The organism is Kitasatospora sp. Ki12 (assembly GCF_054601375.1).
This window is the reverse complement of the sequence record NZ_BAAIHT010000002.1, coordinates 909,791-1,022,179: the sequence shown is the minus strand read 5'-3', so window position 1 is coordinate 1,022,179 and position 112,389 is coordinate 909,791. Positions and strand designations below refer to the sequence as shown.

103 protein-coding genes and 4 pseudogenes (2 of these 107 only partly in view) are annotated in these 112,389 nt (G+C 74.5%); 51 read left to right on the top strand and 56 right to left on the bottom strand.

What is annotated here, in order from left to right:
* The 11 genes from ACYP53_RS22150 to ACYP53_RS22100 all read left to right on the top strand — a co-directional run.
* Positions 1-1,132: the 3' portion of a hypothetical protein gene (locus ACYP53_RS22150; RefSeq protein WP_459648670.1), read on the top strand. Its footprint begins 320 nt before the window's first position; only the last 1,132 of its 1,452 coding nucleotides appear in the window; its start codon lies off the left edge, out of view; the stop codon is at positions 1,130-1,132.
* The gene (locus ACYP53_RS22145) at positions 1,129-1,635 is read left to right on the top strand and encodes a hydrogenase maturation protease (RefSeq protein WP_459648669.1); all 507 of its coding nucleotides are present in this window, start codon (positions 1,129-1,131) and stop codon (positions 1,633-1,635) included. Before ACYP53_RS22150 ends, ACYP53_RS22145 begins: the two co-directional genes overlap by 4 nt.
* Positions 1,629-1,733: a DUF6893 family small protein gene (locus ACYP53_RS22140; protein WP_373313858.1), complete on the top strand. Its 105-nt coding sequence runs from the start codon at positions 1,629-1,631 to the stop codon at positions 1,731-1,733. Before ACYP53_RS22145 ends, ACYP53_RS22140 begins: the two co-directional genes overlap by 7 nt.
* Positions 1,734-1,867: 134 nt before the next feature.
* A complete protein-coding gene (locus ACYP53_RS22135; RefSeq protein WP_459648668.1) occupies positions 1,868-2,269 on the top strand; it encodes a hydrogenase maturation nickel metallochaperone HypA/HybF in 402 nt (133 codons plus the stop codon).
* A gap of 5 nt (positions 2,270-2,274) precedes the next feature.
* On the top strand, positions 2,275-3,081 hold the full coding sequence (gene hypB, locus ACYP53_RS22130) for a hydrogenase nickel incorporation protein HypB (protein WP_459648667.1): 807 nt from the start codon (positions 2,275-2,277) through the stop codon (positions 3,079-3,081).
* The gene (hypF, locus tag ACYP53_RS22125; RefSeq protein ID WP_459648666.1) at positions 3,078-5,414 is read left to right on the top strand and encodes a carbamoyltransferase HypF; all 2,337 of its coding nucleotides are present in this window, start codon (positions 3,078-3,080) and stop codon (positions 5,412-5,414) included. Before hypB ends, hypF begins: the two co-directional genes overlap by 4 nt.
* A 6-nt stretch (positions 5,415-5,420) precedes the next feature.
* Positions 5,421-5,732 carry a HypC/HybG/HupF family hydrogenase formation chaperone gene (locus tag ACYP53_RS22120; protein ID WP_189921644.1) on the top strand — a complete coding sequence of 104 codons (312 nt, stop codon included), beginning with the start codon at positions 5,421-5,423 and terminating at the stop codon, positions 5,730-5,732.
* Entirely contained in the window at positions 5,729-6,853 is a 1,125-nt protein-coding gene (gene hypD, locus ACYP53_RS22115) for a hydrogenase formation protein HypD (protein ID WP_459648665.1), read from the top strand. The genes ACYP53_RS22120 and hypD overlap by 4 nt, the downstream gene beginning before the upstream one ends.
* The gene (hypE, locus tag ACYP53_RS22110; RefSeq protein ID WP_459648664.1) at positions 6,846-7,922 is read left to right on the top strand and encodes a hydrogenase expression/formation protein HypE; all 1,077 of its coding nucleotides are present in this window, start codon (positions 6,846-6,848) and stop codon (positions 7,920-7,922) included. The genes hypD and hypE overlap by 8 nt, the downstream gene beginning before the upstream one ends.
* Positions 7,923-8,234: 312 nt before the next feature.
* A complete protein-coding gene (locus ACYP53_RS22105) occupies positions 8,235-10,910 on the top strand; it encodes an Ig-like domain repeat protein (protein WP_459648663.1) in 2,676 nt (891 codons plus the stop codon).
* 225 nt (positions 10,911-11,135) lie between these two features.
* The gene (locus ACYP53_RS22100) at positions 11,136-11,861 is read left to right on the top strand and encodes a hypothetical protein (protein WP_229928971.1); all 726 of its coding nucleotides are present in this window, start codon (positions 11,136-11,138) and stop codon (positions 11,859-11,861) included.
* A gap of 82 nt (positions 11,862-11,943) precedes the next feature.
* Here ACYP53_RS22100 and ACYP53_RS22095 read toward each other — a convergent pair whose 3' ends face one another.
* Entirely contained in the window at positions 11,944-12,402 is a 459-nt protein-coding gene (locus ACYP53_RS22095) for a tautomerase family protein (RefSeq protein ID WP_459648662.1), read from the bottom strand.
* A gap of 51 nt (positions 12,403-12,453) precedes the next feature.
* Here ACYP53_RS22095 and ACYP53_RS22090 point away from each other — a divergent pair, with 51 nt between their 5' ends.
* Positions 12,454-12,795, top strand: a complete 342-nt coding sequence (locus tag ACYP53_RS22090) for an ArsR/SmtB family transcription factor (protein ID WP_189921638.1) — start codon at positions 12,454-12,456, stop codon at positions 12,793-12,795.
* 195 nt (positions 12,796-12,990) lie between these two features.
* On the opposite strand, the gene ACYP53_RS22085 is transcribed toward ACYP53_RS22090, so the two are convergent.
* Positions 12,991-13,812 carry an ATP-grasp domain-containing protein gene (locus ACYP53_RS22085; RefSeq protein ID WP_459648661.1) on the bottom strand — a complete coding sequence of 274 codons (822 nt, stop codon included), beginning with the start codon at positions 13,810-13,812 and terminating at the stop codon, positions 12,991-12,993.
* 100 nt (positions 13,813-13,912) lie between these two features.
* Positions 13,913-14,215, bottom strand: coding sequence for a hypothetical protein (locus ACYP53_RS22080; protein WP_459648660.1), 303 nt, complete (start codon positions 14,213-14,215; stop codon positions 13,913-13,915).
* Positions 14,216-14,695: 480 nt separating this feature from the next.
* On the opposite strand from ACYP53_RS22080, the gene ACYP53_RS22075 reads away from it, so the two are divergent.
* On the top strand, positions 14,696-15,190 hold the full coding sequence (locus ACYP53_RS22075) for a signal peptide protein (protein ID WP_459648659.1): 495 nt from the start codon (positions 14,696-14,698) through the stop codon (positions 15,188-15,190).
* Between the two features lie 186 nt (positions 15,191-15,376).
* Here ACYP53_RS22075 and ACYP53_RS22070 read toward each other — a convergent pair whose 3' ends face one another.
* The 7 genes from ACYP53_RS22070 to ACYP53_RS22040 form a co-directional block, all read right to left on the bottom strand.
* Entirely contained in the window at positions 15,377-16,471 is a 1,095-nt protein-coding gene (locus tag ACYP53_RS22070) for an LLM class flavin-dependent oxidoreductase (protein ID WP_459648658.1), read from the bottom strand.
* 69 nt (positions 16,472-16,540) lie between these two features.
* Complete coding sequence (locus tag ACYP53_RS22065; RefSeq protein WP_189921632.1) at positions 16,541-17,566, bottom strand: LLM class F420-dependent oxidoreductase; 1,026 nt, start codon at positions 17,564-17,566, stop codon at positions 16,541-16,543.
* A 50-nt stretch (positions 17,567-17,616) separates the two neighbouring features.
* On the bottom strand, positions 17,617-19,230 hold the full coding sequence (locus tag ACYP53_RS22060) for an ABC transporter substrate-binding protein (RefSeq protein ID WP_189921630.1): 1,614 nt from the start codon (positions 19,228-19,230) through the stop codon (positions 17,617-17,619).
* Between the two features lie 49 nt (positions 19,231-19,279).
* Positions 19,280-20,107, bottom strand: coding sequence for an ABC transporter ATP-binding protein (locus ACYP53_RS22055; RefSeq protein WP_459648657.1), 828 nt, complete (start codon positions 20,105-20,107; stop codon positions 19,280-19,282).
* Positions 20,104-20,886, bottom strand: a complete 783-nt coding sequence (locus tag ACYP53_RS22050) for an ABC transporter ATP-binding protein (RefSeq protein WP_229928967.1) — start codon at positions 20,884-20,886, stop codon at positions 20,104-20,106. The genes ACYP53_RS22055 and ACYP53_RS22050 overlap by 4 nt, the downstream gene beginning before the upstream one ends.
* Positions 20,883-21,767 carry an ABC transporter permease gene (locus ACYP53_RS22045; RefSeq protein ID WP_459648656.1) on the bottom strand — a complete coding sequence of 295 codons (885 nt, stop codon included), beginning with the start codon at positions 21,765-21,767 and terminating at the stop codon, positions 20,883-20,885. Before ACYP53_RS22045 ends, ACYP53_RS22050 begins: the two co-directional genes overlap by 4 nt.
* Before the next feature lies 1 nt (position 21,768).
* Positions 21,769-22,713: an ABC transporter permease gene (locus ACYP53_RS22040; RefSeq protein WP_459648655.1), complete on the bottom strand. Its 945-nt coding sequence runs from the start codon at positions 22,711-22,713 to the stop codon at positions 21,769-21,771.
* Between the two features lie 763 nt (positions 22,714-23,476).
* Between ACYP53_RS22040 and ACYP53_RS22035 the strand changes: the two genes are divergently transcribed.
* The 7 genes from ACYP53_RS22035 to ACYP53_RS22005 all read left to right on the top strand — a co-directional run bounded on the left by ACYP53_RS22035 (position 23,477) and on the right by ACYP53_RS22005 (position 31,411).
* The gene (locus ACYP53_RS22035) at positions 23,477-24,433 is read left to right on the top strand and encodes a LuxR C-terminal-related transcriptional regulator (protein WP_459648654.1); all 957 of its coding nucleotides are present in this window, start codon (positions 23,477-23,479) and stop codon (positions 24,431-24,433) included.
* Between the two features lie 436 nt (positions 24,434-24,869).
* Positions 24,870-25,598: a hypothetical protein gene (locus ACYP53_RS22030; protein WP_459648653.1), complete on the top strand. Its 729-nt coding sequence runs from the start codon at positions 24,870-24,872 to the stop codon at positions 25,596-25,598.
* A 1-nt stretch (position 25,599) separates the two neighbouring features.
* A complete protein-coding gene (gene asnB, locus ACYP53_RS22025) occupies positions 25,600-27,435 on the top strand; it encodes an asparagine synthase (glutamine-hydrolyzing) (RefSeq protein WP_459648652.1) in 1,836 nt (611 codons plus the stop codon).
* Complete coding sequence (locus tag ACYP53_RS22020; protein WP_189921618.1) at positions 27,432-27,977, top strand: flavin reductase family protein; 546 nt, start codon at positions 27,432-27,434, stop codon at positions 27,975-27,977. The genes asnB and ACYP53_RS22020 overlap by 4 nt, the downstream gene beginning before the upstream one ends.
* Positions 27,974-29,536, top strand: a complete 1,563-nt coding sequence (locus ACYP53_RS22015) for a 4-hydroxyphenylacetate 3-hydroxylase family protein (protein WP_459648651.1) — start codon at positions 27,974-27,976, stop codon at positions 29,534-29,536. The genes ACYP53_RS22020 and ACYP53_RS22015 overlap by 4 nt, the downstream gene beginning before the upstream one ends.
* Positions 29,533-30,375: a class I SAM-dependent methyltransferase gene (locus ACYP53_RS22010; RefSeq protein WP_459648650.1), complete on the top strand. Its 843-nt coding sequence runs from the start codon at positions 29,533-29,535 to the stop codon at positions 30,373-30,375. The genes ACYP53_RS22015 and ACYP53_RS22010 overlap by 4 nt, the downstream gene beginning before the upstream one ends.
* 160 nt (positions 30,376-30,535) lie before the next feature.
* The gene (locus ACYP53_RS22005; protein ID WP_459648649.1) at positions 30,536-31,411 is read left to right on the top strand and encodes a helix-turn-helix transcriptional regulator; all 876 of its coding nucleotides are present in this window, start codon (positions 30,536-30,538) and stop codon (positions 31,409-31,411) included.
* Between the two features lie 9 nt (positions 31,412-31,420).
* Here the strand turns inward: ACYP53_RS22005 and ACYP53_RS22000 are convergent, their stop codons facing one another.
* On the bottom strand, positions 31,421-32,695 hold the full coding sequence (locus ACYP53_RS22000; protein ID WP_459648648.1) for an MFS transporter: 1,275 nt from the start codon (positions 32,693-32,695) through the stop codon (positions 31,421-31,423).
* A 150-nt stretch (positions 32,696-32,845) separates the two neighbouring features.
* Positions 32,846-33,739 carry an alpha/beta fold hydrolase gene (locus ACYP53_RS21995; protein ID WP_459648647.1) on the bottom strand — a complete coding sequence of 298 codons (894 nt, stop codon included), beginning with the start codon at positions 33,737-33,739 and terminating at the stop codon, positions 32,846-32,848.
* Here ACYP53_RS21995 and ACYP53_RS21990 point away from each other — a divergent pair.
* From ACYP53_RS21990 to ACYP53_RS21975, 4 genes are all read left to right on the top strand, one after another.
* Entirely contained in the window at positions 33,738-34,847 is a 1,110-nt protein-coding gene (locus ACYP53_RS21990) for an ArsR/SmtB family transcription factor (protein ID WP_459648646.1), read from the top strand. The two genes, ACYP53_RS21995 and ACYP53_RS21990, sit on opposite strands and share 2 nt — an antisense overlap.
* Before the next feature lie 100 nt (positions 34,848-34,947).
* Complete coding sequence (locus tag ACYP53_RS21985; protein WP_459648645.1) at positions 34,948-36,477, top strand: serine hydrolase domain-containing protein; 1,530 nt, start codon at positions 34,948-34,950, stop codon at positions 36,475-36,477.
* A 123-nt stretch (positions 36,478-36,600) separates the two neighbouring features.
* Positions 36,601-37,719, top strand: coding sequence for an alpha/beta hydrolase (locus ACYP53_RS21980; protein WP_189921604.1), 1,119 nt, complete (start codon positions 36,601-36,603; stop codon positions 37,717-37,719).
* Between the two features lie 302 nt (positions 37,720-38,021).
* Positions 38,022-38,798 (top strand): DUF1062 domain-containing protein, encoded by a 777-nt coding sequence (locus tag ACYP53_RS21975; protein WP_459648644.1) that lies wholly within the window; start codon positions 38,022-38,024, stop codon positions 38,796-38,798.
* Here the strand turns inward: ACYP53_RS21975 and ACYP53_RS21970 are convergent.
* The 6 genes from ACYP53_RS21970 to ACYP53_RS21945 form a co-directional block, all read right to left on the bottom strand.
* Positions 38,753-40,468 carry an alpha/beta fold hydrolase gene (locus tag ACYP53_RS21970; protein WP_459648643.1) on the bottom strand — a complete coding sequence of 572 codons (1,716 nt, stop codon included), beginning with the start codon at positions 40,466-40,468 and terminating at the stop codon, positions 38,753-38,755. The two genes, ACYP53_RS21975 and ACYP53_RS21970, sit on opposite strands and share 46 nt — an antisense overlap.
* Before the next feature lie 118 nt (positions 40,469-40,586).
* Positions 40,587-41,063 carry a hypothetical protein gene (locus tag ACYP53_RS21965; RefSeq protein WP_459648642.1) on the bottom strand — a complete coding sequence of 159 codons (477 nt, stop codon included), beginning with the start codon at positions 41,061-41,063 and terminating at the stop codon, positions 40,587-40,589.
* A complete protein-coding gene (locus ACYP53_RS21960) occupies positions 40,954-42,072 on the bottom strand; it encodes a serine/threonine-protein kinase (protein ID WP_459648641.1) in 1,119 nt (372 codons plus the stop codon). Before ACYP53_RS21960 ends, ACYP53_RS21965 begins: the two co-directional genes overlap by 110 nt.
* A gap of 185 nt (positions 42,073-42,257) precedes the next feature.
* Complete coding sequence (locus tag ACYP53_RS21955) at positions 42,258-43,559, bottom strand: sensor histidine kinase (RefSeq protein WP_459648640.1); 1,302 nt, start codon at positions 43,557-43,559, stop codon at positions 42,258-42,260.
* A complete protein-coding gene (locus tag ACYP53_RS21950; RefSeq protein WP_189921598.1) occupies positions 43,556-44,221 on the bottom strand; it encodes a response regulator transcription factor in 666 nt (221 codons plus the stop codon). The genes ACYP53_RS21955 and ACYP53_RS21950 overlap by 4 nt, the downstream gene beginning before the upstream one ends.
* Before the next feature lie 107 nt (positions 44,222-44,328).
* Positions 44,329-44,628 (bottom strand): hypothetical protein, encoded by a 300-nt coding sequence (locus ACYP53_RS21945; RefSeq protein WP_459648639.1) that lies wholly within the window; start codon positions 44,626-44,628, stop codon positions 44,329-44,331.
* Between the two features lie 160 nt (positions 44,629-44,788).
* On the opposite strand from ACYP53_RS21945, the gene cas3g reads away from it, so the two are divergent.
* Positions 44,789-47,080, top strand: coding sequence for a type I-G CRISPR-associated helicase/endonuclease Cas3g (gene cas3g / locus ACYP53_RS21940; RefSeq protein ID WP_459648638.1), 2,292 nt, complete (start codon positions 44,789-44,791; stop codon positions 47,078-47,080).
* Between the two features lie 136 nt (positions 47,081-47,216).
* On the opposite strand, the gene ACYP53_RS21935 is transcribed toward cas3g, so the two are convergent.
* Positions 47,217-48,953 carry an amidase gene (locus ACYP53_RS21935; protein WP_459648637.1) on the bottom strand — a complete coding sequence of 579 codons (1,737 nt, stop codon included), beginning with the start codon at positions 48,951-48,953 and terminating at the stop codon, positions 47,217-47,219.
* Positions 48,954-49,115: 162 nt separating this feature from the next.
* On the opposite strand from ACYP53_RS21935, the gene ACYP53_RS21930 reads away from it, so the two are divergent.
* Positions 49,116-49,838, top strand: coding sequence for a TetR/AcrR family transcriptional regulator (locus ACYP53_RS21930; RefSeq protein WP_459648636.1), 723 nt, complete (start codon positions 49,116-49,118; stop codon positions 49,836-49,838).
* Between the two features lie 175 nt (positions 49,839-50,013).
* Here ACYP53_RS21930 and ACYP53_RS21925 read toward each other — a convergent pair whose 3' ends face one another.
* Complete coding sequence (locus ACYP53_RS21925; RefSeq protein WP_459648635.1) at positions 50,014-50,631, bottom strand: TetR/AcrR family transcriptional regulator C-terminal domain-containing protein; 618 nt, start codon at positions 50,629-50,631, stop codon at positions 50,014-50,016.
* A gap of 129 nt (positions 50,632-50,760) precedes the next feature.
* Here ACYP53_RS21925 and ACYP53_RS21920 point away from each other — a divergent pair, with 129 nt between their 5' ends.
* The 4 genes from ACYP53_RS21920 (at position 50,761) to ACYP53_RS21905 (ending at position 56,678) form a co-directional block, all read left to right on the top strand.
* Complete coding sequence (locus ACYP53_RS21920; RefSeq protein WP_459648634.1) at positions 50,761-52,296, top strand: MFS transporter; 1,536 nt, start codon at positions 50,761-50,763, stop codon at positions 52,294-52,296.
* 32 nt (positions 52,297-52,328) lie between these two features.
* Positions 52,329-53,987, top strand: a complete 1,659-nt coding sequence (locus ACYP53_RS21915; RefSeq protein ID WP_459648633.1) for an FAD-dependent monooxygenase — start codon at positions 52,329-52,331, stop codon at positions 53,985-53,987.
* A 127-nt stretch (positions 53,988-54,114) separates the two neighbouring features.
* Positions 54,115-55,518, top strand: coding sequence for a glutamate--tRNA ligase (gltX, locus tag ACYP53_RS21910; protein ID WP_459649808.1), 1,404 nt, complete (start codon positions 54,115-54,117; stop codon positions 55,516-55,518).
* 116 nt (positions 55,519-55,634) lie between these two features.
* Positions 55,635-56,678: a serine/threonine-protein kinase gene (locus tag ACYP53_RS21905; RefSeq protein ID WP_459648632.1), complete on the top strand. Its 1,044-nt coding sequence runs from the start codon at positions 55,635-55,637 to the stop codon at positions 56,676-56,678.
* Positions 56,679-56,770: 92 nt separating this feature from the next.
* On the opposite strand, the gene ACYP53_RS21900 is transcribed toward ACYP53_RS21905, so the two are convergent.
* Complete coding sequence (locus tag ACYP53_RS21900) at positions 56,771-58,738, bottom strand: LamG-like jellyroll fold domain-containing protein (RefSeq protein WP_459648631.1); 1,968 nt, start codon at positions 58,736-58,738, stop codon at positions 56,771-56,773.
* A gap of 154 nt (positions 58,739-58,892) precedes the next feature.
* On the bottom strand, positions 58,893-60,542 hold the full coding sequence (locus ACYP53_RS21895) for a CocE/NonD family hydrolase (protein WP_459648630.1): 1,650 nt from the start codon (positions 60,540-60,542) through the stop codon (positions 58,893-58,895).
* Between the two features lie 221 nt (positions 60,543-60,763).
* Here ACYP53_RS21895 and ACYP53_RS21890 point away from each other — a divergent pair, with 221 nt between their 5' ends.
* The 4 genes from ACYP53_RS21890 (at position 60,764) to ACYP53_RS21875 (ending at position 64,651) form a co-directional block, all read left to right on the top strand.
* Positions 60,764-61,792 carry a helix-turn-helix domain-containing protein gene (locus ACYP53_RS21890; RefSeq protein WP_459648629.1) on the top strand — a complete coding sequence of 343 codons (1,029 nt, stop codon included), beginning with the start codon at positions 60,764-60,766 and terminating at the stop codon, positions 61,790-61,792.
* 102 nt (positions 61,793-61,894) lie between these two features.
* The gene (locus ACYP53_RS21885; RefSeq protein WP_459648628.1) at positions 61,895-62,794 is read left to right on the top strand and encodes an NAD-dependent epimerase/dehydratase family protein; all 900 of its coding nucleotides are present in this window, start codon (positions 61,895-61,897) and stop codon (positions 62,792-62,794) included.
* Positions 62,787-63,680, top strand: coding sequence for an MBL fold metallo-hydrolase (locus ACYP53_RS21880; protein ID WP_459648627.1), 894 nt, complete (start codon positions 62,787-62,789; stop codon positions 63,678-63,680). The genes ACYP53_RS21885 and ACYP53_RS21880 overlap by 8 nt, the downstream gene beginning before the upstream one ends.
* 134 nt (positions 63,681-63,814) lie before the next feature.
* Positions 63,815-64,651 carry an excalibur calcium-binding domain-containing protein gene (locus tag ACYP53_RS21875; RefSeq protein WP_459648626.1) on the top strand — a complete coding sequence of 279 codons (837 nt, stop codon included), beginning with the start codon at positions 63,815-63,817 and terminating at the stop codon, positions 64,649-64,651.
* Between the two features lie 128 nt (positions 64,652-64,779).
* On the opposite strand, the gene ACYP53_RS21870 is transcribed toward ACYP53_RS21875, so the two are convergent.
* Together ACYP53_RS21870 and ACYP53_RS21865 are read right to left on the bottom strand one after the other, a co-directional pair.
* A complete protein-coding gene (locus tag ACYP53_RS21870) occupies positions 64,780-65,613 on the bottom strand; it encodes a hypothetical protein (protein ID WP_459648625.1) in 834 nt (277 codons plus the stop codon).
* A 179-nt stretch (positions 65,614-65,792) separates the two neighbouring features.
* Positions 65,793-66,173, bottom strand: coding sequence for a hypothetical protein (locus ACYP53_RS21865; protein WP_459648624.1), 381 nt, complete (start codon positions 66,171-66,173; stop codon positions 65,793-65,795).
* A 210-nt stretch (positions 66,174-66,383) separates the two neighbouring features.
* Between ACYP53_RS21865 and ACYP53_RS21860 the strand changes: the two genes are divergently transcribed.
* A complete protein-coding gene (locus tag ACYP53_RS21860) occupies positions 66,384-68,489 on the top strand; it encodes a SpoIIE family protein phosphatase (protein WP_459648623.1) in 2,106 nt (701 codons plus the stop codon).
* 447 nt (positions 68,490-68,936) lie between these two features.
* On the opposite strand, the gene ACYP53_RS21855 is transcribed toward ACYP53_RS21860, so the two are convergent.
* Entirely contained in the window at positions 68,937-69,743 is an 807-nt protein-coding gene (locus tag ACYP53_RS21855; RefSeq protein WP_459648622.1) for an oxidoreductase, read from the bottom strand.
* Positions 69,744-69,925: 182 nt separating this feature from the next.
* Between ACYP53_RS21855 and ACYP53_RS21850 the strand changes: the two genes are divergently transcribed.
* Positions 69,926-70,372 carry a hypothetical protein gene (locus tag ACYP53_RS21850; RefSeq protein ID WP_459648621.1) on the top strand — a complete coding sequence of 149 codons (447 nt, stop codon included), beginning with the start codon at positions 69,926-69,928 and terminating at the stop codon, positions 70,370-70,372.
* Between the two features lie 86 nt (positions 70,373-70,458).
* Here the strand turns inward: ACYP53_RS21850 and ACYP53_RS21845 are convergent, their stop codons facing one another.
* The 8 genes and pseudogenes from ACYP53_RS21845 to ACYP53_RS21810 all read right to left on the bottom strand — a co-directional run bounded on the left by ACYP53_RS21845 (position 70,459) and on the right by ACYP53_RS21810 (position 75,871).
* Positions 70,459-71,790, bottom strand: a complete 1,332-nt coding sequence (locus ACYP53_RS21845) for an RNA polymerase sigma factor (RefSeq protein ID WP_459648620.1) — start codon at positions 71,788-71,790, stop codon at positions 70,459-70,461.
* Positions 71,763-72,182 carry a YciI family protein gene (locus ACYP53_RS21840; protein ID WP_189921563.1) on the bottom strand — a complete coding sequence of 140 codons (420 nt, stop codon included), beginning with the start codon at positions 72,180-72,182 and terminating at the stop codon, positions 71,763-71,765. Before ACYP53_RS21840 ends, ACYP53_RS21845 begins: the two co-directional genes overlap by 28 nt.
* Positions 72,183-72,369: 187 nt before the next feature.
* Positions 72,370-72,618, bottom strand: a pseudogene (locus ACYP53_RS21835) (SDR family NAD(P)-dependent oxidoreductase); the annotation flags it as partial.
* Positions 72,608-73,096 (bottom strand): annotated as a pseudogene (locus ACYP53_RS21830) (alpha/beta fold hydrolase); the annotation flags it as partial. The pseudogenes ACYP53_RS21835 and ACYP53_RS21830, both read right to left, overlap by 11 nt.
* A gap of 78 nt (positions 73,097-73,174) precedes the next feature.
* Positions 73,175-73,492: a hypothetical protein gene (locus ACYP53_RS21825; protein WP_459648619.1), complete on the bottom strand. Its 318-nt coding sequence runs from the start codon at positions 73,490-73,492 to the stop codon at positions 73,175-73,177.
* Positions 73,493-73,528: 36 nt separating this feature from the next.
* Positions 73,529-74,107, bottom strand: a complete 579-nt coding sequence (locus ACYP53_RS21820) for a TetR/AcrR family transcriptional regulator (protein ID WP_459648618.1) — start codon at positions 74,105-74,107, stop codon at positions 73,529-73,531.
* Between the two features lie 176 nt (positions 74,108-74,283).
* Entirely contained in the window at positions 74,284-75,675 is a 1,392-nt protein-coding gene (locus ACYP53_RS21815; protein WP_459648617.1) for an amidase, read from the bottom strand.
* Positions 75,662-75,871, bottom strand: coding sequence for a hypothetical protein (locus ACYP53_RS21810; RefSeq protein ID WP_189921555.1), 210 nt, complete (start codon positions 75,869-75,871; stop codon positions 75,662-75,664). The genes ACYP53_RS21815 and ACYP53_RS21810 overlap by 14 nt, the downstream gene beginning before the upstream one ends.
* 296 nt (positions 75,872-76,167) lie before the next feature.
* On the opposite strand from ACYP53_RS21810, the gene ACYP53_RS21805 reads away from it, so the two are divergent.
* Positions 76,168-77,070: an MBL fold metallo-hydrolase gene (locus ACYP53_RS21805; RefSeq protein ID WP_459648616.1), complete on the top strand. Its 903-nt coding sequence runs from the start codon at positions 76,168-76,170 to the stop codon at positions 77,068-77,070.
* A gap of 136 nt (positions 77,071-77,206) precedes the next feature.
* Here the strand turns inward: ACYP53_RS21805 and ACYP53_RS21800 are convergent, their stop codons facing one another.
* The 3 genes from ACYP53_RS21800 to ACYP53_RS21790 form a co-directional block, all read right to left on the bottom strand.
* Positions 77,207-77,773 carry a TetR/AcrR family transcriptional regulator gene (locus tag ACYP53_RS21800; protein ID WP_459649807.1) on the bottom strand — a complete coding sequence of 189 codons (567 nt, stop codon included), beginning with the start codon at positions 77,771-77,773 and terminating at the stop codon, positions 77,207-77,209.
* 276 nt (positions 77,774-78,049) lie between these two features.
* Positions 78,050-78,898: an NAD(P)H-binding protein gene (locus tag ACYP53_RS21795; RefSeq protein ID WP_459648615.1), complete on the bottom strand. Its 849-nt coding sequence runs from the start codon at positions 78,896-78,898 to the stop codon at positions 78,050-78,052.
* Positions 78,895-79,320, bottom strand: coding sequence for a nuclear transport factor 2 family protein (locus tag ACYP53_RS21790; protein ID WP_459648614.1), 426 nt, complete (start codon positions 79,318-79,320; stop codon positions 78,895-78,897). The genes ACYP53_RS21795 and ACYP53_RS21790 overlap by 4 nt, the downstream gene beginning before the upstream one ends.
* 295 nt (positions 79,321-79,615) lie before the next feature.
* Between ACYP53_RS21790 and ACYP53_RS21785 the strand changes: the two genes are divergently transcribed.
* From ACYP53_RS21785 to ACYP53_RS21755, 7 genes are all read left to right on the top strand, one after another.
* The gene (locus ACYP53_RS21785; RefSeq protein ID WP_459648613.1) at positions 79,616-79,882 is read left to right on the top strand and encodes a three-helix bundle dimerization domain-containing protein; all 267 of its coding nucleotides are present in this window, start codon (positions 79,616-79,618) and stop codon (positions 79,880-79,882) included.
* Between the two features lie 412 nt (positions 79,883-80,294).
* Positions 80,295-82,217 carry an amidohydrolase gene (locus ACYP53_RS21780; protein ID WP_459649806.1) on the top strand — a complete coding sequence of 641 codons (1,923 nt, stop codon included), beginning with the start codon at positions 80,295-80,297 and terminating at the stop codon, positions 82,215-82,217.
* A gap of 69 nt (positions 82,218-82,286) precedes the next feature.
* Positions 82,287-82,949, top strand: coding sequence for a hydrolase (locus ACYP53_RS21775; protein ID WP_189921544.1), 663 nt, complete (start codon positions 82,287-82,289; stop codon positions 82,947-82,949).
* A gap of 90 nt (positions 82,950-83,039) precedes the next feature.
* Positions 83,040-83,564 carry a DoxX family protein gene (locus tag ACYP53_RS21770; protein ID WP_459648612.1) on the top strand — a complete coding sequence of 175 codons (525 nt, stop codon included), beginning with the start codon at positions 83,040-83,042 and terminating at the stop codon, positions 83,562-83,564.
* Positions 83,545-84,270 (top strand): YoaK family protein, encoded by a 726-nt coding sequence (locus ACYP53_RS21765; RefSeq protein WP_459648611.1) that lies wholly within the window; start codon positions 83,545-83,547, stop codon positions 84,268-84,270. The genes ACYP53_RS21770 and ACYP53_RS21765 overlap by 20 nt, the downstream gene beginning before the upstream one ends.
* Positions 84,271-84,368: 98 nt before the next feature.
* Positions 84,369-85,319 (top strand): VOC family protein, encoded by a 951-nt coding sequence (locus ACYP53_RS21760; protein ID WP_459648610.1) that lies wholly within the window; start codon positions 84,369-84,371, stop codon positions 85,317-85,319.
* Between the two features lie 205 nt (positions 85,320-85,524).
* Positions 85,525-85,815: a muconolactone Delta-isomerase family protein gene (locus tag ACYP53_RS21755; RefSeq protein WP_189921538.1), complete on the top strand. Its 291-nt coding sequence runs from the start codon at positions 85,525-85,527 to the stop codon at positions 85,813-85,815.
* Between the two features lie 262 nt (positions 85,816-86,077).
* Here ACYP53_RS21755 and ACYP53_RS21750 read toward each other — a convergent pair whose 3' ends face one another.
* The gene (locus ACYP53_RS21750) at positions 86,078-86,809 is read right to left on the bottom strand and encodes an SDR family oxidoreductase (protein WP_459648609.1); all 732 of its coding nucleotides are present in this window, start codon (positions 86,807-86,809) and stop codon (positions 86,078-86,080) included.
* Positions 86,810-86,915: 106 nt separating this feature from the next.
* Here ACYP53_RS21750 and ACYP53_RS21745 point away from each other — a divergent pair, with 106 nt between their 5' ends.
* On the top strand, positions 86,916-87,410 hold the full coding sequence (locus tag ACYP53_RS21745; protein WP_189921534.1) for an RrF2 family transcriptional regulator: 495 nt from the start codon (positions 86,916-86,918) through the stop codon (positions 87,408-87,410).
* A gap of 76 nt (positions 87,411-87,486) precedes the next feature.
* Here the strand turns inward: ACYP53_RS21745 and ACYP53_RS21740 are convergent, their stop codons facing one another.
* On the bottom strand, positions 87,487-87,612 hold the full coding sequence (locus ACYP53_RS21740) for a hypothetical protein (RefSeq protein ID WP_459648608.1): 126 nt from the start codon (positions 87,610-87,612) through the stop codon (positions 87,487-87,489).
* Positions 87,613-87,651: 39 nt separating this feature from the next.
* Entirely contained in the window at positions 87,652-88,071 is a 420-nt protein-coding gene (locus tag ACYP53_RS21735; RefSeq protein WP_459648607.1) for a MarR family winged helix-turn-helix transcriptional regulator, read from the bottom strand.
* Between the two features lie 61 nt (positions 88,072-88,132).
* Between ACYP53_RS21735 and ACYP53_RS21730 the strand changes: the two genes are divergently transcribed.
* Positions 88,133-88,906, top strand: coding sequence for an alpha/beta fold hydrolase (locus tag ACYP53_RS21730; protein WP_459648606.1), 774 nt, complete (start codon positions 88,133-88,135; stop codon positions 88,904-88,906).
* Positions 88,907-88,931: 25 nt separating this feature from the next.
* Here ACYP53_RS21730 and ACYP53_RS21725 read toward each other — a convergent pair whose 3' ends face one another.
* Positions 88,932-89,840 (bottom strand): NAD(+)/NADH kinase, encoded by a 909-nt coding sequence (locus ACYP53_RS21725; RefSeq protein ID WP_229928959.1) that lies wholly within the window; start codon positions 89,838-89,840, stop codon positions 88,932-88,934.
* Positions 89,841-90,065: 225 nt separating this feature from the next.
* Between ACYP53_RS21725 and ACYP53_RS21720 the strand changes: the two genes are divergently transcribed.
* Positions 90,066-90,425, top strand: a complete 360-nt coding sequence (locus tag ACYP53_RS21720) for a UBP-type zinc finger domain-containing protein (RefSeq protein WP_459648605.1) — start codon at positions 90,066-90,068, stop codon at positions 90,423-90,425.
* Between the two features lie 45 nt (positions 90,426-90,470).
* Here ACYP53_RS21720 and ACYP53_RS21715 read toward each other — a convergent pair whose 3' ends face one another.
* The 6 genes from ACYP53_RS21715 to ACYP53_RS21690 form a co-directional block, all read right to left on the bottom strand.
* Positions 90,471-91,415, bottom strand: coding sequence for a DUF5996 family protein (locus ACYP53_RS21715; protein WP_459648604.1), 945 nt, complete (start codon positions 91,413-91,415; stop codon positions 90,471-90,473).
* A 149-nt stretch (positions 91,416-91,564) separates the two neighbouring features.
* Positions 91,565-92,542, bottom strand: a complete 978-nt coding sequence (locus tag ACYP53_RS21710) for a Gfo/Idh/MocA family protein (protein WP_459648603.1) — start codon at positions 92,540-92,542, stop codon at positions 91,565-91,567.
* A gap of 2 nt (positions 92,543-92,544) precedes the next feature.
* The gene (locus ACYP53_RS21705; RefSeq protein ID WP_459648602.1) at positions 92,545-93,957 is read right to left on the bottom strand and encodes an amylo-alpha-1,6-glucosidase; all 1,413 of its coding nucleotides are present in this window, start codon (positions 93,955-93,957) and stop codon (positions 92,545-92,547) included.
* Positions 93,944-95,230: an MFS transporter gene (locus tag ACYP53_RS21700; protein WP_459648601.1), complete on the bottom strand. Its 1,287-nt coding sequence runs from the start codon at positions 95,228-95,230 to the stop codon at positions 93,944-93,946. The genes ACYP53_RS21705 and ACYP53_RS21700 overlap by 14 nt, the downstream gene beginning before the upstream one ends.
* Positions 95,227-96,447: a zinc-dependent alcohol dehydrogenase gene (locus ACYP53_RS21695; RefSeq protein WP_459648600.1), complete on the bottom strand. Its 1,221-nt coding sequence runs from the start codon at positions 96,445-96,447 to the stop codon at positions 95,227-95,229. Before ACYP53_RS21695 ends, ACYP53_RS21700 begins: the two co-directional genes overlap by 4 nt.
* 211 nt (positions 96,448-96,658) lie before the next feature.
* Entirely contained in the window at positions 96,659-97,372 is a 714-nt protein-coding gene (locus ACYP53_RS21690) for a GntR family transcriptional regulator (protein ID WP_459648599.1), read from the bottom strand.
* Positions 97,373-97,644: 272 nt separating this feature from the next.
* Here ACYP53_RS21690 and deoC point away from each other — a divergent pair, with 272 nt between their 5' ends.
* Positions 97,645-98,337 carry a deoxyribose-phosphate aldolase gene (deoC, locus tag ACYP53_RS21685; RefSeq protein WP_189921495.1) on the top strand — a complete coding sequence of 231 codons (693 nt, stop codon included), beginning with the start codon at positions 97,645-97,647 and terminating at the stop codon, positions 98,335-98,337.
* Between the two features lie 79 nt (positions 98,338-98,416).
* Here the strand turns inward: deoC and ACYP53_RS21680 are convergent, their stop codons facing one another.
* Positions 98,417-99,361 (bottom strand): tetratricopeptide repeat protein, encoded by a 945-nt coding sequence (locus ACYP53_RS21680; protein WP_459648598.1) that lies wholly within the window; start codon positions 99,359-99,361, stop codon positions 98,417-98,419.
* 337 nt (positions 99,362-99,698) lie between these two features.
* On the opposite strand from ACYP53_RS21680, the gene ACYP53_RS21675 reads away from it, so the two are divergent.
* Positions 99,699-100,298, top strand: coding sequence for a GNAT family N-acetyltransferase (locus tag ACYP53_RS21675; protein WP_459648597.1), 600 nt, complete (start codon positions 99,699-99,701; stop codon positions 100,296-100,298).
* 65 nt (positions 100,299-100,363) lie between these two features.
* On the opposite strand, the gene ACYP53_RS21670 is transcribed toward ACYP53_RS21675, so the two are convergent.
* The 5 genes and pseudogenes from ACYP53_RS21670 to ACYP53_RS21650 form a co-directional block, all read right to left on the bottom strand.
* A complete protein-coding gene (locus ACYP53_RS21670; RefSeq protein WP_459648596.1) occupies positions 100,364-101,680 on the bottom strand; it encodes an aldehyde dehydrogenase family protein in 1,317 nt (438 codons plus the stop codon).
* 102 nt (positions 101,681-101,782) lie between these two features.
* Positions 101,783-104,905, bottom strand: a complete 3,123-nt coding sequence (locus ACYP53_RS21665) for a lantibiotic dehydratase (protein WP_459649805.1) — start codon at positions 104,903-104,905, stop codon at positions 101,783-101,785.
* Between the two features lie 282 nt (positions 104,906-105,187).
* Positions 105,188-105,490 (bottom strand): annotated as a pseudogene (locus ACYP53_RS21660) (lanthionine synthetase LanC family protein); the annotation flags it as partial.
* A gap of 47 nt (positions 105,491-105,537) precedes the next feature.
* A pseudogene (locus ACYP53_RS21655) lies at positions 105,538-106,275 on the bottom strand (lanthionine synthetase LanC family protein); the annotation flags it as partial.
* Entirely contained in the window at positions 106,275-106,676 is a 402-nt protein-coding gene (locus ACYP53_RS21650) for a hypothetical protein (protein ID WP_459648595.1), read from the bottom strand. The pseudogene ACYP53_RS21655 and the gene ACYP53_RS21650, both read right to left, overlap by 1 nt.
* A gap of 439 nt (positions 106,677-107,115) precedes the next feature.
* On the opposite strand from ACYP53_RS21650, the gene ACYP53_RS21645 reads away from it, so the two are divergent.
* Positions 107,116-107,757, top strand: a complete 642-nt coding sequence (locus ACYP53_RS21645; RefSeq protein ID WP_459648594.1) for a DUF4360 domain-containing protein — start codon at positions 107,116-107,118, stop codon at positions 107,755-107,757.
* A gap of 88 nt (positions 107,758-107,845) precedes the next feature.
* Here the strand turns inward: ACYP53_RS21645 and ACYP53_RS21640 are convergent, their stop codons facing one another.
* Positions 107,846-109,660: an alkaline phosphatase family protein gene (locus tag ACYP53_RS21640; protein WP_459648593.1), complete on the bottom strand. Its 1,815-nt coding sequence runs from the start codon at positions 109,658-109,660 to the stop codon at positions 107,846-107,848.
* Positions 109,661-109,877: 217 nt separating this feature from the next.
* Between ACYP53_RS21640 and ACYP53_RS21635 the strand changes: the two genes are divergently transcribed.
* Positions 109,878-110,858 carry an oxygenase MpaB family protein gene (locus tag ACYP53_RS21635; RefSeq protein ID WP_459648592.1) on the top strand — a complete coding sequence of 327 codons (981 nt, stop codon included), beginning with the start codon at positions 109,878-109,880 and terminating at the stop codon, positions 110,856-110,858.
* A 110-nt stretch (positions 110,859-110,968) separates the two neighbouring features.
* Here ACYP53_RS21635 and ACYP53_RS21630 read toward each other — a convergent pair whose 3' ends face one another.
* The 3 genes in view from ACYP53_RS21630 to ACYP53_RS21620 are tightly spaced (at most 41 nt apart) and all read right to left on the bottom strand, a layout consistent with a single transcriptional unit that may run on beyond the window.
* Entirely contained in the window at positions 110,969-111,409 is a 441-nt protein-coding gene (locus ACYP53_RS21630) for a D-alanyl-D-alanine carboxypeptidase (protein WP_459648591.1), read from the bottom strand.
* 41 nt (positions 111,410-111,450) lie between these two features.
* The gene (locus ACYP53_RS21625) at positions 111,451-112,263 is read right to left on the bottom strand and encodes a toll/interleukin-1 receptor domain-containing protein (protein WP_459648590.1); all 813 of its coding nucleotides are present in this window, start codon (positions 112,261-112,263) and stop codon (positions 111,451-111,453) included.
* Between the two features lie 7 nt (positions 112,264-112,270).
* Positions 112,271-112,389 carry the 3' end of an eCIS core domain-containing protein gene (locus ACYP53_RS21620; protein WP_459649804.1) on the bottom strand. Its footprint extends 1,297 nt past the window's final position, so only the last 119 of its 1,416 coding nucleotides appear in the window; the start codon falls outside the window, past its right edge; the stop codon is at positions 112,271-112,273.

Here is a 112,389-nt window from a genome sequence, read left to right as displayed (position 1 = left end):
ACAGGCCACCGCCACCGGCGGGTTCGAACCGGTGGAACGGCTGGAGCTCACCGACCGGGTGCTCGTCGACTGGGACGAGGGCGTCGAAGAGCGGATCGAACTTCTGATCCCCGTCCAGGAGTTGACCGGCCAAGGGGTGCAGCGGGCGTTCCGGCTGCCCGGCGTCGGCGAGACCGAGCTGCTGCGCGAGCACGGCACACCGGTCGGACGGCTGGTACGGCGGCGCGAACAGGTCGACGGCCTGGTGCGGCTGACCGTCGAGGAACTGCCCGGCCCCTACCGGGCGCAGCGGCTGACGGTCGTGGTGGAGAACGTCTCCGCCTGGATGCCGCCCCGGCGGGCGAGCCGCGAGGAGGCACTGCCGCGCTCCCTGGTCTCCGCCCACCTGCTGCTGGGCCTGGAACACGGCCGGTTCGTCTCGGCCACTGACCCGCCCGAGTGGGCCCGGCCCGCCGTCGAGCGCTGCCGCAGCCGGCACACCTGGCCGGTGCTGGCCGGGCCGGAGGGCGAGCGCGGGGTGGTGCTGTCCTCGCCGATCATCCTGGAGGACCACCCCGCGGTGGCCCCGGAGAGCCTGGGCACCCTGTACGACGCCACCGAGATCGACGAGATCCTGGCGCTGCGCACGGCGGCCCTGACGGAGGAGGAGAAACGCGAGGCCCGGGGCACCGACGAGCGGGCCGCGGCCGTGATCGACCTCGCCGAGTCCATGCCGCCCGAGGTGCTGGAGCGGCTGCACGGCGCCGTCCGCGGGCTGCGCGAGATCACCGGCGCCGCCGCCGAGGTGGAACAGCCCTGGTGGGACCCGGGCGGCGACCCGACGGTCGACCCCGAACGGGACCGGGTGCTGGTCGACGGTCGGTCGGTCGGCGCCGGCAGCCGGGTCCTGCTGCGGCCCGGACGACGGCGCACCGACGCCCAGGACCTCTTCCTGGCCGGGCGCACCGGCGTGGTCGAGGCGGTGCTGCACGACGTCGACGGCTCGGTGCACCTGGCCGTCACGGTGGAGGACGACCCGGGCGCCGACCTGTGGCGCGCCCAGGGCCGGTTCCGCTACTTCCAGCCGGACGAGGTCACCCCGCTCGACGATGTCACCCCGCTGGACGGTGCCGACCGGGCGGAGCTGCCGTGACCGGGGCGAAGGTGCTGGTCGCCGGGGTGGGCAACATCTTCCTCGGCGACGACGGATTCGGCGTGGAGACCGTCCGGCGGCTGTCCGCGCACCGGCTGCCGGAGGGCGTCGAGGCGGTCGACGTCGGCGTGCGCGGCGTGGACCTGGCGTACCGGCTGCTCGACGGCTACCGGACCGCCGTCCTGGTCGACGCCACCTGCCGCGGCGGCGCGCCCGGCACGGTCTACCTCATCGAGGCGGCCGCCGAGCCGCTGGAGGCGCCGGTGCTGGACGGGCACCGGATGGGGCCGGACGCCGTGCTCGCGCTGCTCGCCACCCTCGCCGCCGGCACCGGCGGCGAGCCGCCCGGGCGGGTGCTGGTGGTCGGCTGCGAGCCGGCCTCGCTGGAGGAGGGCATCGGGCTGAGCGCCCCCGTCGCCGCCGCGGTCGACGAGGCGGTCCAGATGGTCCTGCGGGTCGTGGACGAGGCCACCCAACCGGAGAGGGAGACGACACCATGCTGAGGAAACTGTTCTGCGCGGCCCTGCTGGCGGGGATCGGCGCACTGGTCTGGCAGAGCCTGCCGGACATCAAGCGGTACCTGGAGATCTCGCGGATGTGAGCCGCGCGTTGCTGCGAACGGCGCAGCCCCGGGCGCGGTGGCGGCGCGGCTTCGAGCCGCCGCCGCCATCGCGCCTTGTAATGGGGCGCGCCCTGGAAGCCTGGCCCGTCGCCGACCGCCGTGGGAAGGGACCGATGCACGAGATGTCGATCGCCGCCGCCGTCGTGGAGCAGGTGGACGCGGCCGCGCGCGACCACGGCGCCCCCGGCGTGACGCGGGTGCGGCTGCAGGTGGGGGAGCTGGCGGGCGTCGTGCCGCAGGCCCTCGACTTCTGCTTCGAACTGGCCTGCGCCGGAACGCTGGTGGAGGGCGCCGTGCTGCAGACCGAGCAGGTCGCGGCGCGGGCCCGGTGCGGGTCCTGCGCCACCGAGTGGGAGGTCGGCATGCCGCCGGACCTCGGCTGCCCGAGCTGCTCCGGCGGCCTCTCGGAGGGCGTCTCCGGGGGCGGCGTCGAGCTGCTGTCCGGGCGCGAGCTCCAGATCCTCGACGTCGAGTGGGCCGGGCACCCGCACCGCCCGGCCGAACAGAAAGGCTGATGCCGATGTGCCGCACGGTCGACTTCCGCCAGGCGGTCCTCGCCCGCAACGACGACAGCGCCCGCGAGCTGAGGGCCGCGCTGGCCGGGCGCGGGACGGTCGCGGTCAACCTGCTCTCCAGCCCGGGCAGCGGCAAGACCGCCCTGCTGGAGGCCGAGCTGGGGCTGGCCCGACGGCGCGGGGTGCCGGTCGCCGCGCTGACCGCGGACCTTGCCACCGAGAACGACGCGCTGCGGCTGGCCCGTTCGGGCGCGCCGGTCAAGCAGGTGCTCACCGACGGGCTCTGCCACCTGGAGGCGCGGATGCTCGCCGGGCACCTGGACGGCTGGCTGCCGGACGACTGCCGGCTGCTGTTCGTGGAGAACGTCGGCAACCTGGTCTGCCCGGCCTCGTACGACCTCGGGGAGTCCCTGCGGGTGGTGCTTGCCTCGGTGACCGAGGGCGAGGACAAGCCGCTCAAGTACCCCACCGCGTTCGGGCTGGCCAACCTGGTGCTGGTGACCAAGAAGGACCTCGCCGCGGCGGCCGAGTTCGACGAGGCGGCGTTCACGGCGAACGTCCGGCGGGTCAACCCCGGGGTGGAGGTGGTGCACACCTCGGCCCGCACCGGGGACGGCGTCGGCGCGCTGCTGGACCGGGCGCTGGCCGTCCTGGGCGGCGCCGAACCGCACCGGCCGGTGATGGCGGCCGCGCCGCACGGGCACTCGCACTCGCACGGTGAAGGGCACGAGGACGGGCACGGCCACCAGGACGAGGACGGGCACGGCCACGCGCACGGCCACGAGCACGCGGTGGCCGGGGAGACCCCGTGACGGCCGGTCCCCCGGCGCCGGAGCGGGAGCGCCGGCGGGTCGCCGTCCGCGGCCTGGTCCAGGGCGTCGGCTTCCGGCCCTTCGTCTTCACCCTGGCCGGTGAACTCGGCCTGGCCGGCAGCGTCACCAACACCGGCGAGGGCGTGCTGGCCGAGGTCGAGGGCAGCCGCGAGGCGGTCGAGGCGTTCTGCCGACGGGTGGCCGGTGACGCGCCGCCACTGGCCCAGGTGGCCTCCGTGGAACACGAGCCGCTGGCCGCCACCGGCGCGACCGGCTTCGCCATCACCCCGTCCCGGACCGACGGCCCCCGGGCCACCCTGATCCCGCCCGACGTCGCCGTCTGCGCCGACTGCCTCGCCGAACTCACCGACCCGGCCGACCGCCGGCACCGGCACCCGTTCATCAGCTGCACCAACTGCGGCCCCCGGCACACCATCGTCACCGGCCTGCCGTACGACCGCGCCGACACCACGATGGCCGGATTCCCGATGTGCGCGGACTGCGCCCGGGAGTACACCGACCCGGCCGACCGCCGCTTCCACGCCCAGCCCGTCGCCTGCCACGCCTGCGGGCCGACGCTGGCGCTGGTCCGGCCCGGGCGCGCCGCCCGCCTCGCCGGGGAGGAGGCCCTCACCGGGGCCCGCCGGCTGCTGGCCGCCGGGGCGGTCCTCGCCGTCAAGGGCATCGGCGGTTACCACCTGGCCTGCGACGCGCGCGACGCCGCCGCCGTCGGCCTGCTGCGCCGGCGCAAGCGGCGCGGCGACAAACCGTTCGCCCTGATGGCCCGTGACCTCGCCACGGTGGAGGGCCTGCTGCCGCTCGGCCCGGTCGAGCGGGAGCTGCTCACCGGGCCGGTCCGGCCGATCGTCCTGCTGCGCCGCACCGGCGCGCCCTCGGCCGCGGTCGACGCGGTGGCCCCGCGCAGCCCCGACCTCGGGGTGATGCTCCCCTACACCCCGCTGCACCACCTGCTGCTCGCCGCACCGGGGCCGGACCTGCTGGTGATGACCAGCGCCAACCTCTCCGGCGAGCCGATCGTCACCGACGACCGGGAGGCGCTGGAGCGGCTCGCCCCGCTGGTCGACGGCTGGCTCACCCATGACCGGCCGATCCACGTGCCCTGCGAGGACTCGGTGGTGCGGGTGGTGGACGGCGAGCAGCTGCCGCTGCGCCGCTCGCGCGGGTACGCGCCGCTGCCGCTGCCCCTGCCGGTGCCCGTCCGCCCGGCGCTGGCCGTCGGGGGCGACCTGAAGAACGCCTTCGCGCTGGCCCGGGACGGCTACGCCTGGCTGTCCGGCCACATCGGGGACATGGACGACCTGGCCACGCTGCGCGCCTTCGACCGCGCGGTGGAGCAGCTCGGCACGGTCAGCGGGGTGCGGCCCGAGCTGCTGGTCGCCGACCGGCACCCCGGCTACCGCTCGGTCCGGCACGCCGAGCGGAACGCCGCCGGGCGGCCGGTGCGCCGGGTGCAGCACCACCACGCGCACATCGCCGCGGTGATGGCCGAGCACGGCCTGGACGGCGGCCGGCCGGTGCTCGGCCTCGCCTTCGACGGCACCGGCTACGGCGAGGACGGCGCGATCTGGGGCGGCGAGGTGCTGCTGGCCGACTACGACGGCTTCCGCCGGCTCGCCCACCTCGGCTACGTGCCGCTGCCCGGCGGGGACGCGGCGGTCGAACGCCCCTACCGGACGGCGCTGGCGCACCTGCGGGCCGCCGGGCTGCCCTGGACGGCCGGACTGCCGGCGGTCGAGGCCTGCCCCGGCGAGGAACTGCGCCTGTTGGAGCGGCAGTTGGAGCTCGGGCTGAACTGCGTGCCGACCTCCAGCATGGGCCGGCTGTTCGACGCGGTCTCCTCGCTCGCCGGGATCTGCCACCGGGCCGGCTACGAGGCCCAGGCGGCGGTCGAACTGGAGGCGGCGGCAGCGGAGTTCGGGTGGGCGGAGTTCGGCCCGGCGGGGGCCTACCGCTTCGGGCTGCCCGCCCGGGGCGACGGCTGGACCGCCGACCCCGGGCCGGTGCTCGCCGCGGTGGTCGCCGACGTGGCCGCGGGCGCGCCCGCCGGGCTGGTCGCCGCCCGCTTCCACGCCGCGGTGGCCGACCTCGCCCGGCGGGTCTGTGCGGCCGTCCGGGAGCGGTACGGCACCACCACGGTGGCGCTCAGCGGCGGCGTCTTCGCCAACGCGCTGCTCTCCTCGGCCTGCGCGCGCGGCCTCGGTGAGGACGGCTTCACCGTGCTGCGGCACCGCCGGGTGCCGCCCAACGACGGAGGGCTGGCGCTCGGCCAGCTGATGGTGGCCGCCCGCGTGGCGGCCGCCCGGGAGGAGTGAGAGCGGATGTGCCTGGCGGTGCCCGGAAGGGTGACGGAGATCGGGGAGCGCGACGGGACCCGGATGGCGGTGATGGACTTCGGCGGGGTGGTCAAGGACGTGTGCCTGGAGTACCTGCCCGACCTGGCGGTGGGTGACTACGCGATCGTCCACGTGGGCTTCGCGTTGCAGCGGCTGGACGAGGAGTCGGCCCGCCGGACCCTCGCGCTGTTCGAGGAACTCGGCCTGCTCCAGGAGGAGTTCGGCGACCCGTGGGAAGCGGCGGGGCAGTGGGTCGGAGCGGAAGAGGCGACGGCAGCCGAGGAGGCCGGACGGTGAAGTACCTGGAGGAGTTCCGGAACCCGGAGCTGGCGGCGGGCCTGCTCGCGGACATCAGGGCGACGGTCACCCGGCCGTGGGCGCTGATGGAGGTGTGCGGCGGCCAGACGCACAGCATCATCCGCCACGCCATCGACCAACTCCTGCCCGAGGAGGTCGAGTTGATCCACGGCCCGGGGTGTCCGGTGTGCGTCACCCCGCTGGAGGTGATCGACCGGGCGCTGGCCATCGCCGCCCGGCCCGGGGTGGTCTTCTGCTCCTTCGGCGACATGCTGCGGGTGCCAGGCACCGACCGCGACCTGTTCCGGGTCCGGAGCGAGGGCGGCGACGTCCGGGTGGTCTACTCGCCGCTGGACGCGCTGAGGATCGCCCGGGAGAACCCGGACCGGGAGGTCGTCTTCTTCGGCATCGGCTTCGAGACCACCGCGCCGCCGAACGCGATGGCCGTCCACCTCGCCCGCGAGCAGGGCCTGCGGAACTTCAGCATGCTGGTCTCGCACGTCCGGGTGCCCCCGGCGATCGACGCGATCATGGCCTCGCCGGACTGCCGGGTCCAGGGCTTCCTCGCCGCCGGGCACGTGTGCAGCGTGATGGGCACCGAGGAGTACCCCGAGCTCGCCGAGCGCCACCGGGTGCCGATCGTCGTCACCGGCTTCGAACCGCTCGACATCCTGGAGGGGATCCGGCTCACCGTACGGCAGTTGGAGCGCGGGGAGCACACCGTCGAGAACGCCTACGAGCGAGCCGTCCGGCCGGAGGGCAACCCGGCGGCGCGTGCCATGCTGGAGGACGTCTTCGAGGTCGCCGACCGCGCCTGGCGGGGCATCGGCGTCATCCCGCGGAGCGGCTGGCGGCTCTCCTCGCGCTACCGGGACCACGACGCCGAGCACCGCTTCGACGTCACCGGGATCGCCACCCGCGAGCCCGCCGCCTGCCGCAGCGGCGAGGTGCTGCAAGGCCTGCTGAAGCCGCACCAGTGCGAGGCCTTCGGCACCGTCTGCACCCCGCGAACCCCGCTCGGCGCCACCATGGTCTCCAGCGAGGGGGCCTGCGCCGCGTACTACCTCTACCGGCGGCTGGGCACGCCGGCCGCCGCCCAGGAGGCGAGCCCCGTTGGCTGACACCGAGACCCTCACCCCCGCACCGGACCTCTCCGGCTGGAGCTGCCCGCTGCCGCTGCGCGACCACCCCCGGGTGGTGATGGGGCACGGCGGTGGCGGGGCGCTCTCCGCCGAACTGGTCGAGCACGTCTTCGCGCCGGCCTTCGGCGGACCGCTCCTCGCCGGGCTCGCCGACTCCGCCGTCCTGGAGCTCGGCGGGGCCCGGCTCGCCTTCTCCACCGACTCCTACGTGGTGCGGCCGCTGTTCTTCCCGGGCGGCAGCATCGGCGACCTCGCCGTCAACGGCACGGTCAACGACCTCGCGATGAGCGGGGCCCGGGCCGCGTACCTGTCCTGCGGGTTCATCCTGGAGGAGGGGGTGGAGACGGCCGTGGTCGACCGGGTGGCCAGGGCGCTCGGAGCCGCCGCCCGCGCCGCCGGGGTGGAGGTCGCCACCGGGGACACCAAGGTGGTCGAGGCCGGGCGCGGGGACGGGATCTACCTGAACACCGCCGGCATCGGGCTGGTCGCCCCCGGCGTCGACATCAGGCCGCAGCGGGCCGCCCCCGGCGACGTGGTGATCCTCAGCGGGCCGATCGGGCTGCACGGGGTCGCCATCATGAGCGTCCGGGAGGGCCTGGAGTTCGGGGTCGAGGTGCGCAGCGACTGCGCGGCGCTCGGCGGCCTGGTCGACGCCATGCTCGCCGTCACCCCCGACCTGCACGTGCTGCGCGACCCCACCCGGGGCGGGCTGGCGGCGGCGCTCAACGAGATCGCGACCGCCGCCGGGGTCGGCGTCAGGCTGACCGAGCGGGCCGTCCCCGTCCCGGAGGCGGTGGCCAACGCCTGCGCCCTGCTGGGCCTGGACCCGCTGTACGTCGCCAACGAGGGCAAGCTCGTCGCCTTCGTCCCGCGCCGGGAGGCGGAGGCGGTCCTCGCCGCCATGCGCGCCCACCCGCTGGGTGCGGAGGCGGTGGTGATCGGCGAGTGCGTCGAGGACCACCCCGGCATGGTCGTCGCCCGGACCGGCTTCGGCGGCACCCGGGTGGTGGACCTGCCGATGGGCGAGCAGCTGCCGCGGATCTGCTGACACCGCGGTTCTGCTGACGCCGCGTGAGTACCCGCCGCCCCGGGACCGGATCCCGGGGCGGCGGGCGCGTGTCACGGGCGGGCACGGTCAGGCGCCGGTCGCCGGGGCCGAGGTACGTCGTCACCGAGGGGTCGGCGTACGGCCGGCCGCGGCCCCGGATCACCTGGATTCCGGCAGGCCGGCGCCGGTCGGCGCTCCTCCGAAGGGGGTGAATCGGCGGGCGAACGAGTGTACGGCGCACGCGCCCCGCCGCCCTCCCGGCCCCGTCTCCGGACACTGTGACCACCTGTGTTCGTCCGGAAGGAGCCATCGGTGGAACCCGCAAGACCCCGACCACGACCGGTCCTGTTCAGAGGGGCACTCGGACGGCCGTTCGGTGCGGCCCTGGCGCTCTCCCTCGCCGTCGGCCCGGTTCTGGCGCCGGCGCACGCGTGGGCGGCCGAGAGCCCGTCGACGCCCGTGGTCCAGGGCGGCAGCGACCAGCCGCCGGACCGTTCGCCGCGCACCGTCCCGACCGGCCCCAGGAAGATCCGGCCGGCCGTCAGGGCGCCCGGCGTGTACGTCATCGACGTGGACGCGGCGGTCGGCGCCACCACCTTCGGGGAAGCCTCGGTCGCGGTGAACCCGAGCGACCCCAAGCAGATCGCGATCACCCGGTTCACCTTCCCGTGGAACGGCACCTCGGACCTGGTCTACTCCGCGGACGGCGGGATCAGCTGGAACGACGAGGTGGTCATCCCACCGCCCCCGGGAGTGGCGAGCACCGCGGGCGGACCGAACGACCAGACGATCGACTACGGCCGCAACGGCACCCTCTACGCCACCTTCCTCACCGGCGGGAACCAGATCGTCACCGGCTCGACCACCGACCCCACCAAGCTGGCGTCCTGGAGCTGGAACAACCCGACACCCACCACCACCCAGATCACCAGCGCCGCCGGCACCAACGCCGACCAGCCCTGGCTGATCGTCAACCAGGACACCACCACGCCGAGCCAGGACAACGTCTACGTCGGCTACCAGGACTTCCGCGCCGCCGTCCCGCACGACCACGTGGCCGTCTCCCTGAACAACGCCAGCCCGGTCGACATCACCCGGGACAACGCGGCCGGCACCGGAACGCTCAGCGGCGGCGTCATCAACGGCGGGCTCCGACTGGCGGCCGACCACCGCAACGGCGCCATGTACGCGCTCTACCAGCAGGGCGGCGGCACCACCCAGCCCGAGAACGTCACCCTGATGCTCAACCGCACCACCAACGCCGGGCAGAACTGGACCCTGGGTGGCAACGCCAACGGCATCGCCGTCACCACGGACAACACCCGCCAGGGCAACGCCGGTTACAAGTTCGGCGGCGTCAACTCCCTCCAGGGCGGCGTCGACCACGTCGCCGTCGACCCGACCAACGGCGACGTGTACGTGGCCTACGGCGCCGACGTCTCCGGCAACAACCAGATCAGGATCCGCCGGCTCACCGACAACGGCACGGGCGGCATGAACGTGGGCGGCGCCGTCAACGTCTCCGCCTCCACCAACGCGGCCCTGCCGTCGGTGGCCGTCCTCAACGACGGGACGGTCGGGGTCCTCTACCTGACCAACGACGGGACCAACGCGAGCGGCTTCCCCGAGTTCACGGCCCACCTCGCCCGCAGCACCGACCACGGCGCCACCTTCACCGACACCGTGCTGCAGTCGTACACCACCAAGGTCGGCACCGCGAGCAACCCCAACGAGCGGCTGTTCGGCGACTACCAGCAGCTCAAGGCCGTCGGCAACACCTTCTACGGCGCCTTCATCGGCAACCTCAACGGCCTGGGCCAGACCACCGCGCAGCCCACCGACACGATCTTCTTCAGCGTCCCGCAGTTCACCGAGTCGACCCTGTCCTCCCCGGCCAACCCCTCGCTGTACGGCCAGCCGGTGCACTTCACCGCGAAGGTCGCCCCCACCCCCGACGGCGGCACCGTCACCTTCACGGTCGACGGCACCCAGCTCGGCAGCCCGGTCCCCGTCGACACCACGACCGGCACGGCGACCTCCGCCGACATCGCCTCCCTCAGCCCCGGCCCGCACAACGTCGACGCCACCTACAGCGGCGACCCGAACTTCACGGGCGACACGGCGATGACCCTCGTCCAGAACGTCGAGAAGGCACCGGTCACCACGACCCTCACCCCCTCGGCGAACCCCGCGCCCTTCGGCCACCCGGTGACCTTCACCGACACGGTGTGCCCGGCGTTCCCCAGCACCGATCCGAGCCTGCCGCCCAGCGGCACGGTCACCTTCCGGGACGGCCCGACCCTGCTCGGCACCGGCACGCTGGCCCCCGGCGGCGGCACCCACTGTGCCCAGACCCAGGTGAGTTTCGCGAACCTGCTGCCGGGGAGCCACACCGTCACCGCCCAGTACAGCGGCGACGACAACTACCTGACCCCCGACCTGGAGTCGGTCACCGAGACCGTCAGCTGCACCAGGACCATCACCGGTGACGTCGGCGAGCTGTTCACCAGCGGCGACAGCACCTGCATCGTCGGCGCCACCGTCCACGGGGCCGTGCACGACGCCAAGGACGGTGCGCTGTACATCAGCGGCTCCACCGTGCACGGCGCCGTCCTCTTCTCCGGGGGCACCCTGTTCGGGATGTGCGGGAGCACCGTGACGGGCACGACCAACGTCCACGACGCCTCCGGCTTCGTGCTGGTCGGCGACCCGGGTGACGACGGCTGCGCCGGCAACCGGATCGGCGGCTCACTGCTGCTGGGCGACAACCACGGCGGCCTGGAGGTCGTCGCCAACCAGGTCGGCGGTTCCGTGCAGGTCCAAGGCACCACCGGCACCGGACCGTTCCCCGAGGACACCCGGACCGAGATCGAGGGCAACACCATCGGCGGCGCCCTCCTCTGCTCCGGCAACAACCCGGCGCCCACCAACGACGGGCACCCGAACACGGTGAGCGGGCAGCGGCTCGGGCAGTGTTCGAACCTGTAGTCCCCTGGTAGTCCCGCTGTCACCCCCATCGATCGTGAAGGGGCCCGCCCGTGCGGGCCCCTTCCGCGTGATCCGGATACGCTGGGCGGAGGAGCCCCCCCCGGGCCCGTCGGGCGCCCCGGGGCGGACCGGCGCGGCAGGTGCGGAGGTGCGTGATGCCGGAGGGTAGCGGGCTGTACGGGGCGTGCGGCGCCCCGGCGCACGGCGGCTGACCGGGGAGCGGCCGTGGGCACCGCGGACACCGAGGTCGACGTGGTGGTGACCGTACCCAACCAGGGCATCGGCCTGTGGATGGTCGGCGCCTTCGTGGTCACCTTCGTGGGCACCCGGGTGATCACCCGGCTGATCCGGGCCGGCCGCGGACCCTTCCGCAACGTCGAGGTCGGCGGCACCCATGTGCACCACCAGGTGTACGGCATCCTCGCGATGTTGGTGGCCGGGGCGATGGAGTTCGCCTACCGGCCGGACACCCCCGGCGTGCAGATCCTGGCCGCGCTGTTCGGCGCCGGCGCCGCGCTCACCCTGGACGAGTACGCGCTCTGGCTGCACCTGGAGGACGTCTACTGGTCCCAGGAGGGCCGCAAGTCCGTCGACGCGGCCTTCCTGGCGGTGGCGGTCGGCCTGCTGCTGGTCGCCGGGTTCAACCCGTTCTCCGACACCGGCCAGGGGCCCGCGGCCCACCTGGCCTTCGCCGTACTGCTGCTGGTCGACGTGGTGTTCGCCGTCGGGGCGATCCTCAAGGGCAAGACGGCGACCGGGGTGATCGGCCTGCTGGTGCCCCTGGTCGCGTTGATCGCCTGCCTGCGCCTGGCCAAACCCGACTCGCCGTGGGCCCGCTGGCGCTACCCGCCGGACTCCCGCCGGGCCGAGCGCGCGCTGCGCCGCTACCCGCCCGGCCGGCGGACCCGGATGGACGCCCTGAAGGACTTCGTCGGGGGCGTGCCGCACTAGTGCTGCTCCGCAGAAGTTCGTGTGGGGGTGTTGAGAGTCCGCCCTGCGGCCACGGCGCGCACGACAGGTGTGATGCGACGAATCACGGCTCGACGCGCGCTCCCGCCACGGTGCCCAGGTCGACCAGTTGCGCCCTGCCGTTGCCCACCGACCAGTTGTCGAGGGCGTTCTCGATGAGCGTGACGAACACGTCCTCGGGCCGCACGCCGACGTCGGTCAGGTTGGCTGTGATCCGCCGGTACAGGCCGAGCTTGAGCTCCCGAGGCCGACCCGCCACCAGGGTGATCTGGACGCAGACGATGTCTTGGCGGGCCACGTCGAGGTAGGTCGGGTCGAAGATCAGCTCTTCGGGATCGTGCGGGGTGACGATCTGGAAGCGGTCACCGGCCGGGATGCCGATGGCGTCGACGAGGGCCTGATGCACGCCGTCGGCGATGGCGCGTCGGATGGCGGGTGGCCGGGTAGCGGACAGGTCGATGCGGACCAGAGGCATGAGAACGCTCGCTTTCCGGAAGGCCCGGCTACAGTGTTCGATGAACATCGACCATATCAGTGTACGGTGCTCGTCGAACACTCTGCAGAGGATCGATCCATGTCCGCGCGCACCCGCAGCCTCACCCACGCCCATCCGACCGAGGTGTCGCTCCAGGACGCGCTCGACGCGGTCGGCGACCCCGTGCGACGCGCCATTCTCAGGGAGTTGGCCGGCGCCCCTGACTGGACCCGCGCCTGCGGCACGTTCGACCTTCCGGTGACCAAAGCGACGCGCAGCCACCACTTCGCCGTGCTGCGTGCCGCCGGCCTCATCGAGCAGCGCGACGAGGGACCACGCCGGCTCAACCGGCTCCGCCGCCCTGAATTCGACCGGCGGTTCCCCGGTCTCCTCGATCTGATCCTGGCCGAGCCCGCAACGGACCAGTGCGGTTCCGCGTAGGTTCACGTTGGGGTGTCGGGGCTGATCAGGTGACCGCAGATCGCGGCGGCCCGCCGCCAGAAGCCGGGCGTGTCACGGCGGGTGAGCCAGCCCGGTGCCCGGCGCGACTTGAGGTCCAAGTCGGCGAGGATGCGGGCGACTTGGGACGCGGAGATGGCGGCGAACTTCCGCGGAGCAGCACCGGGTGCCAGGCGTTCAGGCGAGGAAGTGGTGCAGGGAGTCCGCCATGGCCCGGACGAAGCCCTCCCGGGTCTCCTCGGGGACCAGGTCGAGGGACAGGTAGGGATTGAGGTCCTCCAGCTCGACCAGGAGCAGGCGCCCGTCCGGCGCCCGGCAGGCGTCCACCCGCTGGATCCCGTGGTCGAGCGTGTTCCAGGCGATGAACCGCCGGGCGAACGCGAGGTCGTCCCCGCTCGGCTCGTACGGCTCCAGCACCCAGCGCGCGGCCGGATCGGGGGCGTGCAGGGCGTACTGGAAGGCGTCGTCCACGAAGTAGAACGAGACCTCGTACCGGAAGTCGATCCGCGGCTGGACCAGCACCCCGCCCCACTCCAGGCCGGCCAGCTCCGCACGGGTGAGGAAGCGCAGGCCAATGCTGTCGGCGCCCTCCTCGGGCTTGACCGCGAACCGGTCGGCGGCGGGCAGCAGGTGGAGGTCCTGCGGCCGGTCGACGGTCGGGATGACCGGGTGGCCGGCCGCGGTCAGATCCAGCAGGTACCGCTTGCCGGCCATGTCACCGCGCCCGGTCAGCGGGTTGTAGACCCGGACGCCCTCGGCCAGGGTCCGGTCGCGGAAGCGCGCGTACTCCTCACGGTAGTGCAGCACCGGCCCGCTGTTGCGCACCACGACCCCGTCGAAGCGGGCCATCAGGGCGGCGGCGTCGAGCGGGTGGCACAGGGCCAGGTCGAACCACTCCCGCAGCCGGGAGGTGAGGAAGACGTCCTCGTCGCCGTACCGGCGCCCGCGGGCCGGGTAGGCCAGGTCGGTCACGTACAGCAGACTGCGGCGGTCGGGCACGGGAGCTCCCTCGGTGGGTCGTGGGGAGCGATGCTACCGACCGGGTGCGGCGCGGCCCCGGGGCCGGGGACCCGGGGCCGCGTCGCGATCAGCCGAAGGCTCAGTCCTGGAAGGTCCGTTCGTCCAGCAGGTCCAGGTTGCGGAACACCGGCGGCCCGTCGCACAGCGCCGCGACCTGGGCGGCGAACTCCGCGGTCTCCGGGCGGTCGGAGTTCGCCATCGCCACCTCGTACGAGGGGAACTCCACGATGTTCAGGTACACGTTGTCGCCGTCGCGGTCACGGGTCTGCAGGGCCCGGCTCGCCAGCCGGTTCCCGGCGTTCTTCTCGACCCAGCTGTCGAGCAGGGCGTTGAACTCGTCGATGCGACTCGTCCGGTACTCGATGATCTGGATGAACCTCACGGTGCCGACCTCCTCGGTTCGGGGCGCGCAGCCGGCTGCTCCCTCCAGGGTCGCCCCGGCGGTCACGCCCTGCCACCGAGGCCGGGGTCTCAGCCGGCGCGGCGGGACTGGGCGAGTAGCCACGCCTAGACCTCGGGGTCGTCGTACGTACGCGTCCAGGAGTCGTGGCCGACCCCCGGGGGAGCGGGTGAAGCGCACCGAGCCGCCCAGTTCGCGCAGCGCCTCGACCAGGCGCTCGGTGTGCCCGACCGGGATGACCTCGTCGTCCTCGCCGTGGAAGGTCCACACCGGCAGGGCCGCGAGGCGCGGCGCGGAATCCCGCCACCCCTGGCCGGCGGACGCCCCCGCCTCCCCCCCCGGGCCGGGCCCGCCGGGAGCGCGGAGCGGATGCGCGCTGCTGCGTCGGAGTGCAGGGTGGACGGGTACGGCGCGGCCACCGGCGGACTGCCCGGGGAGCCGAAGACCACCCAAGGAGGCGCCATGCCGACCAGGAAGATCCTCGGCCGGGCCCTGGCCCTGACCGCCCTCGCCGCCCTGCCGGCCGCCGTGCTCACGGCGCCCTCGCCCGCGGCGGCCACCGTGGCCGCGGCCCCGCAGGCCGGGGCGGCCGCTGCCGCGCCGGTCTCCTTCGTCGACCTGCCCGCCACCCCGCTGCCGTCCGACCACGCGGCGCACCGGATCGTCGTCACCTACCGCAACCCCACGGCGGCGGACCAGACCATCGCCCCGCAGGTCCTCCTCGTCTCGCCGGACCGGGGGCCCTTCCTCGCCCCGGCGGACGTCAAGCTGGAGATCCTGACCGGCGGCCACTGGAAGACGGTGCCGCTCGGCAGCCAGACCGGCACCCTCTACACCGACCTCGGCCAGGCGAAGCTGGTCCTCCACAGCCACCACACGCTCACCCAGTACTACCGGCTCACCGTGGTGAAGGCCGCCGCCGGAACCGTGCAGCCCCGGGTGGCGCTCTACGGCTGACCGTGGGCCTCGGGCGGGGGTGTGGTCACCAGTTGCGGCGGTCGGCTGGGGTGCCGTGGCCGGTGCGGAGGTGGCGGATGAGGGTGCGGCGGAGTTCGCGGTCGTGGTCGGTGAAGGCCGCTGCGGGAACCGTCCAGCCCCGGGTGGCGCTTTACGGCTGACCGTGGGCCTCGGGCGGGGGTGTGGTCACCAGTTGCGGCGGTCGGCCGGGGTGCCGTGGCCGGTGCGGAGGTGGCGGATGAGGGTGCGGCGGAGTTCGCGGTCGTGGTCGGTCTCCACCGGGAGGTCGAGCTGGACGATGTCGACGCCCGCCGAGCGGAGCAGCCCGATGCGGGCGGCGACGGTGGCGGGGGAGCCCGCGTAGGCGGCGGTGAGGGAGCGGCGGACGTAGGCGGCCACCTGTTCCTCGCCCTGGGCCGGGTCGGAGCTGCCGCGCTCGCGGTCCCGGTCGAGCTGGACGGCCTCCCGCCAGCGGCCCCCCGCACCGCCGGCGGTGAGCCGCAGGGCCTCCCGGCGCAGCCGGCGGACCCGCTCGCGGGCGTCCTCGTCGGAGTCGGCGAGGACGACGGTGAGGTGCCGCCAGATCCGCAGGGTGCGGCCGTGGGCGGCGGCCGCGGCCCGGGCCTGGGCGATCCGCCGACGGGTGTCGGGCAGCGGCAGCGGGCTGACGGCGTACACCTCGGCGTAGCGGGCCGCGAGGTCGAGGCCCTGCGGGGACGAGCCGCCGAAGGAGAGCAGCTCGCCGCCCGGTCTGGGGTGCAGGCCGGGGCGGGCGGCGGCCACGGTGTAGAACTCGCCCTTGTGGTCGATGTCCTGGTCGGCGGTCAGGTAGCGGGTGAACAGGTCGAGGTACTCCTCGGCCCGGCGGTAGCGCTCCGCCTTGTCGAGGTGGTCGCCGTCGCGGGCGGTGTCGCGGTCGCTGGAGCCGATGATCACGTGGGCTGCCGCCCGTCCGCCGGAGAGGCGGTCCAGGGTCGCGAGCGAGCGGGCGGCGACGGTCGGCGCGGTGGTGCCGACCCGGTGGGCCACGGCGATCCGCAGCCGGCTGGTGGCGGCCAGCGCCCAGGAGGCCACCAGCCAGGGGTCGGGCCAGGAACTGGACTGCACCACCAGGGCGCTGTCCAGCCCGTCCTCCTCGTTCTCGCGGGCGGTGCGGGCGACGTACGCGGGGTCGGCGGTGCGGTCGCGGGCGTCGGGGGCCCAGCGCAGGGCCTGGCGCTCCTGCGGGGTGTCGCCGGGCACGGGGGCGGCGCGGACACCGCCGCGGATCTCCAGGGGCACGGCATCTCCTCGGGTGTCGCAGGGTGGCGGAGGGTGTCGGAGGAACTTGGAGGATCTCGGAGGGCGCGGTCAGCGGGCGGCCGGGCCGAGCCGGGCCAGGGTGTCGAGCAGCTTGGCCCGGCTGACGAACACCTCGGGCGGCAGCGACACGTACAGCTGGACGGTGGTGACGCCGGGGCGGTGGTAGGCGAGGATGCGCTCCCGGCACTCCTCGGGGGAGCCGCTGACGAACAGCCCGTCGACGACCTCGTCCGGCAGGGCCTTCTGGGCGCCCTCCGGATCCCCCTCGGCCCACAGCCGGTGCGTCTCGGCGAGCAACTCGCCGTGGCCCAGCCACTCGTGGAACTTCCGGTACGGCTCGCGGTTGAGGATCCAGGCCAGGAAGGGCCGGGTGGCGCGGTGGGCGTAGTCGGTGTCCTCGGTGGGGCAGACGAAGACCTTGACCACCAGCTCCTTGCCGGGCGGCTGCGGGCCGACGGTCTCCAGGATCTTCGGCACGTCGTGCGGGAACAGCAGGTTGGTGATGGCGCCGTCCCCCTCGGTGAAGCCGAGCCGGAGCATGTTGGGGCGCAGCGCGCCCAGGATCACCTTGACCGGGTCGGCCGGCGGGTGCGGCAGCCGGTAGCCGGTGATGTCGAAGGTGTCGAACCCGCCCGTGACGTACTCGCCGCGCAGCGCCCGGGTGACGAAGCGCAGCACGTCCCGGGTCCGCTTGAACGGCTCGTCGAAGGGGATGCCGTTGATGTCGGTGACGTGCGCGGGGACGGAGGCGCCGATGCCCAGCAGGAGGCGGCCGGGGGCGAGTTGGGCGAGGGTGGCGGCGGTCTGGGCGAGCACTGCGGGGCCGCGGGTGTGCACCGGGACGATGCCGGTGCCGATCCGCAGTGACGGGGACCAGGCGGCGGTGGCGGCCAGCGGGGTGAAGGCGTCGGTGCCGCCGCCCTCGGCGCTCCAGACGTCGGTGTAGCCGAGGTCGGGCAGGCGCTCGACCAGGAAGCGGTGCCGGTCGATGGTCAGCCCGGGCAGGGGCAGGGTGATGCCCCACTTGGGCGGCTCGGTCTCGGCGGGGTGGTGCGGGGGGTGCGGGGTGGTCATCGGGCGGGTGTCCGTTCTGGAGGGCTCGGGGCGGGGGCGGTGGGCGCTGTTCAGCGGACCCGGACGGTGGTCAGGTCGAGGAACCAGGACTGCGGCTGGACCAGCCCGTGCACCTTCGGCGAAAGGGCGCGCGGGTTGCGGTCGTTGACGACGAACAGCCAGGGCGCGTCCTGGGTGACGAGCGTGAGGGCCTTGCGGTAGCCGGCCTGCCGGGCGGCCTGGTCGGCGTCGGCGGCCGAGCCGGCGAGCAACTCGTCGACCTGCGGGTTCGCGTAGTGGCCGGTCCAGAACGGGCTCTTGGAGCCGATGAACAGCGGCAGCAGCGCCTCGGACTGGAACAGCGTGGTGGACTGGGCGACGGCGTCGGAGCCGAGCGCCACCTGGCCCTTGGCCTCGGCGCCGATCAGGGTGGTCCAGTCGGTGGTGCGCAGTTCGACCTTGATGCCGACGGCGGCGAGGTCCCGCTGGAGGGCCTCGGCGATCGGCACCGGCAGCAGGTTGCCGCTGCCGCCGGTGGGCACCGTGACGGAGGTGGCGAAGCCGTTCGGGACGCCGGCCTCGGCGAGCAACTGCCGTGCCTTGGCCGGGTCGTAGGAGTAGACGTCCCCGGCGGGGTCGTAGGCGGCGGTGGCGCGCGGCGCGGCCTGGAAGGCGGGGTCCGCGGTGCCGTGCAGCAGCTTGTCGGCGATGGCCTTGCGGTCGATCGCGTAGTTGGCGGCCCTGCGCACCCGCGGATCGTTCCAGGGGGCCTTGGAGGTGTCCAGGATCCAGTACCAGAGGTGGTCGTAGCTGTTGGTGGCGAGGGTGACGCCGTCGGCCTTGAGGCTGTCGATGTCGTCCGGGTTCGGGTACTCGATCCAGTTCACGCCGCCGGAGCGCAGGGCCGCGGTGCGGGCGGCGGCGTCCGGCAGCGCCTTGACCACCAGCCGGTCCAGCTTGGGGGCGCCGCGCCAGTAGTCCTTGTTGGCGGCGAGTTCGATCTGCTGGCCCTCGGTCTGCGAGACGAAGCTGAACGGCCCGGTGCCGACGGGGTGTTGGGCGAAGTTCGCCGAACCGGTCTTCCGGACGGCGGTGGGGCTGGCGATCAGGACGTGTGCCAGGTCCTCCGGGAAGTGCCCGTTGGGCTCCTTGGTGACCAGTTCGACGTGGTCGGCGTCGGTCGTGCGGTAGGAGGCGATGTCGCCCGCGTACTCGGCGGCGGCGGCGCCGAGGGCGTCGGTGTACTCGGGGCTGCCCTTGTCGAGGTAGCGCGCCAGGTTGAAGACCACCGCGTCGGCGTCGAAGGGGGTGCCGTCCTGGAATTTCACGCCCTTGCGGAGGGTGAAGGTCCAGGTCCTGCGGTCGGCGGCGACCTGCCAGTCGGTGGCGAGCGCGCCGGTGACGACCGGCGGCTTGTCGGTGCCCTGGAGCAACTCGTAACGGGTGAGGCCCTCGTAGAGCTGGAAGGAGACCAGGCGCTTGCCCTCGAAGCCCGCGCCGCCGATCACGGTGTCGGTGTTGGGGAGCTTGCCGGTGGCGCCGATCACCAGTGTCCCGCCGCGGCCGTCGCCGCCGCCCGCCCCCGTGGTGCCGCCTGAGCCGGCGCAGCCGGCGGCCGCGGCGAGCAGGACGGCGGCGGCCGGCAGGGCGACGGCTCTGGAGCGGGTACGGGCGGTGCGCGTCATGGTGATTCCTCTGTGGTTCGGTCGTACGGGGTGCGGTGCGGGAGAGGTGCTAGTTCGCGGGCGGGGCGGCGCCGGTGGCGGCGTCCAGCAGTGCCCGGGTGTACGGGTGTTCGGGGGAGTCCCAGAGGCGGTCGGCGGGGCCCTCCTCGACGACCCGGCCGTGCCGCAGCACCAGCACCCGGTCGGCGAGCCGGCGGACCACGGCGAGGTCGTGGGAGATGAACAGGTAGGCCAGGCCGGTGCGTTCGCGCAGTTCGGTGAGCAGGTCGAGCAGCCTGGCCTGTACCGCGCGGTCCAGGGCGGAGGTCGGCTCGTCGCAGACCAGCAGGGACGGCCGGGTGGCCAGGGCCCGGGCCACCGCCACCCGCTGCAGCTGCCCGCCGGACAGCTCACGCGGGTAGCGGGCGGCGAGCGCGGGCTCCAGCCCGACCCGCTCGAACAGCCCGGCGACGGCCGCTGCCCGCTCGGCGCGCGGGGTGCCGTGCAGCCGCAGGGCGAAGGCGACCGCCTCCCCGGCCCGCAGGCTCGGGTTGAGCGAGCCGCGCGGGTGCTGCGGGACGAACTGCAGCCGGCCCCGCAGCGCGCGGTCGGCCCGGCCGCGCAGCCGGTACGGGTCCCGCCCGGCGAAGCGGACGGTGCCGGTGTCGGGGGCGAGCAGCCCGAGGGCGAGGCGGGCCAGGGTCGACTTCCCGGAGCCGGACTCGCCGACCAGGCCGACGGTCTCGCCGGGCGCGACGGCGAGGCTGACGCCGTCCAGGGCGGGGCGGCCGCGGTAGCGCTTGCCGACGGACTCCAGGGTGAGCAGCGGGGGCTCGGCGTCGTGGAGCGGGCTCGGGGCGTCGTGACGCGGGTTCGCGGCGTCGTGGGCGGTGCTCATCGGCGGGCTCCCGGTTCGGCGGCCACCAGGGCGGCGGTGAAGGCGTGTTCGGGCTCGCCGAGCACCCGCTCGGCCGGGCCGCGCTCGACCACCCGGCCGGCCCGCATGACCGCGACCGTGCCGCCGATCCGGCGGGCCACCGCGAGGTCGTGGGTGACCAGCAGCAGCGCGATGCCGCAGTCGGCGCGCAGGGTGGCGAAGAGGTCCAGGATCCGGCCGCGCACCAGGGCGTCCAGCGCGGTGGTCGGCTCGTCGGCGATCAGCAGCTCCGGGCCGCAGCAGATCGCCAGGGCGATCGCGGCACGCTGGCGCAGACCGCCGGACAGCTCGTGCGGGTACGCCCGGGCGACCCGCTCCGGATCCGGGACACCGGCGGTGGCGAGCAGCCCGGGCACGGCGGCACGGGCGGCCCGGCGGCCGTCGGCGACGCCGTGCCGGCGCAGCACCTCGGCGAGCTGCGGGCCGATCCGGCGCAGCGGGTCGAGCGAGGCGCTCGGGTCCTGCGGGACGTAGCCGACGCGGCGGCCGCGGACGTCCGAGAGCGCGCGCTCGTCCAGCGCCCGCAGGTCCGTCCCGGCGAGCCGGACGCCGCCGGTCACGGTGGCGCCGCGCCCGGGCAGCCCGAGCACCGTCCGGGCGACGGTGGTCTTGCCGCTGCCGGACTCGCCGAGCAGCACCAGGGCGCCGCCGGCCCGCAAAGCGAGGGAGACCCCGTCCACGGCCCGGACACCGCCCGGGTACTCGACGCCCAGGTCGTCGACCTCCAGCAGCGCGCTCACCGGCTCACCTGCTTCGGCGCCCGGGCCGCCCGGGCCGGTACGGGCCGCGGCAGCTGCGCGGCGGCGTCGCCGACCCGGGTGCGCAGCGCCTCGCCGAGGGTGTTGAACACGACCGAGACGGCGAGGATCACCAGCGCCGGCAGCACCGCCACCCAGGGGTGGGTGAGCAGCGCGGGCCGCAGCTCGTCCAGCATCGCGCCCCACTCGGCGGTCGGCGGGGCCACCCCGAGCCCGAGGAAGGACAACCCGGCGGCGTACACGACGGCCAGGCCCACCAGCGAGGAGGCGTACACCAGGACCACCGGCGCCACCACGGGGGCGACCTGGCGCAGCACCAGCGCGCCCCAGTCCGCGCCGCTGACCCGGGCGGCCTCCAGGTACTCGGCGGTGCGGATCCGCCGGGTCTCGGTGAACGCGACCCGGGCGACCGCAGGGGTGAGCACCACCGACAGCGCCAGCACGGTCGCGCCCAGGCCGGGGGTGAGCAGCGAGGCGATCGCGATCGCCAGCAGCACCCCGGGGAAGGCGTAGAGCACGTCCAGCGCGCGCAGCAGGGCCTGTTCGGTGAACCGGCCGCCGAGCCCGGCCGCGATGCCGAGCAGCGTGCCGGCGACGGTGGCGACGGTGACCGGCACCAGCCCGCCGGTGAGCGAGGCGCGCCCGGCCCAGAGCAGCCGGCTCAGCAGGTCGCGGCCCTGGCCGTCGGTGCCCAGCGGGTGGCCGGGGCTGCCGGGGTCGAGCAGCCGGTCCGCGAGCCGTCCGGCGGCCGGGTCGTACGGGGCGAGCAGCGGCGCGGCGAGGGCGAGCAGGACGAGCAGCACGGCGAGGGCGCCGGGGACGACCAGGCCGAGGTTCCGTCGGGCGAGGAGGCGTGCGGCCATGTCAGACCCTCACCCGTGGGTCGATCGCCGCGTGCGCCGCGTCCACCAGGATGTTGACGCCGACGAAGGCGACCGCCACCACCAGCACCCCGCCCTGCACCAGCGGCAGGTCGCGGGCGGTCAGCGCGTCGTACAGCAGCCGGCCGACGCCGGGCCAGGCGAACAGGGTCTCCACGAAGACCACCCCCTCCAGCAGGTAGGCGAGTTGCAGCCCGCCGATGGTCAGCAGCGCGGGCGAGGCGTTGTGCACGCAGTGCCGCAGCACGGCCGCCGGGCGCAGACCCCGGGCGCGCAGCGAGTCGGCCAGCTCACCGGCCAGGACGGTGCCCAGCGCGGCCCGGAACACCCGGGCGGTGAGCCCGAGCGGCACCAGCGCCGCCGCGACCGCCGGCAGGACCAGGTGCCGGGCCAGATCGGCCGGACCGCCGGGCCCGAAGGCGTCGTTCGTCCCGCCCGCCGGGAGCCAGCGCAGCCCGACCGCGAACACGGCGATCAGCAGCAGGGCCACCGAGTACTGCGGGGCGGACACCGCGAGGGTGGACAGCGCGCCGGAGATCCGCCCGCCGGGGCCGCGCGGGCGCAGCGCGCCGAGCGCGCCGAGCGCCACCCCGCCCAGCAGCACCAGCAGGAACGCGGCCGCGGTCAGGGTGAGCGTCTGGCCGAGCGCCGGCAGCAGCAGGTCGGCGACCGGGCGCTGGCCCGCGACGGAGGTGCCGAGGTCGCCGGTGAGCGCGTGGCCGAGCCAGTCGACGTAGCGGACGGGCAACGGCTCGTCCAGACCGAGCCGTTCGGTGAGCTCCCGGCGGGCCTCGGGCGGTGCGCCCGGGCCGAGGAAGGCGGCCACCGGGTCACCGGGGACGAGCGCCACGGTCGCGAAGACGACGGCGGTGACGCCGAACAGCGTGGGGACGGCCAGCAGGAGGCGGCGCAACAGGAACCGGGTCACCCGCCGGCCCTCCGGGGCGGGGCGCCGGGCGGGCCGGCGGCGGGCCGGTGGGGCGGGGCGGGCATGGCGCTGCTGCTCCTTCGATCAAGGGGGCCGGGGAAGTCGGGCGTGGCGGGCCGTCATCAGGGCCTCGTGGCCGGGTGTTCGGCACGGGAACGACGGGCGTCCGGAACGCGGGCGGCGGCCGTCACCGGGCGTCAGGGGGGCACCGCCGTGACGGCCAGGGCCGCTTGGAGCAGCGTTGCGGACGGACGGCCCGGACAGCCAGGCAGCTCCTGATGCTGTTACTTCAGGTCACAGCATCAGCGGTGGCCGCAGCGCCGCTGCCCGGGGCACCGGGACCCGGTCCTTTCCTTGACCCGCACAAGGAACCGGACCTACGCTCCCCACATGGCTATTCGGCGGACCGACTTCACCTTGGTCGGGATCGGCGGCTCGTGGCACCGCAGGTGCTTCGACGAGCTGTGTCGACCGCGCGTGACGCGCTGACCGCCCCGGTCCACAGCCGCCGCGGTCGGCGCACCCTCCTCACCCGGATCCACGCCCGACGCCCGTCCGCGTCGTCGGCCGATCCCCGTCGCGGCGCGCAGCGTCGCAGGACGCCCCGCACCTCGCGTCGAAGGCCGTGCCGAACCCCGGTTCGCACGGCCCGTCGCACAGCGAGTCGCACTCCGCGTCCACGGGGCCGACCAGCCACCAGCTAGGGGGACCGCAAAGCCATGCCCGACCACAGACGTCCTGCCTCCGCTCCCGGAGGCGCCCGATGGCAGCAGTGAGCACCTTCGCCGCCCCGGCCGGCCCGCGCGGCCGCCGGCTCCCCGCCCGCCGCGGCGCCTGCGGCGGCACCGGCCCGGTCAGCGGCCCGGGCACCGGCCCCAGGGACTCCTCCGCCGGGGACTCCTCCGCCGGGCCGGTCGCCGGGCTGCACGCCGAGATCGACAACCCGCTCGACCTGATCGCCGGTCACCAGCTGCTGGCCGAACCGGCCCAGCCCGTCCCGGCCCGGGCCACCGGCGGCTGCGACTGCGGCCACCCGATGTGCGTGGACGGGCCGCGCGACCGCACCGGACTCGCCCGGGTGTTCCTGGTCGAACGGAACTCGGTGACCAGCGCCGGACTGCGCAGCGTGCTGGCCACAGCGCCCGGACTGACGGTGGTCGGCTCCACCGGCGACCCGCTGCGCGCCGTCGCCGCCGTGCACCGGGTCGCCCCCGACGTCGTCCTGCTCGGCCGCGGCGCGAGCCTGGAGGAGGACCTGGCGGCCGTGGTGGCGCTGCGCGGACCGGACGGCGCGCCCGACGCCCGGGTCCTGCTGCTGCGCCGCGCCGAGTCCACCGCCGAGGCGAGCCGGATGCTGCTCGCCGGGGCCAGCGGGTGCTTCCCGCTCGACCTGGCCGGGGAGCGGATCATCGGCGCCGTCCAACTCGTCGCGGCCGGCGGGTCGGTGTTCCTGCCGGCCCCGCCGCCCGCCCGGACCCACGCGGTGGCCCCCGCACGCCACCTCGGCGAGCTGCCACCGCAGCAGGCCGGGCTGACCGAGCGCGAGCGGGAGGTGCTGGTCAAGCTCGGGCAGGGGCTGAGCAACGCCGAGATCGGGCGTGAACTCGCCCTGGCCGAAGCCACCGTGAAGAAGCACCTGACCCAGGCGATGCGGAAGATCGGGCAGCCCGACCGGCTGCGCGCCGCGCTGTACGCCCACCGGCACGGGCTCGCCGGGTAGGTCCTCCGTCCGTCCACCGCCCGAGGGCGGGTCCCGCCGGTGTGCGGGGCCCGCCCTTCGTCGTGCCCTGGCCCGTTCCTCGTCGTGCCCGGGGCGCGTCCCCGGTGCCGCGCGGGGCGACCTTCGGAGCATGCCCACGGCGACGATCGGCGCCCTGACCGGCGCCTTTCGGGGCTACCGGGGTGCACGGACCGCTTCGTAGCGTGGCGGGAACGACGACGACACGACGGTCCGAAGGATCGTTCAGCCGAAGGGAGATGGCCCGATGGGGGGTGTGTCCGACGGGACCGGCGCTCCGACCGGCAGTCCGACCGGTGCCGGTGCCGGTGCCGGTGCTGGGACCAGTGCCGGGGCCGGTGCCGGTGGCCGGCCGGGTGGCGAGACCGGCCCGCGCACGGCGGTGCTGGCCGCCGCCACGAGCCGACCGGGCCCCGGCGTGGAGCAGCCGAGGTCCCCGTACCGCGCGATGTCGGACGCCGAGCGGTCCGCGCTCTGGCGGCAGCGGCTGCACGAGGCCGAGGCCGGGCTGACCCGGTACCTGGTGTCCCGGGGCGACGAACTGCACCTCACCGACTGGTTCGTCCTGCAGTCCGAGCTCTTCGCCGACCTGCCCGTGCCGGACGCCCCGGCCGTCGAGTGGCAGCGGGTGTTCTTCCGCGACCAGGCGCTGATGGAACGCTTCCTCGTCCTGCGCTACGGCGAGGAGGTGCTGGGGGAGTGGGCCCGGTCCAACGCCGAGGTGCACCGCGAGGTCGAGCCCGACCACGGCCGGGGTGCCGCCGACCCGATCCACCGGATCGCCCGGCAGGCCGAACTGTACGGCTCGGACTACGAGTTCGACGACGATGCGGCACCCGGCCCCGAGCACGCCGCGCTCACCATCACGCACTGCGCGATCTGGGACTACCGGGAGAAGGCCCGGCGCTCGGGCGTCCGGCTGACCCTCGCCTCGCCCTGCACCTACTGCACCGAGGCGCTGTCCGCCAACATCCGCGCCAAGGGCTACCGGCCCGCGCACCGGCTCACTCACGGCCCGACCGGCCACGGCTGCCGCTGGGAGTCCACGGCCGGGCCCGGGCCCGTCGACGTCACCATCGCGCGGCCTGCGGAGCCCGCCGCGCCGCCCGCCGCGCCCACCGCCACCGACGAACCCGGGGAGTCCTGAGATGTGCGGAATCACCGGCTGGATCGACTGGGACACCGACCTGCTCCACCAGGCCCGGACCGTCCGGGAGATGACCGCCACCCTCGCCTGCCGCGGCCCGGACGCCGACGGCGTCTGGCTGTCCCGGCACGCCGCCCTCGGCCACCGCCGGCTCTCCGTCATCGACCTCGACGGAGGCGTCCAGCCGCTCGCCGACCGCCCCGGACCTGAGGCCGGGGCCGTCCTCGCCTACAACGGCGAGCTGTACAACCACCGCGAGCTGCGCGCCGAACTGGAGGCCCTCGGCCACGCCTTCCGCACCCGCTCGGACACCGAGGTGGTGCTGCGCGCCCACCTCCAGTGGGGCAGGGAGGCGCCGGCCAGGTTCAACGGCATCTTCGCCTACGCCCTGTGGGACGCCCGGCGCGAGGAGCTGCTGCTGGTCCGGGACCACCTCGGCATCAAGCCGCTCCACTGGCACGCCCACCGCAGCGGCGTGCTGTTCGGCTCCGAGCCGAAGGCGGTGCTCGCCAACCCGCTGTTCCGCCCCGAACTCGACGCCGAGGGCATCGCCGAGCTGTTCGCCCTGCCCGCCGCGCCCAGCGCCGGCCACGGCGTCTTCCGCGGCCTGCACGAGGTCCGGCCCGGCCACCTGGTGGTCGTCGCCCGCGCCGCCACCCGGGAACTCCGGTACTGGCGGCTGGAGTCCGCCGAGCACCGGGACGACGCCGCGACCACCCGGCGCACCGTCCGGGAGCTGCTCGCCGACGCCGTCGAACGGCAGCTGATCAGCGACGTGCCGCTGTGCACCCTGCTCTCCGGCGGCGTCGACTCCAGCGCCGTCACCGCCCTGGCCGCCGCCGCCCGCGAACGCGCCGGCCAGGGGAAGATCGCCAGCTTCTCCGTCGACTTCCCCGGCAGCGCCGACCGCACCCCCGACGCCTGGCGGACCACCCGCGACGCCCCGTACGTGGCGGCCGCCGCCGACCACATCGGCACCCTGCACACCACCGTCCTGGTGCCCGACGACGACCTGCTGGACGCCCGCGACACCGTCCTGCGCGCCCGCGACCGCCCCGGCTGGGGCGAGATGGACGCCTCGCTGCACCTGCTCTTCCGCGAGGTGCGGCGGCGCTCCACCGTCGCGCTCTCCGGTGAGGCCGCGGACGAGATCTTCGGCGGCTACCCCTACTTCCACGACGCCGCCGCGCTCGCCGCCCCGACCTTCCCGTGGCTGCACGGCAAGGCCACCCCGGCGGACCTGCTGCGCCCGGACGTCCGGGCCGAGGTGCGCCCGGAGGAGTACGCCGCCGACGCCTACCGGCGCTCGCTCGCCGAAGTGCCGCGACTGGCCGGGGAGTCGGCCGCCGAGGCGCGTACCCGCGAGGTCTTCCACCTCGCGCTCACCCGCTGGCTGCCCCCGCTGCTGGACCGGGTGGACCGGGTGTCGATGTCGGTCGGCCTGGAGGTACGGGTGCCGTTCTGCGACCACCGCCTGGTGGAATACCTGTGGAACGTGCCCTGGGCGCTCAAGGCGCCGGAGGGACGGTCCAAGGGGCTGCTGCGCGACGCCGTCCGCGACCTGCTCCCGCCGCAGGTCACCGACCGGCCCAAGAGCGGCTACCCGTCCACCCCGGCCGTCCGCTACACCGAGGTGCTCACGGCCCGGGCGCGGGAGCTGCTGGCCGACCCGAACGCGCCGGTCTTCGACCTGGTGGACCGCGAGACGGTCCGCCGGCTGCTCGCCGAGGGCCGCCCGCTGCCCAGCCCGCGCACCGCGCCGAACCCGGTCGGCGGCCTCGACCACCTGGTCCAGGTCGACGAGTGGCTGCGCGCCTACCGGGTGGGGCTGCGATGAGCGGCACCGCGCCGGCCGTGCGGGACGCGCAGGTCACCGACCAGGACTTCCGGGCCGCCTCCCGCGGCTGGACCAGCGGGGTCGCGGTGGTCACCACCCGGGCGGGCGAGGAGGTCTTCGCCAAGACCGTCTCCTCCTTCAGCACCCTCTCCCTCGACCCGCTGCTGGTCACCGTCGCGATCGGCCGGCACAGTCCGCTGGTGGCCGCCGTGCGGACCTCCGGACGGTTCGGGCTCTCCGTACTGACGGACCGTCAGGAATCCGTCGCCCGGCGGTTCGCCGCCCCCGGGGCGGGGCGTGCCCTCGGCGGCTTCACCGCCGTGCCGACCAGGACCGCCGCCACCGGAGCCCCGCTGGTCGAATCCGCCCTGGCCTGGTTCGACTGCCGGCTGCACGCCGACCTGCCCGGCGGTGACCACACCATCCTGGTCGGCCGGGTCGCCGCCGCGGCCCGCGGCACCGGCGCACCCCTCCTCTACCACGACGGCCAGTACCGGGTACTGGCCCCGACCTCCTTGAACACCAACGGAGTTGGCGCATGACACTGCTGGACACCGTCACCGGTCGCGGCGCGCCCGCCACCGCCCGAGGCCTGCTCACCGGCGACCGCTACCGGTCCGAACTCGACGACGGGCGCGAGCTGTACCTCGACGGCAAGCGGATCGCGAACCCCGCCGAACACCCCGCTTTCCGCCCGGCCGTCGACGAACTCGCCCGCCTGCTCGACCTCCAGCACGACCCCGACCACCGCGAACTGCTCACCTGGAAGGACCCGGACAGCGGCCTGCGGCTGGCCCGCGCCTACCAGCCCCCGCGCACCCTCGAAGACCTCCGGCTCCAGCGCCGCAGCGCCGAGTTCTGGCACGCCGAGGCACTCGGACAACAGGGCCGCTCACCCGCCTTCATGGCCTCCATCGCCGTCGGCGTCCACGACTTCCGCAACCGGCTGGCCGCCGCCGACCCGCGCTTCGGCGCCAACGCCGAAGCCTGGTACCGGTACTGCGCCACCAACGACCTCGTCCTCTCGCACGCTCTCGGCGACCCGCAGATCGACCGCTCCGCCGACCCGGTCGACGACCCCGACCTCGCCCTGCGCGTCGTCGAGGAGAACGACAAGGGCATCGTGGTGCGCGGCGCCAAGCAGCTCACCACCCTCGCCCCGCTCGCCCACGAGGTCCTCGTCTACCTCTCCGCCTCCTTCACCGAGGGCCGCGGCGAGCAGTTCGTCAGCTGGTTCGCCCTGCCGCTCAACACCCCCGGCCTGATCACCCTCGCCCGCGAACCGCTCGGCAGCGCCTCCTGGGGCCACGCCCACCCGCTCGGCGCACGGTACGACGAGCAGGACGCGATGCTCTTCTTCGACGACGTCCTGGTGCCCTGGGACCGCGTCTTCCTGCTCCGCGACGCCGGCCTCGCCCGGCTCGGCCTCGGCCGGATCAACGCCTGGAGCGCCTACGTCGGCCACATCCGCTACCGCGAGCGGCTGCGCACCCTGCTCGCCACCGCCACCCTCGTCGCCGAGTCCATCGGCGTGGACGGCTTCCGCAACATCCAGGAGGACCTCGGCCGGCTCGCCGGCTACGCCGAACTGACCGAGTACTTCCTGGACGCCGCCGAGGCCCGCGGCGGTGTCACCGACGGCGGCCTGTTCGCCCCCGGCGACACCGCCGCCTCCCGGGTCTGGTCCGCCGAAGTGGCCGGCAGCGCCGTCGAGATCGTCCGCCGTATCGGCGCCTCCGGACTGCTCATCCAGCCCACCGCCGACGACCTCGCCCACCCGCGGCTCCGCCCCCACCTGGACCGCTACATGCGCGGCCGCGGCATCGACGCCGAGCGCAAGTCCCGGCTGTTCCGGATCGCCTGGGAGCTCACCGGCGACGGCTTCGGCCAGCGCCAGGACCTCTACGAGTACGTCCACCGGGGCGACCTGACCCGCAACCGGATCAACGTCTTCAAGCGGTACGACCAGAGCGAGGCCCGCGAGCGGCTGCTGCGGCTGGTCGACCGGCCCACCGGCACCACTGGTATCACGGGCACTACCGGAACCACCGGCACCACTGGAACCACCGGCACCGCCGGCATCGAGGAGGAGCAGTCGTGAGCACGTCCGCCGTCGAGATCCAGGCCCGTACCCTCGCCGGGTACGCCGACGCCAGCCGGCTGCGCCAGGTCCAGGACCGCGACTGGGTGCTCGACCAGGTCACCGACGCCCCCGAGTCCCTGATCGACCTCGGCAGCGGGATCGGCCAGCTGCTCCAGGAGGCCCTGGAACGCTTCCCCGGTCTGCGGCGCGCCGTCGGCCTGGAACGCTCCGAACACCGCATCGCCGAGGCCGCCGAGCGGCTGCGGCCGTACGGCGAGCGGGTCGCCCTGCACCGGGCCGACCTCACCGCGCCCGAACCGCTGCCCTTCCGGGCCGAGCTGATCACCCAGACCTCGGTGCTGCACTGGCTGTACCCGGACGAGGAGCGGATCTTCGCCTGGGCCGCCGCCCACCTCGCCCCCGGCGGCAGGTTCCTGCTCACCACCTACCACCCGGCCCGGGACGAGCACGGCCTCGGCGGCGAGGACGAACTGGTCCGGGACGCCCTGGTGGCCCTCGGCACCCCGTACGAGGAGGTGCCCGGCGTGTTCGCGCGCGGCGGGGTACTGCCGATCGCCACCCGCACCAGGACCGTCGAGGACCTGACGGCCGTCATCGGCCCGCACCTGAGGGTGGCAGGCCACCTGGAGCGCGACGCCGTCGTCACGGTCGACAGCGCGGCCCAGTACGAGCACTTCCACGCCGCCACCTTCGGCGACTACTACAGCCGCCTGGTGCCCGAGGAGCGGCGGGCCGCGTTCTTCCGGGCCGTCGGCGAGAGCGCCTGGCGCCGCCGGCGCGAGCGCGGGCACGTCAGCCACATGCCGGTCCGGCTCTGGACGTTGACCGCCCGGTAGCCGGCCAAGCCGGCCTTCCGTTAACAGCGTGTGTAGCCCGCCGCTCATCCCTGGGAGGAGCGGCGGGCTTACGCCTACGCTGGGCTCGTCCGCACCGCTCACCACGATCCGCGGCACCCCCGACAGTCCGCAGCACCGACCACGGCCGAGGAGCCCAACCGTGTCAACTCCCACCGCCGGACGGGAACTCGGCGCCTTCCTGCGCGCCCACCGAGAGCTCCTCAAGCCCGCCGACGTCGGCCTCACCGCCACCACCCGGCGCCGCACCCCCGGCCTGCGCCGCGAGGAGGTCGCCTCGCTCTCCGGCGTCGGCCTCGCCTGGTACACCTGGGTCGAGCAGGGGAGGGTCGCCGCCTCCCGCCAGGTGCTGGAGGCCATCGCCCGGGTGCTCAAGCTGGACGACGCCGGGCTGCGGCACGCCCTTCGCCTGGCCGGGTACCACGAGCCCGCCCCGGCCGGCGGCCCGGACGGCACCGACCGGCTCGCCGGGGCCATCCAGCCCGTCCTCGACTCCTGGCCCACCAGCCCCGCCGTCCTGCTGGACCGCCACTTCGACCTGCGCGGCTGGAACGCGGCCTGGACGGCGCTCTGGGGCGCGCCCGAGTTCGTGCCCGGCGAGCGCCGCAACCTGATGTGGGTGATGGCCGCCGACCACCGGGTGCGCGCCGTGCTGCGGGACTGGGAACCGCTCGCGATGAACGTCTTCCAGCACTTCCGCGCCCAGGCGGGCCCGGCCCTGGCCGAGCCCCGCACCGCGGAGGTCTACCGGCACCTGGACCAGGACGCGCCGGAGCTCCGCCACTGGTGGGGGTGCCACTCGGTGGCGGAGCTGACCGTCCGTACCGTCACCGTCGAACCGGCCGGCCTCGGCCCGGTCCGGCTGATGCTGTCCTCCTTCCACCCGGTGGACGACCCCACGGCGACGGTCCTGCTGTTCACGCCGAACGGCGCCGCCGACCGGGCGCGGATGTCCGAACTCGTCGAACACCCGCTGCGCGCGGTCGGCGGCGCCGAGGCGGAGCGCCGGGTGGGCTGAGCCCCGTCTTCAGGCGCCCGGAGTGGTGGCCGTCGCGGCCGCGGCGCGGCGCAGGCCCAGGCTGACCGCCAGGCCGCCCAGCGCGGCCACCAGCGCCAGCCCGGCGCCGACCAGCAGGGTGCCGTCCGCGACGTCGCCGAAGGTGCCCACCGCCCAGGCGCCGACCCCGGTGCCCGCGTACATGGTCGACGTCAGCCACGCGCTGGACGTCGCCCGCAGCTCCGGCGCGATGGTGCCCGCCAGCGTCTGCTGGTCCGTCACGAAGCCGCCCGAGGCCACGAACCAGACCGTCACCCCGGCCAGCGCGAGCACCAGGCCCGGCGCCTCGGCCGCCACCGCGATGCCCACCGCCAGCAGCAGGCCCCACAGCGGCAGCAGCGGAAGGTCCGAGCGGCCCGCCGTCCTGGCCCGGTCGCCGAGCCGACCGCCCAGCAGCGAGCCGGTCATGCTGCCCGCGCCGACCAGTACGCCGACCAGGCCGAGCGCCTCCACCGACAGGTCGAAGCGCTGCACCAGCAGCGCGCCGAGGAAGGTGTAGGCCCCCAGGTTGGCCGTGTTGAAGACGGTGTTGACCAGCAGGGCCCGGCGCAGTGTCGGATCGGCCCAGCCCGCCAGGATCGCCCGGACGGCCCCCACCCGCGCCGCCGGTGCCGGGGCCGCGGCGGCCCCGACCTGACGCAGCAGCAGCGGGACGGCCGCGGCCGTGCCGATCGCCAGCGCCCAGAACGCCGAGCGCCACCCCGCCAGCCCCGCCAGGAAGCCGCCCAGCGGCACCCCGATCACCTGGCCCAGGGAGAACAGCGCCATGCCGAGGCCCAGCGCCCGGCCGCGCACGGCCTCCGGCGCGGTCTCGGCGATGTGCGCCCAGATCGCCGGCCCGGCCGCGGCTGCCGCCAGCCCGGCCACCGCCCGGGAGACCACCAGCAGCGTCAGCCCGGTGGACAGCGCCGCCGCCGCGTTCGACAGGACGAACAGCAGCGTGCCCACCAGCAGGGTGCGGCGACGGCCGAGCCGGTCGCTCAGCAGCCCCAGGAACGGCGCCGCGACCGCGTACACCAGCACGTAGGCGGTGACGCTCGACGCGGCGGCCGACTCACTGGTGTGGACCGAGTCCGCGATCGTCGGCAGCAGCGGCGACACCAGGAAGGTCTCGGTGCCGAACAGGAACAGCAGGAGGAACACCCCGGCGTACCGCCACCGGTCGAAACCCCGCGCCGAGGCGGGCAGTTCGGGGACGTCCTCGGCCTCGTCGGTCGACCGGGGCGGATCGGAGATGCTGCTCACGGCGAAGTACCACCTTCACGTACGGGGACGCGGCCGGGCCCTCGGACGGCAGGCGCAGGCGGCCGCGACGGCTGACGGGACGTCCGATGCGGCCATCCTGCGGACCGGTGCGGCGCCCAGCCAGACAGGCGGTGATCCTGTGAGTCCGGCTCACAGGCTGGGCGCTGCCGTGGTCCCCCTTCCGGAGGCGAGGAAGCGCTCGACGCCGGCGGTGAACGCCCGCGGGTCGTCCAGCCACGGGTAGTGGCCCGCGCCCGGCTGCACGGTGACCGTCGCCGCCGGGAACAGCGCGGCGGCGTCGGCGGCCGCGGCGGCGGTCGGCCACAGGTCCAGCTCGCCGGCCACCAGCAGCACCGGGCAGGGCAGGGCGGCCAGCCGGCGCCGCAGGTCCTCGACGTCCGGTTCGTACCCCGTGTAGAAGTGCTCGCTGACGGTCAGCGAGCGCTGCGCCGGGTCGGCGGCGGCGTGGGCCCGCGCGGCGGCGTCCCAGCGGCCGTACATCAGCGGTTCGAAGGCGAGCCGGTGCGGCGCGGCCTCGGCGAAGGACCGGGCCGCCTTCATCCGCCGGTAGGCCGCCACCGCCTCCGGGTACCAGGGCTCGGCGGCGCGGGCGGCGATCACCTCCTCGGCGCCGGTGTCCGAGGGCAGCCCGACGGCCGCGAACGAGGGCGTGACCAGGGTCAGGCTCGCCAGCCGGTCCGGGTGGGCGGCGGCGTAGAGCAGGGCCAGGCTGCCGCCGGCGGAGTGGCCGAGCAGGTCGACCCGGTCCAGGCCGAGCCGGCGGCGCAGTGCCTCGACGTCGGCGACCAGCCGGTCCACCCGGTAGCTCGCCGGATCGGCGGACGGGGCGGAGGCGCCGGTGCCCCGGGTGTCGGGCAGGACGAGCGTCCGGTGGGCGCCGAGCCCGCCCAGGTCGCAGAGGTACTCCGCGGCCCGGCCGGGGCCGCCCGGCAGGCAGAGCAGTGGCGGGCCGTCGCCGAGGGTGCGGAAGGCGAGCCGGGTGCCGTCGTACGAGGTGAAGGTGGTGGTCGTGGAGGTTTCCATGCCGGACACCCTGCGGGCGGGCGGCCCGGCCCGGCTACTGTTCAGCCACAGCTACATGATCGGCTGCATGATCCGTGAGGGGGCGAACGTGGCGGTGGAGATCCGGCTGTCCGCGGCCGAGGTGGCCAGGGTCCGGTTCGCGGTGTCGCCGCTGGCCGAGACGGTGCTCGGCCTGCGCGCCGCCCTGGGCGTCGGCGGGCACGCCGTGCACCGGTCGTGGGTGCGGCAGGCCCGGCCGGTGCTGGCCCGCGACCCCGGCGCGCCGCTGCTGCGCGCCCTGCTGGAGGGCTGCCTGCCCGCCTTCCTCTTCCCGGTGCCGGAGGAACGCCTGCCCGCCTTCGAGGCGGAGCTGGCGGGCCTGCGCGCGACCGACCCGGCGTACGTCGCCGCGGAGTGCGCCGCCGCCCTGGGCGGCCGCGCCGCGAACCTGCCCGAGCCGGCCGAGCTGCTGCGCGGGACCGCCGACCTCCTGGAGCGCTGCCACGCCCGGCTGATCGCCCCGCACTGGGGGCGGATGCGCGCCGTCCTCGACGCCGACCTCGGCCGCCGGGCGGTGGCCCTGGTGGACGGCGGGGTGGAGGGGCTCTTCGCCCAGCTGCACGGCGACGTGGTGTGGCGCGAGGGCGAGTTGGTGGTGCACGGGCGCCGCGGCTCCGGCGCCGCCTGGACGGTCGAGGCCGGCGGACACGGCCTGGTGCTGATGCCCTCCGTCTTCGCCTGGCCGGACGTGATCGTCGACCACGACCCGCGCACCGCCGCCTCCATCCGCTACCCGGCGGCCGGCGTCGGCCTGCTCTGGGAGGAGCCCGCTGCGACCCGGGCCGGCCTCGCCGCGGTCCTCGGCCGCACCCGCGCCACCCTGCTCGAAGCCCTCGGCGAACCCCTGACCACCCCCGACCTCGCCACCCGGCTCGGCGTCACCCCCAGCGCCGTCTCCCAGCACCTCGGCGCCCTGCGCGCCGCGGGCCTGGTCGCCACCCGGCGCACCGGCCGCACCGCCGTCCACCTGCGCACCGCGACCGGCACCGCGCTCACGGCGGCGGGCCCGGTGCTCACCGCCACCGGTTCGGTGCTCACCGCCACGGGCTCGGCGCCTTCCGGGAACTGACGGTCTCGCAGCGGGAACCAGGGTCCTCCCGAGATCGTTTCAAACACCGTTAGAACGGGTGGGGTGACCCTTCACCACCTGTCACCACGGAGGGGGAACAGTGTCGAAGGACAGCTACAAGGAGTTCTCGGACAACGTCGACCGCGAGGTCGCCAAGCTCGTGGACCGGGCCAACCGGGACGCCGCGCAGGCCGTGGACCGGGCGCTGGGCAGGACGCCCGCCACGGCGGCGTTCGACACCGCCCACTGGCAGCGCCGGCTCGACGAGCTGCTCGCCGCCCACCGCATCCCCGGCGCCGTGCTGGCCGTGCTCACCGGCGGTGAGATCCACGAACTGGCCAGCGGCGTCCTGCACACCGGCACCGGTGTCGAGACCACCACCGACTCGGTGTTCCAGATCGGCTCGGTCAGCAAGGGCTACACCGCCGCCCTCGTCCTGAGCCTCGCCGACGCCGGCAAGCTCGACCTGGACGCACCGGTCACGGCGGTCCTGCCGGACTTCGCCCTCGCCGACGCCGAGGCCGCCCGGGTCATCACCCCGCGTCAACTCCTCAACCACACCAGCGGGATCGAGGGGGACTACGTCAACGACACGGGCCGCGGCGACGACTGCCTGGCCCGCTACGTCGACGGCGCCCGCGACGTGGGCCTCACCAACCCGCCCGGCGCCACCATGTCCTACTCCAGCACCGCCTACAACGTCCTCGGCCGGATCGTCGAGGTGGTCACCGGCCGTAGCTGGGACGAGGCGCTCAAGGAGCTGATCTGCGACCCGCTCGGACTCGAGCACACCATGACGCTGCCCGAGGAGGTGCTGCGCTTCCGCGCCGCGATGGGGCACATGGGCGAGCCCGGCGAGGTCCCGACCCCCACCCCGCTGTGGAACATGCTGCCCCGCTCCGCCGGACCGTACGGCGGCATCAGCGCCACCGCGGCCGACGTGGTCCGCTTCGCCCGGATGTTCATCGACGGCGGGACCGCGCCGGACGGCACCCGGGTCCTCTCCGCCGCGGCCGTGGAGGCGATGCTCACCCGCGAGGTGGAGATGCCCGACCAGTGGTTCCTCGGCGCCCACTGGGGCCTCGGCTGGGGCCTGTTCGAATGGGACGGCGCCCGCGGCTTCGGCCACGACGGCAGCACCTTCGGCCAGCTCGCCTACCTGCGGGCCATCCCGGAGAAGGGCCTCGCCATCGCCCTGCTGACCAACGGCGGAGGCGCCGCGCCGAAGGTCCACGAGGCCCTGTGCCGCGAACTGAGCGCCGAGTTCGCCGGAGTGGCCATGCCCGCGTTCGGACCGGCCGACCCGCCCCCGGCCGTCGACACCGAGCCCTTCACCGGCCGCTACAAGCGCGAGGGCTTCCTGATGACCATCACCGCCCGCACCGAGTCCGCGGATGCGGAAGCGGGCGAGGGTGTGCTGGACCTGCGGTACGAGGGCGTCGAAGGCCTCGCCGGGACCTTCGACCCGCTGGTCTGGCACCTCACGCCCGTCTCCGACACCCCCGACAGGACCGTCTTCGCCGGCCGCCGCAACGACAAGGACGCCTGGATCCCGGTCGTCTTCTACGCCCTCGCCGACGGCACCCGCTACGTCCACTTCGGCGTCCGCGCCACCGCCAAGTCCGCCTGACCCCACCGCGCCCGCCGCCGCCCACCCCGCGGGCGGCGGCGAACCGGGCGGTCGGTGGGACCGTCGAGCGGGTGTGCGCGGGCGGACGCAACCGAACGGCCGTACCGGCACGTATCAGGTGACGTGAAACTGACAGGCACCACGTTCTTCGTCCTCTCGGTCCTCCTCGTCCCGCTCTCCATAGGACTTCTGATGTACCTGTGGAACCGGGTCCGCGGGCCGCGGCCACTGCGCTTCGGGGCGCGGTTGCTCCTGGTGGCGTTCGCCCAGTTCACGGCCGTGACGCTGGTGTTCGTGATCGTCAACAACGACAACCAGCTGTACGGCACCTGGGACGACCTGCTCGGGACCGGGAACCACGTCCGGGCGGTTCCCGTCCCGCCCGCGGCGGACGCGACGGCGGCCGCGAACGGGCCCGAGCAGCCCAAGGTGGTCCAGCAGTTCGGGCCGGTGGACGACAAGGCCGTGCCGAAGGACGTGCGGACGACCGACCTGAAGGGGCGGGTCTCCGGTGTGGACGGCGAGGTCCTGGTCTGGACGCCGCCGCAGTACGACGACCCGGCCTTCAAGGACCGGAAGTTCCCGGTCGTCGAACTGCTCGCCGGCTTCCCCGGCTCGTCCAGCGCCTGGTTCGGCAGCATGAACGTCTCCAAGCAGCTGGCGCCGCTGATGAAGTCCGGTCAGATCGCGCCGTTCATCCTGGTCGCCCCGCGCGTCGTGCTGCTCGGCTCGCACCTCGACACCGGCTGCGCGGACGTGCCCGGAAAGGTCAACGCCGAGACCTGGCTGGCGCGCGACGTGCCGCAGATGGTGCTCGACAACTTCCGCGCCGAGACCGGCCCCGAGCGGTGGGCCGTGGCGGGCTACTCGGCGGGCGCGCACTGCGCCGCCCGGCTCGCGCTGGCGCACCCGAACCGCTACCACGCCGCCGTCAGCCTGTCCGGGTACAACGACCCGATGGGGGAGCCGGCCTCGCTGACCGCCAAGGACGCGCACCTGCGCGAGGTCTCCAACCCCCTCTACCTGCTCCAGCACGCGCAGACGCCGCCGGACGTCCTCCTGTACGCGACCGGGAAGAAGGGCGACGGGTACGAGGACGCCCTCGCGCTGCAGAAGAACGCCAAGGCCCCGACGGCCGTCACCCCGGTCGAGGTCAGCGGCCCGCACCTGACCTCCACCTGGGAACCCCTCGTGCCGTCCGTGTTCACCTGGCTCACCCAGGCCATCGGGAAGACCGGCTGACCGGCTGACCGGCTGACCAGGTGACCAGGTGATCGGGTCGCCGACGTCGTCCGGCTGAGGCTCCCCGGCCCGCGCCCGGCGGAAAATGAGTTGCCCGCCGGGCGCGGCCACGCGCATGATCGCCGCATGGACAAGTAACGGCTGCCACGTAGCAACGACCGACCCGTCGCGCGGTCGACCTCTGAGCCTGACCACTCGGCTCCGAGGCGACGACCCGCGCCCTCGTGTGCATCCGTCATATCCCAGGAGCCGCGGCCGGCCCGCGAGAGCTCCTGCTGAGTCCTGAAGGCGACCACAACCATATGAATACCGACCGCAAGGCCCTCTGGGCCGTGCGCCAGTCCGCCCTGCCCGCTGTCGTACGACCCTGCCCGGACTGCTCCGGCACCCGTCACCGTCCCTCGGGCAAGGTCCGGGTCAACGCGAGCGGCAAACTCCTCGACGTCTGGCTGCTCCTGAGCTGCGCGGCCTGCGACCGGACCTCGAAGGTGCCCGTCCACGAGCGCGTCCACGTCTCGTCGCTGGATCCCGCCCGGCTGGTGGCGTACGAGAACAACGACCCCGCCGTGGTACGCGAGTTGACGATGAGTGCGTCGCTCGCCACCCGGAACGGCTACCGCCTCGACTGGACCGGCGCCTGGGCGCTGGAGACCCGGACGCCCCTCTACGCACTCGACGACCCGACACCGCTCACGGTGCTGGTCGGCTTCGAGCTGCCCGTGCCGGTCCGGGTCGAGCGGCTGCTCATGCTCGGGCTCGGCCTCAGCCGCACCGCGGTCCGACGCCTGGCCGGGTCCGGGCACATCCGGGTGCCGCTGGCCCTGGACGCCAAGGCGCACCAGGACTTCGAGCTCACCCTCCACGGGCCCGGAGCCGTCGACGCCGCGAAGCACCCGCACCCCGTCACCGCCCCGACCGACGCCCGCCCGGACCCGGGCACGGACCCGCGTCCGGATCCGGGTACGGACCTGCTTACGGACCCGCGCCGCATCGGGCCGCCGCGATGGGCGCGCTCGGCGGCGGTCGGCGCGGGTCAGCAGGTGGTGCCCGCGGGCAGGGGGGTGAGGCGGACGAGGTAGTCGTCCACCGCGTCGGTGACGCACGCGCTACCGCGGCCGTAGGCGGTGTGGCCGAGGCCGCGGTAGGTCAGCAGCATGCCGCCGGGCAGTTGGGAGGCCAGGCTCTTCGCGTCCTCGTACGGGGTGGCGGCGTCGCCGGTGGTGCCGATGACCAGGACGGGCGGGACACCGTCGGCCTCGACCCGGTGGGGCCGGGTCGGGCCGGCGGGCCAGTTGCGGCAGTTGAGTTCGGCGAGGACGCCGGAGCTGCCGAAGACGCCGGACTCCTGGTGGGCGCGGTCGAGGACCTCCCAGTAGGCCTGCGGGTCCACGGGGTGCGGCACGTCGAGGCAGTTGACGGCGGTCAGGATGTCGCTGCTGTTGTCGCGGGGCCGGTCGTCCGGGGCGGCGTCGGAGGAGGCGTCGCCCTGGGGCGCGGTCGCCCCGGCGACCGCGGCGAGCTTGCCGCCGTCGCCCCTGACGGCGGCGGTGAGCCCGTCGGAGAGGTCCTGCCACTGGGCTTCCGGGGTGTACATCGACAGGACGATCGCGCTGTGCAGGGTGTTCTCGTCGAGGCGGTCGGTGCTGCCCTTGATCCGCAGGGGGTGGCGGGCCACCTTGGCGTAGAGGTCGGCGACGAGCCGGCGGATGCCGTCCGGGGTGTTCGCGGGACAGCCGCGCTTGACGACCTTCGCGCAGTTGTCGGCGTAGTCGTCGACGGCCTTGCGGAAGGCGCGGCCTCCGGTGAGGGCGCGCTGGGACCAGTCGAGGGCGGGGTCGACGGCGCCGTCGAGGACCAGCGCGCGCACCCGGTGCGGGAACTGCTCGGCGTAGGCCGTTCCGAGCCAGGTGCCGTAGGACCAGCCGAGGTAGGTGAGCTTGTCGTCGCCGAGGGCGGCGCGCAGGACGTCGATGTCCCGGGCGGCGTCCATGGTCCCGACGTGCGGCAGGAGGTCGCCGCTGCGGGCGACGCAGTCCGCGGTGGTGCGTTCGGCCTCGGCGAGGGCGGCCCGGCGTTCGGCGTCGGTGCGCGGGTAGAGCGGGGAGGCGGTCGCGTCGGTGCCGTCCAGGGCCTGGTCGGATGCGCCGTCCGGGGCGCCGTCGGGGGCGCCGTCGGGCGGGGTGCAGTCCACGGCGGGCCTGCTGCCGGCCACGCCGCGCGGGTCGAAGCCGACGAGGTCGAAGTGCGCCCGGGCCTGCTTGCCGAAGGAGTCCGCGCCGCCGGACCTCACGGTCTCCACCCCGGAGCCGCCGGGGCCACCGGGGTTGAGGACCAGCGACCCGATCCGGCGGCCCGGGTCGGTGGCGGCCGCGCGCACCAGCGGCAGGGTGAAGGTCTTGCCGTCCTGCGGGTGGTCGTAGTCCATGGGGACGGTCAGCGTCGCGCACTGGAGGTCGCCGCAGGCGCTCCAGGCCGGCTTCTGCTGGTAGAAGGACCGCAGGGCGGGCCGGTCGGCCGGTTCGGTGGCCGCGGGCGGCGCCGACAACGCCATGTGCTGCCGCGCCCGATCGGGACCGCAGCCGGTGAGCGCGGTGGCGCCCAGCGCGGCCACGGCGAGGGTCAGGACGCCGAACCGTACGGCGCCGCCGCGTCGGGCGCCTGCCACGGGGGCGCCCGCGGTGCGGGCGTCCGCGGGGGTGTCGGTCGGGGCGTCCGTGGGGTGGTGCGGGGGCCGGGCGGTTCCGTGCACTGCGCTGCTTCCGTTTCGTCCGGGGTGTTCGGGGCGTTCGGGTACGGGCAGAAGCATGGCCGGGGCGACGTGAGGAATTGCTGAGGGCGGTGGGGAGCCGGGCCCGGTACGGCGACGTTCAGGCCCGGTCGCCGGGGCGGCGGCAGGTGGCGGGGTCCGGGGCGGGGGTGGCTTCGCAGAGGTAGCCGCGGTCGGCGGCGCTGCCGCTGAGGTACCGGCCGGAGCATTGCCCGCCGCCGTGGTCGGTGCAGAAGTCGAGTGCCTCGTAGCCGTCGGCGAAGCTGCCGGGGGCCCGTACGATCCAGTAACCCGGGGGCAGCGAAGGCCAGTTGTCGCTGTCGAGCAGGGTGGCGCCGGGCACCTGCCGCTGGAGCGCCGTGAGTTCCCGGTCCCGCCGGTCCGGGCCCGCGGTGTGCGGGATCCGGGCCAGTTGGGCGATCCAGCCGTCTCCTCCGGTGCTCGGCGGTCGGGCGTCGGCGTTGGTGTCACTGGTGGTGTCGGCCTCGCTGTCGGCTTCGGCCGCGGTGGGCGCGGGACCGTGCCGGAGGGCGGGCAGGGTGACCGCGGCGGCGGACGCGAGAGCCGCGCCCGTCACGGCCGCGAGCACGAGAGACAGCCGGCGGCGCCCGCGCCGGCGCCCGCGCGGGGCCGCCGGGGGGGGCCGGGGCCGGGAGCTCGGCGGCCGCCTCGGCCGGTCCCTCGACGAGCGTCGGGGTCGGCTGACGGGTGATCGTGATCGTGCGCGCCTCGCTCTCGGCGACGGCGGCCAGCAGGCCGGCGAGCCGGGTCGCGGAGGGGCGGTCCTCCGGCCTGCGGGCCAGCAGGGCGCCGATCACCTCGGCGAGCGGTCCCGCCTCGGCCGGCGGCGCCGGGATGGGCAGGTCGCAGACGGCCAGGAGGGTCTGCCACACCGAGTCGCGGCGGACCGGGTTGTCGCCGTCGACGCACACGTACAGCAGCATGCCCAGGGACCACAGGTCCGAGGCCGGGCCGACGGCGCCGCCGCGGATCCGTTCCGGGGCCATGTACTCCGGGGATCCGACGATGTCGCCGGGGGCGGTGAGTGTCTGCCATCCCTGCAGGGCCGCGATTCCGAAGTCGGTGAGCGCGGCGGTGCCGTCCTGGCGGATGAGGACGTTTCCCGGCTTGACGTCCCGGTGCAGGACTCCGGCCGCGTGCGCGGCTTGCAGGGCGCCGAGGAGGTCCAGGCCGATGCGGGCGGCCCGGACGGGACCGAGCCGGCCGTCCCGCAGGACGGCGTCCAGGGAACGGCCGGTCACCAGTTCCATCACCAGCCACGGGCAGGGCTCCTGGTCGAGTACCTCGTGGACGGTGACCACGTTCGGGTGCTTCACCCTGGCGAGGGCGCGCGCCTCCCGCAGGACCCGCGCCCGCGTGTGGACGGCCCGGCTCGGGTCCTCCTCGGCGGGGGAGCCCGTGGCGGAGACCGCGGGGGAGCGCATCTCCTTCACCGCGACCTCGCGTTCGAGGAGCAGGTCGTGGGCCCGCCACACCGTGCCCATGCCGCCGGCACCCAACCGCGCCAGGAGTTCGAACCGTCCGGCCACCAGATCGCCGACGGAGTGTGCCCTTACCTGGGTCATGTGTCCGATTTCCTGCCGTGCCCCTCCTCTCCCCGTCCCGAAGGGCCGGAGGGGCACGGTCCATGCTCGCTGCTCGCTGTGCGGGGACTGCGGGCAGTGTGGCCGGGCCAAGCTGAGGAATCGGTGAGGGCCGGCCCGTCCCGGGAGGTCAGGGCTGCCTCCGGACCGGAGACCGGGTCAGGGCGTCAGGGCTGCTTCTGGACCGGGAGGCGCAGCAGGAAACGGGCGCCGCCGCGGGTGCCGCGCTCCACGGTGAGCGAGCCGCCGTGCGCGTGCGCGACCCAGGCGGCGATCGACAGCCCGAGGCCGCTGGAGCCGGCGCCGCTGCGGAAGCGCTCGAACAGCGACTTCGCCTGTTCGGGCGGAACACCGGGGCCGGCGTCGTCCACCGCGACGGTGCCGTCCGCGCCGACGGTGACCTCGACGTCGGCCGGTTCGCCCGGGGAGTGCCCGTGGGCGAGCGCGTTGCCCAGCAGGTTGGCGACGGCCCGGCGCAGCAGGGACGCGTCGGCGAGCACGACCACCGGCTCGGCCCGGACGGTCACCCGGTGCCCCTCGGCCGGGGTGTCGGCCACGACCGCGTCGACCAGCTGGTCGAGCCGGAGCGGCTCCCGGTCCAGCGGGACGGCTCCGGCCATCAGCCGGGCGCGGGTCAGCAGGTCGTCCACCAGTTCGCTCATCCGGGTGGACTGGCGCAGGGTGCGGCGCAGCACCTCCCGGCCGTCCGCCTCGCCGCGCAGCCCGGTCTCGGCGAGCAGTCGCATGGAGGTGACGGGGGTGCGCAGGTCGTGGGCGGCGTCGGCGAAGAACGCCTCCTGCTGGTCGAGCGCGGTCAGCGCCGGCCGGACGGCCCGCCCGGCGAGCCAGTGGCCGGCCAGGGCCGACACCGCGACCAGGACGGCGCACGCGACGCCGAGGAGTACGGTCAGCCGCTCGTGGTCGTCCAGGTTGCCGGAGGTGTCCACGGCCGCGACCACCACGCCGTCGGCGTTCTCCGCGGCCGGGCCGGTGAAGGCCTGGGCGGACAGCCGCAGCCGGTGGCCGTTCGCCGCGGTGACGGTGGCCCGGACGAGGTCCCCGTCCCGGCCGGCCGCTTCGGCGACCGCCTGGAGGGCCGGTCCGGGGACGGCCAGGCACGGCCGGTGCGGGCCGGCCAGGGGAGTCACCTGGCCACCGGTGCCGGTGAACAGGGTCACCGGGGGACAGTCGTAGACGCCCTCCTTCGGATCCGGGTACTCCAGCGCGCCCTGCTCGTCGTAGCGCAGGTCGGCGGAGAACTCGCTGGTCCTGAGCTTGAGATCGGCGTCCACCTGGGCGCGCCAGGACGAGTCGTCGGCGTGCACCGCGATGACGGCCATGCCGACCAGGCCCGCGGCGCTGACGAGGGCGAACAGCAGGGTGATCCGCCGCCGCAGCCGGCGGATCCGGCCCGCCGGGGTCGGGGGCCTGCGCCCCCGCTGCCCCCTGCGCGGCCCGTCCCGTCTCACGGCTGCTCCTCCAGCCGGTAGCCGACCCCGCGCACGGTGTGGATCAGCGGCGGCTCGCCGAGCTTGCGGCGCAGCTGCGACACCAGCACCTCGACCACGTTGGAGTTGGGCTCGGTCAGCTCGTCCCAGCAGCGCTCGACGAGCTCGCTGCGCCGCACCGCCTCCGCGGGGCGGGCGGCGAGCGTCTCCAGGACGGCGAACTCCTTGGTGGTGAGCGACAGCAGGACGCCGTCGCGGTGCACCGTACGGCGGGCCGTGTCGATCTCCAGCCCGCCGCAGCGCACCACGGGCGGCCGGGCGACGGCGGTGCGCCGGCACAGGTTCCGTACCCGGGCCACGAGTTCGGGCACGGCGAAGGGCTTGACCAGGTAGTCGTCGCCGCCGGTGGCGAAGCCCTCGACCCGGTCGGCGACGGTGTCGCGGGCGGTGAGGAACAGCACCGGCACCGTCCGGCCGTCCGCGCGCATCCGCTGCACGTAGGCCGCGGAGTCGCCGGAGGGCAGCATCCGGTCGAAGACCACGCAGTCGTAGGCGGTGACGAACAACGCCTCGTCCGCGGCCGGCAGGTCCCCGGCCTCGTCGACGGCCAGGCCGCTGCCGCGCAGAGCCGCGGCCACGGCGAACCGCAGGTCATCGTCGTCCTCGACCACCAGTACGCGCATGCCGGTCAGGATAGCCGTGACCTGCGGCGGAGCCGTCGGCCGCGGCGACGGGGCGCCTCCCCCTCCGTGGGGGACCGGGGAGGCGCCGCCGTCGACCGCGAACAGCATCACAGGGGGAACCTGAGGATTCGATGAGGCGTGTCGGGCGTGCCGCCGGGCGCCTCGCCGGGAGCGCCGACGTGACCGCCGACGTGAGCGCCCTCGTCCGGCGCGGGAGGGCAGTGCTGTGCCACCAGCCGGTGGTGCCGCACCACCCGCAGGCGCTCGCAGACCACGTCGGCCGGGCTGATGTCCGCGTCCGCGACGAGCTGGGCCGCCGTCGCCGCTCCGGTAGCCAGGACCGTCACCAGGGCCGCCGCCGGCACGACGGACGACCAGCCGGCCCTGCCGAGAAGGGATTTCCGCACCGTCCAGCTCCGCCCGTTCGCACCGTTCTGCTGTGGGAGGAGCTTGGCCGGGGCCGGATGAGGATTCGATGATGACGCCCTCGGGCGCTCGGACCACGGGGCGGACCGTCCGCCGGTCCCCGTGCTGTCCACCGGACCGGCCTGGCCGTAGGTTGGCCCGATGACGGCCGAGTTCGAGACCTGCGAGACCTGCGAGACCTACGAGACCTACGAGACCTTCGCGCGCACCGCCACCGGCTTCACCCCCTACCCCTACCAGTCGGCGCTGGCCGCCGAGGGACTGCCCACTCTGCTGGAGGCGCCCACCGGGGCCGGCAAGACGGTGGCCGCCGTGCTGCCGTGGCTGTACCGGCGGCTGATCGCCGCGCCGGGGGCCACGCCCCGCCGGCTGGTGTACGTGCTGCCCCGGCACAGCCTCGCCGACCAGGCCGTCGACCGGATCGGGGAGTGGCTGGCGCGCCTGGGCCGCGCGGACGAGGTCGGGCTGCACCTGCTCGCGGGCGCCGCGGCGCAGGAGGGCGGCTGGCGGCGGCGCCCCGAGCGCAGCGCGATCCTGGTCGGCACCCACGACATGGTGCTCAGCCGGGCGTTGATGCGCGGCTACGCGGACGCGCCGACGATGGCGCCGGTCTCGTACGCGCTGCTGCACACCGACGCCCAGTGGGTGTTCGACGAGGCGCGGCTGCTCGGGCCCGGTCTGGCCACCGGTGTGCGACTCCAGTGTCTACGGGACGAGTTGGGGACGGCGGCGGCGACCGGGACGATGTGGATGTCGTCGGTCCGGGGGCCGGGCGGTCTCGGCGGGAGGACGGTGCGCGCGCCGGACACGACCGGGACGGTGCGGCGCATCGGCCGTCTCGACCTTCCGCCGGGGCGCTACGTCACCGCCCTCGCCGAGGCCGTCACCGCCGCGCACGTGCCGGGCACCCGGACCGTCGTGGTGCTCGACTCCCCGGGACGGGCCCGGGCCGTGCACGCCGCCCTGGCCGCCCGGGGGCGTGAGGCACTGCTGCTGCACCCGCACTTCCGGCGCGCCGACCTCGACCGTGCCCTGGCCGCCGCCGAGGGCGCGCGCGACCTCGTCCTCGTCGCCACCCCCGCCCTGGAGGCCGGGCTCGACCTCTCCAGCCGCACCCTGGTCACCGAACTCGCGCCCTGGGCCTCGCTCGTGCAGCGCGCCGGCCGCTGCAACCGCCACGGCGAGCACCCGGACGGCGGCGACCTGCTGTGGTGCACGCCCCCCGAGGGCGGTGACGCGGCCACCGCGCGCTGGCTGACCGCCCACGAGGGCCGGGCCGTCACCCCCGGCGAGCTGCTGACGGCCGACGTCGACGCGCCGGCCGCGGCGCCCGTACAGCCCGCGCCGCTTGCGCCGCCCGGGCCGGGGCGGGAGGACGTCCTGGCCCTCTTCGACTCGCCCGCCGACGACACCGCCGGGGACACCGCCGGGGTGGACCACTGGATCCGCGACCCGGCGCAGGCCGACTCGCTCCCGGCCCTGGTCGCCTGGCGCGCCTGGGACCGCGCCGAGCCCGGCGAGGACGAGCCGGACCCGAGCGGCGCCGAACTCTGCCCGGTGCCGCTCGGCGAGCTCCGGCGGCTTCCCGCCGGGCGGGCCTGGCTGCGCGACACCCTGGACCGCCGCTGGCGCCCCGCGCGGCCGGAGGACCTGCGGCCCGGCGTCCGGCTGCTCCTGGACGCCCGCACCGGCGGCTACCTCCCGGACCGCGGCTGGACCCCGGCGAGTCCGGCCCCGGTGGCCTGCGAGGCCGCCGTCCCCGGGCGGCCGGCCTATGGCTGCACCGCCTGGGTCGGCCTCGACCAGCACCTCCAGGAGACCGCGCAGGAGGCGGAGTCGCTGCTCGCCGCGCTGCCCGCGCTCCCCACCGGCCTGCGGGAGGCCGTGGTCGAGGCGGCCCGCTTCCACGACCTCGGCAAGTGCCACGACGCCTTCCAGGAGAAGCTGCGGGCCGGCCGCACCGACCCGCCCGGCGGCCTGCTCGCCAAGTCCAGGAGCGGCGCCGACCCCCTGCCGCCCTACCACTCGCCGCGCCCCTACCTGCGGCACGAGCTCGTCAGCGCCCTGCTGCTCTGGGAGGGCGGTCACCACCCGCTCGTGACGTACCTCGCCGCCGCCCACCACGGCCAGGTCCGGCTCACCGTGCGCCCGCGCGGCGACGAGGCCCCACTGCTGCTCGGCGTCGCGGACGGGGACCGCACCCCGCCGATCCGGCTGTCCACCGGCGAGCACTTCCCCGCCCGGACCCTGCGCACCGCCGCCTTCCCGGCGGCCTGGACCGAACGGGCCCTGTCCCTGCGCGACGCCCCCGGTCTCGGCCCGTTCCGCCTCGCCTTCCTCGAAACCCTGGTCCGCGTCGCCGACTGGCGCGCCAGCGCCCGCCACGACGGGCCCCTGGCGCCGGCCTCCCCGGCGACGGCCCCGGCCGGGTAGGACGAGACCCGCCCCCGTGCGACCGCTGTGCGGCCGTAACGGGAGCGGGGCTCGGGGTGGCCGGCTGAGGCCCGCCGCTCACGTTCCGCTGCGGCACCCCCCCCCGCGACTTCGTGCCCTCCCGGACGTCCTCAGGTCACTCCGCCGCCAGCCGGGGCGTGCGGGGCGGCTCCGTGCGCCGGTTGCCGGTGGCCTCGAAGGCGGCGGCGAGGGCGAGCAGGGCGTTGTCGTCGTAGGCGCGGCCCGCGAACGTCAGCCCGACGGGCATGCCGGTGTCGGTCATGGTGCCCATGGGCACGGTCACCGTGGGGATGCCGAGGTGACGGGGCACCAGGTTGCCGTTCGCGACCCAGACGCCGTTGCGCCAGCCGAGGTCGGCGGAGGCCTCGTTCACGTCCATGTCCGCGGGGCCGACGTCGGCGACCGCGGGGAACACCACGGCGTCCAGGCCGAGTCCGTCCATCCACAGCTCCAGGTCGACCCGGCGGGTCTCCTCCAGGCCGCGCAGTCCCTCCTCCAGGTGGGGCATGTCGGTGAAGGACGCGTACGGGCGCTCGCGGACGAAGCGCGGGTAGTCGCCGATCGTGTCGTCGAAGCCGGCGTAGCGGTCGGGGAGTTCGCCCGGGTGCTTGGGGAAGATGCGGTCGCCGTCGACCTCGGTCAGGGTGGTGAGCGCGGGGTCGCCGTTGGCGCGCAGGAAGTCGTCCCAGGCCCAGGCGGACAGGTCCTCGATCTCGACGGTGAGGAAGTCGGCGCCGACCAGGCCGCGGGTGGACAGCGAGGGCGCGCCGGGGCGGTCGGACTCGTAGTTCGACACGACGGGGAAGTCGACCTCGACCACCTCGGCGCCGGCCGCCTCCAGGTCGCGGCGAGCCGCCTCCCACCGGGCGATCACCGAGGGGCGGGTGTCGATCCGCTGCCCGGTCTGGCCGCCGATGCCGCCGCCGGGGTTCGTCCCGGCGTCCGGGTCGGCGTTGATGTACATCCTGGGGACGCCGATGCGCTTTCCGGCGAGGGCGGCCCGCGCCGCCGCGGCGTCGGCGGGGGCGAGTGCGGGGTACGAGGCGGGACGCACCTGGGAGGGGGCGGGCAGCGGGATCCACGGCTGCGCCCGCCACAGGTCCCCGCGGGTCTCCGGGTCGTCGGCCACGACGACGTCGAGCAGTTCGAACAGGTCGGCCATGCTGCGGGTGTGCGGGACGACGACGTCCATGGTCGGGACGAGCGGCCAGTTGCCGCGCACCGAGATCACGCCGCGGCTGGGGGTGTAGGCGCACAGCGCGTTGTACGACGCGGGTGCCCGGCCCGAGGACCAGGTCTCCTCGCCGAGGCCGAAGGCCCCGAAGGACGCCGCGGTCGCGGTGCCCGAGCCGTTGGAGGAGCCGGAGCCGTAGGCGCTGGTGAGCCAGTCGGCGCTGTACGGGCTCTCCGCGCGGCCGTACACGCCGCGCTGCATACCGCCGTTCGCCATCGGCGGCATGTTGGTCAGGCCGATGAGGACGGCCCCGCCTGCGCGCAGCCGCTCGACGGCGAAGGCGTCGCGCTGGGCGACGAGGTGTTCGAACGCCGGGGAACCGGCCGCCGCCGTCAGGCCCTTGGCGAGGTAGCTGTCCTTCGCGGTGTACGGGATGCCGTCCAGCGGGCCGAGCGTCTCGCCGCGCGCGCGGCGCGCGTCGGAGGCCTCCGCCTCGGCGCGGGCGTCCGGGTTCATCACGACCATCGCGTTGAGCGCGGTGGCGGTGCCGGGCCGGTCGTACGCGTCGATCCGCGCGAGGTACGCGTCGAGCAGGTCGACCGAGGTGGTCTCGCCCTTCTCCAGCGCCGCGCGCAGGTCGGCGATACAGGTCTCCACAACGTCGAATCCGCGCGTCATGCGGGTGCCTCCTGAGGGGGGTGGGTCGGACAGGCGGGTGGGTCGGACAAGCGGAGTCACTGGGCGTCGGGACCGCGCTCACGCGGCCTTCGGGCTCCAATCGCACTGTCTAGATTTTCAGTCTAGACTACGGATCTAGATCCCCAGACGCGAGGTGAGGCCATGCCGACGCCAGAGACCGAGCCCGCCCGGCCCCAGCCACTCCGCTCGCCGGACGGCACGACCGGGCTCGCGCCGAACGCGGAGCCCGGTGCCACCCCGCAGCCGGCCCTGGCCTCGGCCGACCGGAAGCGCCAGCCCAGCGGCGACGAAGCGCGGGGACGGGCGATGCGGGCCGCGATCAGCGCCATCGCCGAGAAGGGCCCCGCCGCCGTGCGGATGTCGGACATCGCCGCGCGGGCCGGGATGAGCACCGGGCACATCCTGTACCACTTCGGCAAGAAGGACCGCCTCCTGCTCGAAGTCCTCGCATGGAGCGAAGCGGACCTCCTGGCCCGGTTCCAGCAGGCCGCGGACCAGGCCGCCTCCCCCTCCGAGAAGCTGGCCCTGTTCGTCCGCTTCTACCTGCCCCGCCACCAGGGTGACGAGCGCTACGCGCTGTGGACGCACGTGCTCGCCCAGCACCACGACGACGCCGGCCGGCAGCTCCTCACCGCGCTCTCCGACGCGTGGGAGGAGCGTCTGGAAGCCATCCTCCTCGAAGGCCGGGCCCTGGGGCGGTTCGCCGACGTGGACCCGACCGAGTTCGTCATCAGGGCCGTGGCCATGCTCAACGGGCTCTCCGGGGACGTGATGTTCGGACGCCCGCGCTGGCAGCACGCCTCCGCGGACGCGTTCGCCCTCTCCGCCCTCGAACGCGAACTGCGGCCGGCCGGCGAGGTGTGACGAGCCGTCTCGCTGTCGTCCGCCGATCCGATGGGCGGGGCCTTCGCGCGGGAAGCGGACGAGCGGTGCGGTGAGGCAGCGGCCGAAGACGGCCCACGGCGGCAACCGCCGTGGGCCGTCTTCGGCCGTGCTCACCTGTCCGGCATGGGGAGGGCGGCCGCGGGGCGGCAGGCGGTCAGGCGCCGGTGCGGCGGTCGAGGCCGTCGAGCAGGAGCCGCAGGCCGTACTCGAAGCGGTCGTCCGGGGTGTGGGCGGCCCAGTGGCGGATCGCCGTACCGATGGCCGGGTAGTCGCCGGTGGCGGCGGCGTCCGGGGTCGGGGTGCGGTCGGTGGTGGCGAGCTGGTGCTCGCGGCTCTGTTCCTCGATGACGTGACCGAGGACGTAGTCCTGGACGGTGAAGAAGGCCAGCGCGGTCTCCGTCTCCGGCACCCCGGCGGCGGCGAGGGTCTGGACGGCGACCTCGCCGAAGCGGAGGGTGTTGGGTCGGCGTACGTAGGTGCCGGACAGGACGCGGGCGCCGTCGCGGCGGGTGAGCAGGGCGCGCCGCAGGCGCCGGGCGAGTTCGGCGGTCCGCTCGCGCGGCGGCAGTGCGAGGTCGACGTCGGCGACGCCGCTCATGATCTCCTCGGCGATGGCCTCCAGCAGGGCCTGCTTGTCGCGGTAGTGCCAGTACAGGGCGCTGGGGCCGACGCCCAGGGACGTGGCGAGGCGGCGCATGGTGAGCCCGTCCAGGCCGTCCTGGTCGAGCAGGCCGAGGGCTCCGGCGAGCACGTCCTCGCGGTGCAGGCGCACGCGGATCTCCTTGCTGGGAAGGCGGGTTGGGCTGGCTTCCGGACCATGGCCACCCGCGTTGACACGCCGTTGAGCCTACCCTAACCTGAACACCGTTCTACTAGAACACTGTTCAGGTTAGGAGTCGACATGCCCCTGCCCTCCTCCGCCGGCGACCCCGCCGCGCCACCTCCGCCCACCGCGTCCACGCCCGCCGCGTCGCCGCCCGCCGGCCCGCCAGCGCCCGGGCCACCACGCCTGCTGCGGCCCGGCCTCCCCGTCGCCGCGGCCGTGGCGATCGCCTGCACCGCGTCGTTCATGGTCGTGACGGACGGCGCCATCGTGAACGTGGCCCTGCCCGCGATGAGCGCCGACCTCGGACTCGGATCCGCCGCCGCCCGCTGGGTGGTGGACGCCTACCTGCTGGTGCTCGGCGGCTTCACCCTGCTCGCGGCCCGCGCCGGCGACCTCTTCGGCCGCCGGGCCACCCTCCGGGCGGGCCTGGTGCTGTTCACCGCCGCCAGCGCCCTCGGCGGCCTCGCCGGCAGCGGCCCGGCCCTGATCGCCGCCCGCGCCGCCCAAGGGCTGGGCGCCTCGGCACTGGCGACCTCGACCCTCGGGGTCGTCCTCGCCGCCACCGCCGACCGGCCACACCTGCGCCGACGCGCCATGTCGGCCTGGGCGGCGTCGAGTTCGTCGGCCGCCGCACTCGGCGTGCTGCTCGGCGGTGTCCTCACCGAACACGCCGGCTGGCGCTGGGTGATGTACGTCAACGTGCCCATCGGCATCGCACTGCTGACCGCCGTCCACCTCTGCCTGCGGCCCGCCGACGTCCGCGGCTCCCTGGGCCGCCTCGACCTGCCGGGGGCCCTCGTCTCGACCACCGGCGTCGGACTGCTCCTGTTCGGCCTCACCCGCGGCGGCGAGCGCGGCTGGACGTCCCCCGCCACCCTCGCCACCCTCACCGCCGCGGCCCTGCTGCTCACCGTCTTCGTCCTCGTCCAGGCGCGCAGCGCGAACCCGCTGGTCCGCCTGCCGGTCTTCCGCCTGCCCGGCGTCGCCACCGGGAACCTCGTCGTCCTCCTGCTCGGTTCGAGCCTGACGGCGTCGCTCTTCCTCGTCTCGCAGCTGATGCAGCAGGTCCTCGGCTACTCCGCCCAGCAGACCGGACTGGCGATGCTGCCGATGGGCGTGTGCCTGGCCGCGGCCGCGCTGCTCTCCCGCCGCCTGCTGGACGCCGGGGCGCGCCGACTGCCGCTGTACGGGGGCACCGTCGCGGCGGCCGGGCTGCTGTGGCTCGCCACCCTGCCGGCCGACCCCCGCTACACCGCCGACCTGCTCGGCCCGCTGCTGCTGACCGGATCCGGCCTCGGCCTGATGCTGATGTCCGCCACCACGGCGGCCACCGCCGCCGTCCCGCCCGCCGAGGCCGGCCTCGCCTCGGGCCTGCTCAACACCTCCCGCCAACTGGGCGGCGCCCTCGGCCTCGCCCTGCTCGGCGCCATCGCGCAGTCGGTCACCGGCGGCACGGCCGACACCGCGGCTTCCGGTACGGCCACCGCCGCCGCCCTCCTGCACGGCTCCCGCGCGGCGCTGCTCGCCGCCGCGGCCCTCAGCCTGCTGGGCGCGCTCACCTCCCTGCTCCTGCCCGGAGCCCGGGGTGCCGGCACCGGCACCCGCTCCTGAACCTGCCTCAACACCCTCCCGGAGAACAGCCCATGCACACCGGCAAGCACTACCCCGTCCTCGTCGTCGGCGGCGGCATCGTCGGCCTGACCGCCTCCCTCGCCCTCTCCCACCACGGCGTGCCCTCCCTCCTGGTCGAAGCCCACCCCGCGACCCACGACCACCCGCGCGCCCGCAGCCTCAACGCCCGCGCGATGGAGATCTACCGCGAACTCGGCGTGGCGGACGCCGTCCGCGAGGCCGGCGCCCCGCTGGCCCGCGCCGAAGGGCTCCACCGCGGCCCCGACCTCGCCACCGCCCTCGCCGACGTCCCGCGCCGACCGAACCCGGGGGACCGGCCCGCGAGCATCTTCGCCCCCGCCGCGATGGCCCGCTGGAGCCCGGCCACCGGCCGTCGCGCGACCCTCGACGCCGTCGAACCCGTCCTGCTCGCGGCGGCCCGCCGCCGACCGGCCGAGATCCGCTTCGGCACGCTGCGCACCGGCCTGCGCCACGGCGGCGACCACCTCGCCGTCGACCTGACGGACCTGGCCACCGGCGCCACCGAGACCGTCACCGCCGACTACCTGATCGCCGCCGACGGCGCCGGCGGCGCGCTGCGCCACGAACTCGGCGTCTCCTCGACGTACGGCCCGAGCCACGGGCACCAGCTCAACATCCTCTTCCGCGCCGACCTCGAACAGCTCGTCCGGGACAGGGAGTTCAGCGTCGTCCTGATCGCACGCCCCGGCGTACGGGGCATGCTCACCGCCATCGACGCCCGCACCCGCTGGGCCTTCCACCTGCGCTACGACCCGGCCGTCGAAAGCCCCGCCGACTACCCGCCCGAGCGGTGCGAGCAGATCCTGCGGGACGTCCTCGGGGTGCCCGGCGCCGAGCCCGAGGTGGTCAGCGTGCTGCCCTGGGAGGCCCGCGAGCGCACCCTCGACCGGCTGCGCGCCGGCCGGGTGTTCTTCGCCGGCGACGCGGCCCACCAGATGCCCCCGGCCGGCGCCCGCGGCGCCAGTACCGGCATCGCCGACGTCCACAACCTCGCCTGGAAGCTCGGCGCCGTCCTCGGCGGCCGCGCGGACGAGACCCTGCTGGACACCTACCAGGACGAGCGCCACCCCGCCGCCGTCCACGCCGTCGCCGCCTCGGGCGCCAACGCCCGGGCCATGACCCCCGGCAGCCCCACACCCGACCCCGACTGGACCAGCCCCGCGGCGCACGGCCTCGGCGAGCGCTACCGCTCCGCCGCCGTCCTCACCGAGGCGGGGGACCGGGCGGACCCCGTCGCCACCGACCTCGACGGCAGCCCCGGCACCCGCCTCCCGCACGCCTGGACCGACCCCGCCCGGACGCGCTCCACCCTCGACCTGCCGGCCGGGGACTGGATCCTCCTCGGCCCACCCGCCTGGCACCGCCCCGCCGACACCGCCGGCCTGCGCCACGCCGACCCCGGACCCGAGTTCGCCGCCCTCACCGGCACCGCCCCCGACGGCGCCGTCCTCGTCCGCCCCGACGGCCACATCGCCTGGCGCTCCACCGGCCGGGCGGCCGCCGACGGGACGACCGCCGACCCGACGGCCACCGGCCCCGCGGACCCGGCCGCCGCCCTCGACGCCGCCCTGCGCCGGCTGCCGCTCCGCGCCCGCCACACCACCGACCACCGGGCACCCACGCCCACGGGCCCCGAGGTCCACCCGTAGCCGTCGGGGTCCTCCGGCGCGCGGCCAGGGAAAATCGCCCTCGGTCACGGCCCGTCACCGCTACCCTGCGTCCATGACCGAGGCACCCCGTCCCGTACGCGTCCGATTCGCCCCGAGCCCCACCGGCATGTTCCACGTCGGCGGCGCCCGCTCGGCCCTGTACAACTGGGCGACGGCGCGACAGCGGGGCGGCACGTTCGTCCTGCGGATCGAGGACACCGACGCCGCCCGCAACAAGCCGGAGTGGACCGAGGGCATCATCAGCGCCCTCGCCTCGATCGGCATCCACGAGGGCGACCCGGCCTTCGAGGGCCCGTACTTCCAGTCGGCCAACGCCGAACGCCACCGCGCGGCCGCCGAGGAGCTCCACGCCACCGGGCGGGCCTACTACTGCGACTGCACCCGCGAGGAGCTGGCCGGGCGCACCGGCTCCGCCCAGCTCGGGTACGACGGGCACTGCCGGGAGCGGGGACTGGGCTTCGAGCCGGGCCGGGCGCTGCGCTTCCGCACGCCGGACGAGGGCGCCACCGTCGTGGTGGACCTGATCCGCGGGGAGCCGGCCTTCCCGAACTCCGCCATCGAGGACTTCGTGATCGCCCGAGGCGACGGCAGCCCGGTCTTCCTGCTGGCCAACGTCGTCGACGACCTCGACCAGGGCATCACCCAGGTCGTCCGCGGCGAGGAGCACCTGTCCAACACCCCGAAGCAGCAGCTGCTGTGGGAGGCGCTCGGCGCCGAGCCCCCGGTCTGGGCGCACCTGCCGGTGATCGTGAACGAGCAGCGCCGGAAGCTGTCCAAGCGCCGGGACAAGGTCGCCCTGGAGGACTACCTGGCGGAGGGCCACCTGCCCGAGGCGGTGGTCAACTACCTGATGCTGCTGGGCTGGGGCCCGAAGGACGACGTGGAGATCCGCCCGTACGCCGAGCTGGAGGGTCTGTTCCGGGTCGCGGACGTGAACGCCGCCTCGGCCTTCTTCGACGCGGCCAAGCTGCGCGCCTTCAACGGCGAGTACCTCCGGGCCCTGGGGACGGCGGAGTTCACCGCCCTGTGCGAGCCGTGGCTGACCGCGCCCCGCGCGCCGTGGCCGGCCGAGGCCTACGACGCGGCGGCCTTCGCGGTGCTCGCCCCGCTCGCGCAGTCCCGGATCGCGGTGCTGAGCGAGATCGTCGACCAGGTCGACTTCCTCTTCCTGCCCGTGCCCGTACGGGACGACGCCTCCTGGGCGAAGGCCATGAAGGACGGTCGGACCGCGCTCGCCCTGTTGCGCACCGCCCGGCGCCGGCTCGCCGACGCGGCGACCTGGGAGGCCGGGGCGCTGAAGGCGGAGCTGGAGGCGGTGGCAGCCGAGTACGGGCTGAAGCTGGGCCGGGCGCAGGCACCGGTCCGGGTGGCCGTGACCGGCCGGACGGTGGGCCTGCCGCTGTTCGAGTCCCTGGAGGTGCTGGGCCGCGAGCGCACCCTGGCCCGTCTGGACGCCGCCGCCGACCGTCTGGCCGCCACCGCGAGCCCCGCCGCCGAGCGCCTCGGCTGACGGAACGGCCCGCGCACCGATGTCCCCAATCCCTGTCGCGGTGTGCGGCGGATCTGGGAGACTCCGGCGGGTGGCACGGTGCGCGGCCACTGTCGGTCGGTGGCAGGGGAGTTCGGATGGAACTGGTGGTCCAGATCTCCCTGATCGTCCTGGTGCTGGCGGTCACGGTCTCGGTGAGGTCGGCGCGTCGGCGGGCGAAGCGTCGACGGCACCCGGAGCAGGAGCACGCCGGCCTCCTCGCGGCGCCGCGGCACGCTCCGGGCGTCGGCCCGCCACCCGTGTTCGGGGCAGCCCCGCCCGCCCACCGGCCCGTACAAAGTGCTTCGCCCGCCCCGCCCGCCCTGGGGAGTCTCGGGCGGTTCCGGCTGACGGCGCGGCTGGGACAGGGCGGCATGGGCACGGTCTACCTGGGCCTGACGCCCGGCGGCCGTCCGGTCGCCGTCAAGGTCATCAACCCCGAGCTCGCCGTCGACCCCGGCTTCCGGCGGCGCTTCGCCCGGGAGGTCGAGGCGGCCCGCACGGTCGGCGGGTTCCACACGGCCCCCGTGGTCGACGCGGACCCGCACGGGGATCCGCCGTGGCTGGCCACCGAGTACATCCCGGGCCCGTCGCTGCAGGAGGTCCTCCAGCGGCACGGCGCGGTGCCCGTACGGACCCTGCACGCGCTCGCGGCCGGGATCGCCGAGGCGCTGGCGGAGATCCACGGGAGCGGGGTGATCCACCGCGACCTCAAGCCGAGCAACGTCATCGTCTCCGGGACGGGCCCGCGGCTGATCGACTTCGGCATCGCCCAACTCGCCGACGGCACCCAGCTCACCTCCACCGGCTTCGTCATCGGGACACCGGGGTTCGTCGCACCCGAGCAGCTCTCCGGCGCACCGGTCACCTCGGCCGTCGACCTGTACGCCTTCGGCATGGTGCTCTGCCACGCCGCCGGCGCCGCGCCCTTCCCCCAGGGCACGTCGCTGGAGTCGGCCCTGGGCATGCTCCCCACCCAGCTGGCCGGGATCATCGCGCGCTGCCTCGACCACGACCCCGGCCGCCGGCCCACCGCGTCCGACGTCCTCCGGCAGCTCTCCGGGGTCCAGGCCCCGGTCGACGACTGGCTGCCGCCGCCGGTACGGACGATGGTCGACGGACACCACCTGCCCGGGGCCTGAGGCCGGAGGAGCCGCTGCTTCGCACAATCGACGAGGTGGGGCGCGGTGGCGCGCGGCGTCATTCCCGCGTCATTTCCCGGGGCATTCCGGCGTCACGAGATCATGAACTCCTCCGTCGACAGCGCACGCCGTACGATCCGCACGTCGCCGATCCAGCCGTGGAGGATCTTGTCCAGCATGCCACCGTACTCGTACCCGCCGAGCATCCACGGCCGCCCGAGGGTGGTCAGGCCGACCGCCGGGGTGGACGGGTTGCGGGCGACCTCGCAGCCGTCCACGTACATCCGGTTGAGCCGGCCGTCGTTGACGACGGCGACGTGCCACCAGTGGTCCAGCGGCAGCTGGTGGCCCCAGCAGGTCGAGGCGCCGGTCTGGTTGAGCGGGTAGACGCACCACTGCAGGGCGGGTGCGTCGGAGAGGCTGAGGGTGACGACCGGCTCCTGCGGGTCGGTCGAGTCGCCGCTCTTGCCCGCCTCGCCGCTCATGCCCCAACGGCTCAGGAGTGCCGACCACGCGTTCTGCCCCGGGGACCAGTCGGCGGGCAGCTTGAAGAACGCCTCGACGGTGTAACCGCGCTCGAAGGTCTGGCGGTTGACGGGCGCGGTGGGCACGGTCTCGAGGTACGCGCCGACCGGCGGCTTGTTACGGCTGTCGAAGAGCAGGCTGCCGTGGCCGGGCTGGTCCGGGTGGTGGTCGGACGACCAGGTGAGCACGGTGTCGGGCGCGCCCGGGGTGGCCTGGCGGACCAGGTCGTTGCCCTGCCCGCTGAGGTCCCGGACGACCTGCCGGTCCGGGAGCCCGGTGCCGGCCTTGCCGCCGTTGTCGAAGCGCCAGTAGGCGAGGGTGTCGCGGACGAGCAGGTCACTCGCGGGGCGGGCCGGGCGGCGCGGGGCGGGGGCGAAGCCGGCGAAGCGCTGCTCGAAGTCGATCGGGATCGAGAACCGGTCGACGTCGGAGGTCAGTTCGGCCTCCTGGGCGGCGAGGGCGTTGCGCTCCTCGGCGGCCGTCTCCAGGATCCAGGGCGAGAACGTCGACACGTCGACGGTGTTCCGGTCGAGGTCGAACCGGTAGCTGCGGATCATCGCCGCGCCGCCGTAGTAGCGGTCCTGGTAGTTGGTGATGTGGACGTGGACGTCGTGGCCGGCCTTGTTCTTGAGGACGATGCGGCCGGGCGGCCAGTAGTGCCCGTTGACGGTGAGGAACACCTGGTCGTTGCCGCTGACGAGCTTGTCCCAGAGGCGGTGCCCGTAGTCGGAGAGCGTCGCCTTGCCGCTGTCGTCCGCGTACGCCATCTCGTGGGTGGTGAGGATGACCGGCAGCTTCGGGTTCGCGGCGATCATCCTGTTGGCCCAGGCGAAGCCCGCGTCCGACAGGCGCCAGTCCAGCGAGAGGACCATCCACTCGCGGCCGGCCGCCTTGAAGACGTGGCAGGTGTTGTACCCGTCGGGGCTGGAGGCCCGGTAGCCGGGCGTGCGGGCGGCCCGCGCCGGGGAGAAGGTCTGCAGGTACGGGGTGCTGCCCCGCTGGTCGTCGGTCGAGGACCGGACGTCGTGGTTGCCCGCGAGCACGCCGTACGCGACGCCGGCGTCGTCCAGCATGGCGAAGGACTTCGTCACGGCGGCGTACTCGGTGGGCAGTCCGTGCTCGGTGACGTCGCCGAGGTGGGCGAGGAAGACGATGTTGTCGTCCCTGCCACCCTCGCGGTTCGTCCCGCCGTCGAGGACGTAGCGGAAGGACGCCTCCAGCGGGGCGGGGTGGATCCGGTCCTCGTCGAACAGGTACTGGGTGTCCGGCATGACGACGAAGGTGAACTGCCGGCTGTCGGGATCGGGCTCCCAGCCGTTCCGGCGGGTGCGGTCCCGGGGAGGCTTGGGTGCGTCGGCCGCCGCCTCTGCCGGACCGGCCGCGCCGAACACGCCGAGCCCCGCCGCGCTCACCCCGGCCCCCAACAGCCCGGCCCCGCGCAGGAACCGCCGCCGGCTCGCCGCCGCCGTCCCGTGCCCGTCGAGGTCCGCGGTACGGGGGCAGGCACACGCGTCGGACGGATGGAATTCGTGCATGATCGCTCCAAAGCGAGTGGGGTGTCCCCAGACGCTAGGAACCGAACCTTGTCGCAGGTCATCCAGGTGGTCACGCGGTGCTGAACAGTGGCCGAATGCCGTCGTCCCGGCACGCCCCGGGACGACGGGCGACAAGCTTCAGGCTGCCGGACGGTCAGCGCACCGGCAGGGTCAGGGTGGCCGGGTCGGCGGCGGAGGAGCCGAAGGTGACCCGGGAGCCGAGCGGGGTCTCCCCGCCGTACAGGGCGTCCCGGGTGCCCAGCACCAGGGCCAGGTGGTGGCCGGCCGGCAGGTCGTACGCCGTGGTGAAGAGCGGGAGGTCCAGGGGGAAGGGCTGTCCGGGGGTCCGCCCGGACCAGCTCCGCGGGGCGTGCGAGACCAGCCGGCCGATGCCGAGCGCGTCCACGTCGTAGAGGTAGGCGACGACCGTGCCCTGCGGGGCCGTCGAGGTGACCGTGGTGTGCACCCGGGCGGCGCCGCGCAGCGACAGGCCCTGCGGGTAGGGCTGCGACTGGCGGACGACGGCGGCCGGGCGGGCCAGCAGCGGGACGACCACGGTGGGCGGCTGGTGCACGGTCTGGTCGACCAGCCCGGACAGCAGGGCGACGCCGCCGCTCGCGCCGGAGGGGGTGTCGCCGAGTACGGTGGTCCGCCAGTCCGCGTCGGCCGGACCGACGGCCGGACCGCCGGGGGCGGCCGCGAGGCCGTCGGCGCCGATCGCGAGCCGCTCGGTCCGGGAGCTGACGGACTGCCAGTCGGGGTGGCTCTCGGTCGTGCCGGAGGGGCGGACGTCGAGCTGGACCGGCTGGGTGCGGGTGTCCGCGGCCGGGTCGCCCTTGACGTACCGGTCGAGCCAGTGGCGCGCGCTGTTCCAGGTGGCGTTGTCCAGGCCGAGCAGCCCGGTGAACTCCTGGCTGGCGTGGTCGCCCGGGCGCAGTTCGAGGCGCTTGGGGCCGGTCAGCCGCTGGTAGAAGTCGGTGACCTGGCTGGGGTTGAAGAAGCTGTCGCCCCAGGCGTTGGCCATCAGGACGGCGGTGCCGTTGGCGTTGATCCGGTCGAGCCGGCGGGCGGGGGAGCGGACGTCGGCCCAGTCGATGACCCCGGGCAGGTCGCGGTCGGCGAACAGGTCGTCCAGGACCCGCGCGAACTCGGGGCTCTTGCGGCCGGTCGGCGCCTGGATGCCGGCGAGCACGGCCGCCGCCTGGAGGTGCCGGGTCTGCCCGCTGTAGAGCGAGTCGGTGAGGTCGGCCCAGCCGCTGAGCGAGGCGACGGCCTTGATCCGCGGGTCGGCGGCGGCGCCGAGCAGGGTCAGGCCGCCGCCCAGCGAGAGCCCGACCATGCCGATCCGGTCCGGGGCGGCGGGGGTGTGCGCGAGCGCCCAGTCGATCACCGTGGAGATGTCCGCGACGTCCTTGGGCCCGGCGACGTCGACCTCCCCGCCGGAGCCCCAGAAGCCCCGCACCGTGTAGGTGACGACGACGTACCCCTCGGCGGCGAGCGCCCGGCCCTGCGCGACGTACTCCAGGTCGTTCTGTCCCCAGCTGGCCGGCTGCACCACCAGCGGGTAGCGCCCGCGCGGATCGGCCCACGGCGTCCCGGCGGCCGGGGTGAACACGTCGGCCTTGAGAACGACGCCGTCCTTCGCCGGGATGTCGGCCAGCCGGAACGACCCGGCCCCCACCGAAGCCGCGGGCGACGCGTCCGCGACGGCGGGCCGGGCGACGGCGGCCCCGCCGAGGACGAGGGCCGCCGCGAGGACGGCGCTCGCCGTCCGGCGTCCACGGCTGGGGGTGGGTCGTTCCATCACGTGCTCCATCTGTGCTCGAACCGCTCGACTGCCGGAGCCTAGCGAGCTGATGAAGCCGCAGAGGAGATGATGATCAGCCAAATTACCGGCCAGTAGCAAAGAGTGGAGTGGCGATACCCCTCCGTCCGGAGCCCGCCCGTCAGCCCGTCAGCCCGTCCGCCCGTCCGCCCGTTCGCCGGACGTATCATCAAGATCGTTGTGATACGGGGGGAGTGGGGATGTGGACGAGTGTGTCCGCGGCCGACGTGCCGGTCGAGGACAGGTTCGAGTGGTTCACCGAGGCGGTGTCCACGGATCTGATGCCCGTGGCGATCGACACCGAGCGGGCGGGGGACTTCGACGCGTGGCTGGGGGAACTCGACCTGGGGACGGCCAAGCTGTCGGCGTACGAGTTCTCGCCGCTGCGGTCGCGCCGCACCCCGGCCCACATCAGGCGCGGGGATCCCGAGCAGTACCAGCTCGCCCTGGTCGAGGTCAGCGCGATGAGGACCTGCCAGTTCGGGCGGGAGTCCGGGCCGGTCGTCGACGGTTTCGTCCTCACCAACACCTCGGCTCCGTTGGCCTGCGACAACAGCGGTGACGACCGCCCGACCCGGGTGGTCATGCTGCAGATCCCGAGGTCGGAACTGGCGCTCCGGGCCGAGCGGGCCGACCGGCTGGTGGTCGCCGGGCTGCCCCGGACCGGGCTCGGCGCCGTGATGGCCGACTTCATGACCAGCGTGCGCGACAACGGCCCGGACTGCCGGCCCGAGGAGCTCCCGGTGCTCGGGCGGGTGGCCCTCGACCTGGCCACGGCCTACCTGGCGGACCAGCTCGGCGCCCTCGCGGCCACCGCGCCCGAGGTCCGCGCCCGCGCCGCCCTGGAACAGGCCAAGACCTTCATCGAACGCAACCTCGGCGACCCGGAACTCACCCCCGGCGTGGTCGCCGCCCGCCTCAACGTCTCGCTGCGCAGCCTCTACGCGCTGTTCCGGGACGAGCCCGAGGGCGTCGCGGCCTTCATCCGGCGCCGCCGGCTGGAGCGCTGCCGTGACGACCTCGCCCGCCCCGAGCTGCGCGACCTGCCGGTCCAGACGATCGCCGTCCGCTCCGGCTTCACCAGCCCGACCGTCTTCGGCCGTGCCTTCCGTCAGGAGTTCGGCCGCACGCCCACCGAGCACCGCCGGCGCGCCCTGGGCGCGGACGGTGCACGCGGAGTCGAGCGATCGCGCACGCAAGGTCGACCGGGGTCGAAGGAACGGCCCTAGATTCTCCTGGCGTCGGCAGCGCCGAAGCGACGTCCGTACCGGGTGCCCACCGTACGGGCGTCCGCCGGCTGCCTGCGATCGAGAACGCGAACGGGAGCGGATGTGAAGGTACTTGTGCTGGGGTCCACCGGCTACGTCGGATCGGCGGTGGTGCGGCGGCTGACGGCTGACGGCCACCAGGTGGTCCACTTCGTACGGGACGCGGGCCGGTTCGCGCCCGAGGTGCCGGTACGGGTGGGCGACCTGGCCGACCCGGCCTCGCTGCGGGCCGCCGTCACCGACGACATCGACGCCGTCCTGAACCTCGCCACCCCGACCGGCGACGAGGCGGTGGACGCGGCGGCCGCGGACGCGCTGACCGGTGAACTCCACGGCAGCGGAAGGGCGTTCGTCTACGCCAGCGGTGTGTGGGTGCTCGGCGCCACCGGCCCGGAGGCGGTCGACGAGGACGCGCCGGTGAACGCGATCCCCATCGTCGGCCACCGCCCGCGGATCGAGCGGCGGGTCCTGGCGAGCACCGGGAACGAGGTGCGGGCCGTTGTGGTGCGGCCCGGCATCGTGTACGGCCGCGGCGGCGGCATTCCCGGCCTGATGACCGGCTGGGCGCGCGAGCACGGCACGGGCCGCTACGTCGGTTCGGCGGCGACCTGCTGGCCGATGGTGCACGTGGACGACCTCGCCGACCTGTTCGCGCTGACCCTGACCAAGGCCGAGGCCGGCAGCGTGCTGCACGGCGTGGCCCACCGGGCGGTGCCGGTCGCCGCCCTGGCCGCGGCCGCCGACGTCGCCGCGGGCGGCACCGGCCGGGCCGAGCCCTGGCCGGTGGAGCGGGCCGCCGAGGCGGTGGGCGCGCCGTTCGCCGAGGCCCTGGCCCTCCATCAGGTGGTCGCCGGCCGCCGAGCCGTCACCGAACTCGGCTGGCGGCCCGTCCGCCCGCACCCGCTGACCGACCTCACCGACCAGACCGACCTGACCGACGCCGCCGGAGGCGACCGTGGCTGACCCCAATGACCCCAATGACCCCAGCGGCCTCGATGGCCCCAGCAGCCTCAGTGGCCGCACCGAACTCGCGGGCCTCACCCTGCCCGTCTGCCGCACCTGCGGTACCCAGTACGCCGCCCCGCGCCCCGACTGCCCGGTCTGCCTGGACGAGCGCCAGTACGTCAGGCCCGACGGCCAGCGGTGGACCAGCCTGGCCGAGCTGCGGGAGGAGGGCCACCAGGGCCGCTTCGAGGAACAGGGCCCCGGCGTCCTCGGCATCGGCTGCACCCCCTCCTTCGCCATCGGCCAGCGCGCACTGCTGCTGCGCACCCCCTCCGGCAACGTGCTGTGGGACTGCGTCCCCTACCTCGACGACGCGATGATCGAGGAGGTGCGGGCGCTCGGCGGCATCAGCGCGATCGCCGTCAGCCACCCGCACTTCTACTCCGCCATGGTCGACTGGGCCCACGCCTTCGACGCCCCCGTCCACCTGCACGAGGCCGACCGCCGGTGGGTCGCCCGCCCCGACCCCGCCATCCGGTTCTGGAACGGACGGACCCACCGGCTCACCGACGAACTGACGCTGATCAACCCGGGCGTGCACTTCCCCGGCAGCACGGTCATGCACGACAGCACCGGCGAGGGCGCGCTGTTCAGCGGCGACGTCGTCAACGTCTGCCCGGACCGCCGCTGGGTCAGCATCATGTACAGCTACGCCAACCACATCCCGGAGCGCCCCGACGCGGTGCGCGCCGCCGGCGAACTGCTCGGCGGCTACCGCTTCGAGCGGATCTACGGCGCCTGGTGGGACGGCGTCGTCGCCGCCGACGGCAACGGGGTCCTGGCCCGCTCGGTCGAACGCTACCTCCGCTTCGAACAGGGACGGCCGGCGGAAGCCCACTCCTGACGACCACTGGACTCCGTGTCCCGTCCGCCCGGCACAGGGGACCGGGCGGCCGGGGCACGGAGTCCGGCCCGGTTGTAGTTGAAATGTGATCTATTTTGGCTCGGGAGGTGTGCAGGCGGTGATCTGATGGCGCAATGACCTACGCGTACCCGCCGCCGGCCGCCGCTCCCGCCCGCCCGTGGTGGCGTCGACCCGCGGTGATCGTCATCGCCCTGCTCTTCGTGCCGCCCATCGGTCTGGCGCTGGTGTGGACCTCGCTCTGGCAGCGGCCCGTGAAGATCGCGGTCAGCGTGATCGGCGGGATCTACTGCCTGATCTGGCTGGCGGCAGTCCTGGCGGACCCGAAGCCCAACCCCGGCACCTCGGCCCAGCCGGCCGCGGCCACCGCGACGCCCGCCGCGGCGATGGCGCCGGTCCCGACGCCCACCCCGACGCCCACGCCCACCCCGACGCCCACGCCCACCCCGACGCCCACGCCCACCCCGACGCCCACGCCCACGCCGACCCCGACTCCGCCCCCCGTGCTGCCCCCGGCGCCGACGCCCACCCCGGCCGCGCCGGCCGCCGTCTACTTCGAGAACTGCACGGCGGCCGAGAAGGCCGGAGCGGCCCCGCTGCACCGCGGCGACGCGGGCTACCGCCCGGATCTCGACGCGGACGGCGACGGCGTCGCCTGCGAACCCCACTCCGGCAAGACCTCCACCGGCGGCTCGACGAGCGGAGGGTCCACGAGCGGGGGCTCGACGACCGGTGGCTCGGGTGGGTCCACGACCGGCGGCACGACCTCGGGCGGCTCCACCAGCGGCTCCACCAGCGCTGGCACCGGCGGCGGTTCGTCCTCCGGCGGCGGCGCGGCGTACTACGCCAACTGTGCCGCGGCCAAGAATGCCGGGGCGGCCCCGCTGCACCGGGGCGACGCGGGCTACCGCCCGGCACTCGACCGCGACGGCGACGGCGTCGCCTGCGAGTGACCGCACGACGCACCAGCGGCCCGGCGGCGCTCTCGCCGCCGGGCCGTCTCATGTGCTGATGACGGGCTTCAACGACGGAGTGGGACGTCGGATCCGCTGACTTCCCACTCCGTATCGATCCGTTCGACTCAGTCCTTGCAGACCACGTTCGCGCGCACTTCCGGATGGTCCCCCGAGTAGTTCACGGCTTGGGCCAGCCAGCCGTTGCCCCAGAAGCTGGACTCGTAGATCGCCGTTCCGATGGCGAGCGCGCCTCCGCCGGTGACCGTGCCCGACGGGCAGTACTTCAGGTCGTGGGCGGTCCCGTGGGAGAAGGGGAGCTTCGTGCCGTCGCCCCAGTAGTGGTGATGGGGCGAGGTCGAGCAGATCACGAAGGGCCTCAACTCCAGGGGCCTCCCGGCCGGGTTGTTGATGTAGTAGGTCCAGCGGTCGTTCGCCTCGTTCCCGCCGGCGAAGGACTCGTAGACATGGACGACGCCGAGGTCGACGAGCCCGCCGCCCCCGGTGGCGTACTGGCCGGCCGGGCAGGTCGCCGAGAGGCCGCCCTCGCTCTGCGGCGCAATCGTGACGGGCCCGCCGGAGACCTGGGTGTGCGGCTCCGTGGAACAGATCACCGTCGCCCACAGGGTCGCGTCGACGTCCGATCCGCCGTCCACTGTGACGACCCAGCCGTTGCCGCGGGGGTAGGAGCTGATCATCTCCAGCGGGTTGTCGTAGGGGGAGACCTTCGGTCCGCCGCCGGTCGGGGTCTGCCCGGCCGGGCAGGTCACGCTCGCTTCGTAGAAGACGTGGACGTTGCTCCGGGGCACGGCCACCGGATCACCGATGACCTGGGTGAGCACCTCCGCCGGCGCGGCGGGCGGGCGCGCCGGGGGAGGGCCGGACTCCCGGGCGGCGGCGGGCGGCGCCGCGAGGGAGAGGATCAGGGCGATCAGTACGGTCAGGGCTCGCGTTCTTCTCAACGCTTCCTCCGGGGGAACGGGGACGAGCAGGGGTGTCTCCCGTATCCCCTCCGCTGCTGCCTCCGGTCGTCGTGCCCCGGCCCCTCACCCGGACGATTCGAACAGATCACTCCGGCGCCTCGCCCGGGCGCGGGTGCGGCCGCCGGCCCGCGCCCGGGTGGGGGCCGGCGGCCGAGGCGTCACTGGTCGGAGTAGCTGAGGTCTCCCACCGTCCAGCTGCTCACGTCGGCGATGGCGATGCGGTACATGCCCCCGGTGTGCGGCAGGCCGTAGCTGCCCTGGAGGATGCGGGCGACGTGCAGGTGCAGGTGGGTGGGGCGGCCGGGGCGCGGACCCGTCTCTCCGCCCTCGGCGGAGGGTGCCGTGAACAGCGCGGCGAAGGGCTTCAGGTGGTCGGAGGCGGCCAGGACTTCGGCCACCCGCTCGTGCCACAGGCGTTCCGGCGCCAGACGGCCGGTGATGACCGCTCCCGGGACGACCACGGTCAGGGGCATCTGGTTGCTGCGCTCGGACTCCACCATGGCGGCGATGTCGACAAGCAGCGCATCAGGGCTCGGCATGCACCCGAGGATAGTGCCCGCCGGGACCGGCCGGACGGTGATGCGGCAACCCGCCCGTCCGGCCCGGCCCGCGCGCTGTGCGGCACGGGGGAGCGGGGCCCGAAGGCCAGGTCCGCCCGCGGGCCGGATCCGCCCGGCTGGCGGTCGGGGTTCGAGGCGGGACGATGGAGTGGATCCGACCCTTCGAGCGTGGCGGGAGGAGGTGGCCGGATGGGAGCCGGACACGCGGGGCAGCCGGGTGCCGCGCCGCCGGGGCGGGATCCGGCGATGCAGGCCGGCGGCCTGCTGGACGTCCTGGGCGTCGCCGCGGTGGTGCTGGACGCGGAGGGGCGGATCGCGCTGTGGAGTCCGCAGGCCGAGGAGCTGTTCGGCTACCCGGCGGCCGAGGCGCTCGGGCGCCCCGCCGCCCGGGTGCTGGTCGACGAGCGGCACCTGGACCTGGTGCTGGAGCTGTTCGCGCGGGTGATGGCCGGCGGCGGGGCCTGGGCCGGGGTCTTCCCGGTGCGGCGCAAGGACGGGTCCACGCTGCTCGCCGAGTTCCGGAACATGCGCCTGGAGGACGAGCACGGCCGGTTCTACGCGCTCGGCCTGGCCTCGGACCAGGCCACGCTGCGGCGCCTGGAGCGGGACCTCGCGCTGTCGCTGCGCCTGGTGGAGCAGTCGCCCATCGGGCTGTCGCTGATGGACACCGACCTGCGCTTCGTCCTGGTCAACCCGGCGCTGGAGCGCATCAACGGCCTGCCCGCCGCCGAGTGCCTGGGCCGTACCGTCCGGGAGGCCCTGCCGTTCCTGGACACCGCGGCCATCGAGGCGGCCATGCGGGAGGTGCTGGCCACCGGGAGGCCGCTGCTGAACCAGTTCACCACCGGACGCACCCCCGCCGACCCGGGGGTCGAACACGCGTGGTCGGGGTCCTTCTACCGGCTGGAGGACCCCGCCCACCGGGTGCTCGGCGTCGCCGTCTCGGTCCTCGACGTCACCGAGCAGCACCGGGCGGCCAGTGCCGCGGCGGCGGCCCGGCGACGCCTCACCGTGATCGCCGACGCCTCCGAGCGGATCGGCACCACGCTCGACCTCGACGTGACCGCCCGCGAGCTCGCCGACGTCCTGGTGCCGGAGTTCGCCGACATCGCGGCCGTCGACATCCTGGAGGACGTCCTGACCGACAGCGAGCCGACGACGGACCGCAACCGCCCGGCCCTGTTCCGGGCCCTCGCGGTCAAGGCCGCCCACCCCACGCCCGCCGCCGAGGCCGCCGACCCGGTCGGGGAGATCGCCCGCTACGACGCGACCCGGCTGGTCGCCCGCTGCGTCCGGACCGGCCGTCCGGTCCTGCTGGCCCACGTCACCGACCGTGACCTGCCCCGCATCGCCCGCGACGAGGAGGGCGTGGAACTGCTCCGCCAGGCCGGGATCCACTCCTACCTGGCCGTGCCGCTGCGCGCCCGCGGCCGGGTCCTGGGCGCACTCGACCTCAAACGCGCCCGCACCGAGCAGCCGTTCGACCACGACGACGTGGTCCTGGCCGGTGAACTGGCCGCCCGCGCCGCCGTCGCCATCGACAACGCCCGCTGGTACCAGCGCCAGCGCCACGCCGCGCTCGCCCTCCAACGGCACCTGCTGCCCGGCCCGCCGCCGCAGCCGCCCGGGCTGGAGGTCGCCTACCGCTACCAGCCGGCCCCCGGCGTCGGCGAGGTCGGCGGCGACTGGTTCGACGTCATCCCGCTGCCCGCGGACCGGACGGCCCTGGTCGTCGGCGACGTGATGGGCAGCGGCATCACCGCCGCCGCCACGATGGGCCAACTCCGTACGGCGGCACGGACGCTGGCCGGCCTCGACCTGGAGCCCGCCGCCGTGCTGACCCACCTGGACCGGATCGCCGCCGGCCTCGGGGAATCCATCGCCACCTGCGTCTACGCCCTCTACGATCCCCGCCACCACCGCTGCCGCATCGCCAACGCCGGTCACCTGCCCCCGGTCCACACCCGCCCGGGCCGCCCGCCGGCCCTGCTCGACCTGCCGACCGGCGCACCCCTGGGCGTCGGCGGCGTCGCCTTCGACGACACCCCGGTCGACCTCGCGACCGGGGACGAAGTCGTCTTCTACACCGACGGGTTGGTGGAGACCCGGGACCACGACATCGACGTACGGCTCGCGGCCCTCACCGACCTCCTCGGCGGGCCCCGCAGATCCCCGGAGGAGACCTGCGACCTCCTCCTCGGCGCCCTCCGCCACCGCGGCGGCAACGACGACATCGCCCTCCTCGTCGCCCGGGTCCTCCCGCTGCCGCAGGCGGCCGGGGCCACGGGCGGGTGATCCGGCACACGGACGGGGCGGAGCCCGTGAGTTGGGGCCTCGGCGAGGTCACGGCCGACGACGTCCGCGCGCTGATGGCGGTGAGCGGGATCCCGAGAGCCGACCGGACCGGCGTCAGTGGAAGGCCCGCATACCCGACTCCCGATAGGCGGTGTTGATCAGGTCGATCACTTGGACCCGGGGCAGTGACAGGGCGTCGTCGGCGATCCCGCCGACGTCGACGGGAGGGGTCGGAGGAACGCCCCGGCGGCGGCGCGGGTGTAGAGGCGCCTGACCCGCTCCGGGGCACCGCGACCGCGAAGGCACCGCACTCCAGCGTGAAGAAGTGCGGGCTCCTGGAGTCGGTCACGTGGACCGGGGCGCGGTCGGGGCGGGCGGCGCGGATCGAGCGGACTGCAGCGGGGGTGTTCGCGGTGCGGTTCCGGTGGCGGTTGATGCCCCGCGGGGTCAGAGGCCGTCGAGCATGCCGCCGTCGATGACGAAGTCCGCGCCGGTGACGTTGCCGGAGCGGGGGCTGGCGAGGAACAGGACGAGGTCGGCGACCTCGGTCGGCCTGGTGAAGCGGCCCGTCGCGGCCTGGGCCCCGGCGTTCCTGGCGACTTCGTCCGGATCGACGCCGAGACGGTGGCCGACCGTCGCGGCCATGCCTTCGGCGCCCTTCCACAGCGCGGTCTCGACCGGGCCGGGGCTCACGCAGTTGACGCGGACGCCCTGCGGCCCGACTTGCTTGGACAGCGCCTTGCAGAAGTTGGTGAGGGCGCCCTTGGCGGCGCTGTAGTCGAGGACCAGCGGGTCGGGCAGCCGCGCGTTGAGGGAGGAGACGGTGACGATCCTGCCGTCGCCGGCGGCGGTCAGGTGCGGCAGCGCGGCACGTGTGGCCCGTACCGCCGTCATGAGGTTGAGGGTGAGCGTCCAGTCCCAGTCCGCGTCGGTGATGGCGGAGAAGCCGTCGAGTCGGGGCCGGACCGCGCCGACGTTGTTCACCAGGACGTCGACGCCCCCGTGCGCGGCGACCGCGGCGGCGACCAGCTCGGCGGGGCCCTCGGGCGTGGCGAGGTCGACCTCCACGACGGTCAGCTCGGCACCCTGCCGGATCAGCTCGTCCAGCGCGTCGGTGCGTCCCCGGCTCCCGGCGACCACCCGGGCCCCGGCGGCCAGGAAGCCCTCGGTGACGGCGAGCCCGATACCGCGGCCGGCGCCGGTGACCACGACGCGCTGCCCGGCGAGCCCCAGGTCGAAGCGGGCCGCGCTCACCGCGTGCCCGCCAGGCTCCGCGGCCGCGCCGGGACGGCGGCGACGGCACCGGAGCGCCGGTACCGCGGGATGACGGGGTGCGGTTCGTTCATGACGGTGCCTTCCAGCGAGGGGGTGAAGCCCCCAGCATCCGCCGGTCGGCGGGCCGCTCGGCGCCCTCGGACCGGGGACACACCCAAGCGTTGGCGCTGATTCGCCTGTCCGGTCCCGTCCGATCGGTCGTCCTGCCGGACACCGAGCCCGGGGCAGCCCCTCGGTCCTGCGGCGGAAGCGGCGTCGGCTGCCGACCGGGCGGCGCGCCCTTGCGGGTGACCAATCCGCGCCACGAAAAGTTCAACTCGCGGACGAGCTTGGGCCGCTCGCCCGCGCCGCTCGCCCGCGCCGCTCGCCCGCGCCGCTCGCCCGCGCCGCTCGCCCGCGCCGCTCGCCCGCGCCGCCTCCGTGCAGGACGCGATCGCGAGCGCGCCGAGGCGACGGCCGAGCGGCTGATCCGGGCGGCCGGGTTCGACCCGGTGAAGGCCGGCGGTCCGGCCGCCGCCGGACGCATCGAGGCGCCGGGCGGCGACCTGGACCAGTTCGGGGCCGACGGTGAGGTCGTCGACCTCGACCAGGCGCGCGCCGCCGTGTGAACGGCGCCCACCCGTGACGCGTGAACAACGGGTCCTCGGGGGCCGTGGCCGGCACGGCGGTCCGCCGGGGCCGCCGCACGAGGACGTCACCCCAGCGCGGCCGCCTTGCGCAGCAGTACGGACCGCTCGCGGGTGTTGCGGCACAGTCGGGCGGCGAGTTCCAGCTCGGCCCGGGCCTCGGCGGTGCGGCCGAGCCGGGTGAGCAGTTCGCCGCGTACGGTCGGGAGCAGGTGCGACCCCGACAGGCGGCCGGAGACGGCCAGTTCGTCGACCGTGCGCAGCGCCTGCTCCGGCCCGCTCGCCATCGCGACGGCCACGGCCCGGTTGAGCTCGACGACGGGTGAGGGGGCCACCCGGCCGAGCGCCTCGTAGAGGAGCACGACGCGCTCCCAGTCGGTCTCCCGTACCGAGGGCGCCGTCGCGTGGCAGGCGGCGATCGAGGCCTGCAGACCGTACGGTCCGAGGCCCCGCCCGAGGGTCGAGGCCCGGCCGAGCGCGGCCAGGCCCCGGCGGATCGCCGAGCGGTCCCACCGGCGGCGGTCCTGGTCCTCCAGGAGCACTGCCTCTCCGTCCGGCCCGGTGCGGGCCGGGAAGCGCGCGGCGGTGAGTTCGAACAGCGCGAGCTGGCCGTACACCTCCGGCTCGGCGGGCAGCAGGGCGGCCAGCATCCGGGCCAGCCGCACGGCCTCGTACGCGAGGTCGACGCGCAGCAGGTCCTCGCCGGCCGTGGCCGTCGAGCCCTCCGTGAAGATGACGTACAGGACGCTCAGGACGGCGCCGAGCCGCTCGCGCCGGTCCTCGGGCGGCGGCAGCTCGAACGGGACGTGCGCCGCGGCGATGGTCTTCTTCGCCCGGGTGATCCGGGCCTGGACGGTCGGTACGGGCACGAGGAAGGCGCGGGCGATCTCCTCGCTGGACAGCCCGGCCACCACGCGCAGGGTGAGGGCCACCCGGGCCTCGGGCGAGAGCACCGGGTGGCAGGCGGTGAACATGAGCGCGAGGACGTCGTCGTCGACCCGGTCGGGGTCCCACGGCAGGTCGTCGGCCCGCTCGGGCGCGCCGGCCGCGCCCGAGCTGAGTTCGCCGTCGGCCAGCGGGCCGGCGAGCGCGGCGTACCGCTCGTCGAGCGCCGACCTGCGGCGGAAGGCGTCGATGGCCCGCCGCCGGGCGGTCGCCAGCAGCCAGCCCACCGGACTGGCCGGCGCCTCGTCGCGCGACCAGGCGACGAGCGCCTCCGCGAGCGCCTCCTGCGCGACGTCCTCGGCGAGCGCGAAGTCCCCCGTGTAGCGGGCCAGCGCACCGACGATCCGTGCGGACTCGATCCGCCAGACGGCCTCGACGGCCCGCCGCGCCGATTCGGCGACCGGCGGGCCGTCGGCGGCCTCGGGTGTCACAGCTGGCCGGTCCGCTCGCGCCACGCCCGCTCCTTGACGATCCACTCGTTGTCCTGCGGGAACTCCTCGATGCCGGGCACCCGGCGGACCTCGCACTTCGAGCCGGCGACGGCCGGGAGCCGCTTGGCCCACTCGACCGCCTCCTCCTTGGAGGCGACGTCGATCAGGTAGAAGCCGCCGAACAGCTCCTTCGTCTCACCGTACGGGCCGTCGGTGACCACCGGGGTCTCCCCGTCGAAGTCGACCACCACGCCCTGGGACGGGTCGTCCAGCCCCTCGGCGGCGACGAGCACGCCCGCCCGGATCAGCTCCTCGTTGAAGCGGCCCACCGTTTCGAGCATCTCCTCGAAGGGCGTCTCCATCATCTTGGCCACGGACTCGTCCGTGCCCCGCATGATCAGCATGTACTTCGCCATGGCCGTTCTCCTTGCTCGGGGAGGGTCGTTCTGTCGACCCTCTCACTCCCAGGTCGAACGGCGCGACCGCGGATCGACACGGCGGACGGACCCGCGCAGAATTTTTTTCGACGGACGTTTTCGCGGTGGTTTCCGCCGGCTCGTCGATGCCGGGGAACCGGGCGCGGGGCGTCGCGGCGTCGAGAGCTCAGGCGCGGAGCAGGTCGGTCGAGACCGCCCAGAGGCGCTCGGCGACGGCGGGATCGAGCGCCCATTCCTTGACACCGTGCGCGTGCTGCGCGAGGTCGGCGTCGTTCGGCACGGTGTAGGCCTCTCGCGCGTCGTCGAGGTAGTGGCCCCCGAAGTGGGCGAACTCCGGGGCGACGGCCGCGACCATGCTGGTGGCCGCCCCCTGCTGGACCGTCTTGTACGTGAAGACTCCGGCGGCCGAGGTTGCTGTCGAGCAGGATCCGGTCGCCGCGCTCGGGGAACATCGAGGCGTAGGCCGCGCCGAGGTAACTGTCGTAGGAGGTGCCGAAGTAGGAGGCCTTCGGCTCGCCCAGCGCCGCGCGGATCCGGTCCATATCGCGTGCGGTGTTCGCGGTGGTGGTGTGCGGCAGCATCCACCCGGTCCGCGAGGCGGCGCACTGCCGGGCGACGGCCCGCGCGTTCTCCGCCTCCCGGGCGACGTCGGCCGCTGTGTGCGCGTAGGGCGGGAAGCTGCCGCGTTGCTGCTGCCACGGTGTCAGGCCACAGGTGACCGGCGTGCTGCGGCCGACGCCCCGCGGGTCGAAACCGATCAGGTTGTAGGAGTCGACGACATCCTTCGGCAGCCCCGCGGCGACGAGGGCCGCCGGGTAGCCGAGTCCCGGGACGCCGGGGCCGCCCGGGTTGGTGAAGAGCACACCGCGGCGCTTGGCGGGGTCCTTGCTCGCCGGTGGCGATGAGGGTGCCCAGAGGACGGTCGGCACGACCGTCCTCTGGGCACCCTCATCATGCTTCTCTGTCGGTGGTCAGTCGTGGGGGCTGATGTTCCTCCAGACCGGGGCGACGCCCGGTTCACCGCCCTTGTCGGCCCAGTACTGGGCGACCCAGCGGTGGTTCTTGTGCGTGACGACCGCCCCCTTGTCGTAGTCGGCCTTCGGGTCCCATGTCGGCGCTGAGCACTGGGCCGATCCCGCGGGCTGGACCGTCTCCGTGCCGTGGCGCCGGTCACCGGTGATGCCGAAGGTCGCTTCCCCGATGGTGACGGTGACGTTCGCGGGACCGGCGGCTGACGGCCCTCTTCGCCCGGCCGTTCCTCCTGTCCACTGCCGTCGACGGCCGTCCACGCCGGCACGTACTCGACTTCCTCGTGCTACGCGGGATCATGGGAGGGGGTGTTTTTCGTTGGCGTCGAGGAGGTCGGTCACGAGCCGACGGGCGTACGCGGCGTCGAGTCCGGCCGGGCGGAAGAGGATGCGGTACATCATGGGGGCGACCACGCGATCCATCGCCGTCTCGACGTCGGGGGTTTTCTCCTCGCGACCGATCGCGCGGGCGAGCATGACGTCGATCTGTTCGGCCGCGTAGGCCGAGCACTGGCCGGCGTTGCTGCCGTCCCGGTCGCCGAGCAGAGCGTCACGGATGTAGGCGCGGCCGGAGGGGGACGACATCTCGTCGAGGAACTGTTCGGCCCAGGCCGTCAGGTCGGACAGCAGGTCGCCGTGGTTCTCCGGCGCTGTGTCGGGCCGCAGGCGCTCCACCGCGACGTCCGACAGCAGCTCCTGAAGGTCGCCCCAGCGGCGATAGATCGTCGAGGGGGTGACTCCGGCGCGCTGGGCGACCAGCGGGACGGTCACCGCGTCGCGGCCCTGCTCCGACAGGAGTTCGCGGACGGCGGTGTGCACCGAAGCCTGGACCCGTGCACTGCGCCCGCCGGGGCGCGCCATCGGCTTGCGACTCATGACTCCATCTTAAAGCACGGATATTGCGTTTAGGAGGAGCATGCCGGCTCGACGGCGGCGCCAGGCCCCCCTTGCCGGCCTCCTCGCTGCGGGCATCCGGTCCTGATCCCGACCGGAGCCGAACGCATACAGGCCGGGCCGGGCCGGACGGTTCCGGCCCGGCCCGTATGCCGTTCTCAGGCGGTCGGCGCGAGCGGTCGGGCGGACTGCGTCCGCTCGTAGGCGTGGCCCACCCGCAGCAGCTGCCGCTCGCCGAGGGGCCGTCCGAGCAGCTGCATGCCGATCGGCAGGCCCGCCGTGTCGTGGCCCACCGGAACGGACAGGGCGGGTACTCCGGTGATGTTGGCCGGGGAGGACAGACGCACGTAGGCGTCGGAGACGCTCTCGACCGTGCCGTCGGACCAGGTGACACTGTCCTCACCGGCCTTCACCGCGGTCATCGGGACCGCCGGGGCGGCGATCACGTCGACCTTCTCCAGAATGCGGTCCCATTCCTCCCGCATGAGCGTCCGGGAGCGCTGGGCACGCAGATAGTCGCCCGCGCCCATCAGCTCACCGGCCTCCAGGAGGATGCGGACGTCCGCCTGGTACAGCTCGGGGACCGTACGCAGCGTGCCCTCGTGGTAGGCGGTGGCCTCCGGCACCATCAGCCCCCACTGGGTGGCCTGGATGTACCTGGTCATCGGGATGTCGATCTCGACGAGACGGGCGCCGAGCGTCTCCAGCTGCGCGATGCCCCGGCGGACGGTGGTCTCCACCTCCGCGTCGACATGGTCGAAGTAGTAGTTGCGCGGCACCCCGACGCGCACGCCCGTCAGGTCCGGCTCCGGTTCCGGCCGGTAGTCGACGGCGGGGGTGTCCAGCGCGGCGGGGTCACGCGGGTCGTGCCCGGCGAGGACGGTCAGGACCAGGGCTGCGTCCTCGACGGTGCGGGTGACCGGTCCGACGTGGTCCAGTGACCAGGACAGCGACGTGACGCCGTGGCGTGGCACCAGCCCGTAGGTGGGCTTGAAGCCGACGACCCCGTTCAGCGCGGCGGGCACCCGGATCGACCCGCCGGTGTCGGTGCCGAGGGCGAAGGTCGCCGCCCCGGCCGCCACCGCGACGGCGGACCCGCCGCTGGAGCCTCCCGCGACCCGGCCGCGGTCCCAGGCGTTGCCGGTCTGCGGGGTGGTCAGGCCGTAGGCGAACTCGTGGGTGTGGGTCTTGCCGACCAGGACGGAGCCTGCGGCCCGCAGCCGGGCGGCGACCGTGCTGTCGGCGGCCGCGCGGTGGCCGGCCCGGACCCGGGAGCTGGCGCTGGTGGCCGAACCGGCGACGTCGATCAGGTCCTTGAGCGCGACCGGGACGCCGTGCAGCGGCCCCCGGAACACGCCGCGGGCCGCTTCCTGCTCGGCCTCCCGCGCCGCGCCGCGGGCCTGCTCGGCGGTGACCGCGACGTACGCCCCGACGTGCGGGTCCACCTGGTCGATGCGGTCGAGGACCGAGTCCACCAGCTCGACGGGGGACAGCCGGCGGGCCCGGATCTGCTGCGCGGCGTCGGCCAGGGTCAGCTCATACGGCTGCATCGTGCTTCTCCTTTCCGGCGCGGTAGGCGCTGGCGGGCGGGGTGTCCCCGAAGTCCAGCTCGCGCAGGACCGCGACGACGGAGTGGATGTGGTCAGCGGTGGCGGCGACCGCGGCGTGGCGGTCGTCGGGCAGCGGAAGTCCGGCACGGGCGGCCCAGCGGGCGGCCTCGGGCGGCGTGAGTTCAGCGGAGGGCACGTGGTTTCTCCTGGTCAGGGGGCGTGGCAGCGAAGCACCCCGCGCTAAAAGCCAACGATTTGCTTTAGTCCGACCGTAGGCCCTACGGTCGGACTAAAGCAAATCCGTTGCATTTACGGAAGGAGTTCCATGCCCGACGTCATGTCCGACGCCCCCACGGTCACCGTCACGCCTACGCCATCACCGCCGCCCTCCTGGCCCTAGCGGCCCTGGCGGCGCTCACCGCGTCACGACGCGGGGCGGCCCGCCCCGAAGCCGACCGCTCCCACTGAAGAGAACAAAGGAACCGACACACCATGCACACCTCCCCCGCCGCCACCCCCATTCCCTCCTGGACCGTGGGCGGCGTCACCGTCCACCGCGTCGACGAGGTCGCCCTGCCGCCCGCGACCGGACCCTGGCTGCTGCCCGACGCCACCCCTGAGGTGGTGACCGCCCAGGACTGGCTGCACCCCCACTTCGCCGGCCGGGACGGGAGCCTGCACATCGACAGCCACAGCTTCGCGTTCGTCGTGAACGGGCTGCGCGTTCTCGTCGACACCGGCATCGGCAACGGCAAGGAGCGGGCCAACCCGGCCTGGCACAACCTGCGGACCGACTTCCTGGAGCGCCTCACCGCCGCCGGTTTCCCCCCGGACTCCGTCGACCTGGTGATCCTCACTCACCTGCACGCCGATCACGTCGGCTGGAACACACGGCAGGTGAACGGCGAATGGGTCCCCACCTTCCCCAACGCCCGCTACCTCACCTCCCGCGCCGAGCGGGAGTTCTGGGCCACGTACGACATGGAGGAGGCACGCGAACAGATGTTCCGCGACTCCGTGATCCCGGTCGAACAGGCGGGTCTGCTGAGCACGGTCGACGTCCCGCACAAGGGGGCCGAGATCGCCCCCGGCCTGCGCTTGATCCCGACCCCCGGCCACACCCCCGGCCACGTCGCGGTGGAAGTGACCAGCCAGGGGGAGACGGCGCTGATCTCCGGCGACTGCGTCCACCACCCCGTCCAGCTCGCCCACCCCGCCATCGGCGCCTGCGTCGACATCGACCCGCGGCAGTCCGAGGCCACCCGCCGCACGCTGCTCGGCTCCCTCGTCGGCACGGACACCCTCCTCCTCGGCACCCACTTCGCCCCGCCCACCGCCGGCCGCGTGGTCGCCCACGGGGACGCCTACCGGTTGGAGCCCGTCCCCGCTTCCTGAGGCCGATGCCACCGAGATCTGGGCCGAGCGCGAGGGCCGACTCGATCCGGCCGACCTCTGCGAGCAGTGCCTCACCGCGGTCCGGGACGGCGGCTGAGCACCCCCGGCCGGCGGTCTGGGGAGCGGGGCCGGCCCCTCAGGCCTCCTTGGGCGTGGACTCCGGCGGACCGGAGCTGCTGCCGAGGACGTTGTCGAGGTGGGCCGCGAGCGCGGAGCGCAGGGCCTCGGGCGTCATCTTCCGATCGTCGATCAGGTGTGCCACGAGGTCCGCGCGGAGGGCGGCCAGCAGGGCGTGGGCGGTGAAGTCCGCGGCGCGGACGCCGGGCACCTGGTCCAGGGCCGCCCGGAGCGTCTCGTGCCACCAGGCGTAGTGCGCGGCCTGGTAGGGGCTGCCGAGTCCGGCGCCCTCCGCCGCCGCCATCAGGTTCCGGTTCTCGATCTTGAAGCGCAGCGCGGCGTCGAGCAGGTCCAGCACCCGCTGCCGTGGTGCGGACGCCGCCGCGTCCTGTGCTTCCCGGAGGGGTTCCAGGCGGGAGGCGATGACGGCGCCGATCAGGCCGGCGCGGTCGCCGAAGCGGCGGAAGAGGGTGCCCTTGCCCACGCCCGCGGCTGCCGCGATGTCGTCCATCGACACGCTGTGGGGGCTGCTGCTGGCGGCGAAGAGCGCGTCGGCGGCGGCCAGGACGGCCTCCCGGTTGCGCAGGGCGTCCGCGCGCTCGGTGCGCCCCGTACGGTCCGTACTGTCGGTGCGCCCCGTACGGTCAGTGCGCTCCTCGCGCTCCGTGCGCTGGGCCACGCTTCCTCCTTCGTCCTCGGCCTGTCGCGGCCCCCGGGCGGGTTCACGGTGTCCGGTGGGCGCGCGTGGCGCGAAGCGGGTCGGATGGTGCCGTCGCGCCATCCGACGATACGCGCTACCGCCGGCCGGCGGGCGCCCGGGTGGCCCCGCGCTCCTCCTCCGGCCGGCGGACCGTCGTGGACCTCAACGGCTTCCGGACAGCTCCCGCTCGGCGAAGGCGCGGAAGGTGCCCGGGGGGCGGCCGGTGAGGCGCTGGACGGTGTCCGTGGTGCGGTCCTCCGCGCCGGCGGCGATGGCGCGGTCCATGCCGGCCAGCATGGTGGCGAAGGCCGGTGGTATCTCGGCCGCCCAGCGGTCGCGCAGCTGCTCGTACGTCAGGTGCCGGTGGACGACGGGACGGCCGGTGATCGCGGCGACGGTCGCGGCGACGTCGTCGTAGCTGAGCGTCTCCGGCCCGGTCAGGACCAGGTCGGTGTCGGGGGACCGGTCGTCGGTCAGGGCGCGGACGGCGACGGCGGCGATGTCCTCGGCGTCGACGAACCCGACGCGGCCGTTCCCCGTGGCCGTCAGGACGGCGCCGTCCTCGCGGATGCTGCGCGCGTGGGGCATGGAGCCGGTGAAGTTCTGCATGAACCAGGAGGGCCGCAGCACCGCCCACTGCTCGAACAGGCCGGGCAGCTCCTGGTGGACCCGGCCCACCGCCGGACCGCCGACGGGGATCGCCGAGGAGCTGAGCAGCACGGCGCGGTGCACGCCGGCCGCACGGGCCTGGCGGAGGAAGGGCAGCATGACCGCGGCCGGCTCGGCGGATCCGATGGGCGGGACGAGGTAGACGCGGTCGACGCCGTCGACGGCCTCGCTCCAGGTCGCGGGAACGTCCCAGTCGAAGCGGACGGCCCGGGCTCCCGCCACCGCGGCGGCGGTCCGGCCGGCGGCCTTGACGCGATGCCCCTCGGCGGTCAGTCCGGCGACGACGCGGCGGCCGGTGGTGCCGGTGGCCCCGATGACCAGGGTGGTGCCGGGTGCGTTCATCGGGTCGCTCCCAGGAAGTCGGCGCCGGTCTGCGCCACGGCGAGGGGGTTCCAGTAGTCGCGGTAGGAGGTGATGCGCCCGTCCTTGACGGTGACCACGGCGATGTAGGTCAGGTCGAAGGGGCTGCCCGTCTCCACCAGGCGGCCGACCCCGCGCATCTCCACCACGATCGTTCCGGGGGCGACGGTCTGGTGGATCGTCACCTCGGGGAAGTCGTGCAGGTCGATGTGGTCGGGGTAGTGCCGCATGTACTCGCCGACCGCGGCCTTGCCCTCCAGGCGCGTCGGCCAGCCCTGGGGCGCGAAGGGGAACTCCAGGACGCCGCCCTCGTCCCACAGGTCCACCCAGCCGGAGACGTCCTTCTCCAGCAGCAGTCGCAACCCGTGGTGGTACAGCTCCGCGGCTGTCATCGGCACTGTCATGGTCAAGGCTTCCGTTCTGCTCGAAGGCATGAAACGGACCGATGGTCCGCTTCGATTCGCAGCATACGGACCGCCGGTCCGTTTCTCAAGCGCGGTGGGTCCGTCGCGTCGGCGGTGGCCGATCCGGGCGTGGGAACGGGCGGCACCCGGCACCGGCGGGCGCTCCGGTCCGGGCGGCCGGAGAATGCAGGAGACGGGGGTCGGCTCTCAGGCGGATGCGAAGGGGTGTGGGCCCGGTGCGGACGGTGGCGGCGGTTGAGGACTGGGCGGCCGACCGGACTTGCCGCGGCCGGACGTGTCGGACGCGGCTGTCGCGGCGGACGTGGCGACCGTGACCTGGGCCTCGCCCGAGGACGCGGAGGCGATGCGGCTGGTCGCCACCCGGCTCAAGTCCGCTCACCCCGCGGCCGACCCCGCCACCGTGGACGCCCTCGTCGCGGGCGCCTACGCCGAACTGCGCGACGCCAAGGTCCGGGCGTTCATCCCGATCCTGACGGAGCGCCGCGCCAGGGCCCTGCTCGAACTGCCGCCACCGGACACCCGGCCCGGCCCGGCCGGCTGACCCGGCACCCCCGAGGGCCGATCCCGCTCATCGGAGTCGTGGCTCAGGGTAGCGCTCAACATGCCCCCGATCGACCTCCCGGGTGAGCAACATCCCACGGGGTTTGACGAGTTGAGCGACCCTTGCCGACGCCGGGGGCGACCCGCGACGTCCGGGGGGCCGTCCGAAGGCGAGTCCGCCGACGAAACACCGCCCGACGGCGCATCGCTCCACAGCGCACCGTGGGGCGGTGCGCTGTCGGAACGGAGACGGTGCGCTGGGAGCCAAGTCCGGTACGGGCCGCCGACCTAACGTCCTGTCATGTGTCCGAGCGGGCCGGGCCCGTGACCTCCGCCCGCTCGGACATCCACGTCGCCGCCCGCACCGGTGCGGCGGCCCGAACCCGTCACAGGAGGTTGTCGAGGTGCCTGCAATGCCGGTCGGCGGGCTGGTTCCCCGCGCGGTCGACGACGCCGCCGACGTCGTCGTCCGCAACGCGAAGATCTACACCGGGGACGCCCGCCGTCCACAGGCCGGCGCCCTCGCCGTCCGCGACGGCCTGATCACCGCCGTCGGGGACGACGCGGACGTCGCCCCGCTCATCGGACCGGCCACCACCGTGGTCGACGCCCTCGGGCGGCGCGTGGTGCCCGGGCTCAACGACGCGCACCTGCACGTGATCCGGGGCGGCCTCAACTACGTCCTGGAGCTGCGCTGGGACGGCGTCACCTCGCTGCGCCAGGCCCTGGCGATGCTGCGGGAGCAGGCCGCCCGCACCCCCGCGGGGCAGTGGGTGCGGGTGGTGGGCGGCTGGTCGGCGGAGCAGTTCGCCGAGCGGCGGCTGCCGACGCCCGCCGAGTTGAACGAGGCCGCGCCGGACACCCCGGTGTTCGTCCTGCACCTCTACCAGTCGGCGATCCTCAACCGCGCGGCCCTGAAGGCCGCCGGCTACACCCGGGACACCCCCGACCCGAGGGGCGGCCGGATCGTCCGGGGCCGCGGCGGCGAGCCCAACGGCATGCTGCTGGCCGCCCCGAGTGCCCTGGTCCTCTACTCCACGCTGGCCAAGGCCCCGGTGTTGGAGGGCGAGGACCGCCGGACGTCCACCCGGCACTTCCTGCGCGAGCTGAATCGCTTCGGGCTGACCTCGGCGATCGACGCCGCCGGCGGGTTCCAGAACTTCCCCGAGAACTACGCCACGGTGACCGAACTCGCCCGCGAGGGGCTGCTCTCACTGCGCATCGCCTACCACCTGTTCCCGCAGACCGCGGGCCAGGAACTGGACGACCTCGCCCGGTGGATCGAGACGGTCCGCCCGGGGGACGGCGACGAATGGCTGCGGCTGAACGGCGCCGGCGAGAACCTCACCTGGGCCGCCGCCGACTTCGAGAACTTCGCCGAACCCCGGCCCGAACTCGAAGGCTACGAAGCCGAGTTCGAGAAGGCCGTCCGGCTGCTCATGGAGAACGGCTGGGGCTTCCGGCTGCACGCGACCTACGACGAGACGATCCGGCGCGACCTCGCGGTGTTCGAGAAGCTGGCCGCCGAGGGCCTCTTCCCGGTCGGCAACCGGTGGCTGTTCGACCACGCGGAGACCGTCTCCCCGGAGAGCCTCGACCGGATCGCGGCGCTCGGCGGCTCGCTCTCGGTGCAGAACCGGCTCTCCTTCCAGGGCGAGGCGTTCACCCGCCGGTACGGCTTCGGCGCGGCCGCCGAGGCGCCGCCGATCCGCGCGATGCTGGACCGCGGGCTGGCCGTCGCGGCCGGCACCGACGCCACCCGGGTGTCCTCGTACAACCCGTGGGTCGCCCTGCACTGGCTGGTCTCCGGCCGCACGGTCGGCGGCCTGGCGATCCGGCCGCCGCAGAACCGGGTGGACCGGGCGACCGCGCTCGCGATGTACACCACGGCGGGCGCCGCGCTCACCGGCGAGCAGGACGTCAAGGGTGTGCTGCGGCCCGGCTGTTACGGCGACCTGGCGGTCCTGTCCGAGGACTACTTCACCGTGCCCGAGCCGGACATCCCGGCCATCGAGTCCCTGCTCACCGTCGTCGGCGGCCGGATCGTCCACGCGGCGGCCGAGTACGAGGGCATGGACGAGGAACTCCCGGCGGTCAGCCCGGACTGGAGCCCGGTCGCCCACTTCGGCGGCTACCAGGCCTCCGGCCGTCCCCCGGGCGGTACTTCGGGCCGTATCTCCGGCAGCACCTCCGGCAGCACCTCCGCCGCGGGCGCCCGCCAGGCGGAGCTGCTCGGCGAGGTCGTCGCCGAGTCCGAGCTGCACCGCCGGTGGCGCGTCGAACGCGGTCTCGCGGCCGGACAGCACCAGCCGTTCGACCCCTGCTTCCTCCTCTGACCACCTTCCCCAGCCCCGCGCGGACCACCGCGCGGGGGACTCACCGAAACAACCGAAGGGAACCCCGTCATGGTCGACCTCACCCAGGTCCGCGCCACCCCCAGCCCCGACCTGCTGACCCCCGACAACGCCGTGGTGCTGTTCGTGGACCACCAGCCGCAGATGTTCTTCGGCACCGGCAGCGGCGACCGCACCGCGATCATCAACGCCACCGTCGGCCTCGCCAAGGCCGCCCGCGCCTTCGACGTGCCCGCCGTGCTGACCACCGTCGCCGCCGAGTCCTTCTCCGGCCCGCTGCTGCCGCAGCTGGCCGCGGTCTTCCCCAAGGCCGAGATCCTCGACCGCACCTCGATGAACGCCTGGGAGGACGAGGCGGTCGTCGAGGCGGTCAAGGCCACCGGGCGCGGCAAGGTCGTCATCGCCGGCCTGTGGACCGAGGTCTGCCTGGTCCTGCCGGTCCTGTCGATGATCGACCAGGGCTACGAGGTCTACGTCGTCACCGACGCCTCCGGCGGCGTCTCCCCGCAGGCCCACGAGCACGCTGTCCAGCGGATGACCCAGGCCGGCGCGGTGCCGGTCACCTGGGTCCAGGTGCTGCTCGAACTCCAGCGTGACTGGGCCCGGACGGAGACCTACGGCGCCGTCATGGAGATCGTCAAGGAGCACGCCGGCGCGTACGGCCTCGGGGTCGTCTACGCCCAGGCCGTCATCGGCGAGCACGCCGCCGGCTGACCCGCTCCGGCGACACCGCTCCGGCGACACCGCACCGGCGACACCGCACCAGCGACACCGCATCAGAACAGGGACCAGGGACAGGACACGATGGATACCGGACTGCTGATCCTCCGCGTGGTGGTGGGCCTGCTCATCGCCGGACACGGAACACAGAAGGTGAGCCACCGCCTCGGCGGCCGCGGCCTCACCGGCGGCACCGAGGAGTTCCGGCACGACGGCTTCCGCGGCGGGGCGCTCACCGCGCTCGCCGCGGGCGCCGGGCAGATCGGTTCGGGCCTGTTCCTGGCCCTGGGCGCGCTCACGCCGCCGGCGGCCATGGTCGCCATGGGCGTGATGACGGTGGCGATCACCGTCAAGCTGCCGCACGGGCTCTGGGTGCAGGACGACGGCTACGAGTACCCGCTGGTACTGGTCGTCGTCACGGGAGCGCTCGCCCTCACCGGTCCGGGCCGCTGGTCCGTGGACCACGCCGCCGGCCTGAGCGCCTGGCCGCTCTGGCTGTCGGTCGCGGCCCTGGTGCTCGGCCCGGCGAGCGGGCTGCTCACCCGGCTCGCCCTGCACCGCCCGCCCACGCCCGAGGAGGCCACCGCCAGTGCGCGCCCTGCTGACTGACGCCCTGCGGGCCGTCGCCCCGCCGCGCACCGACCGACACGGTCCGCTGCCGCCGCTGATGCTGCTGCTGACGGTCACCACCGGGGTGGTCGACGCGGTGAGCTACCTGGGCCTCGGCCACGTCTTCGTGGCCAACATGACCGGCAACGTGGTCTTCCTCGGCTTCGCCCTGGCGGGCGCCCCGGGCCTGTCGGCCACCGCCTCGCTGGTCTCCCTTGCGGCGTTCCTGACCGGCGCGCTCGCCGGCGGACGGCTCGGCAGCCGACTGGCGGCCCACCGCGGGCGCCTGCTGGTCGCGGCCACCGGCGCCCAGACCGTCCTCACCGCCGGCGCCGCCGTCACCGCCGCGATCGCGGACGGCGGCGCCGACTACGCCCTGATCGTCCTGCTGGGCCTGGCCATGGGGCTGCAGAACGCGGTGGTCCGGAGGCTCGCCGTACCCGACCTGACCACCACCGTCCTCACCCTCACCCTGACCGGCCTCGCCGCCGACTCGACCCCGGCCGGCGGCGCGGCACCGCGGCCGGGGCGCCGGATCCTCTCCGCGCTGGCGATGCTGCTCGGCGGCCTCGCGGGCGCGGCCCTGGTCCTGAGCGGACCGCTCGCCGCGGCCCTCGCCCTCGCCGCCCTGCTGCTCCTGGCCACCGCGGTGGCCGCCCACCGGGTCTCGGCCCCCGACGCGCCCTGGGCCGCGCCGACCGGCTGAACGGCGGGGACCGGCCTGAAAGGTACCCACGACAACCGCGCGCCCGGTGTGTCCCTCGCTCGGAGGCCGGGTGCGCACCACGACCGGGAGGTCACCCCATGAAACGACGCCCGACCCGACGCCTCACCCGACGGCTGGTCCCGCTGGTGGCGGCCATCGCCGCGCTGACGGCGGTCCCCACCGCCTCACTGGCCCAGGGCACCCAGGCCACGCCGCCGGCCTCACACCGGCAGTTGGCCGTCGGCCCGCAGTACGACTCCACCCACGTGTACGTCGAACCGGGCACCGAGCAGGCGTTCGCGGCCAGTTGGGTGGCCACCTTCGGCGGGACGACGATCGGGCCGAACGCCACGCAGGTGACGCCCACGCCCAGCCGGACACTCTCCGAGCTGGTGATCTCCCCGGTCGGCACGCTGTCCGTGTTCGACTTCACCACGCCCGTCCCGTACCCGTTCGGCACCGAGCGCACCGGCTGGCTGGTCACCGACCTCGACCAGGCCGTCCGCGCCGCCCGGGCCGACGGCGCCGCCGTGACCGTGGCACCCTTCGCCGACCCGATCGGCCGGGACGCCGTCATCCGGTTCCCCGGCGGGGTCAACGCCCAGCTCTACGTGCACACCACGCCGCCGTCCTACCCCGAACTGGCCAGCGTGCCGGAGAACCGGCTCTACCTGTCACCGGACGAGGTCGGCGCCTTCCTGCGCAGCTTCCTCCCCTTCACCGGCGGACGGATCGTCTCCGACGACCGCCGGGCCGACGGCGCCGCGATCGGACTGTCCGGCACCACCTACCGGCTGCTGCGCCTCACCTCCGGCTTCGGCACCACGACGGTCGCCGTGACGGACGGCCACCTGCCGTACCCCTTCGGCCGCGAGCTCACCGGCTACGGCGTGGCGGACCTCGGCGCCACCCTGGCGCGGGCGAAGGCCGCCGGGGCGTCCGTGCTGTGGGGACCGGTCTCCGCCGGCGGCCGGGACAGCGCGATGGTGCGGTTCCCGGGCGGCTACACCGCGGAGGTCCACACCGCGGGGGTCCACACCGACCGCTGACCGGCCGCCGTGCCCACCGCCGCCGTGCCCCGGCCGCGGTGGGCACGGCGCAGGTCGAGCACGGCCGGCGCACCGGCCAGCCAGCCCCGCCGCTCGTGGCGTCCCCGCCGGCTCCGACGCACCATGAGGTCACGACGGTGCTCCGGAACCGCGGCGCACCCCACAGCACCCCGGCCCTTCGCCGGGGCGTCCAGCGAGGAGTCCGATGCGCGAGTTCCTGGTCGAGATCACCACCACCGTGCCCGACGGCACCGCCCCCGCCGAGGTCGACCGCCGCCGGGCCGCCGAAGCGGTCCGCGCCCGCGAACTCGCCGCCGCCGGCCACCTGGCCCGCCTCTGGCGCCCGGTCGGCGAACTGCGAAGCATCGGCCTCTGGCGCGCCGCCGACGAGCGCGAGCTGCACGACGAGGTGCTCGGCACCCTCCCGCTGCGCCCGTGGATGACCCTCACCGTGACCGCCCTCGAACCCCACCCCAACGACCCGGGACAGCCGTAGGCCCTGGGCCCGTCTTCGAACCCCCGTCTGCGGGGCGACGCTCCCCCAGCCTTCGGCCGGGAGGTACCCCCATCCTCCGCCTTGCGATGCGCGCACCCCAACGCCGTTCCGCCCGCCGTCCGGGCGGACGACGGGGGTTCGAAGACGGGCCCCAGACCGACGCCCCGCCCAGCCGGGAAGGGCGGGCTCGACAACCCAGCGCGCCCTGCCCGGTCCGGAGTGCCCGTGGTGTGCGGCGCCGTTCCGCGCGCCGCCGGGAGTGTCAGCCCTTGAGCCAGTCCTGGTAGCGGGTCGGTGCCAGGCGGGCGCCGGGGCCCGGGGTGAGGACGTCTCCGTGGACGGCGGCGAACAGGCCGGCCTGGTCGTCGACGACGACGGGGCGCCGGTCGCCCCGCGCGGCCAGCGTCATGCGGCCGATCTCGTCGAGCGTGAACGTGTCGGGGCCCGCGATGTCGAGGATCCCGTCGAGCGGCGTGCCGGTGGCCACGTCCGCGAGGACGTCGACGATGTCGCGGCTGGCGATCGGCTGGAGCGGCGTCGCCGGCAGTCGCACCGCGGTCTCGTCCGAGGTCCACGACATGGTCGGCTCCATGAACTCGAAGAACTGGGTGGCGCGCACGATCGAGTAGGGCGTCGGACCGTTGCGCAGCAGCTCTTCCTGGAGCGTCTTGGCGCGGTAGTAGTCCAGTTCGGGGACCTGGTCCACGCCGACGATGGACAGGACCACCTGGTGGCGTACGCCGGCCCGCTCGCCCGCGGCGAGGAGGTTGCCCACCGTGGTCCGGAAGAACTCGATCGACTTCTCGTCGAACGTGGGGGAGTTGGTCACGTTCACCACTGCCTCCGCGCCGGCGAGCGCGCCGTCGAGGCCGGCCCCGGTGAGCAGGTCGACGCCGGACGACAGGGACGCGGCGGTGACCTCGTGGCCTCGTGCGGTCAGCTCGGTGGCGAGCTGCGAGCCGATGAGTCCGGTGCCGATGACGGTGATCTTCATGGTGCGCCTTCCTTCGCGAGTCCGTGAGCCGAGCCCCCGCAAACTCGGATACCTGATATCCGAGATAGTACTCGGATATCCTGTGTCCGAGTCAAGTGGAGGTGGCATGAAACTGTCCGGTGGCGTGGAGTGGGCGCTGCACTGCTGCGTGGTGCTGACCGCGGCCGGTGATCCGGTGCCGGCGGCCCGGCTGGCCGCGCTGCACGACGTGTCGCCGAGCTACCTGGCCAAGCAGATGCAGGCGCTGTCCCGCGCGGGCCTGGTGCACTCGATCCAGGGCAAGACCGGCGGCTACGTCCTCACCAGGAAGCCCGAGGAGGTCAGCCTGCTGGACGTGGTGCAGGCCGTCGACGGGGCGAACCCCGCGTTCGTCTGCACCGAGATACGCCAGCGCGGACCGCTGGGGACGCCGCCGGAGCAGTGCACGAAGCGGTGCCCGATCGCCCGGGCGATGGGAGCCGCCGACGCGGCGTGGCGCGCGTCGCTGGCCGCCGTCACGATCGCGGACCTCGCCGCGTCGGTGGAGGAGGACAGCGGCCCCGAGGCCCTGCCCAGGATCGGCGCCTGGCTGAACACGGGCCCGGACGACCGGCCTCACTGACCGTCTTCAGGGGCCGGACACGGAACCGCCGGGGCCGGGCGACCTCGACGGTCGTCCGGCCCCGGCGGGGTGTGGCTCAGGCAGTGGCGAGCGAGACCTCCGTCGACGTGATCAGGGCGACGACGGCGGAGCCCTCGGCCAGGCCGAGGTCGGCGCAGGCGTCGGCGGTGATGGCCTGCCCCGGGCAGTGTCCCGAATCCACCCGGGCCGACCTGGTGCGCCGCGGCCTTGGGTACTGCGATTACGCGAGATCCTCCGCGGTGAGGCGTCGGAGGAGGGCGAGCAGGGTTGCGCGGTCGGGTTCGGGGAGGGGGGTGAAGCAGGCGGCGAGGACCTCGTCGGCGATCTTGTGGCCGGCGGCCAGGAGGCGCTCGCCCTCGGGGGTGAGGTGGTGCTCGATGCGTCGGCCGTGGCCCGGCCGGCGTTCGGCCACGCCCTGGGCCGTCAGGCGGCGGACCAGGGTTCCGAAGGCCTGCTCGGTCTGGAAGGTCGCGGCGGCGAGTTCGCGGGCCGATGCCCCGGGTGCGCGGCTGATCGCGCGCAGGGCGTCCCATTGGGCCAGCGTGGTGCCGATGGCCGAGAGGGCGCTGTCGAGCGTCCGGTGCTGCCGGTACTGGGCCTGCTTGACCGCTCTGCCGAGTTCCTGCAGCTCATTGCTCATGGGCTGAGTCTACGGCATGACCAAGCTAGCTTATATAAAGATGTTTAGTTACTGTGGGGGCATGACGACAGAACACACCGCAGACCTGGCCCTCACCCTGTCCGAAGCCGGCGCCGGCAGGCCGGTCCTGCTCCTGCACGGCGGCGGGGGCCCGGCCACCGTCACCGGCCTCGCCCAGCACCTCTCCCGGACCGCGCACACCGTCACGCCCGTGCACCCCGGCTGGGACGGCACCCACCGTCCGGCCTGGCTCACCGGCATCGACGACCTCGCCGTCGCCTACCTCGACCACCTGCGGGACCGCCGGCTGGACGACGTCCTGGTCATCGGCTCCTCGCTGGGCGGCTGGATCGCCGCCGAGATGGCCGTACGCGACACCGAGGGGACCATCACCGGCCTCGTCCTCATCGACGCCGTCGGCGTGCACATCGACACGGAACCGATCACCGACTTCTTCGCTCTCGACGCGCGCGGCGCGGCGGAGCACTCCTGGCACGACCCGGACCGCTACCACGTCGACCCCGCGGGCCTCCCCGTCGAGGAACTCGCCCGCCGGCAGGCCAACATGGCCACCATGCGGACCCTCGCGGGCGACCCCTACATGCACGACCCCGAGCTGCTGGGCCGGCTCGGGCGGGTCCAGGTGCCGACCCGCCTCCTCTGGGGGGAGAGCGACCGCATCGTCACCCCCGCATACGGCGCCGCGTACGCCGAGGCCTTCGCCGACGCGGTGCTCGAGGTCATCCCCGGGGCGGGCCACCTCCCGCAGATCGAACAGCCGGAGGCCACCCTCGCCCTGATCGACGCCCATCTGCGCCGGACGGGCGGTCGTTGACCGATCGCGTCAGCCGTTCAGCCGTTCAGCCGTGTTCCGCCGAGCCGGTGAGCCGGAGCTTGCGCTGGGCCCGCTGGTAGAACGTGGTGTGGCCGAGCCGTACGACGCTGGCGGCGGCGGGCAGCATGGTCACCTCGACGCTGTCGCCCGGTGAGACGTGGCCGACCAGGCGGCCGTCAGCCTCGATGGCGAGGTCGCCGCTGTGCGGCAGGACCTCCAGGTCGAGCCGCTCGCCGCTGGAGAGGAATACGGAGCGGTTGAACGCGGCGTGCGGAGCGACGGGGGTGATCAGCAGCCCCTCCGCGTTGGGGGAGACGATCGGGCCGCCGGCGGAGAAGCTGTACGCGGTGGAGCCGGTCGGAGTGGCGACGACGACCGCGTCGGCGGTGTAGGCCACGAAGGGCTCGCCCTGGACCCGTACGGCGACCGCCGCGGACTTGTGCCCCGGGCTGCGCAGGAGCACGACGTCGTTGAGGGCCGTCTCCTGGGCGGCCCCGAAGCGGGCGTGGACGGCGGAGCGGCCCTCCACGGTGAAGCGGTGGGCGTCGACGGCGTCCAGCGCGGCGGGGAGTTCCGGTATGTCGACCTCGGCGAGGAAGCCCAGGCGACCGACGTTGACGCCCAGGACCGGCGCGTGGCCCCCGGTCGCGAGCCGCATGGCGCGCAGCATGGTGCCGTCCCCGCCGAGGCTGATCAGCAGATCGGTGCCGGTGGCCAGCTCCTCGGCCTCGACCGGGATGGCCTCGCAGCCGATCCGGGCCACCTCCGCCGCCAGTCCCAGCACCTTCGTCCCCCGGGCCCGGCTCCACCGGACCACGGCCTCCACGGTGGGGGCGCAGGTGCGCTCGGGGTGGAGCACCAGCCCCACCGTGCCGATGAATCCCATCCGGGCCACCTCGATGTCGGCCGGGTCACGGTTGCTCCCTCCAGTCACGCACAGCCGGTCGCCACCTTCAAGGCCGGCTGCGAAGGCCACCGGCGAAGGCGACCTGCGAAGGCCACCTGCACAGGCCGTCGCCGCTCGTCGTGGAATCTCCGGGTGAGCCGGCTGGTTGGGATTCGACAGGGACGGCCCGACGGCATCGGCATCGACATCGACGCCGACGTTCGACGCTCCGAGCAGAGGGCCCGTCCGAGCCCGTGTCGGGAGGCGTGTCCGATGGCTGACAGCACCATCCGGGGGATCGATCCGTCCGTGCGGCCGAGCGGGGACGGATGCGTGGAGTGCCTGGCGGGGGACGGGCCGGGGTGGTGGTTCCACCTGCGCCGATGCGCCGAGTGCGGGCACATCGGCTGCTGCGACTCCTCGCCTTCGCAGCACGGCACCCGGCATGCCCGAGCCGTGGGGCACCCGTTCCTGGCCAGCTTCGAGCCCGGTGAGGCCTGGTTGTGGAACATCGAGACCGAGCAGTACTACGAGGGGCCGGAGCTCGCGGCGCCCGCCGCGCACCCGGTCTCGCAGCCGACGCCCGGCCCGCAGGGCAAGGTCCCGGCCGACTGGCAGGCGCACCTGCACTGACCTGCATTGACCCGCAATGACCTGCCCGAACGGGCCCGGACGGGCTCAGAGCGGCGGGGCCGGAAGCCGGGGGTCGGTGATGCCGCCCGGGCAGGCGAGGTGGGCGACGTCCCAGCCGGCCCGGGCGGCTCCGGCGCGGTAGGCGCTCTCGTAGAAGGCGAGTACGGTCGCTCGCGGATCGGCCTCGGCGCGGGCCGCGTCGTACCGCAGGACGGCCAGGTGGCTGTTGTTGAGCTCGGTCCACCGGGCGGACGACGGCGTGAGCGGGTCCTCGGCGAGGTGCGGGGGCTCGGGAGTCGTGTAGGAGTAGAAGGCCGGTTCGCCCAGGTTCGCGTCCCCGAACCAGAACCCGAAGCTGATCAGCTCCCGGGAGTACGCCTCGCGGGTCACCGGGTCCACGTGCGAGGGCTGGTCGAGGGCGCCTCCGGAGAACCGGGTGTGGGCGAGGTCGAACGAGTGCCAGAACAGGTGGACGGGGCTGACCTTGCCCGAGAAGCGCGCCGCGAACTCCTCCAGCACCAGTCCGACCTGACCGAGCACCTGCCACTGGCGGTTCGCCCAGGCGGGATCGTAGGTCGCGTGCTCGAAGTCCTCGGCGAACGGCCGGTCCGCGTCCGGCAGCCCGTACGGCCGGGGCACCCGGATCTCCACCCGGACGCCCAGGTCCGCCAGGGTTTCCAAGGTCTGCCGGTAGAACGAGGCGACGGACTGGTCGAGGAGCGGGAAGGACGCGGACCTGCCGTCCGCTATCGCGACGACCAGCCGGTGGTCGACGAAGTCGAAGTCGATGGTGAAGACCGGGTTGCCGTCGACCTGCCCCATCGGCCGGGTGGTGATCCCGCGCCCGGTGAGGTGGAAGGGGACGTTCCACCAGTGGTTGCGCCGCACGCTCGCCGCGAGGCGGATCTTGCCCACCACCTGGGCGAAGCGGTGCAGCGTCTCTTTGGTGTCCCGCCACTCGGTGAGCGGCAGCGGTGGGAACAGCTCCATCGCGTGTCCCTCCTGTCCGTCGGCGGCAGTTCCATGATGACCACCGTGGTCCGGACGCGCAGGGGGAGGCGGCCGGGCGGAGAGCCCGTACGTCGAGGCACCCGTGCCCCGACCGCGTGGCAGCTCGGCGGGGCAGGGGTCGAGGGGACTCAGCGCCGTGGAGACGGTAGCTCCCCGGACGCGACACGGTTCCGGACGGCGTCCAGGGTGCGGGCGATGAGGAGCGACTCGGCGAGCGGGACGAGGTGGGCGGAGGTGTCGCCCTCCGCCGCCGCGTCCACCGACTCGACCATGAGGCGGTAGGGGTCCTGGGGCGGGTAGTGGCGGGGGAGGCCTCCGCCGGTGGTGGTGAGCGTGCTGGGGGCCGCGCCGGCGCAGAAGGCCGGCGGGGTGAGGGTGAGCGAGCCGCCCGTGCCGGTGGTGGTGAAGGTCTCGGACATGTCGCCCGTGAGCGAGCAGCCGACCTCGGCCACCCCCCGGCCGGGGAAGGTGAGCAGGAAGCGGGTGGCGGAGTCGGCGGAGCCGGTCTCCCAGTGGTCCTGCTCGGCCCGGACCACGTCCGGGGCCTGCCAGGCGAAGGCGGCGAGCGCGGCCGAGACGGCGTAGTAGCCGACGTCGTAGAGGGCGCCGCCGCCGAGGGTGGCGTCCAGGCGGTAGTTGCCGGGGGCGGGGGCGAGGCCGTCGAACCGGGCGGTGACGGTGTGGACGGTGCCGATCGCGCCACCGGTGATCAGGGATTCGAGGTCCCGGGTGCGCGGGTGCCAGCGGTTCCAGGCCGCCTCGACGAGCAGCCGTCCGGTCGCGCGGGCGGTGGCGGTCATCGCGGTGACCTCGGCGGCGGTCAGCCCGAGCGGCTTCTCGCACAGCACGTGCTTGCCCGCACGGAGGGCGCGCTCCACCCAGGGGCGGTGGGCGCTGTTGTGGAGCGCGATGTAGACGACGTCGACGGCCGGGTCGTCCAGCAGGTCCTCGTAGCGGGTGTACACCCGGGCCGGGTCGAGGGCCTTGGCCCGGCGGGCGTCGGTCGCGGCGACGGCGTGCAGGCGCGGCCGGTCGGCGGCGTGGACGGCGGGTGCGAGACTGGAGGCGGCGATCGAACCGGCTCCCAGGAAACCCCAGTTGGCCATGGTCAGCGCCCTTCCGTCGTCCCGGCCGGTTCCGCCACCGCGTGAGTCTTCGCCGCCGCGTGAGTCTCCGCTATCGCGTGAGTCTTCGCCGCCGCGTGGGCCTCCGCCATCGCGTGGGGCTCCGTCGCCATGGCGGAGGCCAGGTCCAGGACGAGGGAGCTCCAGCCGAAGGAGCGCGCGCCGTGCCCCTCGGCGTCCTCCGGGCCGTAGCACTCCCGGGTGCCCGAGGCGGCGACGAGCGCGCAGGTGCGCGCCGCGAGCGTGTCGGCCTCCGCGCGGTAGCCGCGTCGGCGCAGGCCCCAGTACAGGTACCAGTTGAGGTTGACCCAGCTGGAGCCGCGGAAGATGGCCCCGGTGCGGAACGAGGGGTCGTAGGACGGCTCGGTGGCGGCGACGCTGGGCACCGGGTGGGGCCGCCAGAACTCCCGTTCGTTCAGCAGGTGTTGCTCGATGACCCGGCGCGCCGCGGTGTCCGGCACCGAGTCGAGGAGGATCGGCACGAGCGAACTGGCGGTGAGGACCTCGGAGCGCTTGCCGGCGACGAGGTCGAGGTCGTGGAAGGCCCCGCCGTCCTCGTCCCAGCAGTGCCGCATCAGCGCGGCGCCGATCGCCCGGGACTGCTCGGCCAGCCGGTCCGCGGTGCGCTCGTTCGATCCGACCGTCCGGACGAGGCGCGCCAGGCAGGCCAGCCCGTCGGCGTAGACGGTGTTGACCAGTACGTCGTTCCAGACGAACAGCCGCCGGTCGCGGAGCGGGGTCTCGGGCGTGCGGGCGGGGGAGGCGTACGCCGTGATCAGGGAACGCATCGCGCTGTGCCACGCGGTGTGCACGTCGTCCCCGGAGACCGACCCGATGCCGAGGGCGGCGTCGTACTTGGGGCTGCTGTCCAGGCCGGACTCGTCGGGCTGGTAGATCTCGATCAGGCCGGTGCCGGGGCTCGTACGGTGCTCCGCGAGCCAGCCGAAGAAGGCCAGCGTCGGCGGCAGGACGCGGCGCAGCCAGAGCTCGTCACCGGTGGCCCGGTACACCCGCTCGACGGCTCGGGCCACCACGGGCGGTGCGATGGTGACGGATCGCCACCCCTCCCAGAGGTCGATCCTGAAGTCCGCCGTGGCGCGCGGCCTGAGGTCGTCCTGCCAGAGCACCATGTGCGGCAGGAAGCCGGCGGGCGTGACCGCGCTGAGCAGGGAGCGCAGTTCGTCCCGGGCCCGGCGGGTGTCGAGGTGGGTGAGGGCGATGGCGTGGAAGCTGCTGTCCCAGGCCCACTGGAAGGGGTAGCTGTCGGGGGAGGGGCAGGTGAAGTCGTAGTGGCGCTGCGCGGCCCGGGAGAACCCGGTGCGGTGGTTGCGGGCCAGGGTGTCGCGGGCCCGGGCGGAGCTTTCAACGAGGGGCGCGGAGCTTTCAACGAGGGACATGCGGGGTGACTCCCGAGGAGGACGCGGCGGCGGGGAGCGGGCGGCGCCGGCCGGCGGCGAGCAGCAGCGCGGCGGCGGGCAGCAGGCAGCCGGCGAGGCCGAAGGCCGACCGGACGCCGAGGTGGTCGGACAGGGTGCCGAGCAGCAGGGGCGCGAGCATGATGCAGGTGCTGACCGCGAGTTGGACGCGGGCCGTGGCCTGGTCGATGCGGCCGGGCGCCGCGCTCACCGCGAGCGAGAGGGTCAGCGGGAAGAGGTTGGCGACCCCCAGCCCGCCCAGGACCAGGCCCAGCAGGGCGAGCCAGGTGGTGGGGGCGAGCCACAGGGCGAGGAACCCGGCGGCCGCGACGGTCAGGGAGCCGGCCACCAGGGCGGCCGGGCGGGCCGAACCGGTGCCGGCCGTCAGCCGGCTCCCCGCCAGACGGCCCGCGAGCTCGCCCCCGTAGAACAGGGCCAGCGCCGCCGAGGCCTGGTTGTCCGTCAGGTGGACGGCGCTGGTGAGCAGGGGCGCGGCGTAGTAGGCGAGGCAGAACTCGAAGCCCACGACGAGGCCGCACAGGGCGGCGCGGAGCGGGAACGAGCCCGTCGGCCGGTCCGGCTCCGGGGCGTCCGCCGCGTCCGCGGTGGCCACCTCGGAGCGGTCGGAGCGGCCGGAGGGCGCGGTGCGCGGCCGCAGCGGCTCGTCGCGGAGCGCCGGGTACATGGCGGCCAGCGCGAGGGCGGGCAGGACCAGGCACCAGTTCCAGGCCACCCCGGCACCCTCCAAGCCGCTGATGACCAGGGGCGCGGCGACCGCGCTGACGCTCGCGGCCGCGTTGGCCTCGACCAGGGCCCGCGCCCGCAGCGACTCGTGCGCGCCGTGGTGCTCGGCCAGCACCGCCAGGGCCGTGGTCTGCAGCAGCGCTCCGCCGATGCCGCCCAGCGCCGCCGCCGTGAGGGTGACGGCGGCGGAGAGTCCGGTCGCCAGGAGGAGCGACCCCAGGGCCAGGGCCGCGAGCGCGGACCAGAAGAGCACCCGGTGGCCCACTCGCGTCCGGATCCGGCGGAACAGCAGGTTGGTGAGGATCGCGCCGGCGGCGAAGGCCGTCGAGTGCAGGCTCATCAGGGCGTAGCTCAGCCGCAGGTCCTGGCGCAGCAGCGGCAGCAGCGGGCCGAGGGCGTACAGGAGGTAGGCGTAGACGGCCAGCCCGCCGTAGGCGGTGGTGGTCAGCCGGTCGCGGACGAAGGCGGGGGTGCGGTGATCGGGGGTCGGCGGGGCCTCGGTCCCGGTCACCCGGGTATCCCGGTCTGCTCGGCGAAGGCCCCGCCGGCGGGGACCGCGTCGCCGTGGCCGTGGCCGAGGGCGGAGACGCTGCCGGCCGCGGCGGCCGTGCGGCGCACGTGGTCGAGGAGGACGGAGGGGGCGAGCAGCGAGGTCTTCATCGACGCGCCCCGACCGTAGCCGGTGAACGCCTCGCGCACGGCGTCCTCGTCGTCGAGGCAGGCCCGGGTGGTGATCAGCGGGGCGGGGTCGACCAGGCCCGACTCGACGAGCCGCAGGGCCACGGCGGTGACGTGCGCGGAGCGGGCCATCGGGAACGAGCGGACGTCGAAGGGGGTGGAGAGCAGCTTCAGGCCCTTGGCGAGGATCATCCAGGTGTTGAGCCGCTGCGGGACGGCCGTCGCCCCGTAGATGACGTACGAGCCGCCGGGGCGCAGCAGGCCCATCGCGATCTCCCGGATGTCCTTGCCCGGGGTGCCGGCCTGCCCGGCGGCGGCTCCGCCTGGGCGGGCCGGCGCAGAGATGTGGGGCAGCGCGTCGAACACGTAGTCCGCGTACTGGTCGTGGTGCTCGCGCACGTACGCTTCGAGCTCCTCCGCCTGGGTGTCCGTGTTGAAGGCGCGGGAGGCGCCGTGCCGCAGCGCGACGTCCATCCGGTCGCTGTTGCGGTCCAGCACGGTGATCGAGCCCGCGCCGAGGTGGCGGTGGAGCACCTGGACGGCCAGCTGGGCGCTGGGGCCGCAGCCGAGGACGACGCAGGTGTCGCCGGGCTTCGGGGGGTTGAGCAGCAACGACCGCAGGACCGAGGTCAGCGGCTCGATCACGGAGGCCAGGTCCGAGGGCACGTGCGACGGCAGGACGACGGCCGCGGCCTGGTCGGCGTCGTAGAAGTTGCGCCCGGTGTACCAGGCGGTCTCCACGCCGAGCCGGCCCGGGAAGAGCGGCCGCAGCGCCCGGTACTCGGCCATCCCGCCGAAGTCGGTCTGCCCCCAGTAGGTCACCCGGTCGCCCGGCCGCACGTCGTCCCGGAGCCGCCTGCCGACCTCGACGACCCTTCCCACGTATTCGTGCCCGGGAATGATCGGCCACTCCTCCGCGAAGAGGTGGCCGCGGAAGTACGAGACGTCGGTCGAACAGATGGAAACCGCCTCGGTCTCCAGCAGGATTTCGTCCTCGTGGCATTCCGGATCGGGCACCAGGGTGCGGTTGATCTCTCCGGGCGAGGTCATCAGATACGCGTACACGGTTTTTCCCTCCACGCCTGCATGGCATTCCACTGCCGCCATCGGACCGGGCTTTGTCGGCCGCCGATCGGACAGTTCCCCGTCGGAATTCATCCCGCGTGGTGCAGTCGGCGTCGTTGCTCGACTCGCGGGTCGCACAAATGAATGAATGGCCGGATGGCCGGACGGCCGAATGGCTCCCGAGGTGTCGCCTGCCTCAGGAATCGACCTCGAAGGCGACGTCCAGGGCGTACCTGTCGCCCACGTACCGGGACTCGGTGAGCTCCAAGGGGCGCTCGTCCTGGTCGGTGATGAGCCGCTGCTCGACGAGCAGGGCGGTGCCCGGAGCCACCGCCAGCAGCTCCGCCTCCCGCTCGTCGGCCGTGGCGGCCCTGATGGACGAGTGCCCGCGGGTCGGCGTCCGGCCGAGCCCGGCGAGCGTCTCGTGCATCGAGGCCGTCCGGAAGTCGACCTCCAGCAGGGCGGTGAGGTCCTCGGGGAACACCGCCCGCTCCAGCGCGGTGGGGATCCCGTCGGCCAGCCGCACCCGGCCGACCTCCACGACCTGCGCGGACCTCCGCAGCCGGAGCCGGTCGGTCTCCTCCGGAAGGGCGTCGCGGAGTACCGCGGAAATCATTCGTGACGAGGGCTTCCGGCCCTGTCTGCGCATTTCCTCGCTGAAACGGACCAGGTTTTCCGCGCGACGGTGGGTCGGCGGCTCCGCGACGAATGTGCCGCGTCCGGAGATCCGGTACACCAGGCCTTCCGTGACGAGCCGTTGAACGGCCGCTCGGGCGGTCATGCGGCTCACCCCGAATTCCTCGCACAACTCCGTCTCCGACGGGAGGGGGTCGTGCGGTCGATGCTTGGCGATCCTGTTTCGGAGGGCCTGTTCGATCCGGTGGTACCTGGGTGCGAAATCCGTTTCCAAAATGGCTCCTCCGAAATTGAGACTACGCCGTCTAGCTGTCTAGTCAACCAGAGTAGACCAGTACAGAGCGGGACAATCCGCAGTGAAATGCGCCAAGGGCAAGAGGCGTGCACGGTGATCTGCGTCACATCTCGGCGCCGGGTGCACCCTTCCGGAGCTGTATAGACGGCTAGACAGGTTCAGGTTATCGTCGAACCGTCCGCGCTGTCGCACCCGGATCGGGCGGCCCCGACCGGTGGGACGCGACCTTGCCTCACCCCTAGGACAGGCTCATGGACTCCACCGGAATCGACGTCCGGCAGCTCGCCAAGATGATCGACCACTCGCTCCTGCGGCCCGAACTCACCACCACCGAGGTCCTGTTCGGCTGTGAGCTCGCCGCGACCTACGACGTCGCCTCGGTCTGCGTGCGGCCCGCCGACGTCGCCCTCGCGGTCAAGGCGCTCGACGGCACCGCGGTCGCGGTCGGCACCGTCATCGGCTTCCCGCACGGCGGTTCCACCACGGCGGTCAAGGCGGGCGAAGTCGCCGACGCCCTGGCGGCCGGTGCGACCGAACTCGACATGGTGCTCAACATCGGCCTGCTGCGCAGCGGGGAGGACGACGCGGTGCGGGAGGACATCGCGGCGGTCGTCGACGCCTCGGGGGGTGTCGGCCTCACCAAGGTGATCTTCGAGAACGCCTACCTCGACGACGAGGAGAAGCTGCGCGCCTGCCGGCTCAGCACGCTGGCCGGCGCCGACTTCGTGAAGACCTCGACCGGCTTCGCGCCCGGTGGCGCGACGTTGGAGGACGTCCGGTTGATGCGGGCGAACGTTCCCGCGCACATGAGGGTCAAGGCCGCGGGCGGGGTGCGCACCCTGGACCGCATGCTGGAGTTCGTGGCCGCCGGCGCCGAACGCTTCGGCGCGACCGCGACCGCCACCATCCTGGACGACCTGGCCGCCCGCCGGGCCGCCGTCTGATCCCCGGTCCGGCCTGATCCCCGGGGCCTGATCCCCGGTCCCGCCTGATCCCCGGCCCGGCCCTCCGAACGGCCGGGCCTCAGGCCGCCGTTCGGGACTGCCAGTAGGTGAACTGCTGGACCGGATCGCCGAGGAGGTTCCACGGCCACGCGGTGACCGCGTTGTCGATCAGCTGGAAGGCGTCGGCGCTCTCGCGCGGGCGGCCCGCCTGGATCAGGGCGAAGGCCAGCAGGTTGAGGTCGGCCGCGGCCGCCGCGTGGTCGAGGCCGCCGGGCCGGGTCCACTCGTGCAGGGCGGTGCCGAGCGCGCTGACCGCCCGGCCGTGCGTCCACTGGCGGCGGACCAGCAGGGCCTCGACGCCGCCTCCGGCGGTCGTACGGGCGTGTTCGTCCACCAGGGCGGTCAGTTCCACGCCGGCCGCCGGCGCGGTCGGCGGCGCCGAGGACCGGACGGTGTCCACGAAGTTGAGCTGGGCGCTGCGGGAGCCGCACTCCTCCGGGGAGAGGTAGCGCAGCATCTGCAGGTGGGCCTCACGGTTCCACGGGTCGCGCGCGGTCACCTCCTGCCAGACCGCGACCACGTCGCGGGACTGGGCGCCCATCAGCCGCAGAATTCCGAGCAGGACGACCCACGGCATCGGATCCTCGGGTGAGATTTCGGCCGCGCGGTAACAGTTGTCGGCCGCCGCGCGGGGATCCTCCATCCGTCCGGCGTACCGGCCACGGAAGAGCTCGACCCAGGCCTCGAATATCTGCGCGTCCGGATTCTGCGGGCGACGCAATCGCCAGTTCTTCGCGAGCGAGGAGGGCGCGGTCGTCTCGGCGAGTACGGCGAAGCGGTGCCCGCGCCGGTCCCAGTCCGTGCCGGTCTCCCGCAGCAGCCGTTCGACCTGGTCGACCTGGATGGCGCTCTGGCCGGGCAGCCCCGGGGACTTGAGTTGGCGCCGTACGCGGCCGAGTTCGACGTCGTCGAGCTCGGGGCGCAGGCTCGGCCCGGAGGCGCGGGTTCTTCGGAAGAGCGACACGCGCCGCAGCCTAGGCCCCGGGGCGATTTTCGGACAGACCCCGGAATGACACATTCAGGTCGCGATTCCGGCCGTGGTGGATCCGTGAACCTACCGCTCCGTACGGCGATCGGCCCGACCGGGAAAACCCGGGCGCGCGATTCCACCCCCCCTCCGGGCGGAATCCCTGCCCCTGGAGCCGGCAACGCGCCCATCCTGGAGCCGGCAACGTGCCCACCCTGGAGCCGGTCCCGGCCCGGCGACGTTGACCGGACGTCTACTCACGGCTGGTCTCCTACGGGTGCCGACCGGGCGGGCCCGAAGCACCGCCCACCTACCAGCTCGTTAGGGTTCGATCATGAACAGCATGCCCGTCCGTCCGCCCACGACCCTGCCGGTCCTGGAGACCGCCCTCGTCCGGCTGCGGGACCACCGCGCCGAGGACCTCGACGCCATGCGCCTGGTCTGGGGTGACCCGGCCGGGATGCGCCACCTCTCGACCGGCGTCATGGACGACGCCCGGATCCGGCGCAAGCTCGACGACGCGATGGCGACCGCGGCCGAGGTGCCGCGCCGGCACTACCAGCTGGCCGCCTGCCTCCGGGACGACCACCGCCCCGTCGGCGGCATCCGCCTCGACGTCGAGGACGACACCACCGGGTACTCCGGCGTCTTCACCATGGCCCGGCACCTCCGCGGCTCCGGCTGCGCCCCCGATATCGGCTGGCTGATGCTGAAGCTGGCCTTCGCCGAACTCGGCCTCGCCCGGGTGTGGAGCATGACGTCCGTGGAGAACACCGACGCGGTCCGCGCGATCACCCGCTTCGGTTTCACCCCCACCGGCGAGACCGAGCGGTACTTCCCCGAGGCCGACACCACCATGCGGCTGGTGACCATGGAGGTGCTCGCGGACACCTGGCGGGCCATGCCCGTCCCGGCCGGCCCCGGCCCCGCCTGACCCCGGCCCGCCCGGTCCGATCCGACCAAGGGCCGGAAGCGCTGGGCGGACCGGGGCCCGCGCGGTCAGTCGAGCGGCTTGTCGACGACGGCCTTGAGGTGGCTGAAGGTGTCGATCGAGTACTCGCCGTGGTAGCGGCCCATGCCGCTCTCACCGACCCCGCCGAACGGCAGCTCGGGCATCGCCAGGTGCGAGACCGGCAGGCCGAAGGTGAGCGCGCCGGAGGAGGTCTCCTCGGCGAGGCGGCGCTTGGTGTCCGCGGACTCGGTGAACGCGTACAGGGCGAGCGGCTTGTCGCGCTCGTTGATGAACGCGATCGCCGCGTCCAGGTCGGGGACGGTCAGCACGGGCAGGACCGGGCCGAAGATCTCCGTCTGCATGACCGGGGCGGTCGCCGGGACGTCGGCGAGGACGGTCGGCGCGAGGTAGCGGGCGGCCCGGTCGTGGTCGCCGCCGACGACGGTCCGGCCGCCGTCCAGCAGCGCGGTGAGCCGGTCGAAGTGGCGCTCGTTGACGATCCGCCCGTAGTCCGCGCTCTCGGCCGGCTTCTCGCCGAACAACTCCCGGACGGCTTCGGCCAGTTCCGCCTCCAGGACGGGCGCGGTGTCGCCGATGGCGAGGACGTAGTCCGGGGCGACGCAGGTCTGGCCGGCGTTGAGGAACTTGCCGCGGGCGATCCGCCGGGCGGTGACGGCGAGGTCGGCGCCGGGCTCGACCACGACCGGGCTCTTGCCGCCGAGCTCCAGGGTGACCGGGGTCAGGTGCTTGGCGGCGGCGGTCATGACGATCCGTCCGACGGCGCCGTTGCCGGTGTAGAAGATGTGGTCGAAGCGCTGCTCCAGCAGGGCGGTGGTCTCCGGCACGGCGCCCTCGACGACCGCGACCGCCTCCTCGCCGAGGTAGCGCGGCAGCAGCTCGGCGATGGCCGCGGAGGTCGCGGGGGCGAGCTCGCTGGGCTTGACGAGGGCGGTGTTCCCGGCGGCCAGGGCGCCGACCAGCGGGGCCAGGGCGAGCTGCAGCGGGTAGTTCCAGGGCGCGATGATCAGCACCACGCCCAGCGGGTCACGGACGACCCGGGCCTCGGCGGGCCGGAAGAACTCCGGCACGGCGGCCGGCTTCGGCTCCAGCCACTGCGCCAAGTGCTCGACGGTGTGGTCGAGTTCGTTGATCGTGAAGCCGATCTCGGTGCGCTGCGCCTCGGCGGCGTTCTTGCCGAGGTCGGCGTGCAGGGCCTGCCGGAACACCTCGGCCTGCTCGGTGAGCATGGTCCGCAGGGCGGCCAGCTTCTCCAGCCGCCAGGCGAGCGGCCTGGTCCGCCCGGTGGCGAATTCGGCCCGCAGGCGGGCGACCACAGAAGGCACAGAGGTAAGGGTGTCGTGCATGAGGATCTCGCGGTCTCGAGGCGTCGGGGGCGCTTGACACATGGAACTTTCACCACATGAAGCAATGGGGCGAGCCTAGGGGTGAAAGGTTGAGTTTGTCAATCATTTTCCGGCATCCGTGGTCCCCCCGGTACGCAGGGTGAGGCTCCGGCGGGTGCGGTCGAGCAGGTCGAGGGCGGTCTGCTCGGCCGTGCGGCTCGGGCCCAGCAGGCGGTTGCAGTGCAGGTGGACGTAGCTGTCGCAGAGCTCCGGGAGCGGGCGGGCCAGCAGGCCGTGCCGGTCCAGGTCGGCGAGCCGGGCGGCGACGGGGGCCAGCAGCCGGCGGCGTGCGGCGAGGACGGCGGCCACGGCGGGTGGCGGCGGGGTGGTCAGCAGCTCGCGGAACTCGGCCTGGCGGGCGCGGAATTCGGCGCCGGCGAGGCGTTCGCGGAGGGAGCGGCGCCGGTAGAGGAGCAGCCGGGCCGGCTCGTCCAGGCCGACGCCCGCCAGCAGGTCGTCGATGCTGAGCAGCGCGAGCGCGGTGTCGTCGAGCGGCAGCCGCCCGCCGTGGCGCAGGGCGAGCAGGTCGAGGACGGCCTGGCTGTCGGCGGTGTAGAGCTCCTCGGCGGCGTCCAGGCCGGCGAGGCCGCCGTAGCGTTCGACCTCCCGGTCGTAGACGTCGAAGCCGAACCGGGTCAGGTACCCGTCGGCCAGCAGGGCACCCGCCCAGTCGCCGAGCGCCGGGAGGAGCCGGCCGGGGTCGCCGCGCAGCCGGAGCCGCAGATGGGGGTCGGGGTCGGCGTAGCGCAGGAAGACCCGGCGGTCGGTGTGCCCCGTCAGGTCGGCGACCAGGTCCCGGACGGCGCCGGCGAGCAGGGCGTCCTCCTCCTGGCGGTCGCCGTAGAGCTTGAGGTAGGTCCAGTCGCTGCCAGGGGGCCGTAGCCGGTCGGCCCGGCTGACCGGGGCGGGGCGGGGCCGGGGTGGTGGCGCCGGCGGGGCGGCGGCGCGGCGGGTCATGGAGACGACGAGCTCCACGAGGTGGGGGCCGTCCGGGCCGGTGGCCCAGGCGTGGTCGAGTCCGGGGAGGGGCTCCTGGAGGACGACGGCGCCGCCGGGCGGCAGGTGGGCCAGGGCGCGGCGGACCTCCTCGGTGTGGGAGCGCCCGGTGGTGTCGAGCAGGAGGCGGTGGTCCGCGGCCTCGTCGCTGCTGCTCAGGTAGGCGTGGCGGGGCAGCTGCCAGCGCCGGCGCCAGGCTTCGAAGGCGGTGGGGAAGCCGTCCGGGTGGGCGGTGAGCCGGGCGGCCGTGGTGTGGTCGATCCGCCACTGGGCGGGGCGCAGGACGATCCGGCCGCTGGTGATCCGGGGGAGGCGGGGGAAGCCGCGGGCCGGGCCCCAGTCGAAGCCGGTGAGCAGGGCGGTGCGGTCGTGGCTCAGGTCGGCGAGGAAGCGGCAGACGGCGGGTGCGCGGCTGTGGTTGAGCATGTGCCCGGCGCAGACGGCGACCTCCCGGACGGCCCCGGTGCCGTCGTCCCAGACCAGGGCGAACCTGCCGTCGGTGATCCGGACCGCGAGTTCGTCGAGCGGGATGAAGCGGGCCGGCCCGTCGGCGGCGCTGGTCCGGATGCCGACCTCGTGGTCGCGGACGGTGGGGCGGACGACCACGTTGGCGGAGCGGGCCTTCTCCGGGAGGTAGACCAGTTCGGCGAGGACCCGCCCGGGGTCCAGGGCCCGTTCCGCGGCGACGGCCTCGGCGAGGGCGGGGACGGCGCCGGGCAGCATGCCGGCGAAGCGGCCGAGGTTGCGTCCGGCGGCTCCGGCGCCGATGTTGGCGCCCACCACCAGCAGGAACTCGCCCGCGTCGACGGCGGCGGCGGACGGGGCGGCGACGGTGGCGTAGAGGTCGAGCGAGAGCGGCAGCCGGGTCGGGTCGGCCTCCCGGAGGGTGAGCCGGTCGAGGGTGGACCGGTCGAGGTCGACGACGTCCCGGTGGTCGTGCAGCGCCTCGGTGGCGAGGCGGTGCAGCGTTTCGGCCCGGGCGAGGTCGAGGGGCGCGGCGACGGTGGGCGGCGGGGTGCCGAGGCCGGTGACGGGGTCGAGGAGTTCGAGGACGGGCACGTCGCGGTCGGTGCCGTAGCGGGTCGCGAAGGCGCGCCGGTAGGCGGCGATGTGCGGCGGACCGTCCGGGTAGGGGCTGAGCCGGAGCAGCAGGTCGGCGGCGCGGACGGCGGCGTCGGCGACCTTGCGGGAGATCCGGCCGGCCGCGAGGGGCAGCGTGGTGTCGACCTGGAGGGGCGTTCCGGTGTCGAGGCCGGTGACCCGGCGGGCGTGGTCGGCGAGCGCGGGGAAGGTGTCGGCGCCGCTGCCGGGGGGCTGCTTCTGCCAGTCCTGGATCGCGGCGAGCAGCGCGGAGAGGTCGGCGTGGGCGGCGGCGGCCGCCGGGATCCGGCCGAGCCGGTCGAGCACGTGTCCGGCCGGGTCGAGGTGGGTCAGCGGCGGCTGGAGGTCGGTCAGCAGGAAGCCGTGCCGCCACAGCCGGTGGAGCAGTTCGTCGACCTTGTCGGGGGTCGCCCCGGGAACGGTCCGCAGCAGGTCGGCGGCGAGGTCGGCGTGGCCGATCGGGGAGCGGGCGAGGGCGAGGGCGCGCAGCACGGCGCCGGTGGCCCGGAGGGTGACGTTCTCGCCGCCGGCCGCCGTCCGGGGCGCCTCGACGCCGCTCAGGGTGACCCGCCCGGCCCGGTGCAGGACCGCCGGGTTGGCGATGACCCGGGTCGCCCGGCGGATCGGCGGGGTCGCTTCCAAGGTGGTGACGAGGTGCAGCAGGGCGTGCATGTCGAGCCGGGCGTGGAGTTCGGGCGGCCGGTCGTCGGCCAGCCGGACGTCGGTGACCGGCCCCCAGCGCCCCAGGGCGGCGCCGGCGCTGAGCCCGAACGGGGTGGGGCGGGTGCTGAGCCGGACGAGGTAGCGCAGCAGGCTCGATTCGAGGTGCCGGCGGTCGCGGTCGCCGGCCGGCGGGCGTTGCAGCGCGCTCGCCAGTGGCAGGGAGGAGACGGCGACGGCGCAGCGGGCGAGTTCGTCCTCCCGGACCCGTGTGGTGCAGGGTTCCGGGCCGGGGGCGTCGGGCACGGGGTAGCGGGTGACGGGCAGGATCGGCGCGCGGATCATCACGAAGTCGAGGGCGCGGTAGCGGCTCGGCGGGGTGGTGGGCCGTCGCCGGGCGCCGTCCAGGTGGGGGGTGTCGGTGGTCATGGTCGCGGGCGGGCGGTCAGGAGAGCAGGAAGAACCGGTCCCAGGCGGGCGGTTCGGGGGTGGCGGCGGCCAGCAGGACGAGGGCGATCCCGGGAGTGCCCTCCAGCAGGCCGACCCGGTCCGCACGGCTCCCGTCGGGCTCGACACTGCGGTAGCCGTACGGCGATCGCGGCCGGTACGCGGCGAGCAGCTGGTCGACCAGGCGGCCGGCCCCCGCGCGGATCGTCCCGTCCCGGTGTCGGCGGCGAACCGGAGGGTGATCTGCAGCAGGCCCGCGACGCCGTGGCAGAAGCCGGGCGAGTCGATCCGGCGCCAGGGGACCGGGCGGGCGAGGACGGCCCGCAGGGCGTCGGTGGCCGCGTCGGTGAGGCCGCGGTCGCCCAGGGCGGTGCCGGCCAGCCACAGGGCGCGGGCGACGCCGGGACTGCCGTAGCACCAGGCGTCGCGGGCCGGCGACGGCGCGGGCGGCTGTTCGGCGGTGCCCGGCTCGTCGCCCGCCGCCGGGTACGCGACGACCGCCGGGTAGCCGCCGCCCCGGGGGCCGTCGACGTGCCGGGCGCGGAGCCAGGCCGCGGCCCGGTGGATCGCCTCGGTGTGCCCGGGACCACCGGGCCGTCGGCGTGGGCGAGCGCGAGCAGCGCGAGCGGGCCGGTGACGCCGTGCGCCAGGCCGCAGTTGGCGATCGCGGCCGGGTACCGGGCGCGCATGCCGTCGTCGGCGATCAGGGCGTGCGGGGTGTGCCAGGCGGGCATCCCGTCCGGCTCCCGGGGGGCCCGGCAGAGGTCGACCAGCCGGGCGAGCAGGGTGGCGAGCGTGCGGTTCCGCTCGGGCCCGGGCGGCCGGGAGTGGAGGTAGGCGGCGACGCCGGTCCAGCCGGACACCAGGTCGAAGGTGCCGACGGCGAGGCCCTGCCCGTCGTCGCCGGGGATCCGGTGGGGGATCCGGTCGTACAGGCCGCGGTCGATGTCGTCGAGCAGGCTCCGGTACCGGTCCTGGCCGCCGGCGAGGTAGGCGGTGGTGAAGGCCATCCCGGCGAGGCCGGCGAAGAGGCCCAGCCCGGTGACCGGGTCCCGCGCGGTCCGCTCGACGGCCCGGGCGAGGTGACGGTGGGCCACCAGGTCCCAGCCCTCGCCGGGCCGGCAGCGGTCGAGGTGCCCGAAGGCCAGGGCGAGGCCGCAGCCGCCCTGCGCGGTGCTGTACGGGGTCCAGTGCGGACGCCCCCGCCGCGTGCCCGCGCGGCCCGCCGCCTCGGCGGCGTCGGGGTCGCGCAGCCGGGCGAGCACGTCCTCGGCGGCGGCACGGGCGGCGTCGGCGCGCGGGGCACCCACCGCGGGCCGCCACCGGGCGGCCCGGCGTGCCGCTACGGTCATCAGCCGTCCCCGGCCGGCCGGGGTTCGCGCTCGACGCGGCGGATGACCTGGTCCCCGGCGACCCTGCGGACCACGCCGTCGGCGTGGACCTGACTGATCTCCAGGAGGTAGTGGTCCTCGTAGAACTTGACCGGGACGGTGTCGCACTCCGAGGTGCAGGAGCCGCAGGTCGCACAGGTCTCGGTCTCGCCGGCGGCGACCGGGACGCTGATGGTGGCGCATTCCTCGCCGCAGGTACTGGCGCAGCTGTTGGTGCACTCGTCGCCGCAGGTGCTGGCGCAGCTGTCGGTGTCACCCCGTTTGGTGGCGAAGCTGTCGACGGCCTTGGTGACCACCTTGACCCGGATGTCCAGGTCGAACTGGTCGTCGCTGATTCCGGTGTGTACGTGTCTGTCGTTCATGGTGCAACCCTCTGGAGCCGGTTGCCTCTGGACATGGTTGCCGGGTATGTCCACTCAGTTCCACTATGGCAGCCCCGCGTACTGCTGCAACCGGGTACGGGCGGTGCGGCAGTTGACGGTCCCTGACCTCGTCACGCTCCGTTCCCGACCGCCGTCGCCGTCCGTCACCGGCTGACGAACTCGGGTTCGTGGGGCCGGAGTTCGCCCGCGTGGCGACTGGGGTCGGGCCACCGCTTCTTCCGGTGCCGCACCCCTGGGCAGCGGCCCGTTGTTGTGCTGACATATCCATGTCAAATCGCGCGGCATCGCGTGTCGCACCCCACCGCACCGCGCCGCCTCCGGTTCCGACTCCGTGCTCGGACGTCGTACTCCGACTCCGCGCTCGGACTCCCTGCGCGGACACCCTGCCCGGACTCCGTGCTCGATCGAAGGGAAGCCCATGCTGCTCCGCGTGCTGGCCGCCGCGGCCGCCGTCGCCGCCTCACTGTCCGGCTCGTCGGCCTTCGGCGTCGACTCGCTCCCGACCCCGCCGGACCGGATCGTCATCGACGTCGCGACCGTCAACGGCTCCGGCTGTCCGGCCGGGACGGCTGCCGTGGCCGTCTCCCCGGACAACACCGCCTTCACCGTCACCTACAGCGACTACCTCGCCCAGGTCGGGCTGGGCTCGAAGCCGACCGACTTCCGGAAGAACTGCCAGCTCGACCTGCGGGTGCACGTCCCGCAGGGCTTCACCTACGCGATCGCCTCCGCCGACTACCGCGGCTTCGCCCACCTGGAGAAGGGCGCGAACGGCACCGAACGGGCCAACTACTACTTCCAGGGCCAGGCCCAGACCACCTACGCGTCCCACCGGTTCAACGGCCCGCAGGACGACAGCTGGCAGGCCACCGACACCGTCTCCGTCGCGGCCCTGGTCTGGGCGCCCTGCGGCGAGGAGCGCAACTTCAACATCAACACCGAACTGCGGGTCTCGGCCGGCAGCTCGGACCCGACCCGGAGCACCAGCTTCATGACGATGGACTCGACGGACGGCAACATCAACACCGTCTACCACCTCGCCTGGAAGCACTGCCCCTGACGCCCGGGCGGGCGAGCGACCGTCCGCACCGTCCGGCCCCGGCGACGCTCGAAGCGCCGCCGGGGCCGGACGCGTGGGGGACCGGCCGTCAGCCGACCGTCAGCGGGAACGGCCCGGCCAGCACCGTGTAGCCGTCGTTGGCGAGGTAGTAGGCGTCGTACGCGCCCGCGCCGTTGAGCTTGCCGGTGGAGAAGGTGACGGCGCCGCTCTGGTTCGGGGTGTAGGCCCAGGTCAGCGCGGAGCGCGAGCCGGGGGTGACGCCGGACGGGTAGAGGCCGACCCAGTTCTTCGCCCCGGCCTGCGAGGTGTCCGGCAGGGCGTAGCGGAGGGTGACGTTCCCGCCGGCCGTCACGGCGTCGAGGTCGCCGGTCAGGGTCGGCCGGGTCGCGGTGGACGGCGCGAAGGCGGCGTTCAGCGGCGTCGCGTAGGTGTCGTTGCCGGTCAGGCCCGGCAGGCCGAGGGCCGACTCGATGGTGCGGCCGATGCCGTAGTGGTCGTAGTGCAGCGGGCTGCTGGTGCCGGCCGGGACGGTGCCCTGGGAGCCGACCACGACGGTGGCGAGGTGGTTGTAGGCCTCGGACTGGCTCTCGTCCCAGGTGAGCAGGAGCAGCGAGCGCTGCTGGGTCCAGGCCGGGGAGGACAGGACGGGGGCGAGGGTCTGCTGCAGCCAGCCGTCCTGCGTCTTCAGGCTGGTGGCGCTGCCATTGCCGGAGGCCTCGCCGTCGTAGTAGTCGTCGGCGGCGATCCAGGAGAAGTTCGGGGTGGTGGCGGCCGACTTCAGGTCGGTGGTGAGCTGCGAGGTGTCGACGAGGTGTGCCGCGCAACGGGCCGGATTGCCGCTGATGTCGGTGTAGTTGATGAACGGAGCGTCGTCGGGCATGAAGTAGCTGTCGTAGGTCTTGGTGGTGTTGCAGGGCGTGCCCATGCCCTGCTCGTAGGCCTTCCAGGTCTTGCCGGCGTCCTCGACGGTGTCGCCGAGGTTGCGCTGGGGGGAGTTGATGTTCGGCCAGTAGGTGGCGCCCTTGGCGTAGGTGTCGCCGCCGGCGACGGCGAGGTAGTTCTCGTCGCTCGGGTGGTAGACGCCGTGGGAGTCGGTGAGGGTGGCGCCCTGGGACATCAGGCTGTGGATGAACGGAGTGTCCGCGGGGTCGTTCATGATCTGGGAGTAGTCGGTGTTCTCCATCATGACGACGAACACGTGGTCGTAGCCCGGCACTCGGGACGCCGGCGGGGCCACCGGCGCGGGCGCGGCGACCGGGGTGTCGAGGGTGAGCGAGAGGTTGTCCAGGTAGCCGGTCTCGTTCGTGGTGGACAGGAACTGCACCTCGACCTGGACGGACCGGGTGCCCGCCGGGACGGCCCCGGTGGCGCTGCGGGAGAGGAACCGGGTGCTCAGGCCGCGGTCGCTCGCCGAGACGGTCGGCAGCTTGGCGGTCGCGCCGAGCGGACGGCCGCCGGCGTCCCGGAAGTGCAGGCTGACGGCGGCGTATCCGCCGTAGACGGTCCAACCGCCCAGCCAGCCGGAGAGGTTGTAGTGCACCCCGCCGCCGTCGATGGCGGCGGCCGCCGAGGAGAGGTCGACGGTCTGGGCCATGGAGCCGTCACCGAAGTTGCCCGGCCCGAAGAAGGCCTTGCCGGGCGTGCGGCCGTCGTCCGGCAGGCCGAAGGAGCCCGCCGTGTGGCAGACGGCGTCGATGCCGCCGGCCTGGACCGTCCAGCCGGGCACGGTGGAGGCGGCGCTCCAGTCGCCGGTGCAGTAGCCGCCGGCCTCCGCGTCGCCGTTGACGATCAGGTTGCCGCTGCCGCCCGCCGCCGAGGCGGTGGCGGGGACGGCGACGGTCAGCGCGCCGACCAGGGGGAGGGTGGCGAGCAGCCCGCCGACGGTGCTCCAGCGCAGTCGCATGGGGGTACCTCGTGTCGTCGTGGTGAGGGTGGGAACCCCCGGCGGTGCGCCAGGGGGTGGGACAGAGGTATCGGGCGGGGCTGTCCTGCGGGGGAATGTCGAGCAAACTTGGTCAGACAAGTTCGGGCAGGGGGCGTGTGCCGGCAGCGGTGGCGGGACCGGGCGGCACCGGCGGTACGGTGGGGGCCGGGGCGGGGAGGGGCGGGAAGGGGTGGCCATGGTGGGGTCGGGAAGCGGGTCGGGAAGCGGGGCCGGAGTCACGAACGGCAGCGGGCCGTCAGGCGCGTCGACCGGGCCGCGCTCGCCGCTCGCCGCGCTGCGTGCCGGGCTGCTGGCCGAGATCAACGCGACCGTGCACGGCCAGGACCTCCACCTGGAGCGCTACGACCGCCCGGCCGGCGACCCGGGCCTCTTCGGCCCGGACAGCGTGGTGTGGCGGGTGCACGGGCACCCGGCCGGGATGCTGGTCGGCGGCTTCGCGGCGCTGCTGCTGCAGTCCCTGCACCCGCTCGCGATGGCCGCCGTCGACGCCCACTCGGACTTCCGGGCCGACCCGACCGGGCGGCTCAACCGTACGGCCCGGTTCGTCACCACCACCACGCTCGGATCGACGGCGGCGGCCGAGCGGGCGATCGCGGGTGTCCGGCGGATCCACCCCCGGATCAGCGGCACGGCACCGGACGGCCGCCCCTACCGCGCCGACGATCCACACCTGCTCACCTGGGTGCACACGGCCGAGGTGTACTGCTTCCTGACCGGCTACCAGGCCTTCGCCGCGACACCGCTGACCGCCGCCGAGTCCGACCGCTACTACGCGGAGGCGGTGCGGGTGGCCGAACGGCTGGGCGCCCGCGACGTCCCCCGTTCCCGCGCCGAGGTGGCGGCCTATCTGGCCGGGATCCGGCCGGAGTTGCGGGTCACCCCGCCGGCCCTGGAGGTGCTCCGGCTGCTGCGGGGGTTCGGCCGCAGCCGGCGCGAGCGGGCCGCCGTCCGGGTGCTGACGAACGCCTCGATCGACCTGCTGCCGTCCTGGGCCAGGGCCGAACTCGCGGTGCGGCGGCCCCGGTTGGTCCGTGCGTCCTGGGACCGCCCGCTGGCGCGGACCGGCGGGCGGTTCCTGGTGTGGGCCTGCGGCCCCTCGCAGATCCGCGCCGCCGCGTACGCCCGGGCCACCGCCGTACCGCGGCAGGCCGGTTGACGCCGGGGAGTCAGGCGGGCGGGCGGGCGGGCCGGTTGGCGTCGGGGGAGGCGGGTGGCCGGCGTCGGCCACCCGCCTCCCCCCGGGCACCGGAACGCCGGGGTAGGGGGTCAGTGCTTCTGGGCCCGGTGCCCGGCCGAGGCCTGCTCCTGGAGCAGCGCGGCGACCTGGTTGACGTCGTCGAAGATCCGGATGACGTCGTTGATGTCGGTGGCCGAGGCGCCGTTCACCCCGACGAAGAACAAGTGCAGGCAGCCGTCGTCCGTCTCCAGGTAGCCGGCCAGGTTCTCGGCGTTGTAGGCGATCCGCTGGTTGAGGTCGTCGGCGCCGACGATGGTGCCGGGATTGGCGAAGACCTTGCCCTTGGCCGGGCAGTCGGTGGTGCAGGAGATCCCCAGCGAGCCGTCGACGCCCAGGATCGGCAGGGCGTGGCGGAAGGCGTCCGCGTCGGGGGTGCGCAGCCAGTAGCCGAGGATCTGGTCCAGGCCGATCGGGGTGGCGCGGTCCTCGAAGACGCCGCCGCGGCCGTCGGCGAGCTGGAACTGGGTCACCGGTCAACTGAGCGGATGGGGCGGGGCGAGACGGGTCGGGGTCAGTCGGAGCGGCCGGGGGTAAGCCGGTAGTGACGGGGGTCGGCGATGCCGTGCAGGTCCTCGGCGGTGAGGGAGGTGTTGCCGCCGTCGCCGCCCAGGATCCGCAGCCGTCGCGCCTCCTGCACCGGGCGCAGCCCGAAGGCCGAGGTCAGCTCCAGGTCCAGCCGCCCTTCCGTCCGGTCGAACGACCAGCGGCCGGTGACCTTGCCCTCCAGGCCGGCCCTGCGGTGGGTGCCCGTCAGGTCGCCGCCGTCGTCGCCGCCGTCGACGGAGCCGTCGGGTGAGGCGGTGAGGTCGACGTCCAGGGACTCCCCGGACCGGGCGTCGCTCTCGATCGTCCAGTGGCCGGGCCCCACCACCGCGCCGACCGCCGGGCGCGCCGCCGGGGCACCGTCGGCCCGGGCGCCCAGCAGCCGGTGTACCGCCGCCTCCGCCGCCCGGGCGTCGCTGCCGGGCGGGAGCCGTTCCTCCCGTCCCTGCCCGGGGGGCAGGGCCGTCTCGTCGAGCGGCCAGACCAGGCACGGCTTGTCGAACGAGGCCGCGTACTCGCGCTGCGCCCGGACGTGCGGGTCCTCGGCCGCGTCCCGGGACCAGAGGAGCAGGAACAGGTCGCAGGCGCCCAGTTCCTGCAGCACCGGCTCGGCGGGCAGACCGTCGGAGAGGTCGCGGGACTCGTCCAGGGCGGTCCGGGCGCCCCCGGCACGCAGCCGGGCGTCCAGGTCGGCGGCCCGGCCGGTGTCCGCCGGCGCGTGGGCGAGGAAGACCCCGGGGTGCTGCGGCTCCCCGGAGGTGTCGTGCTTCCGGTCGTTCAAGGCTGCCTCAGATCTCCGCGTCGTACGTTTCCTTGTCGTGGCCGTGGTGCCAGGGGGCCCGCGGGTCGTAGGAGGCGATGTAGTAGTCCGCCTCGCAGGTGTAGGTGGCGGGGAAGAGCTGGTGCG

What these genes read in the sequence shown, in the direction of transcription:
- ACYP53_RS21865 (WP_459648624.1), bottom strand. Translation starts at nt 66,173, where the DNA reads ATGCCGAGCCCTGATGCGCTGCTTGTCGACATCGCCGCCATGGTGGAG.
- ACYP53_RS21780 (WP_459649806.1), top strand. Translation starts at nt 80,295, where the DNA reads ATGCCGGTCGGCGGGCTGGTTCCCCGCGCGGTCGACGACGCCGCCGAC.
- ACYP53_RS22055 (WP_459648657.1), bottom strand. Translation starts at nt 20,107, where the DNA reads ATGAGCACCGCCCACGACGCCGCGAACCCGCGTCACGACGCCCCGAGC.
- ACYP53_RS21715 (WP_459648604.1), bottom strand. Translation starts at nt 91,415, where the DNA reads ATGGAGCTGTTCCCACCGCTGCCGCTCACCGAGTGGCGGGACACCAAA.
- ACYP53_RS21795 (WP_459648615.1), bottom strand. Translation starts at nt 78,898, where the DNA reads ATGAACGCACCCGGCACCACCCTGGTCATCGGGGCCACCGGCACCACC.
- ACYP53_RS21640 (WP_459648593.1), bottom strand. Translation starts at nt 109,660, where the DNA reads ATGCGACTGCGCTGGAGCACCGTCGGCGGGCTGCTCGCCACCCTCCCC.
- ACYP53_RS22090 (WP_189921638.1), top strand. Translation starts at nt 12,454, where the DNA reads ATGTCCGCGCGCACCCGCAGCCTCACCCACGCCCATCCGACCGAGGTG.
- ACYP53_RS22060 (WP_189921630.1), bottom strand. Translation starts at nt 19,230, where the DNA reads ATGACGCGCACCGCCCGTACCCGCTCCAGAGCCGTCGCCCTGCCGGCC.
- ACYP53_RS22035 (WP_459648654.1), top strand. Translation starts at nt 23,477, where the DNA reads ATGGCAGCAGTGAGCACCTTCGCCGCCCCGGCCGGCCCGCGCGGCCGC.
- ACYP53_RS21750 (WP_459648609.1), bottom strand. Translation starts at nt 86,809, where the DNA reads ATGAAGATCACCGTCATCGGCACCGGACTCATCGGCTCGCAGCTCGCC.
- gltX (WP_459649808.1), top strand. Translation starts at nt 54,115, where the DNA reads ATGTTCCACGTCGGCGGCGCCCGCTCGGCCCTGTACAACTGGGCGACG.
- ACYP53_RS21775 (WP_189921544.1), top strand. Translation starts at nt 82,287, where the DNA reads ATGGTCGACCTCACCCAGGTCCGCGCCACCCCCAGCCCCGACCTGCTG.
- ACYP53_RS21635 (WP_459648592.1), top strand. Translation starts at nt 109,878, where the DNA reads ATGGTGGGGTCGGGAAGCGGGTCGGGAAGCGGGGCCGGAGTCACGAAC.
- ACYP53_RS21720 (WP_459648605.1), top strand. Translation starts at nt 90,066, where the DNA reads ATGGCTGACAGCACCATCCGGGGGATCGATCCGTCCGTGCGGCCGAGC.
- ACYP53_RS21760 (WP_459648610.1), top strand. Translation starts at nt 84,369, where the DNA reads ATGAAACGACGCCCGACCCGACGCCTCACCCGACGGCTGGTCCCGCTG.
- ACYP53_RS22065 (WP_189921632.1), bottom strand. Translation starts at nt 17,566, where the DNA reads ATGACCACCCCGCACCCCCCGCACCACCCCGCCGAGACCGAGCCGCCC.
- deoC (WP_189921495.1), top strand. Translation starts at nt 97,645, where the DNA reads ATGGACTCCACCGGAATCGACGTCCGGCAGCTCGCCAAGATGATCGAC.
- ACYP53_RS21755 (WP_189921538.1), top strand. Translation starts at nt 85,525, where the DNA reads ATGCGCGAGTTCCTGGTCGAGATCACCACCACCGTGCCCGACGGCACC.
- ACYP53_RS21995 (WP_459648647.1), bottom strand. Translation starts at nt 33,739, where the DNA reads ATGGAAACCTCCACGACCACCACCTTCACCTCGTACGACGGCACCCGG.
- asnB (WP_459648652.1), top strand. Translation starts at nt 25,600, where the DNA reads ATGTGCGGAATCACCGGCTGGATCGACTGGGACACCGACCTGCTCCAC.
- ACYP53_RS21915 (WP_459648633.1), top strand. Translation starts at nt 52,329, where the DNA reads ATGCACACCGGCAAGCACTACCCCGTCCTCGTCGTCGGCGGCGGCATC.
- ACYP53_RS21895 (WP_459648630.1), bottom strand. Translation starts at nt 60,542, where the DNA reads ATGGAACGACCCACCCCCAGCCGTGGACGCCGGACGGCGAGCGCCGTC.
- ACYP53_RS21930 (WP_459648636.1), top strand. Translation starts at nt 49,116, where the DNA reads ATGCCGACGCCAGAGACCGAGCCCGCCCGGCCCCAGCCACTCCGCTCG.
- ACYP53_RS21890 (WP_459648629.1), top strand. Translation starts at nt 60,764, where the DNA reads ATGTGGACGAGTGTGTCCGCGGCCGACGTGCCGGTCGAGGACAGGTTC.
- ACYP53_RS22140 (WP_373313858.1), top strand. Translation starts at nt 1,629, where the DNA reads ATGCTGAGGAAACTGTTCTGCGCGGCCCTGCTGGCGGGGATCGGCGCA.
- ACYP53_RS21695 (WP_459648600.1), bottom strand. Translation starts at nt 96,447, where the DNA reads ATGACCTCGCCCGGAGAGATCAACCGCACCCTGGTGCCCGATCCGGAA.
- ACYP53_RS21975 (WP_459648644.1), top strand. Translation starts at nt 38,022, where the DNA reads ATGAATACCGACCGCAAGGCCCTCTGGGCCGTGCGCCAGTCCGCCCTG.
- ACYP53_RS21705 (WP_459648602.1), bottom strand. Translation starts at nt 93,957, where the DNA reads ATGTCCCTCGTTGAAAGCTCCGCGCCCCTCGTTGAAAGCTCCGCCCGG.
- ACYP53_RS21950 (WP_189921598.1), bottom strand. Translation starts at nt 44,221, where the DNA reads ATGCGCGTACTGGTGGTCGAGGACGACGATGACCTGCGGTTCGCCGTG.
- ACYP53_RS21960 (WP_459648641.1), bottom strand. Translation starts at nt 42,072, where the DNA reads ATGACCCAGGTAAGGGCACACTCCGTCGGCGATCTGGTGGCCGGACGG.
- ACYP53_RS21990 (WP_459648646.1), top strand. Translation starts at nt 33,738, where the DNA reads ATGCCGGACACCCTGCGGGCGGGCGGCCCGGCCCGGCTACTGTTCAGC.
- ACYP53_RS21670 (WP_459648596.1), bottom strand. Translation starts at nt 101,680, where the DNA reads ATGCACGACACCCTTACCTCTGTGCCTTCTGTGGTCGCCCGCCTGCGG.
- cas3g (WP_459648638.1), top strand. Translation starts at nt 44,789, where the DNA reads ATGACGGCCGAGTTCGAGACCTGCGAGACCTGCGAGACCTACGAGACC.
- ACYP53_RS21920 (WP_459648634.1), top strand. Translation starts at nt 50,761, where the DNA reads ATGCCCCTGCCCTCCTCCGCCGGCGACCCCGCCGCGCCACCTCCGCCC.
- ACYP53_RS21790 (WP_459648614.1), bottom strand. Translation starts at nt 79,320, where the DNA reads ATGACAGTGCCGATGACAGCCGCGGAGCTGTACCACCACGGGTTGCGA.
- ACYP53_RS21805 (WP_459648616.1), top strand. Translation starts at nt 76,168, where the DNA reads ATGCACACCTCCCCCGCCGCCACCCCCATTCCCTCCTGGACCGTGGGC.
- ACYP53_RS21650 (WP_459648595.1), bottom strand. Translation starts at nt 106,676, where the DNA reads ATGAACGACAGACACGTACACACCGGAATCAGCGACGACCAGTTCGAC.
- ACYP53_RS21730 (WP_459648606.1), top strand. Translation starts at nt 88,133, where the DNA reads ATGACGACAGAACACACCGCAGACCTGGCCCTCACCCTGTCCGAAGCC.
- ACYP53_RS21875 (WP_459648626.1), top strand. Translation starts at nt 63,815, where the DNA reads ATGACCTACGCGTACCCGCCGCCGGCCGCCGCTCCCGCCCGCCCGTGG.
- ACYP53_RS22045 (WP_459648656.1), bottom strand. Translation starts at nt 21,767, where the DNA reads ATGGCCGCACGCCTCCTCGCCCGACGGAACCTCGGCCTGGTCGTCCCC.
- ACYP53_RS21820 (WP_459648618.1), bottom strand. Translation starts at nt 74,107, where the DNA reads ATGAGTCGCAAGCCGATGGCGCGCCCCGGCGGGCGCAGTGCACGGGTC.
- ACYP53_RS21645 (WP_459648594.1), top strand. Translation starts at nt 107,116, where the DNA reads ATGCTGCTCCGCGTGCTGGCCGCCGCGGCCGCCGTCGCCGCCTCACTG.
- ACYP53_RS21900 (WP_459648631.1), bottom strand. Translation starts at nt 58,738, where the DNA reads ATGCACGAATTCCATCCGTCCGACGCGTGTGCCTGCCCCCGTACCGCG.
- ACYP53_RS22095 (WP_459648662.1), bottom strand. Translation starts at nt 12,402, where the DNA reads ATGTTCATCGAACACTGTAGCCGGGCCTTCCGGAAAGCGAGCGTTCTC.
- ACYP53_RS22020 (WP_189921618.1), top strand. Translation starts at nt 27,432, where the DNA reads ATGAGCGGCACCGCGCCGGCCGTGCGGGACGCGCAGGTCACCGACCAG.
- ACYP53_RS21665 (WP_459649805.1), bottom strand. Translation starts at nt 104,905, where the DNA reads ATGACCACCGACACCCCCCACCTGGACGGCGCCCGGCGACGGCCCACC.
- ACYP53_RS21935 (WP_459648637.1), bottom strand. Translation starts at nt 48,953, where the DNA reads ATGACGCGCGGATTCGACGTTGTGGAGACCTGTATCGCCGACCTGCGC.
- ACYP53_RS21840 (WP_189921563.1), bottom strand. Translation starts at nt 72,182, where the DNA reads ATGGCGAAGTACATGCTGATCATGCGGGGCACGGACGAGTCCGTGGCC.
- ACYP53_RS21860 (WP_459648623.1), top strand. Translation starts at nt 66,384, where the DNA reads ATGGGAGCCGGACACGCGGGGCAGCCGGGTGCCGCGCCGCCGGGGCGG.
- ACYP53_RS21675 (WP_459648597.1), top strand. Translation starts at nt 99,699, where the DNA reads ATGAACAGCATGCCCGTCCGTCCGCCCACGACCCTGCCGGTCCTGGAG.
- ACYP53_RS22135 (WP_459648668.1), top strand. Translation starts at nt 1,868, where the DNA reads ATGCACGAGATGTCGATCGCCGCCGCCGTCGTGGAGCAGGTGGACGCG.
- ACYP53_RS21710 (WP_459648603.1), bottom strand. Translation starts at nt 92,542, where the DNA reads ATGGCCAACTGGGGTTTCCTGGGAGCCGGTTCGATCGCCGCCTCCAGT.
- ACYP53_RS22120 (WP_189921644.1), top strand. Translation starts at nt 5,421, where the DNA reads ATGTGCCTGGCGGTGCCCGGAAGGGTGACGGAGATCGGGGAGCGCGAC.
- ACYP53_RS21815 (WP_459648617.1), bottom strand. Translation starts at nt 75,675, where the DNA reads ATGCAGCCGTATGAGCTGACCCTGGCCGACGCCGCGCAGCAGATCCGG.
- ACYP53_RS22075 (WP_459648659.1), top strand. Translation starts at nt 14,696, where the DNA reads ATGCCGACCAGGAAGATCCTCGGCCGGGCCCTGGCCCTGACCGCCCTC.
- ACYP53_RS22015 (WP_459648651.1), top strand. Translation starts at nt 27,974, where the DNA reads ATGACACTGCTGGACACCGTCACCGGTCGCGGCGCGCCCGCCACCGCC.
- hypB (WP_459648667.1), top strand. Translation starts at nt 2,275, where the DNA reads ATGTGCCGCACGGTCGACTTCCGCCAGGCGGTCCTCGCCCGCAACGAC.
- ACYP53_RS21905 (WP_459648632.1), top strand. Translation starts at nt 55,635, where the DNA reads ATGGAACTGGTGGTCCAGATCTCCCTGATCGTCCTGGTGCTGGCGGTC.
- ACYP53_RS21770 (WP_459648612.1), top strand. Translation starts at nt 83,040, where the DNA reads ATGGATACCGGACTGCTGATCCTCCGCGTGGTGGTGGGCCTGCTCATC.
- ACYP53_RS21735 (WP_459648607.1), bottom strand. Translation starts at nt 88,071, where the DNA reads ATGAGCAATGAGCTGCAGGAACTCGGCAGAGCGGTCAAGCAGGCCCAG.
- ACYP53_RS21745 (WP_189921534.1), top strand. Translation starts at nt 86,916, where the DNA reads ATGAAACTGTCCGGTGGCGTGGAGTGGGCGCTGCACTGCTGCGTGGTG.